Origin of the sequence: Stieleria mannarensis (genome assembly GCF_014154935.1) — a bacterium.
In the GTDB taxonomy this organism is placed as follows: Bacteria; Planctomycetota; Planctomycetia; order Pirellulales; family Pirellulaceae; genus Stieleria; species Stieleria mannarensis.
The window spans coordinates 115343-219046 of record NZ_JACEHH010000009.1 but is presented as its reverse complement, the minus strand read 5'-3'; the positions used below and the strand labels follow the sequence as shown (position 1 = coordinate 219046).

The following is a 103704-nucleotide window of genomic DNA, read 5'->3' as shown; positions in this document are numbered from 1 at the left end:
GCTCGCAAGAGCGTGGAGGGCACTTCGGATCCACCTTCTGGCGAAGGTAGCTACGTTGATCGCGACGACTCGCTACCGGCCGATCGAATCGGCCAGTTCGTCGGCGCCGTAGATCTTGCGAATCGCTTCGATGATCCCCACGCCGGACACACTGACCGCACGGGCTTGCTGGTCGGTGTACAGGTAATCGCTGGTCAGACTTTGGATGTTGCCGTCAAAGATCAGCCCGACCAGTTCGCCGTCGCGATTGACCACGGGCGATCCGCTGTTGCCGCCGATGATGTCGGCGGTGCAGACAAAGTTCAGTTGCGTCGAAAGGTCCAGTTCGTCTTCGGCCTGGTTCCACGACGGCGGCAAGTCGAAATCGGTTTGCCCTTGGTGCTGTTCCTCGTGCTCGAAGGCTCCGGCGAAATCGGTCGCCGGCTGGATCCGCTGGCCGTCCTGCATGTAGCCTTTGACCTGACCGTAGGCCAACCGCAACGTGAACGTCGCGTCGGGGTAACCCGAGTCGCCTTGCAATTTGCTAACCGCCGCGGTGATCTTGGCATAGGCTTGGCGTTCGCGCTCGTCCAGTTCTTCGTTGATCGTTCGGATCCGTCGGTATTCGGGTTCCAACTTTCGTGCCAACACGATCAACGCATCGTCGGATTTCTGGATGTCCTCGAGCGAACCGTCCAGGTAGGCCTTGCGGACGCTAATGTCATCCAGCTTGGTGCCGTCGACCAGTTCGGCGGCGCGTTCACGCGGTCCCTTGCCGTCCAAGACCACGGCAACCCACTCGCTATCGCCGCCGCGGTTTTCGACGAACCGGGCCAATTCGTCGGCCAGTTTGACGCGTTCCAGGTCGCGATAGATCGGCGCCTCGCTGAGCAGGTCTTGGACCAGCGATTCGCGTCCCGATTCGGTGAATTCCCGCAACCGCTCGCCATTGGGTTTTTCGTCTTCCGCGGCACGCAGCACCGATGTCAGCGCCAGATCGAACAGCCGTGATCGGAAGGTGACGGTTTGTCCCAGCATCTTCTTCTTTTCGGCTTGAACCGCGGCGATCTCGGCAAAGGCGGTTTCGGTGTCGGTCAGTTCCGCATCCGCTCGGGCTGCCTCGCGGAGCGTGGTTTCACGTTTCTGCTTGGTCGCGATCGTGCTGGGGTCTTGCAGTCCGGCCAGCATCCCCGTGTAGGCTTTGCGGCCGTTCTGGACGCCGAACAGTTCGTCCCGCGCCCGGCGCGTCGCTTCGGCGCCTTCCAAGCCGAACTGTTGCAGCATGATTTCTTTGCGGCGCAAGTAATCCAACACGTAAGGCAATCGTGCATCGCGCAGGTACTTCAACGCTTCAACGGTAAAGATGCGTTGGGTCCGTCCGGGGTTTCCGCTGACGAAGACCAGGTCGCCTTCGCGGACCCCGGAATCGCTCCAACGCAGGAAGTGATCCAGTTTGGCGGGCTTGCCGTCTTCATAGACCCGCATGATGGTCGCGTCGAGGTTGTAACGGGGGTATTCGAAGTTGTCGGCGTCGCCGCCGAAGAACGCGGCGGCGGTTTCGGGAGCCCAGACCAGCCGCACGTCGGTGTATTTTTTGTAGCGATACAGGTGATACGCTGCGCCGCCGAACAAGGTGACGACGTCGCTGCGCAGTCCTGACTTGTCGGTCGACTCCTTTTCGATTTCGGCGATCACCGCTCTGCGCTGCGTCGCTGCGTCGGCGGCCGAGGCGTCATCGGCAACGGCCGCTTCGACACGCTCGGTCACGTCTTCGATGGAGACCAGTTGGTTGAGTTCCAAGTCGGGGGCTTTCAGTTCTTCGTCCAAGGACTTGGCCAGATAGCCGTCGTCGATCAGGTTGCGGTCTTCGGAGCTGAGTTTGTGCAAGGTGTCGCTGGCGACGTGGTGATTGGTCAGCACCAGGCCGTCGCTGGAGATGAACGATCCCGAGCCGCCGCTGTTGAACCGGACCGACGAAAGTCGTAACGCGTCGGCCCACTCCTGGGAGGGCTCGAAACCGTATTTGGATTTCAACTGCTCGACCGGCAGGTCGTTGAACAGGTACATGCCCTCGTCGCCGGAGGTTTCACAGACCGCGGAGATCAAAGACATGGTTGCCAAAGCCAGGGGATAGAGTTTGCGCATGGTTGATTGTGGTGGAATGAAAGTCGTCTTGCCTGTCAGCAAAGTCATCGTAGCGGAAAACCGCGGAGAGTTTCGCTACCGGGGTGTGGCGCGAGGCGGGCAAATCAGGTGAAGCCTTAATGCCAACGAACCATTGCACTCACCTTCCCCGGCAGGGCAGAGGTGTTTACACGAATGGCACGGGCTTAAGCCAATACGCTGAACCGTAGGCGCCAGCCTCGGGCCCTACCGCCGTGAAAAAGGCGTATCAAGGCCCGCGGCTAGCGCCGTCGGCTCACGAGGCCCGTGCCATTCGTGCGGGTGCTGAAAGCCTTGGCGGCTTCCGCTACGGGCGCGGTGCGGGTGCCGAAAGCCTTGGCGGCTTCCGCTACGGGCGCGGTGCGGGTGCCGAAAGCCTTGGCGGCTTCCGCTACGGGCGCGGCTTCCGCGACTCAGGCCACTTCCCAGCCGGGGCGATATTGCTTTTGAATCAGCGCGTCGGCTTCGGGGCAATTGGTCGCTTTGAGATGCTTGCCGTCCCAATCGAGTGTCTTGCCGACGCGGAAAGCGACGTTGCCCAGCAGGACCGACTCGGTCAGTGCTCCGGAGTAATCGAAGTTGCACGTCGTCTCGCTGCCCGTCTTACAGGCTTGGATCCATTCTTTGTGATGTCCGATCGAATTGGGGATGGTGGGCGTCGGCGGTTCGAAGTTCTTGAACGTGTCTTCGGGGTACAAGCGATAGTTGCCATAGCTGGCGAACATTTTGCCTTCGCTGCCGACGAACATCACGCCGCTGCCGGGAACCTGTTCACCGGCGACCGTTTTGGGAATGTGGTTGCCGTCGTACCAGGTCAATTTGACCGGCACTTGGGAACCGCGCGCCGGGTACTGGTAGTGGACCGTCAAACCCAAGGGGCAGGTTTCCGGATGCACCTCGGGGCCTTCGGCAGTAACGCTGGTGGGGTGCCGCAGGTCGAGTGCCCAGAACGGCAGGTCCATGTAGTGGCATCCCATGTCGCCGAGCGTTCCTTGGCCGAAGTCCCACCAACGCCGCCAGTTGGCCGGGTGATAGCGGCCTTCTTTGTAGGGACGTTCCGGAGCCGGTCCGAGCCACAGGTCCCAATCCAGGTGCTCTGGGACCGGGTCGCCCGATTCGGGACGTTCGCCACCGCCCCAGCCCTTGCCGACCCAGACATGGACTTCGGCGACGTCGCCGATGGTTCCGGCACGAATGATTTCGACGACGCGTCGATAGTTGTTGCCAGCGTGGATCTGGGTGCCCATCTGCGTGGCCACGCCGGCTTGCTTGGCCGCTTCGGCGATCAACCGTGCTTCGTGAACCGTGTGAGTCAACGGTTTTTCACAATAACAATGCAGGCCCGCGCGGATGGCTCGGATCGCCGCCGGGGCGTGATTGTGGTCGGCGGTCGAGATCACGATCGCATCGGCGGTGTCGGCTTCTTGGGCGATCATCTCGCGATAGTCGCGATAGGTCTTCGCTGCGGGGAACTGGGCCGACGCTTTCTCCAGGTACTTCGCATCGACGTCGCAAACACCGACGATGTTTTCGTGTTGCACACCGCTGACGTTTGCGCTCGCGCGATTGGCCGTGCCGACACACAGGAGCTTCAGCTTTTCGTTGGGTGACGTTGACTCATCGGCTTGGGTTTCACTCCAGTAGCCGGAGAAGAGTGCGACGGTGGAGAGGGCGGCGGATTGTTTTAGAAATTGACGACGTTGCATGGCGGGTTTGATTCGAGCGGTGGGACAGTTCAAAGCGGGTGAGGAAACATGTGGTTTACCTGGACAGCGTCTTTTCGATGTAGCTACGCTCGCCAGAGCGTGGAAAACGGACCGCACCACCTTCGGGCGAAAGTCGCTACCGTTGAACGACGCTTGACGATGCTGGATGTGTCATGTGACGCTGCCAACAGGAACGCGGGCTATTCTAGCCGACATCATCCGCTGCGGTGGCAAGTGTGGGGAGCCAATGGCATCGCACCTCCCCTCGCTGCGTCTCGCCCCCCATACGCACCAAGTGAAGACTTGCAGCCAGCAACTCCTTGAAGACACCCTCCCTTTCAGGGTGGGCTGGCGAAAATCAATGGAACTTGGAACGTTGGGTAGGTTCGGGGACGTTCAGCGATTCTGCTGGATCCCTCGATTGCAAATTGCAAACTGTTCATTGCAAAATTCAAATTTGCCGGGAATCGTCGCTCAAATCATTTCGCAATTTGCACTGTTCATTTTGCAATTTTCAATCGTTGCCGGTTCACCTGTTTTCGACGCCATCTACTTTTCATCAGGCCACTTTCAGGGAGGGGCGCGGAGGAGTTTACGCTCGGAGCGTGGAGGGTTCGTTGTGGCTCGGAAGCACTTAATCACCACCAATCGACCCTCCCCTCGCTACGCTCGACCCTCCCTTCCAGGGAGGATTGCGACTGAAGTTAGGCGAGCGTCGCTACGGCGGGACACGGGCGACATGCGAGGCGCACAAAAAAACGGCACGCGACGGGGGAGCGTCGCATGCCGCATTGATCGTTCTTGATGAGGGCGTTGGGGGCCCAGCTCAGATCATTTCCTTGAGACCCTTGAGCGGGCGGATGACGACCTTCTTGCTGGCCGGTTTCGGCTTCAGCCAGATTTCGCTTCCGTCGGAGGGGTTGCGTCCCTTGCGTTTGGGTTTGGCTTCAACATCCTTGCGTTGGATCTTGCACAGACCAGGGATGGTGAATTGACCCGAGCCGGTGCGGCCCATTTCGCGAGCGATTTCGTCGGTCAGCGCGTCGAAGACGGCCGCGACGTCTTTTTTAGACAATTCGGTCGACTCAGCGATATTGGCGATGATCTGAGTCTTGGTAGGTGCCTTTGGCGGAGCTTTAGCCATTTGCGAGAGCCTTTTCTGAATGCTTATGACAGGAAGGGTTGAAGAGGGAATCAGCATCCCATGCGTTTGTGACGGCCAAGTGTTATGTTGCCGGAAAGGTTGGTGCAACCCGGCATCGTTCAAAAAACCCTGCAAATTGCGGGGTTTCCCGCGATTCCCGGCCGAACGAACCGTCGCTCGGGTGAAAAATCCCGCGGACGGAAATCGCCGAAAACCGCGTAGATACCCGTGTTTTCGGGGGTTTTGCCGTGGTGGCGGTCGGTCCAGACGCGTTTTCGCCGTCATCAAACGGCCCCGAAGGGCTTTGCAAAAGCCCCGAGAACGGCGGTCAAATTTCCCGACGGAATCTCAAAAAAACCGCAAATCACGGTCTAAAGACGAAAGAATCGGTCGACTCCACTGGCGCTCAGAGCGGACTCGAGCGGCGAGGACAACGCTTCTCCCGTCACGTCATCGTCCGCCGAATCGTCGCTTTCCAGATCCGTTTCAACCGCAGCGATCACGTCGGACGAAAGCAGCGGCGCGGCCACATGGCTCTGCGACGTCGCCTGGATGACCGACTCGCCTTCGCCAGAGCCCGCGGTGGTCAATCCGCCGGTGGTCGGCTCGTTTTGCAGTATTTGGCTGCTGACCCCATCGGCTGCTGACGTGCCCGCGGCAGCACCGACCTGTTCGCCTTCGCCAGTCCCGGCGGCCAGTTGTGCCGACGCGGCGCTGTTGTCCGCGGCGGGCGTACGGTCATAGTTGACGACGTCGCTGTCGACGTTGACCCGGTACAAGAACAGATCACCGATCTGGCCGCGCGGCTGGACGACGTTGCGGTTGTTCGTCAGGATCGCGGCATTCAAGATGTCGGGCCCATCGGAGCTGGTCGCCGTGCTTTCATCTTCACCGGAAATAACTAGTTCGGTTCCCAGATCGTTGAGCGAGTAGTTGGCATTGGAGATGGATTCCGACGCCAGCTCGGTCGGTTCGGCCAGCAGCGCCGAACCGCCGGGTTGCACCACCACGAGCGAGGACTGCTGGGGTGTCGAGCCCAGCCAATCTTGAAGCGAAATGTACTCCGGTTTGATCCGCCCCATTCGAGCCTCGATGACCGAGTCACCGTCATCGGCGGCACTGTTGATCGCATATTGTTGAGCTTGTTCGCCACCGCTAAAGAACGGGATGGCGGGGATTTCGACGACATAGTCGCCGGGCAACAGATTCGCGAACTCCAAATTGTTCCCGTTTAAGACCGGCGATTCGTTGATCGCGTTGCCCAGGGCGTCGGTGCCCGTCAAACGCACCGCCGACAACAATCGTCGCCCCTGGGTGCCGCTGAATTTGACCGCGATGGTTCGCTGGGTCAGGTCCATCACTTCGATGGTCAACGTGCCGACGCTGTCACCCGAGCCATCGGACACGGTGTAGGTCAACGTGTCGGTCCCGGTGAAGGTGCTGCTGGGCGGCGTGTAGGTCAATTCCGTGCCGGCCGAGTTGACCGAAACGGAGCCGTTTTGTGAGGTCGTTTGCTGTGCCGTGGTCAGCGTGAATTCCAGCGACTCGCCGGAGCCGTCGACGTTCTCGGGCAGGTCTTCCAGCCGCAGCACGACCGAGGCCCCCGAGCCGGCGTTGACTTGGAGGGTATCGTTTAGAACCGGCGGCGGGTCTTCGACATCGGTGACGGTGAACGTGACGGTTCCGGTGGAAACCCCACCGCCGCTGTCACGAATGGTGTAGGTCACGGTTTCGGTGCCAAAGAAATCGGTTGCCGGGGTGTAGAAGAACGTGGTCCCGTCGCTGCTAAAGCGCACCGAACCGCCTTGGCTGGGCGTGCCGACGCCGTCGATCACAAAGGGTTCGTCATCGTCGTCCCGGTCGTCATTGGCCAACACGTCATAGGATGTTTCGGCGCTGTCTTCGGCGACCGTAAAGGCGTCCGGATTGGCCGTCGGCGGCGGGTTGGACGAAATCACGGTGACGGTGACGGTGACGGTATCGGTCGCGGCACCGTCACTGACGACATAGGTGAACGAGTCGGTCCCGGTGAATCCCGATGCCGGCGTGTAGTTGACCGCCAGACCATCGGAGGAAACTTGAACGGATGCCCCGGCGGTGTTGCTGCTGGCCGAGGTGACCGTCAACGTGCCGTCGTCGTCGGGATCCAGGGAATCGTTGGCCAGCACGTCCAGCCGATTGGCGGAGGTCCCTTCGACGACTTCGAAGGTATCGTCCAGACCGGTTGGCGGATCGTTGACCGGGGTCAGGGTGACGGTCACGGTCGCGACGTCTTGGGCGCCGCTGCCGTCGCCGGCCCGATAGGTAAACGTCGAGGTGCCGTTGAAGTTCGGTGCCGGTGTGAAGGAGAGCACTCCCGAGTCAACGCTGACGGTCCCACCGCCGACCGGTTGGGTGATCGAGACGATCGACAGTGGGTCGCTGCCGGTGGTGGTGTCGTTGGCCAGCACGTCGATCGTGGTCGCCCCGGAATCCTCGGCGATGGTGATCGCGTCGTCGGCCAGCGTGAACTCCAATCCGACCGTCAAATTGGCGCTGCCGAAGAACACCGAATCGGCCGAGATTTGGTTGTCTTCGCCGAACAGCAACACTTCGCTGCTGGATTCGTCGGCCTCTTCGCTGCGGATGTTGACGCTGCCGGCGGCGATGGCTTCCATCTGCACGCGGGCGATCACCGATTCGTCTTCATTGGAAGCGACCGTCAACGAGGACGCGGCACCGATTTCATCGATCAACCCGGTCGCCAACGTGCCTTTGGGGGAAAGCGTGAAGCTGCCGACATATTCGATCGTGGTGCCGCCTTTAACCCGCACGATGCTGGAATCGAACAAAATGTCCGTGTAGATCGCATACACGCCGTCGCGGTCGAAACTGTTGCGGGCATCGACGCCGACCAATTCCAGGATGAATTCGTCACCGACGTTGACGTTCGTGATCGTGTTGCCGTCGGTGTCTTTCAGAACCAGCTTCACTTCGGCCTTGGGGGCCTCGGCAACGCTGACGGTGAAGTTTTCGCTGCGGGTGTTGCCGGCCAGGTCGGTGACGGCGACGGTGAACACGTTGTCGCCGACATCGGCGGCGCCGGGCGTCCACTGAATCGCCCCGGACCCGGCGTTGATCGACGCGCCATTGGGGGATTGCGTCAACGCATAGCTAATCGCGCCCTCTTCGTTATTGATCAAATCGGTCTGGTACAAGCGATCGACGTTGCCGCGTGTGTTGGCGCTGCTGACCACCGACGTCGGACGGATGGTGTCGTAGGTCACGCTCAGGGGCGACGTTTGTTCGCTCGTTTGGCCGTTGAAGACCTGCCGCGCGGTCACGTTGTAGGTTCCGTCGCCGAGTGCGGCGATGTTGTTGGTGGTGACGGTCACGCTGGTTCCACTGGCGACCGCTTCGCCCAAGACCGCGGAGGTCTGGACATTGATCAGTTGGACGGTCGCACCGCTGGTCACGCCGTCGACGCTAAACGACAGCGTGCCGGCGTTGGTGATGTTGTCGCTGTCGCTGGCACCGGTGTCGCTGCCGGCAAGCAGGTCGATCGATGTCGGGGCGGCGAGGGCCTGTTCACCGTCGAAGTTGAACGTTAGAAGCTGGTTGTCACTGTCGCTGGAACTGTTGCCGGTCACCCCCGGACCGGGGCGAACGGTGACTTGGACATTGACTTGCCCGGTGAAGCCCGACGCCGGCGTGACGGTCAACAAGCCGTTGTCGTCGATCGAGGCGGTCGCTCCGGTTCCGCTGCTGGCGACGACGGCCGAGTAGCTGACCGCGTCGCCTTCGATGTCGGTGCTGGACATCTGCAGCGTGGCCGGCGTTCCCGGGGTGAACTGGTCGGGCACCGTGACGGCATTTAAGAACGGTTGGCTGTTCTGGGTGTCGTTGTTGACGTCGACCTGGAACGTCTCGCTGTGCGTGTTGCCGTCGCCATCGGTCACCGTCACGGTCACGTTGGTCGATCCGACGCCATTGCCGGTGGGTTTTAACATCAGCATCGAGTTCTCGGTGTCGGTGAACACTTCGATGGTGTTGATCGCGATGTCGGTGGTCGGTCGGTCGGCTCCGTTGACCGCGTGTTCGCTGATCGCGTCGAGAACGTCGAAGCCTTCGACCAGCTGGCCGAAGACGCTGTGGTTGAAGTCCAGGAAACGCGTCGGGACTTCGGTGATAAAGAACTGTGAATTGTTGGTGTCGTCGCTGGATTTGGCGAACGACATCACACCGGTCCGGTTGTGTTGCAGTTCGGGATGAAAATCATCGTCGAAGTTGCCCAGGGTCGAACCGCTGGTCCCGGTGCCCGTCGGATCGCCCGCCTGGATGACGAAATCGTCGATCACGCGGTGAAAGATGATGTCGTCGTAAAAGTCGTCGTTGGCCAATTCGATCACGCGTCCCGAGGCGGTCGGGGCACGGTCTTCGAACATCTGGATCACCATGTCGCCATAGGTGGCCATGTCGATCCGGATCGATCGAGACGTTTTCCCCGAACCGGTTCCGCCCACCACCGATGCTTCCAACAGACTCGAATCGGCGACCGAGACGGTCACCGTCAGCGGACCGCCGTCGGGATCGTAGGCGTCGATCGGGAGGTGCAACGGGGAGCCGATCAGAGCCGTTTGATCGCCGACCGCTTCGAACGTCGGGTTCTCACCCTGGGGGATCGCGACGCCCGAGCGGTCACTGATTTGCTGGAGTGTCAACACACCGGTCTCGCGCGACCCGTCGGGGAACACCCAGGTCGGATAGGCGGTGATGTTGTTGTCGATGCCGATCTGGCCGATCGAACGGTCCGGATTGGTCACCTCGATGAACGGCAGATTGTCTTTGCCGTCTTGGAACAGTGCTTTCTGTTCCGAACAGGCCGGACACCAGTGGGCGCCGAAGAACGTCACTTGGCCTTGCCCGGAAATCGGATTGCCGTTTGCATCCCTGCCGACCGCAGCCAGATCCTTGGCGAATTGGACCAAGTCCGGTGCCGATTCGCCCTCGGCTTCGCTGACCGTGGTCAACGTCGACGTGCTGGTGGACGCCGCAGCGACTTCGACTCGCGCGTCGAACGGCCCCATCGAATCGGTCGAAACGACTGAAACGTCAGCGGCCAGCAATTGCCGCGTCTCCAGGCCTTCCAATTTGACCCGGCCGGCTCGGGCGACCCGCGCGGTGCCGCCAGATGACTTTTTCATTCTCGGGGTCAATTGAGCCAGTAAACGACTCAGGCGACTTCGGCGGGCTCGTTTTTCGCGACCTTGAAACATCTATTGGACCAGCTTCGGTGAAGGGCAAATGGGCGATTGATGGGGAAACGCTTTGCAGACACCCAGGACAATCACGGATCATGAGATTTCAACACCTCAGAACCGTCTCTGGGGCCATTCGGCACGCAGGGCGGGGTGGACTGAGAAAATCCGGCACAACCGCTACCGTTTCACACCCCGGTCTTGGACGTGCAAAAGCCGAGGTTTGTTCCAGAAAAACGAACGAACGGGGGGCCGGCAGCCGACCCGGCGAGGGCTGCGTGGTGTTGTGCCGACGCGATTCCTCAGATCCGCCATCACGACGTGCCATCTTCAAGGGCGGATTGTGTCGTCCAAACGCACGCAAGTTCAGGTAGAAAAGGGAATTTTTTTCAGCTCGGGGAAGCCGACCGGGTGAGAGGGCACCAGCGTAGCGGAATTCGCGGAGAGTTTCGCGCCGGGCGTTGCGAAACGGGAACCCGAAGGCCTTGGCGGCTTCCGCTACGGGGTCACTTCGGCGGCGGGTCGTGACCGCCGGGGTGCCAGGGGTGACACTTCAGAATTCGCAGCACGGTCCAGAACAGACCGGCCAGCGGGCCGCGGTTGCGGATCGCTTCGACCGCATATTGGCTGCACGTCGGTGTAAAACGGCAGCGTGGGGGGAACAACGGGCTGATTCGGGTCTGGTAGACGCGAATCAGCCAAATCATTGATTTCGCGAGGATTCCCAGCGGATCGCTCGGTTGGTCTAGGCTTGGAAGGAGCTTCCGCAGCCGCAGGTTTTCACGGCGTTCGGGTTTTCGAACGTAAATCCCTGTTTTTCCAGGCTTTCGTACCAATCGACGGTGGTTCCGTCCAAGTACAGGGCACTTTTTTTGTCGACGACGACTTCCACACCGTGGCACTCGTACTTCGAATCGGCTTTTTCGTCGTAGCTGTCGTCGAAGTTGAGCGTGTAGTTGAATCCACTGCATCCGCCGCCGGCGACACCGATCCGCAGGACCATCTCTTCGCCGAAGTTGTGTTCGGTACGGAATCTTTGGACCTCTTGGGCCGCTCTCTCACTCAATTTGACTGCCATCGGGGCGTCACCTGGTATTTGGAGGACGAATCAATCTGCAACATCCAACGCGACCGCGATCGGGCCACGCGTTGTCATTCTATTTAGTCAGATCACCGGTCGGAATGGAAGACGAACGACCGAAAGGGGCCGATCCGCCGGTGACTATTTTGTGGACCGCATGGCGGCAAAACTGACTAACCGTCATAGTATCGGGTAGACCGCCCCTGTCGGCAAGTCTCTGCGGCAGGTCTCTGTGGCAAGTCGGTGCGGCCCGCCGCAGTCCGCCCGGGCCGCATGACACCCCGAATTGCGGCCGTTTTTTCCACCTATCTGTGACAATTGCATGCGCCGAATCGGCACTTTGACGGATCCTGACCTCGCGCGACGCTTTGCGGACTTTTTGTTCACTCTTTCGATCGAATGCAACGTCGACATCGAAGACGCCCCTGGCCCGGACGGCGTGGCGGCTGCCAAAACCTGCAATTTGTGGATTCGTGACGAATCGCACGTCCCGCGGGCCAAACAGGAACTGGAGGCGTTTTTGCAGGCGCCGACGGACGAAAAGTACCGTGTCGGTGAGGAGGCGGAACGGATTCGCAAGCAACGACAGTCGGACGAAAAACGCAAAAAACGATTGCAGCAAAAGGTCAATCCGAAGTCACCCGCGGCCGGCGGAGCAGGCGGGATGCTGGGCGTGCCGACGCGGCAGCAGACGATTCCGGTGGTGATCGCGATGGTGATCCTGTCGGTGATCGCCAGTTTTTCGACCGGATTCGGCCAACCCAAGCCCTCCCAAGTTCCGGGCGAACTTTCGACCGAGGAAACCATCTTTTATGGTCTGTCCTTTGTCGATTGGCGCGATTACGTGATCAACAACGACCCCTTGGCGTCGATCAAGAAGGGCCAGGTGTGGCGGCTGGTGACGCCGCTGTTTTTGCACGGAGACACGTACCACTTGGCGTTCAACATGCTGGGAATTTTCTTTTTGGGATCGGCGATCGAGCGGCTGCAAGGCTCGTGGTTCATGGCGTTTTTACTGTTGGCCAGCGGAATCTTTGGCGGTCTGGTGCAGATTTGGCTGCCGCCGGAGGAGGCGTTGCCGGACTTTTTGGCCGGATTGGCCGGTTCGCCGTTTTCGATCGGGGCATCGGGGGCCGTCTATGGGCTGTTCGGTTACCTGTGGATTCGGCCGGCCCTTTCGCCCTCGTATCCGGTCCGCATGATGCCGTCCAACGTCGCGATCATGCTGGGCTGGTTGGTGTTTTGCATCTTCTATGTCGAGCGCATCGCCAACGGGGCGCACCTGGGCGGTTTGATCGCCGGGGTGGTGATCGCGGCGGTCGTCTCGCGGATGCCCTCGGATCGGTTTGCGTGACGTTCTGATGTCGGAAATCTCTGGCGGGCGTCACGATTTGGGCCAACCCGCGGATCTGGCTCAGCTTACGGGGGCCGCGGACGAATTACCGGTGCCGACGAATTTGGCCCAGGCGGCCGTCGAAGTGCTCCGCGTCGCGGTGCCACTGATGATCAGCGCCGGCATGATGTCGATCGTGCTGTTTGCCGATCGGACGCTGTTGATGTTCTATGACGGGGCTTCGATGAGCGCGTCGATGGCTGGCGGCAATCTGTTTTGGGTCGTGGTCTGTGTGCCGATCGGGGCCGCCGCGATGACCGGGGCCGTGATCGGTCAGCTGATCGGCAACGGTGAGAGCGAGAAAGTCGGGCGTCTGCTGTGGCAATCGATCTGGTTGTCGCTGATGACCGTCCCGTTTTTTGTCGTCGCCTTCCTGGGCGCCGATTCGCTGTTTCGCCTGACCGGGCAACCGGAGGAATTGATTGCGGCCGAGGCGACGTACATGCGTTGGTTGATGCTGGGCGGGTTGGGGCTGGTGATCGAGTCGGCGCTGAGTGGTTTTTTCAGCGGCACCGAACGCACGTCGGTGATCATGTGGGTATCGGTCGCCAGCGGGCTGCTGAACGTGGTCCTGGACGTCGTGTTGATCTTTGGCTGGTCTGGGATCTTTGGCTGGGCAGGACTGCCGGCCATGGGCATCGCCGGGGCCGCGATCGGCAGCGTGATCGCGTTTTGGTTCAAAGTCGTTTGTTACAGCTGGTTGCTCAGTCGACCGGGGCTGGAGAGCCGCTATCGGATGCGCGGTGGGTTCGGCCTGGACATGCCGATGCTACGCAACTTTTTGTACTACAGTCTGCCCAGCGGGTTGATGTATCTGACCGAGGCCGGCGCGTTCACGATCATCATTTTGAGGATCGGCCAGTTGGGCGATGTGCCGCTGCGTGCGACGACGATGGCGATCAATTTCAACATGGTCGCGTTCATCCCGCTGGTCGGGATCGCGATCGCCGCGTCGGTGCTGGTGGGACGGCACCTGCTTCAAAACGGTCCCGCCTTTGCCGTGCGAACGTCGTTGGCGTCGTTGTTGATCGCGCTGGTCTATTCCGGTGTCTGGGCGATCGCCTACCTGGTCGCGGGGGACTGGATGCTGTCGCTGTATGGTTTGGGAACGCCGGACGAGGATTCTCGTCAAGCGATCTTGCTGGCCGGCGGATTGCTGGGGTTTGTCGCGTCGTACGTCTTGGTCGACGCGGTGCAATTGATTTTCAGCGCGGCACTCAAGGGTGCCGGAGACACTTGGTTTGTGCTCGCCGCCGGCGCGGCGACCAGCACGCTGTCGATCGCCGCTGGGATCGCGTTTGATCCCGGTCGTTCCTCGCTGACATGGTGGTGGTGGGTGATCACGATTTGGATTTGGGCGTTGGCGATCACGATGACCACACGATTCCTGGGAGGCCGCTGGAAATCCATGCGGATGGTTTAATGAGTCGAACAATTTCCGTCGCACTGACGCCGTCCGGACTGTCGCCGGAGTGCGAATTGCATCAGGCGTGTTCGATCATCATCGACGTGTTGCGCGCGACCAGCGTGATGGCGACGGCGGGGGTGTCCGGGGCGAAGCGAATGATCACGTGCGAGAACATCCACGCCGCTTTCGAAATCGCCGCCCCGTCAGACAGCGGACGTGCCGACAGCAACTTGGCCGATCCGGCGACCGAACGTCCGCTTCTGTGTGGCGAACGCCACTGCAAGCCGATCGATGGATTCGATCTCGGCAATTCGCCGGCCGAATACACCCCCGATCGCGTCGCCGGCCGCGACATCGTGCTGACGACGACCAACGGGACGAGGGCGATCCAGGCCGCGATGCGCTCGCGCCGTCTTTTGGCCGCTTCGTTTTTGAACCTCGCTGCCACCGTGGCCGCGGTTGAATCCGAACCGCATCTGCAAATCGTTTGTGCCGGGACCAATGGCCAGATCAGTTATGAAGACGTCCTGTTGGCCGGTGTGATCATCGACCGATTGAATGAATGCGGGGACGGGCCGAGCGAACCGGCCGATCACCTGGATGATTCAGCCCGCATCGCATGGAGCACCTGGCGGCAGTCTCAAACGCCGGCGCGATCGCTTGAGGAAACCTTGGCGCTGTCGCTCGGTGGACGCAACCTGATCGAAGCCGGGTATCAAGCGGATATCGGTCGCTGTGCCCAAATCGACGCGATCGATGGCATCGTTGAGCGCGTCGATCCGGGCGAGGCGGTGTTTCGGTTCGTTCGCGAGGCGTAGGCGGAATGTGGGACAGGCTTCCAGCCTGTCGATGCGGACATGACAACCTGGAAGCCTATCCCACGGCCGCTCAGCCCAGGCCTTCGGGCAGTTTTCCGGCGGCGACTTCATCGTCCCACTCGTCCATCAGGGGCCAAGAGTCGGCGAGGGTTCCGAAGTCGGCCATTTTCAGATAGCCGCTGACGCGATCGATGGTCTTGTTCATGAAGTCCTTGTCGTTGGCAAAGATCGGCCCGTGGCTTGGTGCCAGCCATTTGACGTCGCTGTCGCGGATCCTGCGCAGCGAGGCGAGGAAGGCTTTGATATCGCTGCCGTGGTGGGCGTCGATCGCGCCGATGCATCCGTCGCGATAAATATTGTCCCCGCTCAGCAGCACGTCGCCGATTCGGAAGGCGAGTTGGCTGTTGGTGTGGCCGGGGGTGTGCCAGACTTCGACGTCCAGGTTTCCGATTTTGATCACGTCGCCGTCGGTCACCTGGTGTTCCACCTCGACCTTGGGCATGTCCATTTTCAAGTTTTGCGCTTCGATTTCGGCCAGCGTCCACAGCGTGTCGCCTTCGGCCAGCGGTCGCACGGCATTGGGGTGGGCCGTCACGGTGGTTTTCAACAGCGACTTGAGTTTCGCCAACCCTTGGATGTGATCGACGTCGGCATGGGTGGCGATCAACGTCTTGCATCGCGACAGGGGGAAATCGAGCTTGCGAATGATTTCGACAAAATCGTCGACGGTTTCTTCGTAGCCGATGTCGACGAGCGCCCATTCGTCTTCGTCGTAGATCAAATAAACATTGCAACCGAGGACTTCGCGGGCTTGGAAGTTCAGTTCAAGGATGCCGGGAAAGATAGGGGTTCGCTGAATCATGCGTTCGGTGTGGGGATCAGATGTCGTGGACACGTCATTCTACGGGGGGCCGTAAGACATCCGCCAGCCCGCAGCGGTAGTCTGGGAAGTCCAACGCCGGTAACAGCTCGCGGCGCAGTTTTCGATTCCATACGCGTTTATTGCTGTCACTCCGCATCCGGTCCGGGGCGTCGGCCGGGGGGGCGACAAAGCGGGGCGCCGGTGCGCCACAGCGGCGAGCGATTTCGCGATAGAAATCTCCCCGCACGACCGGCACATCGTCGCTGACCGCGTACAACCGTGATTGCATGGAAACGACCGGGGACGCGGCCGTCGTCGCCATCGTTTCCCAGGCCGCCAACACCGCCCGAGCGGCATCGTGGACATGGATCAAATTCAAAAATCCGGTCTCCGGCGATGCAATCGGGCGACCGGCGATGACGTCGGCGACGCGTGGCACGCGTCCGGGGCCATAGATGCCGGCCAGCCGCAGCACCGCCCAGGGGGCCACCGGACGCAGCGCGTGCAGCAACGCTTCGGCTTGCAGATGCACGCGGCCGCCCAACCGCGTCGGGTGCGTCGGCGAGGTTTCGTCGACCCAGCGGCCGTCGCTCTGGTGGTACACGCCGGTCGTGCTGATGTAACACAGCCTTGCGTCGGCCGGCAGAACCCGCAACAGATTTCGCAGCCCCCCGACTTGCGACTGGTAACGGTCCCGCGGGCTGTTGCGGTCGTAGCTGACCGCGACCAGCACGCGTGGCGCGGCGGACACGTGCTGCAAAGGGAGATTTGGAAAGGTCCCCTGATCGGTCCAATCGAAACGGATCGGATGAAATCCGTTGTCGGCAAGCTCCGTGAAGCGGTTTTGATGACGCGTCGTCGCGTAGACTTTCGCGCTCGAACCCGCCGCCGTCGCCACCGACAGTTTGGCGACGAGTTGGCCCAAGTAGCCTGCGCCGACCACTAAAACATCCGTATTGTCGTTCATTCCGGCTTTTTCCGTGACTTTGTCAAAATTCTGGGGTTGAGGCTACAATGGGACGCGGGTCTTTCAAGTGCGGCCGATGAAACGAGGAGTCTGTTTTGAACCAGGGCCAGCAAATCGAATCCATGGCAAGGGCGGGAGCTCCGTTGGGCGGTCAACGGGGCGGTCGACGTTGGGCCAGTCCTCCGGTTTCTCACACTCGCTGGTTGGTCGTGATGTTCGCGATCGTACCGGCCTTGGCCTTTGCCGATGACGCCACGACGGGCGATCGCGATGTCCCGGCGATTCGCGAAAATTCTTTTGTCCAGGATCCGTCCGCGGTCCAGGGTCCGTCAGGTGGCGATTCGAACGGCCGTGGGGCGACCGATTCGGCCGGAACACGCGTCAGTTTGCCGATCGATCTGGAACCGATTCACCGTCGCGGCGGAGTTCCCCAATCGCTGGAAATCCTGCGGCTGATGGAAAAACAACAGCGGCGCGTCGCCGAGCGGGCCAGCAAGTGTACCGTCAGCGTCAAAATCGGTCCCGCCCAGGGTTGCGGCGTGATCGTCTCGGACACCGGTTTTATCATCACCGCCGCCCACGTCGCCATGCGGCCCAAATTGAAAGCGATCGTGACGCTGTCGGACGGTCGACAGGTCGCCGCGACCACGTTGGGGATGAACCGCGAAGTCGATGCGGGGTTGATTCGCATCGATCCCGGGCAGAACGGCGGCGAACCTTGGCCACATGCCAGCCTAGGGACCAGCGACAACTTGGTTCCCGGGATGTGGTGCATCGCGATGGGGCATCCCGGCGGGTACGATCCCTCGCGCGGGGCGGTGATCCGCGTCGGCAGGATGCTGGAAGTCCGTCCGGACGTGATCCGCACCGATTGTGCCCTGATCGGGGGCGACAGCGGCGGACCGCTGTTCAACTTTGCCGGCGAATTGATCGCCGTGCACAGCCGGATCGGTAATGACGTGGCCGACAACTTGCACGTGCCGATCGACCACTACGATTATTCATGGGACCGGATGGCGCTCGGCGAGGCCTGGGGGTTTCTGCCGAATTTCAAACCCACGCTGGGTGTTTCGGGAAACCGGTCCACCAAGGTCGCCGAGATCATCGCCGTCAAACCGGGCATGGCGGCCGAAGCCGGCGGGATGTTGGCCGGCGACATCGTGATCAAATTCGGCACCAAGCCGATCACCGATTTCCAGTCATTGGTCGACGCCGTGGCCGACACCATGCCCGGCGAACGCGTCTCCGTTTTGGTCCAGCGGGGGAACGCCACGGTCCGCTTGGTCATCGAAATCGGCAGGTCGGGGTGAGGCCCAAACAAACGAACGTCGATCACGACGTTGGACGAGTTTCAAGCGAGTCGCTGGCTCCGGAAAATTGGCTCGGCCGAAAAAATCGCATAAGCTAGTTCTTGTTCTCCTTTATTGATTGTCGCCATGAATCAACAACCGATCGCCAGGTTTTCAAAACGCTGTCCGTCAGCTTTCGTTTTGACTGCGCTGGTGTCGATGGTCCTGTCGGCCGCCGGATTCGCCCCGGCGGTGTTTGCCCAGTCGACGCCGCACTGGATGGGCCACGGGCGTTACCAGAGTTCGATCGCCTCGCGGGACAGCGGTGCGATGATGCGTCTGGTCCGGCCGCTATCGGAAATGGTGGAACAATCGGTCGTGCAAGTTTATTCCGGCGGCGACGTCGTCGCGCTCGGAACGGTGGTCTCCGAGGACGGCTACATCCTGACCAAGCGGAGCGAATTAAGCGGTGGCGAACCGGTTTCGGTTCGCTTGCCCAACGGTCAAAAAGTCGACGCCCGTGTGGCCGCCCGACGAAAATCCAACGATCTGGCGCTGCTGAAACTTCACGGCGGGGACGAAGCGAACTGGAACATCAAACCGGCGACGTTCAGCACCGTCGATCCGCCCACGGGAAGTTTCCTGGTCTCTCCCGGCCGCGACGGATTCACGATCGGGATCGGCGTCCTGGGCGTCCCCGCTCGCTACGTCGCCCACCAAGGTCGACTGGGTGTCAACTTTTACGACGCCCCGTCGGGTCCGGCGATGGTTCGCCGTGTCCACCCCGAAAGCGGTGCCGACAACGCCGGGCTGCAGGACGGTGATCGAATTTTGAAAATCAACGGTCGCCAATTGCTCGGTTCACAATCGGCCATCACCACGCTGGGCAAGATGTATCCCGGCGATGTCGTCCGATTGACGATCAAGCGTGGTGAAAACACGTTGGAGCTAGACGCTCTGATGTGCGACCAGGCGTTGTTGATGGAATCGGAAAATGACGCCAAGGTGAACGGGCCGCGGAACGTCCGATTGAGCGGTTTTGACAGCGTGATCCAGCACGACACCGTGTTGGCGCCCAACCAGTGCGGCGGCCCGCTGTTGGACAGCCAGGGGAACATCATCGGAATCAACATCGCCCGCGCCGGACGCGTCGTCAGTTACGCGCTGCCGTCTTCACTGGTCACCGCGGAAATGATCGGCATGCTGGAAGAAGCCCGTCGCCCCAGCGAGTGATCGCGTGGTCCATGCGCGGCGGATCGCACGACACGTCGCGACCTTCGCCAGAAGCTGGTTCCCTCGATATTCTGCACGCTCGCATCGAGCGTCGCTACGAGAGGGCGAGTCCCTGTTGTTCGCCGCGGGTGAGGCGTGCGAGCATCGCGTCGGGCTGTTGTCCCAATCGGGCGATCTCGGCCACCCAATCCCTTTGGCGTTGATTGATCGGGACCGGCGACCCGGGCAGTGGCGTGTCGGCGGCCAGCAACCTGATCATCGTTTCCAGCAGCTCGCGAACGCCTTGGCCGGTTGTTGCGACCGTCGCCAGAGCATCCTTTGACGAATCGATCGGCTCGGCCGGCGACAAATCGGATTTATTGATCACCTGCAAGCTCCGCACGGCGGGAGCGACGCGTCGAATCGCATCCATCGCGGTGGGATCCCATTTCAATCCCGGCGCGCTGACTTGGACGACCAGATCGGCGGTCGCGATCGCGTGCATCGCTCGGTCGATCCCCTGCTGTTCGATCGTGTCATCGCTGGCGTGCAACCCCGCGGTGTCTCGCAATCGCAGCGGCCAGCCGTCGAACACGGTGTCGGCATCCAGCACGTCGCGGGTGGTTCCGGCGAAGTCCATCGTGATGCTGCGATCGTAGCCCACCATCGCGTTGATCAGACTGCTCTTTCCGACGTTGGGGGGGCCGGCCAGCACGACGTCAAAGGGTTGGGTCAGGCGGATTCCGATGCGTCCCGCGGTCGCGATTGCTTCGGCTTGCCGGGCAATGTCCGCGGCATCACTGTCCGCGGCATCACTGTCCGCGGCATCACGACTGCGATCGGCAAGTGCCCCAATGGATTGTCGTCGCCATTGCCGCAGCGCCCCGCGGACTTGATCCAAGGCGATGGCCGCGGTTTTGACCGTCGTGCATCGTGACAGCACGTCACAGGCCTCGTCGGCCAAACGCCGGTCGACGTCGTCTTCGACCGAGTGCAGTGCCGCGGTGGGGATGGCGGACAAACGTCGCGGTGCAACTTGGCGGACGTCGATTTCGGACAGGTCGTCGATGATTCGTCGGATCGCGGCCGGTCCGCCGTGGCAATGCAGTTCGAAAGATTGTTCGGCCGTCGGCACGACCACGATCGATTCGCCGGCGGATCGGGCTTGATCGGACGATGCCCGCCGCGACCAGACTCCGAATCGGACTTGACCGACATCCATCGCACGTGTTGTGTTGGTGCGAAAGAAGGTCGCGACCGATTCGGCGGCGCGCTCGCCCCAAATCTCGATCACTGCGATCGCCGATCGTCCGGCCCCGGTCAACAACGCGCAACATGTCGTTTGTTTTGACTGCGGTTGGCCGTTAGACTCGTCGCTTGGTATCGGTAACGTATTGTTTTGGGGTAAGGACATCTTGTAACGTCGGATGCACGGATGCGGGCAGTCAATCGCGGCTCGCCAAGATCATCGATCGGACTTCCATTTCACGACATCAACCGCAACAACCATGGCACGGAGAACCCAAGATCTGTCGTCGCTGTCGGACGAAGAATTGTTGGACATGCGGATCTGTGATCTACAGCTTTCCATTGTCGGGACGCCATTGGAAGCCCGGATCGATCAATTGAACGGCGAATTGGCCGAGCGGGGACTGAACTTTCGCCCGCACTTCTGGCTCAGTGATGACTGGTTTTCTCCCGACGGAATCCCGGGCATCGCGATCCCGTTCTATCTGGCACACCCCCGGCTGATCCGATTGGAACGCAAACAGTTGTTGGAGGTCGAAGGGGGAAACAAGACGTGGTGCATGAAAATCTTGCGGCACGAAGCCGGTCACGCGATCGACACGGCGTTCCAGATCCGTCGCAAGGCCCGCTATCGCGAGTTGTTCGGCAAGCCGTCGGACCCCTACCCGGAGTTTTACAGCCCCAAGCCGCAGTCCCGCGAATACGTGCTGCATTTGGACATGTGGTATGCCCAGGCCCATCCATTGGAGGATTTTGCGGAGACCTTTGCCGTCTGGTTGCCGCCCAAATCACGCTGGAAGACGCGGTATCGGAACTGGCCGGCGCTGAAAAAATTGAGTTTCGTCGATGAATTGATGAGCGGCTTGGAAGGCAGACCGGCGATGGTGCAATCCAAGCAGCGGGTCGATCCGCTGTCGCAAATTCGCCGCACGCTGCGGACCCATTACCAGCGGAAACGCGAACACTATGGGATGAATTATCCGAACGTCTTCGATAAAGATCTTTGCAAGCTCTTTTCCTGCGACCGGAGCCATCGGCGTAACCCCACCGCCGCAGCCCTGCTGTCGCGTTGGCGTGGGGAGATTCGGAGGGTCGTTGCGGATTGGACCGGCGCATACACGTATATGGTCGATCAAGTGCTACAGGAAATGATCGAGCGGTGTCGAGAGTTAGAGTTAAGGCTGGGCACCGCTCCGGACATTTGCAAACGTGACGCAATGATCCTGGTGGCCCTACGAACAAGCAATTATCTCAATTCGGGTCATCGACGGGTAATGATGTGAGCAAGCTGCGTGTATTGGTGCTGGTCCGCACCGGGCATGTTCCCCCCCTGACCCTGGAAGGTATCTCGGAAAAAGAACTCGACGCGTGGAAAGCGGAATTCGACGTCTGTGACACGCTGCGGCTGATGGGACACGAAGTGCTTCCGCTGGGCGTTTACGACGACCTGGCCCCGATCCGCACCGCGTTGAGCGATTTCAAGCCGCACATCACGTTCATGCTGTTGGAAGAATTCCACGGCGTGGTGACGTACGACTTTGCCGTCATCAGCTATCTGGAACTGATGCAACAACCCTACACCGGTTGCAACCCGCGGGGGTTGTTGTTGAGCAAGGACAAGGCGCTCAGCAAGAAAATCCTGACCTACCACCGCATCCAGACGCCACGCTTCACCGTGTTCCCCTACGGACGCACGATCCACCGGCCGAAGAAGTTGGAGTTTCCGCTGTTCGTCAAATCCGTCTCCGAAGACGCCTCGTTCGGGATCTCCCAAGCCTCGATCGTCCAGAACGACGAACAGTTGTCCGAACGCGTCGCCTTTGTCCACGAGCACACCCGCGACGACGCCATGGTCGAACAATACATCGAAGGCCGCGAGATCTACGTCGGCGTGATCGGCAACCAACGCCTGCAAACCTTTCCGCCCTGGGAAATGGACTTCGGCAAAATGCCCTCCGACACCGCCCGAATCGCGACCAGCCAGGTCAAATGGAATCGCAAGTACCAGGAGAAACACGGCATCACGACGCACGAAGCGACCGACTTGGATGGCGAAATGGGCGAGAAGATCCAAAAGATCTGCAAACGTGTCTACCGCGCTCTCAACATGAGCGGCTACGCCCGAATGGACCTGCGGCTCAGCCATTCCGGTGAAATCCATGTGCTGGAGGCCAACGCGAATCCCAACCTGGAATACGGCGAGGATTTTGCCGAGTCGGCCGAACGGGCCGGGATCGAATACTCCATGCTACTGCAGCGGATTCTGAATCTGGGCCTCCGCTACAAAGCTGCCTGGATGCTGGGGTAGGCACCGGGATGTAGGACGGTCATTCCGGGCGGTTCTGTTCAGCCGACGGGACGTCGACCCGATGACTGCATCGATAAGGCAACCCCTTGAGATGCTCTCCCTCAGTGGTCGTGCGGTTTTTGGAATTAACCCTCCTGGCAGGAGGGTCGAGCGCAGCGAGGGGAGGTCGATTCGTGGTGTTTGGGTGGATCCGAGCCACAGCGGCGCCTCGCCGATCCGAGCGCTCACTCCTCCGCGACCCTCCCAGAGGGAAGGTGAAGTCGTTAGCTCTTGCAATTTCGAAGGTCGAAAACCGCACGACCTCCCCCTGGGAGAGACGGCGTTTGCGCAGCAAGCAAACACCGGAGAAAGCCGGCGGATTGCGAAAGTCTTGGCGACTTCCGCTACGATCAAATCCGCCCCTTAGACCATCGACGGTTCGTGGGGATGGACTCGTCGCCTCGTCCACTACCCGATAGCCGAGCTGCGGCGGGATCCTCAGGGCGCCGGGTATTTCTCCGCGTTGCGGATCATCTTCTTGGCCAGCGTCGAACTAAGATCGATCTGCATCGAGTTGGCGATCGCCAAGACATAGGCCAGACAATCGGCCAGCTCTTCGCCGACGTCATGCTTCTTCGCCGCATCGTGTTGCACCTGGGCGGCTTCGTCCAACGTCAGCCACTGAAAATGCTCCATCAATTCCCCGGTTTCGATCCCCAGCGACATCGCCAGGTTTTTGGGGTTGTGGAACGAATGCCAGTTGCGCTCGGCGACAAACTGTTCCACCAGATCGCGCAACTCTTGCACGCTGGTCGATGTGTCTCGGCTGCTGGGATCCATCACGGTTCGCTCCGTCACGCGGCGACCAGCATTTGACGTTGATGTTCGATCTCGTCGACCGCTTGGCAGACGTGTTCGACTCCGATCGCACACATCGCGGCATTGGAGGCGTTGCGACGTTGGCGTGCCGACCCCGTTTCATAAGCGACTTGGATCGCGGTCTGGCCGTACGGGCCGCTGTCGCCCGGCTTGGTCGCGCCGTACAAACCGATCGTCTTGGTGCCGACTGCCACGGCCATGTGCAACGGACCGGTGTCGTTGCTGATGAACAAGTCGGCCGTTTGAATCATCGCCGCCAAGTGCTGGAGATCCGTTTCGGGGGCCAAGATTGCTGCCCCGTTGCTGGTCGCAACGATGTCCAATGCCATCGCGCGATCTAATGCCGTGCCCCACACCGCGATGCTGGTGTATCCGTAGCGATCATACAGGTAGCGGGCGGTCGCACCAAACCGCTCCGGCAGCCAACGTTTGCTGTGCCACGTCGCTCCTGGATTCAGAATCGCGATCCGGCTGGACGGGATCGTGTTGCGATAACGCCGCGCCCACACCTGCGCCGGGCCTTCGATCGGCAAATCCCAGCGAACCGATGGCGAATGAATCCCCAGCGGAATCAACAATTCCAACGACCGGTCGGTCAGATGATGAAACACGGGATTGACCTTGATGTTGGAAAACCAACGACTCAACTCTCTGGCGTTTTTCCCCGCGTATCCGATCCGATGTTCCGCGCCGGACAGGTAGCACGCCAGACTGGACTTGGTCATCCCCTGGCAATCGATCGAAACATCGCAGTTGAGCTCGCGGAGTTGCCGACGGGCGTCGCGGATACGGCTGGGCGAAGTGAACCAGCCTCGCGGCAGCACGATCAAATCGTCGACGGCCGGATGACGACGAACCACCGGCGCCGACTTCTCTTCGACGATCCACGAAATGTTCGATCCGGGAAACCGATCTCGCAGCGCACAAGCCACTGGCAAGGTCAGGATCGTGTCGCCGATCGCACTCATCCGGCTGATCAGAAACCGTGGCGACGACGTGGAAAGTTCGATCGGGGTTGGCGGCGGCGGTTGCACCACTCGCTGCGTTTGGGATCGCTTCTGAAAACCTGATTTCGGTGTTTTTTCGCCACTAGACATCGTCACGATCCTTCGTGTTGATAGAGAGAAGAGTAGGCGGCTGCGATCCCCCCGACCCGGTTCCTCCCCGATTCGGATTCCCGACCCGGATTCCATGGTCACCGCAGACGGGATCCGCAGAAAGCCGTTGACGGGCAACCTAGTCTTTTCACAAATCCGCCGCCAGATCGACTTTTTGACTCAAGTCGCTGGTCAAACGTAGCTGCCTTCGCCAGCAGGTGGATCCCTGGGATTGCCCAAGCTCGCACCGAGCACAGCGACGTCAAAGATGATCCTGCCCTTCTTCCCACGATGCTCACCGACCTGACAGGACGCCGTGGCCGGGTGAGGAGGTAGCAAAATTTTGGAGGTAGGAAAATTTGTGAAACCGAGTGGAGGAGGCATTTCATCATCTTCTTATCCCCGAAATCTTCTTACCCAACTCCTGCGACGACTCGGGAGCGAATCGGCTGATGGCAGTTGAGTTGATCTTCGGTAGCTCGCTTCCCAGGCTGGTGTAGAATCATAGATTGCCGAAGATCGTGTTCTTGGTCCACGTCCCTCGTTTCACGCCAGCGACCCGAGGATCAGCATCGGAACTGCTAGCAAATCGAAGTCCTTCCCCTCACGGCATTGAACCATGTCCGATTCAGCCCCCACGCCATCGACTCCGACGTCCCAATCACTCGCCGCATCCAAGTGTGTTCCCTGTGAAGGCGGTGTGCCCAAGTTGACGCCCGATCAAGCGGCGAGTTTTGCCCGCGCGACGCCCGAGTGGACGGTCGAATCGGACGCCAATCAGATCCGCCGCAAGCTGAATTGCAAGACGTTTGTGAAGGCTGTCAAACGCGTCAATCAGATCGCCGAAATCGCCGAAGAGCAACAACACCATCCCGATCTTCACCTGACCGGGTATCGTCATCTAGAGATTGTCTTGACGACACACGCGATCGGAGGCCTGAGCGAGAACGATTTTATTCTTGCCGCACAAATCGATCGAATGCTGGACGAGCAATGAATACCGGACGACCAATGGACACTGTGCCACGACATCGCTTGTTGTCTCTGCTGGCCGAGTGCACCGGCGATGACATCTGGAGCGTCGAACATTGCCGTGCCCGGCGCATCCCGGAAACCTGGATTGAGCAACTGTCCGATGCCTACGAGTCGGGGTTCAAGTCGGATCAGCAGACGATCTACACCGACGATGGCGTGACGAACCAGTATCACGGGGTCCGCGATGTCGACTTGGCGATCCGATTGGCCGAATCGATGGGCATTCGCGTCGATGCCAACGCCCTGGCACGACTCGGCCGCGCGCGGCTGGTCCAGGCGATCAAGGATGCGGTCATGAACGGCGATGATGAGCTGTAAAACGCTGTCGACATTTGCGTTCGAAGTAGCGGAACTCGCCAAGAGTTTCGCCTCCGCCTCCGCCTCCGCGAAACCGAAAAGCCTTGGCGGCTTCCGCTACGCTCGCAATCGCTCGCCGATCTCAACCCCGACCTGGTGCCCGACTTGCATCCCGGTGTCAAAGATTCCGGCGAAGTGCAAAAACGCGTGCAGCATGCCTTGCTGTTGCCGGTGGGTCACATCGACGCCGGCACTGCGCAGCTGCTCCGCATACTGGTCGCCTTCATCTCGCAACACATCATACTGGGCCGTGATGATCAATGCCGGCGGCAGATTCGAGTGTGATTCGGCGCGACTGGGCACCGCTTCTCTGGCGGCGGGCTTGTCGCCGAGAAACTGACGCCAGAACCATTTCATGCTGTCACGCGTCAAGCCGAACCCGTCGGCGTACTGGCGATACGATGCGGTTTCGAAATTGGGCTCGATCACCGGATACATCAACACTTGCAGGGCGATCGGAAATGCCGCTTCGTCCCGTGCTTTGATCGCGACCGAGGCCACCAAGTGGCCGCCGGCACTGTCACCGGCGACGGCCAAGCGAGTTGCGTCGACGCCCAATCGCGCCGCATGTTCCACGACGTATTCAGTCGCCCGGTAACAGTCCTGTACCGGAATCGGAAACGGGTGTTCGGGGGACAATCGGTAATCGACCGCGACGACCGCACACCCGGATGCTTTTGCCAACCGGCGGCACAACGCGTCGTGCGTCCGCAGATTGCCGAGCACCCAACCGCCGCCGTGAAAAAACATCGTCACCGGGACGGTCTCCGAGCGATCACAATACAAACGAATCCGCAAGCCGCACGGCATCGTGTGGTCTTCGACTCGCGTCAAATCCGGACCCTCGCCGCACATCTCTTCGAACGTCTCAAAGACCTCGCGAGCCTTCGCCACGCCCAGCTCTTCCCATGTCGGGGAATCCGTTTCCGCCAAAGTGTCGACGAAGGCTTGGGCTTGCGGATGAAGCGTCATGTTGATTTCCAGAAAGGCAGAACGTGAGACGGGAGCTTAGGACGGTCGGAAGAATAAGTGGCGGGGATTGATTGTGGGATAGGCTTCCAGCCTGTCTTTTTCGCCATGACAGGCTGGAAGCCTATCCCACTTATTCTTCCGACGGTCCTTATTGGTCGACACCTCGCGGCGCAATCGACGATCCGCCTGGTTCACCAGGAACCCAGTTGAGTGCCGATCGTGCGGTACTGCGCGTCGGTGTGTCCGGGGGATTCTATCAAACCGATGCGAAACGATTGAGCACCCTGGAGCAACGGCTGGATCCCCTTTGGCCCTCGACCAAATCCGAACACGACCATTCCGTCAGACGATTCAAGGCCGTGATCAGAATCGCCCAGATGAGCGTAGGTGTCGACGGCTTCGTCGGGCGTTTGATGAACCAGTGCCAACACGCGTGCCGATCGTCGATCGCCCAGGTACGCCCAGCGGAATCGATCAAACACCTTGTCACCAGCGAAGTAGTCGTGTGGGATCTGCGACGGCGGCGTGACGTCCGAGGCGAAGTATTGCGACCGCGGTGCCCAACGACCGGCGATGGGGCCTTCGTAAAGGAACCAGAACGGACGCTCGGGATCATCGGTCTGGACGTCCAGTTCCGCGCCGGTCGCATCAAACGTCCAACGCAACCGCCACGTGCCGCTGTCGCTGGTCGTCTGGATCGTTCGTGCGTCGAGTTGCACGCTGGTTCCGCGATCCCATCCAGGATGCCCGAAGCCACCTTCCTGCCCCTGAAACAACAGGTTCGGCAATCCGCGAAACGAAGAAGCCGCCGAAGCCGGATAGCGATCCCAAGGTTCTTTCTTGAACGCGATCCAATCGTTGCCCTCGCGATCGATCAATCGTGACAGGCCGCCGGAGTTTTTGTCCAGCCAATAGATCGCGCCGGGCGTGTCGATCACGAAATGGTCACGATCCTGGTACTGTCCCTCGTCGATCACGACTTCCGCCCGCGGCATCCGCACCGCGATCGCCGGCCCCGGCCAAAGCACCTCCAGCATGTGGTGCTCGGTCTGGGAGTGCATCGTGAACGTGTTGACGCCGTGTTTTAACGCAGCTGTCGGAAACTTCAGTCGATCGTAATCGTAAAAGTGGTTCTTTCCGGCGACCGGCATGGCATGGTCATTGATGCGAATCGGTTCGTGGTGCCCGTCCCAACCGTGCCAGGTACGCAGGTGCAAGATAGCCTGTGTAGCCGAATCGATCGGGTCGGAGGGGGGAATCGTCAACGTGCAGGATTTCATTTTTCCGGCCCGAACTCCGAAATCTTCCGGCACGCCATCGGCCCGATACAGTTTGACACGGGCGTCGGGTCGATGCAGCGAGAGATGTTCGACCGGTTCGGTGACCGACCAATAACCGCGTGCGTCTTGAATTCGGGCCACCAGCGAAATGCTGCCCGGTGATTGATCGGGCACCCAATCGGTTTGCCAAGTCAATCGGTAGGGTTGTTGCCACAATGTTCCGACGTGATCACGAATCTCGTTGGCTTCGCCGCGCACCAGTTGGAAGTGGCTTTCGTGATACCCGCCGAAGCGGCCATCGCCGTCTTCGTCATAGCCCTCGTACGCGGCGAGCACATCGATCCGTGCGACGCCCATGGCCGCGTCGGCCGCGACGTCGATGTGTGGATGTTCGACCAAAGTCTGGCCGGACGGCGGGTTCGTGATCCGACCGCCGATCCGATAGTTTTCCCCTTTTTGATCCCGGTCATAGTAAACACGAAGGACCATGGAATAGAGTCCCCACTGTCCCCACCCGAATCCTCCTTCTTCGTCGCAATCGGCATCGAAGACGTTGACGCCTTCGTGCAAGTCTTGCAGTGGGATGTCGACGATCGGGTTGTCTTGATAGAACAGCTGTTCCGGCCGAATGCCCTCGGGGACATGCTTCAATTCCGGAACGAGGATCCAATCGTTGTCGTTGAACCGGATGCGTTTGTTGATTGTGCCGCGATGGCCGCCCCAGCGATCCAACATCGCTTCGGCGCGAACCGCATGTTCGAGATCGTCGATGCGGATTTCGACGCGTGCGTTGGGCAGATGTGCTTTTGCCCGTTCAAATTTTTCCACCGCCCGTTCATCGGTGACACGCCAGTCACGATCACCGCCGTTGTGCACAGCGAATTCACGGTACAGGTCGCCGGGCTGTGGACCACGTCCGTCGGCGATGGGGGAGTCAATCAGCAGCAGGGCGACGATGACTGCCATGAACTTCATCAGGAACTCGTGATCAGCGGTGGGGGGAGAGACGCAGTGAGAATGATAGCTGATGCAGAGCGATCGCATGGCGTTGACGCGTTTCCCCCTGCTGCCTCGTTCCGAGCCCCGTCTCCGATTGGTGCCGTCTCCGATTGGTGCCGTCTCCGATTGGTGCCGTCTCCGATTGCTGCTTGCAGAGCCTGGTGCACGCCAACCGCTGCGTCTGAGTAGCGCACGCCGGATAGCACCACACGACCTAGGGGACCGAGAAGTCCGATGTGTCCTATTGGTCCCGTTGCACGATGGCGTCAAGAATGTGCAGCGAATAAGGTTTAGTCCTTATCGGCGCGCAACACCGAGACGAAGGCTTTTTGGGGGATGTTGACGCTGCCGAACTGCTTCATCTTCGCCTTGCCCTTCTTCTGTTTCTCCAACAGCTTTTTCTTTCGCGTCACGTCACCGCCGTACAGTTTGGCGGTCACGTCCTTGCGGTAGGGCTGGATCGTCGCGCGGGCGATGATGGTGCCGCCGATCGCACCTTGGATCGGGATTTTGAACTGGTGCCTCGGGATCGCTTCGGCCAGCTGTTCACAGTAATGCAACGCCCGCGCCCGGGCCTTGTCGCGGTGCACCAAATAGGCCAACGCATCGACGGGTTCTTTGTTGACCAGGATGTCAACTTTGACGACGTCGGTTTTGCGGTATTCGATCGGTTCATAATCGAATGATCCGTAACCGCGGGTGATCATCTTCAATTTGTCGTAGAAGTCGAACAGCACTTCGCCCAGTGGCATTTCGCTGGTCACTTCGACCCGACCGGCGGACAGATAATTCATCGTTTGGCCTTCCGAACGATGTTCGCGGCACAACTCCATCACCGGGCCGACGAATTCCTCCGGCGTCAGGATCGAGGCCTTGATGTACGGTTCGGATGCCGAATCGATGTTTGACGGATCGGGCCAGTAAGACGGATTGTCGACGTCGACGGTCGTGCCGTCTTTAAGTGACAGGATGTACTTGACCGAAGGCGCCGAGATGACCAAGCCGATGTCGAATTCGCGTTGCAGGCGTTCTTGAATCACGTCCAAGTGCAACAGCCCCAGGAACCCGCAGCGAAATCCAAACCCCAAGGCGGCCGAGGAGTCCTTTTCGTAGGTCAGCGCGGCATCGTTGATCGACAGTTTTTCGAGTGCCTTGGTCAGGTCTTGGTACTCATCGGTGCTCATCGGATAGACCGACGAAAACACAACTTGCTTGGCTTTCTGGTATCCCGGGATAGGGGCGTCGGCCGGTCGATCTTGCAACGTGATGGTGTCGCCGATCTCGATGTCTTGAACGCTTTTGACGCCGGCGACGATGTAGCCGACTTCGCCGGCGGCGAGTTGTTTTCGCGGGTTCAATTTAAATTGGTTGTAACCCAGTTCATCGACCTTGTAGTCGTGACCGCCGTGCATGAAGTGAATCGCCTGGCCGGTTTTGAGCGTGCCCTCCATGACGCGGCACTGCAGGATGACACCGCGGTACTTGTCGAAATGGGCATCAAAAACCAGTGCCTTCAGCGGCGCATTCGGGTCGCCCTCCGGCGGCGGCAGGTGCTGGACGATTCCTTCCAAAACGTCTTCGATGCCCTCGCCGGTTTTCGCCGAAACCGGGATCGCCGCGAACGGGTCGAGGCCCAGGTCCGAGTCGATTTCTTCGCGGACCCGATCGACGTCCGCCGCCGGCAGATCGATCTTGTTGATCACCGGCAGCATCTCCAGATCGTACTCCATCGCCAAGTACAGATTGGCCACCGTCTGAGCCTCGACACCTTGCGACGCGTCGACGACCATCAAGGCACCTTCGCAGGCCATCAACGAGCGTCGGACTTCGTGGGAAAAATCCACGTGCCCGGGCGTATCGATCAAATTCAATTGATAATCCTGGCCGTCTTTGGCGGTGTAGGCCAGCGTGATCGTGTTGCTCTTGATCGTGATCCCACGCTCGCGTTCGATGTCCATCGAATCGAGCATCTGGTCATGGAATTCACGTTGGGTGACCCCGCCACAGGCCTGGATCAGCCGGTCGGCCAGGGTCGATTTTCCGTGATCAATATGGGCAATGATGCAAAAATTGCGAATTTGTTTCATACGCCGGGGTCTTGCGACAAAAAGCGGTAGGAAGAAGCCGATCTCCAATCCTAGTGGATCGGGGCTCCGGTCAACAGGGATTGATCGCTGGGGGGTGGGGCAGACGTCTTAGGCGTGAACCGTTCCGAATGATCCTTAATCCGCCGGCGGAGCGATAACGACCAAAGTCCCATCCGGCACTACGACGAACCGACCGTGCCGTCGATGTATTGTTGAGCCCGCTGCCAGACGGCCATACCGATGTCGTTGCCGAGTTTTCGGCCTTGCAGATCTCCGTCGTCAAAGTGAATCCCTCCATAGATGCGAGACAGGCCCGCTTCATCAGCCGCCTCGCGGAACGTCGACCACTGCAGCGTCACCGGTGCTGCGGGGACGGCGCCGGGTTGGAAACGTGATTCGCCGGTGTCAAAGGTGACTTCCCCACCGAATTCTGGCGATCCCGCAAACCGTTCCAAGATCGTCGCGCCGGCCGCACTAAAACTGCTGTGCCCGGAAGTGTATTCGGCAAACGGCGGGGAGGGATCGCTGCCGGGCGTTTGGTAGGTCAGAAACTCCGTTGCCGGAATCGATTGGGTCGTACCGGTCTGTGGCGACCAAACGTCGATCCGGTAGGTTCCCGAGGCCTGATGAAATTGGCCGATCAGTCCCAATTCACCCAGTTCTCGGATGACGCGGACCGGGCGGGCATAATCGTAAAACGCCTTGGCTTCCCACGTGGCGATGCCGGCATCAAAGACCGCATTGGAAAGGGCGAAGAACAACCCGGCGTCCTGGTCCAACGAGTGTTCGTCTCGGCCAGACAGGAATTGTCCAAAGCTCATCCAAGTGCCGGGTGGAAACGACGTGCTTCCCGCGTCTTCCCAGAACTCGGCGATCAACTTTTGACGGTCGGTCAAACCGCCACTGGCGTCGATGACCCGCTGGGCTTGAGCGATAAAGTCGGGGTTAATGACCGTTCCGATCAACGAGCGATCAATCGTCATCACGGACTGATCGGCCAGCGTGATGGTTTGGGTGTCCAGATCCACCGCGCCGTCGACCAACAAGAACGGCTCGGGCGGCTCGGGGCGAAACTGGGATGCCGTCGTCAAACTAAACGGCGTGACGTCCGACCAGTGGGGTGTCAAGAAGCTTTGTTCACGGATGGCCGTTGCGGCGGTGGCATCGATCGGCACGTACTCCGGGGTCCAAGCACCGATCACGTCGGTTTGCCCGACGGGGTTGAGCGGAGCGTACTCGGTCACGTTGGAATACTTGACGCCGGAAACCCCGTCCGGGCTGTCGCCGAGCTGGTTGGAACCATCGGCGTGACGGATCTGCAGGAGCTCTGCGGCCATCACATTTCCGATGCCCGCAGGCGTGGTCACGTCGGTCGAATCGTTGTCGCGGTCGTAACCCAAATCGACCATCAAATCGTCAAAGATCTGCTGGGCTTCGGGGAACAAGTCCGACAGCACTCGATAGGCCGCATGGCTCATCGCCTGGGCCTTGTTCGCATCGGTATTTTCATTGGCCGGTCGCTGCAACACGTCCTGGTTGACCGTCGAGACCGCGTCGGCATTGTAGGCCGACCAAGCGTCGAACATCGCGGTGTGGACCATGGCGTAGGCGCGCGAAGCGACGGTCGGTCCGGGAGAGGTCGCCACAACCCCCTTTTGCGTCGCAACGTCCCAACGCACCGAGATGGTCGGGTCCGCCGTCGAGACTGTCACAAATTGCGATTGCGGATCCATGACCAAGTCGGCGGTTTGATGGACCAGCAGCGGGAATGGATCCGATGAGATTTCATTGCCGGCCAAGTCGCAAAGACGTGGTGACAGGGTGATGCGGTATTCTCCGTCATTGAGCTTGTCGGCGAATCTGAGCGTCAATCGATGCGTCGCGTCCTGCGTGATCGCTTCGATCGGAACCGAATCAATCACGTTGCCGCCGGAGGTCACTTCGACCGCAGAGTTGCTTTCGGCGATCGCTTCGGGGGCCAACGGTTCGTCAAATAGAAACTCAACACTTCGCTGTCGCAGCCGCAATCGGCCGTCGTCGGCATCCAGCACCGGCGTGGGGACGGTCCGATCGATCGACAGGGTGAAGTCGATCGATGCGTTGCGGCCTGGAATCGAGATCGCGACTTGGTGGTCGCCATCTTGCAGATGTCCGGAAACCAGGCCGTCGATGTCGTCGTCGGAAAGCACCAGTCGGCCGTCGACTTCGAACCCGGCCAGATCATCAAAGGAGGTGCCGTCGATCGTCAACTCGATTTCGTCGAGAAACTCCGAGGCCCAGATTTCGATCCCCGGCGCGTTGGTCACCAGATCGTAATTCGCGCTGCCGGCGAATCCCGAATCATGGATCAACCGCGACGCGATCGCGGGGTCATCGTCGATCAATTCGTTGATCACCAGCAGCACGTCATGGGGCGTGATTTGCCCGTTTCCGGTGACGTCGGGGAAAAAGCCGGCACCGAGTTCAGGCGTCGACTGGTCGCGGAGCAAGTCGATCACTGCCAGCGCGTCGAGTTCCGAGACCTGCAAGTCCAAGTTGACATCGCGCGGCTGGTAGGGACTTTGCAGGTCTCCGGCGAGCAGCATCCGTTTGGCCAGTGGTTCCAATCGTCCCCGCCGTCGGCAGGACCGTCGGTAGGACCGTCGTTTTGAAAGAGCGTCTCTCATTAGCTTTCCCATCGACGGCCCCTTCACATCGACACGTTGCAAAACCTGACCCTGATTATAATGACAAAACGCACGCTCAAAATGGCGTGGGGCTGCACGCTCGCGGGATCAGATCAATCTCCGCTGCGTTCCACCGCTTCGGGTTTGATCCAATCGAGGGTCCAGTGCCGGTCACTGGTCATTCGGATCGCTGTGCCCGGAATGCCGTGTGCGGCGGCGATGGTCGTGATTTCGTCGACGGTCAGTGCGGCATGAAGGGATTGGCGAAGCAACTGTCGGGCGTATTCGGTCTCGTCCTCGGCATGCAGGGCGACCAGCGATTCGACCTCGGCTTCGGTCGCCGGACGAACCAAATCGCGCAGGAACAGACGCCCACCGGGAGCCAAAACACGCATCGCCTGGGCGACCACCCGCGCCGGTTCGGCGACGTGATGCAACATCGTGTTGGAGATCACGGTGTCGGCCGCCGCGTCCTGGAACCCTTCGAGAACTTTGCAATCGGCGTGTTCCAGATGGACTCGGCCGGTCACCGATCCCAATTCGATCTCGATCCGCGCCGCTTCCAGCATTTCGACCGAACTGTCGACGCCCACCACTTCGACGTCGCTCCGTTTTTGACACAGCAAGACGGGGATCAGCGCCGTTCCGCAGCCCAGATCGATCACTCGCGGTCCGACGCCCCCCCCGGCAATCAAGTCGTCGACAAAGGCTGCATTGACGCCTTGGTGGTCCATTTGCTGATACTCCTGGACCTCCGTGGCATCGTCCATCGGCTCTGGCTCAAGGGTGCGTGACAAAACGGACGCATCGTGTGGCTGGGATGTGTTCAAAGTGACCCTCTTTTGGAATCAACCGAGAAAGTGGTAGGTGTTTCGAATGGACATTTCGCGTTGCCTAAGGTTACCGAAAAATCCGAACCGTAAGAATCGGTGCAACAATCACCACTTTCGCCGTTCGGTCTACTACAAATATGATTGCCTGAAAACCGCCTGGACGGATTGGACCGGATAACTAGCCTACCAGTCCGCCGCAGCTTGAACTGCGGGTAGCGGAACGCGCCAAGAGTTTCGCATTGGCGCAGTGCCGCCGCCCCGGGGGGGACCGATAGCCCTGGCGGCTCCCGCGACCAAACGAATGCGAAAACTGACCGGAACGTAGACATTGACGCAAGGCGACGCTGGATGACCGTTGCCGACGACCTGTTTTTTCAAGAAGCCTCGCGGTTCACAGAAGATGGCCGTGTGAGACGAGTGTGGAATCCACCGTGCTAAACGCCCTGATCAAACGCGTGTCGTTTCGAAACTCGGTCCTCCGGGATGGCGATTCGCTGTTGTTGACCAAGACGGAATTCAATCGTGAGGTGACGCGTGAGCGAATCCGCGCGACACGCCGATCGATCCCATTCTGCATCGTCACGATCCGAATGGCCGGGGGGCGCAAATTCGCCTCGCGTCGCGGTGATCTGATCCGCATTCTGCACCGCAACGTTCGCTTGACCGATCAGAAGGCGGACCTTGGGAACCACCAATTCGGCGTGTTGCTGGTCGATACGCCGGAAATGGGCGGACGTGCCGTGTTGGATCGACTTTCCAGTCTCTGCGAGGCGCGAAACATTGGCGCCACGCTTTCGCTGCGTGTTCATGACCCCGAAGGCTTTGCCCCGGATCACGATGGCGATCTCCCCACCGGGGCGAGCGGTCAACGACGGGACGACGCGTCCGAATTCACTTGGCTGCGCGTCGATCACGGTGCCAACGAGGCAACGGGTTTGGCGGTTCAACCACGTTCGCCCTCGGTGCGATCGCCGGCGAACGAGTCGGATTCCGGCAGGGCGCAGATGCGAGCGGAGGTGGCGGATGCCTTGGTGACGCATGAGGATCCGTTGCCGAATCGGTCGCCCCAGCGTCGCTTGTTCAAACGTGCCATCGACATCGTCGGCGCATCGGTCGGGTTATTCTTGGTCAGCCCGTTGTTGGTCGTCGCCGCGGTTGCGGTCAAACTGACCAGCCCCGGGCCGGCATTTTTTAAACAGACACGCGAGGGACTGCACGGCAACCCGTTCACGATCTACAAGATGCGAACCATGGTCGTCGACGCCGAAAGTCGGCAGTCCGAATTGAGAGACAAAAGCCATCGCGACGGTCCCGCCTTTAAAATCAAACACGATCCCCGCGTTACGCCGATCGGTCATTTCTTGCGTCGGACCTGTATCGACGAGTTGCCCCAGTTCATCAACGTGCTGCGCGGTGACATGTCGCTAGTCGGTCCGCGGCCCCTGCCGTGGCACGAAAGTCGCGCCTGCAATCATTGGCAACGCCGTCGATTGGATGTGCCGCCGGGGATGACGTGTTATTGGCAGGTCAACAAGGCGGCCGCGGAGACCTTTGACGACTGGATGCGGATGGATTTGCAATATGTCGACCGCAACGACCTGTGGCGGGATTTGCATCTGATCGCCCGGACCGCGTTGGTGCCGTTGACCGGACGCGGTGGTGAATAGAACGATGCGACCGCGGCGCGACCTGAAACGGATTCTTTCACAGGATCTTTCGTTTGACGGAGGACACGGTTGAACGCGTCCGCTATCAACCCGCAACGGCCCGTGGCAAGTTTGTCGGTCGACTTCGACAACAAATGGGCCTACCTACGCGCCGCCGGCCGCCAGGATTGGGAATCGGCATCCAGCTACCTGCCGATTGCCGCCGAGCGGATGGTCGATCTTTTGGGCGAACTGGATCTGCCGTTGACCGTGTTCGTGGTCGGTCGAGACCTACGTCGCGATGCGGACGTCCAAGCGATCGAATCCTTCCGGGCACTCAAGGCGATCGAGTACGCCAACCACTCGATGAATCATCTGCCTTGGATGCACACGATGGAGGATCACGAGATCGATGACGAGATCTCGTTGACGCACGACGCGGTGGTGTCGGCGTTGGGCGTTCATCCCCAGGGGTTCCGCGGTCCGGGATTCTCGTGTCCCGATGAAGTGTTGCGGGTTTTGGTAAAGCTGAATTACGCCTACGACGCCTCCCTCTTTCCCACCTCGGTCGCTCCGATCGCCCGCGCCGTCTTTCTGGCCCGCACCAAGCTCCAAGGCGAGCAAAAAGAGCGGGCGAAGAAACTCTACGGAGGATTCGCCGCGATGCGAAATCCGAATCGCCCGTTCCGCCGCCGGGTCGATGCCGGCCAGCTGTGGGAGATCCCGGTGACGGTGATGCCGCTGGTCCGCACGCCGATCCATTTCAGCTACTTCACGTTCTTGGCAAGCGTTTCGAAACTCGCCGCGCGGACGTACTTGAGCAACGCGTTTCGGCTTTGCCGCTGGACCGGTACGACGCCTTCTTTGTTGCTGCACCCGCCGGATGTTTTGGGGCGGGAAGACGATTCGGACATGGCCTATTTCCCGGGGATGAAACTGCCACGCGCCGAGAAGCTTGAACTCGTCCGCTGGGCACTTCGGCTCTACGCCCGAACCTTCCACGTTCAAACCATGATCGGACAGCTAAGGTCGCATGATGCCGATTCCGATCGCGTGAAAAAGGTGGCCGACACATCCACTGCGATTGCCGGTTCTACATAGCTACCTTCGCCAGAAGGTGGATCGCCCCTAGGGTCCCACGCTCTGGCGAGCGTAGCTACGCTTATCACCCTTTCGTACCCCTATTTCTGTCTGACATTCAATCTAATACCATCGTGATCGATCTGGGGAAACGAAACGTTCTGGGCATCGGGGTCGACGCGATCGATTACGAGTCGGCGATCGACAAAGTGATCGCTGCCGCGGTCGGGCGGCGGCCGATGTCGGTCACGGCGCTGGCCGTTCATGGTGTGATGACCGGGGTGGGTGATCCGGAGCACCGGTATCGATTGAATCAATTCGACCTGGTTTGCCCCGACGGCCAACCGGTTCGATGGGCGTTGAATCTGTTGCACGGTTGCGGGTTGACCGATCGCGTGTACGGCCCCGATTTGACACTGAAGCTTTGCCGCGCCGCGGCACAACAAGCGATTGGGGTGTTTCTGTTCGGATCGACTGACGAGGTGTTGACGCGGTTTGCCGATTCGCTGCGAGACCAGTTTCCGGAATTGCAGATCGCCGGCACGCGGGCCAGTCGGTTTCGCACGTTGTCACCTTCGGAGCGCGACGCGTTGGCCGAGGAAATCAACTCCAGCGGCGCCGGTATCTGTTTCGTCGGACTCGGCTGTCCACGGCAGGAGGTGTTCGCCTATGAAATGCGGTCTCGTTTGAATATGCCGTTGATTGCCGTCGGTGCCGCGTTTGCGTTTCACGCCGGCATGCTGGCCCAAGCGCCGCCGTGGATGCAACGCCATGGGCTGGAATGGTTGTTTCGACTGGCTCACGAACCGAGACGGTTGGCCAAACGTTATCTGACGACCAACCCCGCGTTCTTGACGCGACTGGCCTTTCAAAAACTTGGCTGGATGCATCGTCAACAATCGCAAGGCCGACCGCCGAAACGCGAGTGGTTTTTCGGTTGAGCGGGGAGGGTTGCCTGTGGCTCGAAGGCACTCAAACACCATCGGTCGCCCCTCCCCTCACTACGCTCGACCCTCCCTGCCAGGGAGGGTGAATTTCTGAAAACCGCACGACCTCAGCCAGGCGAGCGTGAATTCGGTCATGGCCCCATCAACGCGCCTCTCCCACGTCGATCCAGCGGCGCAGCAGGGTGCGTGAGACCAGGTGGACCAGTCCGAACAGGAACAGCCCCAGCAGCGTCGATGCGAACACCGCGGCGATCAGGGCATCGGTTTTGACGAAACCTTGCCAATGGGTCATCAGGGTGCCCAGGCCGTCATAGTCGGTGCCGTTGCCGACGAAAAATTCGGCGACGATCGCCCCGATCACCGCCAGTCCGCTGCTGGTTTTCGCGCCCAGGACCAGGTAGGGCACCGCGGCGGGGATCTGTAGCCTTGCGAGTTTTTGGGATCGTCCGGCCCCGTACAGCACAAACAGGTCGGACCATTGCCGGTCGATCGCCATCAGCCCTGCGGTCACACTGTTGACGATCGGGAACAGACAGACGATCACGGTCACGATGACCACCGTGCGAAACTGGTAGCCGCTCCAGATGATCAACAACGGTGCGATCGCGACGATGGGAACGGTTTGCAAAAAGATCACGTAGGGAAACAGCGCCAAACGGACACGCCGCGATTGTGAAAACCCAACGCTGATCAGTGACCCGAGTCCGATCGCGGCAAGCAATCCTGCCGCGGCGGCCAAGCCGGTCGCGTACAAGGCCTTCAACAATTCGATTCGGTGTTCCAGCGCCGCCTGCCAAACCTCGGCCGGTTCGGGCAGCAACGCCGATGGCATCTGGAACCCCCAAGCGACCAGTTGCCACGTCGCCAAGGCGACCAGGGCGACGATGACGGCCGGTCCCCAGTGCCGCGCCGCATCAACCACGCGGCTTGCCGGTGAGCGTGGATCGGAGTCGCTCATGACGCACCGCCGCGGGTTTCGGGCTGCGGGGAATCGGCCGGCCCGCGAAGCAAGTCGCTGACGACGCCGAAAAATTCTGCGAACTGTGGTGTTCTCATCTGCGTCGGATCGCGTGGCCACGCCAAGGGGTTATCGATCACCGTTTCCAAGACCCCCTCGCGCATCACGGCGATGCGATGTGAAAGCAGGATCGACTCGCTGATGTTGTGGGTGACCATCACCGCGGTGAATCGTTGGCGTTGCCATAGCGAAAGCAGCAGCCGGCCCAGATCGTTTCGCAACATGTCGTCCAATGCGGCAAAGGGTTCGTCCAGCAACAACACGCTGGGGTGGGTGACCAATGCCCGCGCGATCGATGCCCGCATCTGCATGCCGCCGGACAATTCGTGCGGCCGTTTGTCGGTGGCGTCGGCCAGCTGCACCGACGCCAGGGATGCTTCGGCGGCAAGACGACGTTGTGGTCGGCTTCCCCGCCCGATCAACTCCAACGGCAGCAGGACGTTTTGCAGCGTCGTCGCCCACGGCAACAGGCCGGGTTGTTGAAAAACGAATCCGATCTGTCCTTCGTCAGCGATGGCGGCCGGATCGAGTTCGACTTGGCCGCCGGTGACCGGTTGCAGCCCGGCGATTGCCCGCAACAGCGTCGTTTTTCCGCATCCGCTCGGTCCGATCAACGCGACGATCTCTCCGCTTGAGACATCTAAATCGACGCGATCGACGGCGACCGCTTGCGGGGCGAACCGGACCGTGACGGCTCGGCAATGAATCGAGGCGGCGGCGGGGCGGTCGTCAGGGACAGGCTCGTTCACGTTCTAACGCTCGACCTGGTCAACGATGGATTGTGCGATCGCCAACGACGCCGTCGCGGCCGGTGACGGCGCGTTTAAAACGTGTACGGCGGCGTCACTGCGCTGAAACAAAAAGTCGTCGACCAACTGGCCGTCGGGCGAGACCGCTTGGGCGCGAACTCCGGCCCGTCCCCGAACCAAATCGGATGCGGTCAAACAGGGCATCAGTTTTTGCAGGGCGGCGACGAAGGCGGCTTTGCTGAGCGAGCGATGCATCTCCCCCAGCCCGGTTTTCCAATGTCGCAGCGCCAGTTTTCGAAAGCCGCCAAACCCGAGCGTCTGTGACAGGTCTTTCAAGCGGATCGTTTTCCAATCGTAACCTTCTCGGGCGAGCGCCAGGACGGCGTTGGGGCCGCATTCGACACCCCCGTCGATCATCCGCGTGAAGTGCACACCCAGGAACGGAAACGACGGATCCGGCACGGGATAGATCAGATTTCGCACCAGCGTCTCGCGGCCCGGTGCCAATTCGTAGTACTCGCCGCGAAACGGGACAATCCGAATCTGCGGCGAAACACCGGCCATGGCGGCGATCCGGTCGCATTGCAATCCGCCGCAATTGATCATCATGGCTGATTCAAACACCTGGCCGTCGGCGGCGGTCAACCGAATCGATCGAGGCGTCGCATCGATCGCGACGATGCGGGTGTCGAAAATGATCCGGCCGCCGGCGCGACGGATGCACTCGGCCAGCTTTCGGCACACCACGCGAAAGTCGACGATGCCTGTTTCGGGCACGTGCAGGGCGGCGATCCCCGCCGCGTTGGGCTCCAATTCCCTCAGTTGGTCGCTATCGAGACGCTCCAACGCGACGTCGTTCTCGCGGCCTCGCTCGGCGATCCGCTGCAACGATTGCAGTTCGGCCTGATCGGTCGCCACGATGACTTTGCCACAGCGGTCCCAGGGAATTTGGTGCTCGTCACAAAAAGCCTCCATCGCCGCTTTGCCGCTGCGACACGTGCTCGCGCGGATCGATCCGGGTTTGTAGTAGATCCCCGAATGCAGGACCCCGGAATTGTGGCCGCTTTGGTGTGCGGCGACATCGGATTCCGATTCGACGACCAGCACCGAGCAATCCGGAAATCGCTGCAGCAGACGTCGGGCGGTGGCCAGCCCCACGATCCCGGCACCGATGACGACGAAGTCGATTGGTACGGCGCGACGGGGCATTCGGGGGCGTTCCAATGGTTGGGAGTGGTCGTCGATCGACAGGTCGTGATACTATAGCCTTCGAAAAACCTTTGCTCCAACAGGCCTGATGGCGACAAATCGACCCCAACCGCTGTTTCGTTACCGCATCACGCGATTGGGGTTCCATGTGCTGTTCGTCGCATTGTTCGCGATGATCGGCGGGGCACTCCGCGGGTTCAACCTGCTATTGGTGCTGGCGGGATTGTTGGTCAGCGTGGTGCTGTTGCAGTGGCGCAGCGGACGGCATGTGATTTTCCGAGCCGGTCTTCGTCGCCATAAGGTCACCGGTGCGTTTGCCGGCACACCGACGACGGTACGCTATGACGTGCGAAATTCCGGGCGATGGAGCCCGCTGTGGTGCGTGCGGATCGAAGACCCGGTGATGGCCGCTGATGCCGGCGACACCGGTGCGGCGATGGGCCGACCGACGCGTGACGCGACGGGTCAAGCGACGAGACCGCTGGATGAGAAACATCCCGGCGGGGTGATCGCCACGCTGGTCGCCAGTCTGGGCCATGTCCCGCCGCGTCAGACGCGCAGCACGTCGGTCATCTGCCGGTTCAATCACCGTGGCCGTTATGCCTTGGGCCCCGTCGTCGCGTCCACGACCTTTCCATTCGGATTTATGAATTGCGAACGAATGGGACCGGAGACGACCGAGTCACTGTGGGTTTACCCGCGGTTGCTGACCCTGCGTCGCGGATGGACGGCGATGTTGCCACCGCGACGCGGCGGTGACGGTCACCGGTCCAGCGGCGGAAGCAACGATGACGGCGAGTTCTTTGGGTTGCGGCCCTGGCAGTCGGGGGATCATGTCAAGCACATTCACTGGCGAACGACGGCGCGGATCGGAGAGCCGGCGGTGAGGCAATTTGAACAACGCAACCGGCATCAACTGTGTTTCATCGTCGATGCGGTCACAAGCGATCGCACACGCGGCGGTGAAGAACGGGTCTTGGAGGCGGCCGCGACGATGCTCAACGAATTGGCGTCGACGACAAGTTCGATGGCGTTGTTGGTTGCCGATGCGTACGCCTTGGGTTCATCGAGTCACTGTGGCGTGCTGATGTCGGCCGGGGCGGACGTCACGTCGCTGTTGGAGCGTCTGGCGATCACAAAACCGGTCCGTCTGAATGAATTGCGGAACGATCCGCTGGCCCGAGCCGTTGCCCAGGAGGCGTCGCAGCTGAATTCCTATGATTTGGTCGTGGTCAGCGGGCGGCGATTCAGCGATGTGACACAGCGCCGATCCGCCGCCCCGGCCCTGGACAAGGCACTGTCGGTGTGGCGTTATTTCGATCAACGCTCACGGTTGGCTTGGATCGATGTGCACTCGCCGGCGGTCGGGCGTTACTTGTCGATCGACGGTGACGTGCCGCGCAGCGTCAGCGGGGAGGCGGCAAATGTCGATGGCTAGTGGTGACGGCACGGAGTTGCCCGCGTCCATCCGCCGCGAGTTGCTTGCGGTGCCGACCGTGCGGACGCGTTTGGCGTTTCAGTTTGCGTTGCTGTCGGCCGCCGGCGGATTGGTGCTGACCAGCGGCCAAGGCACCGACAGCATCGCGTTGTTGGCCGTGTTCGCGGCCATCGTCGGATTCGTCTTCGTCGATTGGTTGCGGGTGTTTGAATTGCCGCCGATCGGAGCCTACTTGGCCATGGCCGGTGCGGCGGTGTATTGCGTTCAAGATTTTTGGGGGCTGCAGCAGCGTGGGGAACCGCAGATGGTGTCCGTCGCGCTGTTGTTGGTGTTGGTTCAAGGCGTATTGATGATGCAGCGCAAGTCGCGGCGGATTCTGGAACAGTTGGCGGTGTTTTGTTTGTTGGAATTGGTCGTCGCGGCGATTTTTAACGACGCGATCGGCTTCGGGTTGTGGATGATTCCGATCGCCGTTGTCGGCGGAAGCGCGCTCAGCTTGTTGGGGCTGGTGACGTTGATGGAAAGCATCGATGTGACGTTGGACCACCCGGTCGCCCCGCCGCCAAAAACGCGGCTGGGGCGTTTGATCCGGTTCGTGATCGGAGTGAGGGAGGACACCCCGCCACGCAACGAACTTGTGGCGACGTCATCACCGGAGTCGGTGATCTCGATTCATTGGGCGGCCGGGCCGTGGTCACGTTACGCCCTGGTCGTATTGTCACCGGCGGTGTTTTTGATCGCAGCGGCGTTTTTCTTTGTCCTGCCCAGACGCGTCCAACCGTCCCGATCGGCCCTCGGCGGTCCCGCGATGGTCGGCTTTGATGACGAAATCCGGATGGAACAACTCGGCCAGGTGATGCAGAACTCTGATCCGGCGGTGAGGGTCAAGTTGACCGACCAGACGACCGGCCAGCCTTATTTGATCAACGACAGTTTGTATCTGCGTGGAAAAGTGCTGGAAACGTACCAGGTGGATTATTCCTCGAACCGTCCGATCGCAAAGTGGGTGTCGACCGACCAGGGTTCGATCAGCCGGCGCGGTCGGATTCCCCCGCCGTATCGCTCCGGTAAGCCATCCGAACGGGGCCCCTTTGATCGCGTCCACGCCAAAGTCACCTGCGAAGCGATGAGTCGACCGGCGCTGTTTGCCATCGCGCCGTTTCATCAGGTTGGTGAATCGCTGGACGTCGTCCATGCGATCGACCGTTGGACGCTCGCCCGCGAGGCCTCCGAGCCGCCGTTTCCGCGATTGACCTACGAATTCGGCACCTATGCGTTTCGTGACGGCGTGCAGACGCGATGGATCGCGCGGGCGAGTGAAGCGGAACGAATGATCACGCCGTACGAGTTGACTTGGCAGCGCCGCTTCGGACGCCGGACGCAACGACCGCGACAGGACTACGTCAGCGATTTGTTGCGCATCGATCGTGACAGTGTGCCGACGGCGACCCGATTGGCCGCTCAAATTCTGGACGATTCCTCCGTCGCGGACAGCAACCTTTTTCGTGCCGCGGTGGCGATGGAGCAGTTTTTGAGAACCGACCCCGCGTTTTCCTACACCTTGAACCTGAATGCCACACCGATCCCCGATGTCGATCCGGTCGAACAGTTTCTGTCGGTCGATCGTCGCGGGCATTGCCAATACTTCGCTTCGGCACTCGCATTGATGCTGCGAAGCGTCGGCATCCCCTGCCGCGTGGTCGTGGGCTATCGAACCGAAGAATACAACACGATCGGCAAGTATTACATCGCCCGGCAATTGCACGCCCATGCGTGGGTCGAAGCGTTGATCGAGCGAGACCAGATTCCGCCCGACGCCGATCTGGGCGGGCAGCGCGAGTCGGATCGCTACTGGATGCGACTGGATCCGACGCCTGCCGAAAGTGCACTCGATGATGGCAACCCGGAGGGCGTCGATGGGCTGTTGAATCTGGCCAACAATGTTTGGGAAGACTATGTCGTCGAGATGGATGCGGAGCGTCAGAGCGACGACCTGGTGCAAGTGACCGGTTTGCGCGAGGTGCAAAGTTCGTATCAACGGATGTGGAATTCCCTGCGGGGCACGCTCTCGCAGATCCGTGACGGCCGCGTGGTGGCCGACGATGTTCCGTTGCCGATGCGATCGATCGGACGCTTGTTGCTCGGCGTCGCGGCGGCGATCGTCGCCATCGCATTGCTGATGCGATTGATGCGTTTGCGTTTTCGCCTGCCACGACGCGCCCGGTCGCCAGGCGATGCGCTGGTGGGACAGCCACAATTGCCGTTTTACGCCGAAACGTTGAATCAACTTGGACGCGTCGGAGTCATACGCCGGGCGGATGAGACCCCGTACGAATTATTGCAGCGTGTGGGCCCACGGTTCCCGCAGTTGCGATTGCTGACCGATGCCTTCCAACGCTGCCGATACGGACAAAGCGAGATCGGCCACGAGCGGCATCTGCAGGACGCACTGACGGAGTTGACGGCGGATGTCGAAGCGCAGATTCAAGCCCGAAACGGCTGATTCAATCAACAAGCCGTTGACGAGTTCCGCTTCACGATTGATTCAATCGATCCGATTCGTGCCACGACGCCGGTGGCGAATTTTCAACACGGGCCCTCTCTGGCGTTTGCTTGCTGCGCAAACGCCGTCTCTCCCAGAGAGAGAGAATCTAATTGGGGAGCCTTACAGGCTGACGTCTTGCGGCAGCGGTGCTTTGGAATTGGCGTTGTTCCGCTTGGTCACGCCGGAACAAAGGTTGTGCCAGGTTTCCAGTTTTTCGCCGCAGACGACCATCTCGAAATAGCGGACGAGTTCCTCGTCGGGCGAGGGCAGCGGCAGGTGGCTGCCGCAACGGCTGAGATAGTTCGATGCGACCACGGCGGTCAGTGGGGAGAACGAAATCTCGAACGCCTTGGTCGGCGTGTGATGCAGGGCGACGATTTCGATGATCGTCTGGGGCAGCCCCCAGACGCTTAGCAGATAGGCCCCGATGGCGGCGTGGTCGGCGCCGAAGACCTGACGCTCGGCCTGCCACAAGGGGATGTCGTCGATTTCGGCTTTCAGTGCCGCCTGGGCACAGGTTTTGGGGTCGATCGAATGCAGGACCAGTTTGCCGATGTCGTGCAGCGTGGCCGCGGTGATGGCGTCTTCGACCGCTTGCGAATCAAGCCGTTCATGTTGGCCGATCAGCTTGGTCATCCGGGAAACGCGCAAGCAGTGTTGCATCAAGACTTCGGCGGAGAACCCGTTGACGCCCAACGCTTCGAATTCTTGGAAGATACCGATCGCCAGGACGAGTGACTTGAGCGTCGAAGCGCCCAGCAACGAAACGGCTTTGACCGGATCGGAAATATGGTGACTCAAACAAAAGATCGCCGAGTTGACCAGCTGCAAAACCTTTGCCGTCATCACGGCGTCTTTGGCGACGATCTTGCCGATCGAGGAGATCGATGCGTCTTCGTTGCGGAGTTCGGCGGTCAGCTCTCGATACACCGACGGAACACTCGGCAGCCGGGATAGCCCGCCGACCAAACGCTGCAACGAATCGGAAACCAGCACATCTCGAAGCGAGCAGGCGCGGTCGATCGTCGTTCGCAGCTCGGTCGCGTCGCAGGGTTTGGGCAGAAACTGGTGCATCGACACGATCGATCGCAGCACCGCATCGCGATCGGACGGTTTTGACAACACGATCCGAACCATGTTGGGATGCTTCTTGCTGACATAGTTCAGCAACGCGGCGCCGTCCATGCCCGGCATTCGCATGTCGGTGACGACGGCATCAAATTTCGATGCGGCCATCATCGCGATCGCCTCTTCGCCGCTGGTCGCGAAATCGCATTCCCAATCGACATCTTCCGCGATCAGCTGGCGCTCCAGCTGACGCAACGCTTGCGGTTCATCATCGACGAATAAGACGGTCACCCTGCCGGCTCCTGGTAATGCGAATCGACGCGATCCGCAACGTATCGGGTACACAGAAGCCCCCCTTGACGATTCATCAGGCGACCTTCTCCTCATGGGAACGCTAACACGCGGTTCACAGCGGACGGGAGAAAGCCAATTGGTTGAGGGAATTCCCTCCGGGCTGGCGTGTCCGTTGTCGCCAACGTGCGTCAATGCACACCGACCGCGGAATTTGGCTGAAATCCGAATCGGGCAGCCGGTTGCCGTTTTCCGTGTCCAGGGATTCTGCTACTGAGAAAACGTTGCGGACGATCGTCACGGGGCAATCCGATCCGTGACGACCGCGACCGACGCAATGTTTTGATCCGATCCGCTTCCGCACCAGGTTTCCCAATGAGATTCAAACTCGTCCTGCTCGGTGTCCTGGTGACCTTGCCGGTCACCGTGATCACTTGGGCCGATCCGGTCGTCCAACCGATCGAGCAATCCGAGGGCATGCTGATGCGTTCGAAATTAAAACGTTCCCAACATGTCCTGGAAGGTCTGCTCCGCAAAGACTTTCGCGCGATCGCGCGGGGTGCGAAAGAGATGAGGTTGATCAGCGAAGCCGCCGAGTGGCCGCGGGCGCGGGACACGGTGTACGAGCATTTTAGCGCCGAGTTTCGCCGCCAATGCAATCAGCTCGAAGAGCTGGCCGAGCAACAGAACCACCAGGGCGCGACGTTCACGTACTTGCACATGACCAACCTGTGCATCCAATGCCACGACTATGTGCGCGATTCGCTGCGGGTGGCCGAACCGCGGGGCCGCAGCGGCATCCAGTTGATCCCCTCGGAATGGCCCGAAGGCAGCGGCTGATCGAAGCTGAGTGGTTGACCCCACGCACTGATTGATCAGTTCAATCCCGCCGCCTCGTTGATCGCTCCCAGGTAGACCGACGCCATCCGGAAGATAAAGAAGATCAGGGTGCCGGCGACGGCCATCCAAATGATTCCCGTGGCGACGCCCGAGAGGGTCCGCATCGCCATCTTGGCGCGTTCTTCGTACTCCACCGCCAAGTGATCGATCGACTCGCTCTCGGTTCCCGACATCTCGGCCACTTCGACCAGATGCAGAAAGGGTTCGGGAAACAGATCGGTCGAGCGCAGTCCACCGGCCAGCGTGTCGCCTCGGTCGCGGATCGCCGACTCGAACAATTCCCCGCCGCCGCGGTAGTAATCGCTGTCGGTGCTGTCCAGGCTGAGTTTCACGCTGCGGATCGGATCCAAACCTGCGCCCAGTGCCAGCGACAACGTCCGCGTGAATCGGGACAGCGTGATCGTTTGCAGCGACGGACCCAACTTGGGAACCATGTACAACAGCGGCACCAGGTTCTGGACTCCGCCCAGGTTTCTTTGATAGGCGTAATACAAGGACCACAGGATCGCGGCGACACAGGCGATGTAGCCCCAGAAAATCAACACGCCTTTGCCGCCACGGAGCCCGAATCCCAAGATGTCGGCCATCTGGCCGCCGGTCGAGGGCGTCAGGATGCCCATCAGGTAGATCACGATCGAAATCACGCCCAGCCCGAGTCCCAGCTGAATGACCGGCCAAGCGATCGAGGTCAGGAACAGACGCCGCAGAGCCACCTGTTGATCAAAGTGATCGGCCAGCGTGTTGAAGGTGCGTTCCAGCTTGCCCGTGCTCTCGCCGACACGCGTCAACGAAACCATCAGCCGGGGGAAATAGGCGGCGCGCTGCTTCATCGCGTCGCTGATCTGGAACCCGGCTTCGACGCTCTCCAAGACGTGTGAAACCGCCTCACGCTGTCGCGGCGGGCCGTATTTGGTTTCGGCCTTGAGCAATCGCAGCAGGTCCGCACCGGCGCGCAGACCGATGCCCATTCGCCGACAGAACCCGGCTGCCGCCGCTATTCCCATTCGCCTGAACAACATTCGCCTTGCCTGAACGATTCACAATGAATGGACAGGCTGGAAGCCTCTCCCACGATGACAGGCTGGAAGCCTCTCCCACGATGACAGGCTGGAAGCCTCTCCCACGATGACAGGCTGGAAGCCTCTCCCACGATGACAGGCTGGAAGCCTCTCCCACGATGACAGGCTGGAAGCCTATCCCACTGTGGGATTCGTCGCTAGGCCGCGATTCGGCCTTCGCTGCGTTGCTGGCGTTGGTTGCAGTAGGACGCCACGATCTGGTCGATCTGGTCCAGTTGTTCGCTCGCCGACGCGGCCAGGTCGAGAAACAGGATCTTTTTGGATCCGATCTGACACCAGCCGGGCAGCTGGTCGTCCAGCACCACCTTGCGGACTTCAAATCCCATTTCTTTGGCGGTTCCGACCGCTTGGGCCAGTCTTTGGACGATGTTGGGAGGGTCTGTCGTGGCAGACGGGGGGGAGTGTTTCGGCATGGTCGGCGTCTCTTGCTCCGGAAACTTTTCCGATTGTGAGGGCCGTCACCAGCACTGGCAAGCTTTGCCTGCGGCCCGGGACTGGGTGTAGCAAATCGCCGCTCGACGACGATAGATCAAAGCAGTCTCGATGCAATTGCCAGCCAACCCACCCGGGGATCATGAACGCACCCAACGCAATGCCAACGCCGGCCGCCACGGCAAATCCCTCGACAAACGGAAACAACGACTCCCCCGCCACGCTGGCCGGCGGTGCGCCGAGCAACGTCCCGTCCGCCGCCCCGTTGAGCTCCGCCGCCCCGTTGAGTGACGAGCAGCAGTACATCCAGCACCTGAAGGCGCACCTGCGACAGTCGCAATCGATGGCCGCGTTGGGCGAATTGACCAGCACGGCGACGCATGAATTCAATAACGTCTTGATGACGATCATCAATTACGCCCGGTTGGGAATCCGCAACCGCGACGACGAATCGCGCGACAAGGCGCTCGGCAAAATCCTGGATGCCGCCGAGCGTGCGTCGAAAATCACCGGCACGATTCTGGCCCAGGCGCGGAACCGCAGCGAGTCGTTCGAACCGACCGATCTGGGCGCGATCATTCTGGACACGCTGGTCCTGTTGGAACGCGAGATGCACAAGTACCGCGTGTCGGTCACGACCGAGATTCAGCCGGACGTGGCCAAGGCGATCGCCAGTGGAAACCAGATTCAACGTGTGCTGTTGAATCTGTTGATCAATGCCCGGCAAGCGATCGGCGAAGGCGGCGAGTTGTTGATCCGGTTGGCCAACAGCGATGACCAGCAATCGGTGGAATTGGTCGTCCGTGACAGCGGGGCCGGGATTCCCGCGGCCACGCTGCCGCAGATCTTTGATCCGTTCTTTTCGACCAAAAACGGCCCCGACGAATCGGGCAAGGGAGGCACGGGGTTGGGGCTGGCCGCCTGTAAGGAAATCATCGACGCACACCGCGGCAAGATCCGCGTCGAAAGCACCGTCGGCGTCGGCACGGCGTTCACGATTCGTCTGCCCAGGGCTTAGTCCGCACTGGGCTTAGTCCGCAGCGAGCTCAGCTCCAATCGATATCGCAGCGGGTGATCAGGCGATCGCTGATCCGGCCGTCGTCGCCGGTCAGTGCATCGAGCCACGACAGCACATTGTCAAGCTCGATGTCCTGGGCTTCGTGAACCAGCATGGGCATTGAAGCCTTGGCATGGATGGTGGTCAGCGACGACATCTCGTCCTTGGGCAACTGCGACAACAGGGTGCGTTGTTCAGTCTTGTCGCGGCAGACGAGATAAACGCGTTGTTTGCCGCCACATTCCAGCAGCGGGGGCCGGACGGCTTCGAAGGCGGATTCGGCGGTCAGACTGGGCACGGCATCGGGCGTCGACCAGGTGTGGGTCTGGGTCATCGCGACCGGATCGGTTGGGGGATTGAAACAGGTCGTCTTGCCGATCTGCAGTTCGTCGGTCGTCGCGGTGGAGGCGGTGTTGGGATCGCCGCCCTGCGAGCCTCGGGCATCGTGGGTGGTCGCGTCGCCGGACGCTGAATCGTCGGCGGCACTGATCCCCTGGCGGATCAGCCCGGCGGCCGCGACGGACAGTTCATTGACGACGAATTCGGTCGTCATCATCGCCGGCGATTGGATCACGCGGAACAACTGGCCGACCACATTGGCACGCTGCAATTTGTCGATGATGTCGGGCAAGCCGCTGCGGATCTCGGGGGCGAGCGTGGACCAGTGATCGACGGCTTGGCGGTCATCCTCGGCGAGGTTGGTGATCGCTTGAGCCAGCCGGGCGGAGGCGTCAACATAGGATTCGGCCATCTCGGCCAGGTTGTCGGTCAACGTCGCCGCGACCGATGCGGCGGCGCGACAGGCGATGATCTCGACCAATTGCTCCCCGATGCCGCAGGCGTTTCGCAGTGCGGCCATCGGTCCGCGGGAGGAGTCGGCGTTTTGTTCGCAAGATGCGGCGCTGTCGTCGGCGATCCGTCGGAATTCGTCCTCGGAACGCTGCAGCAGGGTCTGTTGCAGTTGCGTCATCTGTTGACGAATCTCGCCGACTCCGGTGATTGTCGATGAAAGGTCCAGTTTTCCGTCTTGGAGACGGGAATGGATTTCACGCTCGATCTGATGAATGATTTGTCCTGCCAGCACCTCGGTTTGATCCAGGTCGATCACCCCGGTCAGCCATTTGACCAGATGGGATCGGACGGCGGCGGGATTTTGCAGCAGGGCCGGGTCCAGGTTACCGAGCCGTTCCATCAACTTGCCGCGGCGGTCTTGTCGATTGTTTCCAAACCACTGCACGGTTTGGCCGCACAACGCGTCACTGTCCAATCGGCAGCGACGGCGGATGCGTCCAGAGAATTCTTTGGCAGCGGCTTTGGAATCACGCGGGTTTCCCAGCCAGCGGAGCAGCAGCAGCTTGACCGCGTGGGGCGCCAGCAAGTTGGGTTGGCGGTCTTCCGGATCGCCGATCTGGGCCACACTCATGGTCCGAATGACACTCGGCCCGGTCGACGCGTCGTCGTCTTCGTGGCGTCCTTTGGCGAACCACTCACCGCACACGGTGGCGTCGGCCCAGAGGTAGTCGATGACCGAGTGCAGCGGCGGCGGGGCGCCGGGACGATCGGATTGGGCGATGACGTACGTGTTGTGCAGCGGTGTCCGGGCGGCGGGAACACTGGGCCAGCCGGCACCGGCGTCGCCGGGATAACTGTTGCCGGGCATCAGAAAGTGGGCCAGTTCTTTGATCGCGGATTTGGTCGCGTGCAGAGCCAGCGGACGCGACGGATCGCCTTGAAACCGATTGGTCGTCAAGAACGATAGGATCGGTTCGTTTTCCATTGCGGATTCGTCCAGCAGGTGTCGCAGCAGGTAGACGATGTCCAGGTACATTCCGCTACCGGTTCCGCCGGTCAAGGATCCGACGACATAGATTTTCGGCGGTGCGTTGTCGCTTTTGGCGGCGTTCAATGCTTCCACCGCCTCACGCAGCGTCTGCATCACCTGTTCGCCGTGGTCGACCAGGGCCAGTCGTCCCAGCGGCCGCATGCCGCCGGTCTGGCCGTTTCGTGGCACGTTGTAAATCCAACGCCGCGAGATGGTCTTCAATCGCCCGGTTCCGCTATTGCGGTATTCGCTGGGGGTACGCAGGCGAGCTTCGACGACCCGGCAACGCGGCACGACGTCGGTGCTGTCGACCATCAACGCGGTCTGCGTCGTCATCGGATTGGTGTCGATCAACACGCTGTGCAAAACGACCGGCGACCCGGCACCAAAGTCATAGATTCGCGACCGCAACGCGCTCAGGCAGTCCGCCCCGGTGCCACCGAGGGCGACGACCAGGGCTTGGGTTTGATGAGTTTCATGGGACGTGCCCAGGCTGTCTTCCAGCTGCGGCAGGTTCTCGACCGGGCGTGCCGCCTTTTGCGGCGTCGTCCCGTCACGCTGACCGACTTCGCTAACGGTGGCGTGGGGGCGAACGAGTTTTTCGACGAATTCGGTGCAGCTGGCAAACCGCCGCTCCGGCGACTTTTCCAACGCCCGAGCAACGCAGGGGCGATCGCTGGCCGGCAACGGTTTCAAATTGGGCGCGTTGTGAACGTGCTGGGTGGCCAGCTGGGCGATCGTCCGCCCGCTAAAGGGACGCGTGCTGGTCAAAAGTTCCTGGTACATCACGGCCAGACTGTATTGATCGCTGTGCATGCTCGGCCGTCCGTCAAAGACTTCCGGCGGCGCATAGATGGGCGTCAGCCCGCCGACCATGCTGCATTCGATGTCACCGAGATCTTTCAGCAATCCGAAGTCGGCGACTTTGACCCGGCCGCCAACGATCAACAGGTTTCCCGGTTTGATGTCCAGGTGCTGAAGTTTGTAGAGTTGGTGCAGGTAATCCAGTGCGTCGGCGGCATCCTTCATGTACCCCAACAACATGTCGCGGGGGATGCCACAGGAGCCGCGCGCCTGGTGTTGCTTGTAGACGTCTTCCAGGGATCCGTCGGCCAACTCGGTCACGATGACCAATTGGTTTTCGATCAGTTCGAACCGCTCGAGCGTCAAGATAAACGGGTGCTGGACCGCTTTGATCCGTTCGAGCGATTTCAGCTCCTGTTCGGCGCGTCGCTCGTCTTGCTGTCCGAAGACGAATTTGACGGCTTTCTTCAGCCCGCCGGGCGCGGTCGCACGCCAGACTTCGCCGTACCCGCCGCGTCCGATCCGTTTTTCCAGGACGTAACCTTCGATCGGTTCGTAACCGGGTTGAATCCGTTTGGTTTTGACTGTCGTCATCTTCCGTTGCTCTCGGTGACTCAAGTGGACGCTACAGGTCGCTGAAGTAGCTTCGGCAGGCGCGCTCCAGGTATTCCGGGCGAATGCCCAAGGGCAGTTGTCGGTAGCGGCAAAAGGCTTCGATCTGTTTCAATAGATCGCGCGGGTGACAACGCCGTGGTTTGCGTGCTTTGTTCTGGTAGTACGACAGCATGTATTCGGCCGCTTCGGGCGTTTCGGGAAACCCCATCTGACGCGAGACCGTCTTCATCAGTTGCCGGTATTCGTCCGGCCCCGGATCACCGACAAAGATCTTGTAGGGAACCCGTCTCAGAAAGGCTTCGTCGACCAGGTCGCCCGGATCCAGGTTGGTCGAAAAGATCAACAGCTGCTCGAACGGCAACTGGATTTTTTTGCCGGTGGGCAACGTCAGGAAATCGCAACGATTCTCCAGCGGAACGATCCAGCGGTTGAGCAATTCTTCGGGGGCGATCCGTTGACGACCGAAGTCATCGATCAACAGACAGCCGCAATTGCTTTTCATCTGCAACGGCGCTTCGCAGATGTTGCTGCGCGGGTCGTGTCGCACCTCCAGGTTTTCCATCACCAGTTCGCCGCCGACCATCACCGTCGGGCGTTGGATGCGAAGCCAACGACGATCCCATTCCTGGGCCTTTAGGATTTGCGCGGCCGTTTCCGGGACCGGGGCGGGGCGGTGAAAGGCGTCATCTTGCAATTTGATCAGGTTGCCGTCATCGAGAATCGCGTGCGGAATCCAAATCTCTTGGCCCAGACACTGCGTCAGACAGCGGGCGATCGTCGTCTTTCCGTTGCCCGGTTCGCCGAACAGAAACAGTCCGGTGTTGCTGTTGATCGCCGGTCCGAGGAAGTCCAACAGGTCCTGTTGATAGGAGATGTCCGTGAGCGCCTGACGCAGCTGGTCTTGCGTGACCGGATCCAGCCCCGCCGATTGGGCTTCGACGCTGAGCACATAATCCGACAGCGGCACCGGCGCCGGGCCGACGTAGCTGCACTGCTTCATCTGGTTGCCGGCGCGGGTCTGGCCGAGTTCGGTCAACGAGTAGTAGTAATCGTTGAACGGAGCGGGACGCACATGCGCGATCAGCTTGCGGGTCCGCATCGAATCGAGCAACGGATCGGTCACTTTAAAGGGCAGACCGATGAATTCGGACAGGCTGCGGCCGCTGATGGTGCCGGTGCTCAGCACAGACTTGAGAATCAGGCCTTCGACAAACGAATCGCTGAGCCCGGTCTCGGAAAGCGATTGGGTCTCGGCCGGCCAAAACGTATCGTCGGTCAGCAAGCTGCCTAGCAGGCCTGAATCAACAGCATGGGTCTCATGGATTGCGGCGTTCATACCGAATGTGCGGATGGAGTGTGGTGAGTGTGATGCGAAATTGCGTGGGGGTGCATCGGCGTCTGTCAGGAATCTGCCACCGGGGGGATCGCGGGGCGTTTCCTAAACGACAGTTGAATGAAAACTAGCTCACCAATAACCCGCGTCAGGTGCGAAACGAGGGGCGGAAACGAATGACACGGGCTGAAGCGTTGGCGTACAGGCTCTTGCAGCCACTATCGCTGCGATGCAGCGACCGGGAATCGCCTAACGGCTCGACACCAACACTGCTGCCCCTGTTCGCGATTTCGCCCCCGCCGCAGCCCCGGGGATTGCCTCCCTCCAAAGAATTCTGCCGCCGAACAAGAATTCTGCCGCCGAACAACGGGGGGGGACGAAAACGCGACCTACAATTTTGCTGAAACCGATGTCTCTCGGGTGATCACCGTTCATCGGCAGACCGGCCCGTCACGCCCCACTTTCATCCGAAGCCCTCATCCGCCCATTACCCCCATGACCTCGCTCGACACTTCCGCACTCGACCGACTCTGCCACAGCACCGTGGTTGGAAGCGACGTTTGGTTCTTGTCCGGGGCTCTTGAACCACGTGACAATCTGCGTCACCTGCCGATCGACGAGCCGGAGTTCACGATCGGTCGAAAACCGGGATCGTCGCTGAAGTTAAATTTCAAAACCGTCAGTGGACGACACGCCATCCTGTCGCCCCACGATGGCAAACTGCGGCTGACCGATCTGAACAGCACCAACGGGACATATGTCAATGGCGAACGGATTCAAGGTGAAGTCACGGTCGACGAAGAAGACCTGATTCACTTCGCCGAGGCGCCCTTTCGAGTGCTCCGACAATCCCCGACCGGACAATCCGCCGGAACGATCGCACGCAACGTCTGTGATGAAGCGTTGGCGCTGGTGCAGTTCGATCGAATGATGAGCGAAAAACTGGTGCGACCGCACTTTCAAGTCATCGTCGAAGTCGAAAGCCGAAACGTCGTCGGCCACGAAATCCTGGGCCGCGGCAGCGTGTTCGGACTCGAATCGGTCGCGGCCATGTTTCACGCCGCCAGCCAGCTGAATCTGGAAGTCGAACTCAGCCAATTATTGCGATGGGAAGGCGTTCGCGTCGGACGCGACCTGCCCGCCCGACCCAATCTGTTCGTCAACACCCACCCCAAGGAAATGGAGGATGCCGGCAAGCTGATCGATTCGCTGGTCAAGGTGCGGCAGATGTCGGGCAACACCGACTTGGTGTTGGAGATCCACGAGGCCAGTGTCACCAATCGTCAGGTCATGCGAGAACTTTCTGCGGCCGTCAAGGATCTGGGGATCGAATTAGCGTTCGATGACTTCGGTTCCGGTCAGGCCCGGCTGGCAGAACTGATCGAAGCACGCCCGGATTACGTCAAATTCGATATCTCGTTGATCCACGCCATCGATCACGCCGACGAACCCCGCCATCGGATGCTCGAAACGCTCGTGCAAATGGTCCGCGATCTGGAGATCAAGGCGTTGGCCGAAGGCATCGAGACGTCCAGCGAGGCGGATGCCTGTCAAGCGATCGGCTTCGACCTCGCGCAAGGCTATTTCTACGGCCGCCCGACGCCACTTTAGCGCAACCTAGCTTTGCTGGCATTTCTTCTCTTTGGCGAATCTTTGCCGGTTGTAACAGTTCATCCGTCTACAACCGCCGACGACACCCTGGAAACGCCGAAAGGACAGGGATCATCGTTGCAACCTGTCCGATCATCACTACGGCAATCAACCTCATGACGGATGGAATCGTCCCACGTTGACGCCCGACTCGGACGGCACGGACACGGAAGACCAATGAACCCAATCAAGCGGAAACGGATGACGCGACGCAATCGACAACGCGCAATGCTGATGGGCATCGGACTCTCGGCCGTCGCAGCGACGGCCGATGCGGGGACGCACGGTAATCCGTATTTCTTGTCCGGCGATTCATCGACAGCCGTCGCGGTCGCCGGCAATACCACCGCTGTGGCCCTGCCGAGCGGGCGCGGCCCGGTTTCGGCACCGGTTTCGGCACCGGTTTCGGCACCGGTTTCGGCACCGGTTTCGGCCCCACGTCGTCTCCCCCCGGTGAACTCCGCGGCGGTACCGGAATCCGAGCCTGAACTGCCAGCGGCGACGACGACGGCCAAGCCACAACACGCGATCCCGGCCACCGCGACGCTTCCGCAAGTGCCGGTCCACGATGCCGAATCGTCGCGTTGGTTACAGTCGATCACGCCGGAATCTTGCCAGGACCGCGCGGCACGCCATCTGGACGATGCCTACCGCGAATACTCCGTCGGGGCCTGGTCGTCGGCGGAATCATCGGCTTGGACGGCATTGGAATTAACCGCGACGGGGATCGACATCACCGATTCACAAAACGCCCCGCCGGGACAACCGATCACGGCGGTCGCGGACATGCGTGTCGCTCGGACGGCGATCGCTGAAGCCAGGGATTTTGTGGCGTCGGGGGCGGCGGTCGATGCCGAGATGATTGCTGCGATCGCGTCCTCGCATCAAACGCCCGCGGCGGCCGGGATGCCCCCGAACCGATTGACACCGACCCAGCTAGCCGATCGCTACTTGGATTTTGCACGCGTGAAACTGGCACCGTTGGCAGCCCGCCAGGTGCAAGCCGCCCAAGCGATGGACTTGATCGCCGCGATCCAACTGGGACGCAACGAAACGAATTGGTTGCCCGAAGAAACTTCGCTTTGTCTCCGTCGTGCCGCGCTCCAGGGCCAACCTTCCAACGCCAGTTTGGCGACGCGGCTGGGCATGCAGCTGGCCGACATGGGGCTCGACGCCGAAGCACAGTGGACACTGCGTCATGCGATGACACTGGCACCGTCCGCAGAACTCGCATCAACACTCGACGCCGTGATGGCGCGTGGGAACACTGCCGTCGGCGGCGTTTCGACCGACCAACGGAACGACCAGCCGAGCAGCCCGCCCGGCGCGCCGGTTGTCGCCGAGCAACGTCTGCCCCAGGTGATCGAACTGTCGCCGGCGCAGTTCGCATCGATCTCTCCGGCGGTCAACACACTGGTCCGTCCCGCGGCGGACGTTCCGGTCCAGCGTCAACCTGCGGCGGTCCAAGCGGGGGTGCCGGTCGAGACGGAGCCAGAAACGAGTAAAAAGAAAGCATCGCGATTCATCCCGGCGTCGCTGGCCGGGTTTCGGCTGCCGTTGATCGGGGCGAAACCCGATCCGTCCGAAGATCCGGCGATGGATCCCCGGCGCATTGAATCCACGGTTGATCCGGCCTTTTCGGCCGATGAATTCCAACCTTACGACGCATCGACCGCTGTCCCGAATGCTGTCCCGAATGCTGTCCCGAATGCTGCTTCACCCGATCAACAGGGCTCTGCGATGAAACGGTTCCTCGGCAAATTCCCCAAGTTGTGGTAACGCGACGTCGCCACCGGAACGCCCGCAGCGGTCCGATCGACCACGCTCAACGTCATTCGTGTAAGCAAGATTTTGCCATGCAGTCTCATTCATCCTCTCGCCTGAACCTCGCCTCGGCGTGGATCGTCGCCGTTGCGATGGTCGGTTGCGTGTTCGCTTGCTCGATCGCTTCGGCCCAAGATTCCGTTACACGGTCGCACAGTGTCTCGGCGGCCCGTGCCCCGGCAGCCGCGGGTGTCCGGATGCCGGAGACCGATTGTGGCTGTCGAAACGTCCCGGGGGGCTATCCGTGCAAAGGCGGATGTCCCAAGTGCATGATGGCGGTCGATTGTCGGGATCATTGCGGAGCGGAAGGGCGTTGGCGTGACATGCATCCGATGCCGTTTGACGCCTATGGCCCCGGTGGCTACGCCGGTCCGTCGCGGTACGCGCATTTGGGCGAGTATCGACTGCGGCCCGGCGATCAGTTGCAAGTCATTTACTTGATCACCCGTCGTCAAGATCAAGGCGACTATCGGTTGGCCCCCGGTGACGAAGTGCTGATCGAATCGGTGGCGGATGTAGATCTGCAACGAGGCACGCTCGACCGCGGTTTGGAGATTCAACCCGATGGGACGATCACGGTTCGACTGTTGGGGCAAGTCCACGCGGCGGGACTTTCGATCAGCCAGCTCCGCGACGTGTTGGAACAAAAGTACAAGAAACTGTATGACGAACCGTCGATTGACGTGACACCGGTTCGGACCAACCGTTTGGCCGAAGACATTCGCAACGCGGTCGGCGGTCAGAGCGGATTGCAACAACAGGCGCTCACTGTCACGGTGATGCCCGACGGCAAGATTCGGTTGCCGGGAATCGGCGGCTTGTGCGTCCAGGGGTTCTCGCTTCCGGAATTAAAGAAAGAGATCAACTTGCGCTATCGCGAGTTGGTCGTCGGGCTGGAGGCCGAACCGATCCTGACCCAGCAAGCGAATCATTTCGTTTACGTGCTCGGTGAAGTCGCAACGCCGAATCGCATTCAGTTGGAAGGACCGACCACGGTGCTGGGCGCGATCGCTCAAGCCGGTGGTCATCTGCCGGGCGGTAACATGCGGCAAGTCGTCGTGTTGCGGCGAGCCGAGGACTGGCGACTGGTGTCCACGATGCTGGACTTGCAGGGAGCGGTGCTGGGCAAACGGCCGACGCCGGCCGACGAGATCTGGCTGCGTGACAGCGACGTGGTGATCGTGCCCCAACGCCCGATCGTGCGTTTGGACAATTGGATCGAACAGATCTTCACCCGCGGCATCTACGCCGCAATCCCGCCGCTGAATATCGAAGTGCGGTAGGGATGACGTGTGGATAATGAACTGACGACAGCTCCCTTCTCCCCCGGCTTTGCGGGGGAGAAGGGCTGGGGATGAGGGGGCCGGCGGTCTGTCCGAAGCCACACAATCAGCCGCAGACGTGGCGGGTGTACGGCCCTCTGGCTGAAACCAATCGCGTTCATCGTCATTGGGCGATCAAGATCTTTCGCGCGATCTGTTTGAGGCAGCGCAAAGGCATGCCCTCGATTGCGATCCCAACCTTTCTTGCTCCATGCCCACGGCATCGCATTGGACACGAGCGATCAACATCGTAAAACAAGCGGTGCACGAATAGAGCACTCGAACATCAAAAGCGGACAGATATGGCTGACACGGACTTCGATTATGACCTTTTCGTCATCGGGACCGGCCCGGGGGGCGAGGGGGCGGCGATGCAGGCTCGCAAGGGCGGTCTGCGGGTCGGGATCGCGGAACGATACCGCCAGATCGGCGGCGGATGCACCCACTGGGGGACGATTCCCAGCAAGGCCTTGCGGTACACGATCACCAACACGATGAACGTGTTGAAAAACCCGGTGTTTCGCGAGCTGGGGATTCACGCCAGCCCGACGATGGAACAACTGCGCCGCGGCACGGCCGAAATCATCGCCAAACAGGTGACGATGCGTCAGTCGTTCTATGACCGCAACAATGTCCCGATCTACTTCGGCCACGCCCGGTTTATCGATGAGCATACCGTTGAAATCGAAAACGGCGAAACGATCCGCAGCAAGGCGTTTGTGATTTCGACCGGCGCGCGTCCTTATCGGCCGCCGGAAGTCGATTTCGACCATCCGCGTATCTTCGACAGCGACACGATCTTAGGACTTGCCGAGAAACCCAGTTCGATCACCATTTACGGCGCCGGGGTGGTCGGCACCGAGTATGCCTCGATGTTTCGAAACATCGGCGTCAAAATCAATCTGGTCAACACGCGTGGCAAGTTGTTGGAGTTCTTGGACGACGAAATCGTTGACGCGCTGTCCTATCACCTGCGTGATCAAGGTGTCGTGATTCGTCACAATGAGACGTTTGAACGCATCGAGGGCCAAGACGATGGCGTTGTCTTGCACTTGCAAAGCGGCAAACAGATCAAAACCGACGTCTTGCTGTGGGCCAACGGACGCACGGGCAACACCGATGACCTGGGGCTGGAAAACATCGGCTTGGTCCCCAACAGTCGCGGTCAACTGGATGTCGATGATCAGTTTCAAACCGCCAAGGAGCACATCTATGCCGTCGGCGACGTGATCGGGTATCCCTCGTTGGCCAGCGCCGCGTACACCCAAGGTCGCGCGGCCGGAATGCACGTCCTAGGACGCAAAGACGGTAACTTGCGAGTCAACGATCTGCCGACGGGGATCTACACCAGCCCCGAAATCAGTTCTGTCGGCCAGACCGAACGGGAATTGACCGAGGCCTGCGTGCCCTATGAAGTCGGCCAAAGTCAGTTCAAGAGTTTGGCCCGCGCCCAGATCATGGGGACCACCGTCGGGATGCTGAAGATCCTGTTCCATCGCGATACGCTGAAGATCCTGGGCGTCCACTGCTTCGGCGCCAACGCATCGGAAATCGTCCACATCGGCCAGGCGGTGATGGATTCGAAAGACCTGAACCTGGAATACTTTATCGAAACGACGTTCAACTATCCGACGATGGCCGAAGCCTACCGCGTCGCGGCGCTGAACGGGTACAACCGACTGTTTTGACGCACCGGCGATGGTCGACGACCGCCGCTTCGGTTCCGGGTAGCGGAACTCGCCAAGAGTTTCGCAGCGGCGTGGCGACGCCGCATGCGAGGGCCGAAAGCCTTGGCGGCTTCCGCTACGGGCGCGGAACCCGCAAACCGAATTGCGGTCGTCTGCTTGTGGTCTACCCTGGGCTCGGTTTCGGGTAAGACTGCGCAGTCGCCGAGTTCGGAGAACACGGCGACCCTTCGGCCAACGCCTAGCCCGATGGCTGCTTGAACGCCTACAATGAACCCTCCGGCCGCGATCAGGTGCTGCCGGCGACCCCGACAGACGTCTGCCAATGGACTTTGAATGACCAAAACATCCGTTCCTGCGATGACGTCTCTGCCGCGTGGCCGGTCACACCCGCCGATGAGCGAGGTGGATGATTCCGACGCGACCGATCCGCATCGATCCGAGGCCAAATCGCGCGGCACGTTGGCGTGGCTGTTGATCGCCGCGCTGCTCGGGGGCGGGGGCCTGTTGATCGCGGTCTCCTCCGGAGCATTCCAGCGGGGCGCGGTGGCGGTCGAAAGCCCGACGCGTGGTGCGATCCCCGATCGTTACGACGCCGATCGGGCAATGTCGTATCTGCAACAACTGTGTGACCTCGGACCGCGCCCCTCCGGCAGCGCCGCGATGGTGCGTCAACAGCGGATGCTGGAAGACTTTTTCAAGCAACGTGGTGCGACGGTGACCCGGCAGGCGTTTGAGACACGCGATCCACGCGACGGTTCGGCACTGACGATGGTCAACCTGATCGCGTCCTGGCACCCTCAGCGTCCCAAACGATTTCTGTTCTGTGCCCATTATGACACCCGCCCCTACCCGGATCGGGACCGACACAATCCGCGGGGAGTGTTCATCGGTGCCAACGACGGGGCCAGCGGTACGGCGGGGTTGATGGAACTGGCCAACCAACTGGAGGATCTGCCCGGCGACGTCGGTGTCGATTTGGTGTTGTTTGACGGCGAGGAGTTTATCTGGCAACGCGACGGTGGGCGTTACTTCATCGGATCGACCTACTTTGCCGAACAATACCGAAACGACCCACCGGCGGTGCCCTACTCCGCCGGGGTGTTGTTCGACATGATTGGTGACAAAGAGTTGAAGCTGTACTATGAAGCCAACAGCATCCGCTACGCGAAGTCGGTGGCGCGATCGTTTTGGAAAAAGGCGGATCAATTGGGGGTCGAGGCCTTTGTGATGCGGACGCGTCATGACCTCCGCGACGATCACTTGCCGCTGAACCAGATCGCCAGGATTCCCACGATTGATGTCATCGATTTCGACTACCCGCGTCCCGGGATCGGTGCCCCGTCGTATTGGCATACCGAGCAAGACGTGCCGGAAAATTGCAGCGGTCAATCCATCGCGGCGGTCGTCTGGGTCGCGCACCAGTGGCTCGTCTCGCAAAGTGCCGCGACCACCGATCCGACTCGATAGGAGGTACCCGCGATGTTCGCCGGAGGGTTGTTGCTGGGCGTCACGTTGTTGTTTTTTGCGTTTTGGTTGCAATGGACCGAACACCGCGGCTGGCCCCACGATACGTTTGACGGGGACGATGACATCGAGTACCGCCGACGACGCAAGAAGTCGCGTCTGTTGGTGAACGTCTTGATCGGAATCTGTGGCGCGTTGATCTTGGCGGCCACGTTCGCGGGCGTCGGCGTCGTCTACTTGGCGGCCTGGTCGATCGTCACGTTGACCTTGATGGTGATCGTGATCCTCGCCGGCTTGGATGCGTTTCGAACCCATCGCCATCACCAAGACAAAATCCGTCGCATGCGAAAGCGGGCGCTCGATGACTAGCTGGAAAACGCCACTTTGGTTTTCAAAGATCGCCAATCGCGGGACGAACGTAGCGACCTTCGCCAGAAGGTGGATCCCCGCCGTTTTCCACGCTCTGGCGAGCGTCGCGACGTCGAAGTGGGATAGGCTTCCAGCCTGTCAAACCGGCAGGACTGATCCGTGACCTTCGTAAACACCACCTTGTTGATCGCGTTGGCGGCGGTCGGGATCCCGATCGCGTTGCACCTGATTGCGCGGAAAGAACCCAAGCAGGTGGTGTTTCCGTCCGTTCGATTGCTGACGCAGCGATTCGAAACCAACCGCAGCAAGGTCCGCGTGCGGCGTTGGTGGTTGTTGGCGTTGCGGATCGCCGCCTTTGCCGTCCTCGCGCTCGCATTGGCACGCCCGGTGATCGCCGGGGCGCTCTCGATGACCTGGTCGACCATCGGGATCCTCTCGCTGGCCGGGATAGCGCTGTTGGCGATGGCTTCGGTCGCCGCCGGCAAGGCGAACCAAAAGAACTTGGTCTGGGCGTTGCTGGGCGCTGCCGGCTTGGTCCTGGTCGCCGCGCTTGGCTGGGCCGGCTACACACTGGCCAGCGGCACCAAACCCCAGATCGATGATGCGACGCCGGTCGCGTTGGCCATCGTCGTTGACAACGCACCGCTTTCGGCCTGGCGATCGGCCGACGAAACCCAATTGAATCGCCTCCGCGATGCCGCCAAACAACTGATCTTGGCGGCCAACCGGCAAAGCCGCATCGCCGTCGTCGATCGCTCAAGTGCCCCCGCCGCATTCTCGCTTGACGTGACCGGGGCAGTTTCCAAAGCCGATGCCTTACAGGCGTTGGAGGTCGTGCAGCCGTTGGAGTCGCGGATCGAAGCGGCGGCCCGATTGCTGCAAACCAGTGAGATCCCCTCGCGACAACTGGTGGTCTTGAGCGGATTGGCCGAGTCGAGTTTCTCCGCCGAAGGGCCGGATTCGTCGATGGCCGCGCTGCTGGAATCGTCGGACATTCGCGTGACCGTGTGGGACCTGGGCGGCTATGTGGGGGCCAACCGATCGGTTTCGTTGCCGACGCTTTCGGACATCTCGCCCGCCCCCGAAACATCGATCGCGGTCGCCGCCGTCTTGTCGCTCAACGAAGTGGACGCGACTCCGAGCGGAACGGATACCGAGGATTCGACGCCTGATCGATCGTTGAATGTCACCGCCGAATGTGTGTTGTATCCCAGCAGCCCCGCGTTGCCGGTGGTGCGCGACGGAGCAATCATTCGTCCCCAGGCCAAACCGGTCGACCGATTGAGTGTGACGTTGCAACCGGGCCGTGACGTCGAACTACAGATGACGTTGCCGCCGCTTTCGGTCGGTTTGCACCATGGGGCGATCCGTTTGGTCGGCGAGGATTCGTTGGCGATTGATGATGCGAGTTACTTTAGCGTCGCCGTGTTGCCGCCGAGTCGATTGCTGTTGATCGGCGATCAGGCGGACGAGGCGGAGGAGATCGCTTGGGCGGTGTCGGCTCCGGCGCCGATCGACGACCCGTCGTCACAGTATGCGATCGAGCGGATCGGGTATGACGATCTGGCTGCGTCGCGGATGACAGATTTTGACGGCGTGATCTTGCTGGACCCGCCCGAGAGCGCGCTCGGTGAACCCGAACTGGCGCGGTACCGTGATCAAGGCGGCAGCGTGTTTGTCGCCGTCGGTGATCGGTTGGGACAAGGGCAGGTCGCCGTCGAAGGTTGGCCGGTGTTCCGTCGTCGCTGGCGTGTTCCCGATCCGGGAACCTTTCTAGAAATCTCCGCCGTCTCGCATCCCGCATTGATCACGCTGGCCAACACGCCCGGCGGAGTGCCGTTTCAAGATTTCCGCATCCACCAGTACTGGCAACTCGGACCTTCGGACCAGGCGCAGGTGTTGATGCGTTACGCCGGCACCGAGCATGCGGCATTGGTCCAGTGGGCTTCGGCAGCGAACGGCGCCGCGGCGGATTCCAGTGGCGCGGCATCGGCCGCGTCCGGCGCGGGGCGGATCCTGGTGCTGACCACGCCGATCCCGGCCATCGCACCGCCATCGTCGGCCTGGAATCGATTGTTTCAATCCGACGAGTATTGGCCCGCGTTCTCGTTGGTCCGCGACGTGACCCGTTACGTGACCGGGCGCAGCGCCGAATCATGGACGACGCGTGTCGGCGCCCCGGTTTCGATCCCGATCCGCAATCAAGCCGCAACCGAAGCGGATGGAAAACCGCGTCGATTGCAATGGTTTCCACCGGTCGGGGCGACGCCGGTTCCGATCAATCTTCCCCCCGCCGACTCGCCCCAAGGCGACCTGACATCGCGAATCGTGGTCGGTCAACCCAAACACAGCGGCGTGCACTGGATTCGCGGCGACGAAATCGGACTCGGCTTCACCGCCAACTTGCAACGCGATCAGTTGTCGACGACGCGTTTGGATTTCGAACGTCTGGAACGCCTGTTCGGTCCCGATCAATTGCGGCAAATCGATTCACTTGAGGAGATGGACTGGACGGCCACCGATGGCACCCGAGTCGTCTCGTTGTGGTCCCCCATCATGCTGTTGGCGCTGCTGGTTTTCATGCTGGAACAGGTCTTGGGCAATCGATTCTATCGTCGCGCTGCTGCGGCAAACTCCGGATCCGCGGTTCGGAGATCGGCGGCATGACGCGATTCACCCTGGAACCACTTTACGGATCGCTGTGGGTCGCACTGGCCGCGGCCGCGGCCGTCGTCGCGGTCATCGCGTTGGTGACGCCGCCGACCGAGGATCCGGCCAAACGAAAGTGGCTGATCGTGCTCCGTTCGCTGGCCGGGTTGGTGCTGTTGATCGCTGCAATGCGGCCGACATTGGTCCGCACCGACAACCGTCCCGCCGCGGCGACGCTGGTGGTCGCGGTCGATACCTCTCGCAGCATGTCGCTGCCCGACGGTGATGGGACCGATCGTTGGGCCAGCCAAAAGACGGCGCTGCAACGACTGTTCTCCGAAGTCGGCCGGTTGGATGAAATGCTGGACATCCACCTGATCGGTTACGATTCCAAATCCGAGTCGATCGCACAGGCGCGGGAGCAAGATGCGATCGCGAGACTCGCCGACCGTTTGGATTCGATGCAGCCACTCGGCGACGAAACCAATCTCGGGCAGGCGATGCAGGGCGCCATCGACGCCTCGGCGGGCAAACCGATGGCCGGTGTGGTCATGATGGGCGATGGAACGCAAACCGCGGTCGCTGGTGCAGAGCGTCAGGCCGCCGATCAAAGCACCGCCGCCCGCCGCGGTGCCGAAGTGCTCGATGCGCTCGCGGTTCCTCTGTGGACCGTCCCGATCGGACCGCCCAGCACCGACGCCTCGGCACGCGACGTCGCGTTGACCAACCTGCCGGACAGTTTTCAGTTGTTCGCCGGAAACCAATTTGAAGTTTCCGTGACCGTCCAGGCCAACGGTTTGGCCCGCCGACAGATCCCGGTCACCGTGTCGTGGATCGCCGCCGATGGAACCAGGACCGAAGCACGGTCGCGACAGATCGATCCGAGTGGGGCGCGGGAAACGCTCGCGCTGACGATTCCGATGACCGCACCCGATCCGGGGCTGTACCGTTTGCAAGTCCAAGCGGCGGCCCAGGAAGGCGAATGGGTGACCAGCAACAACACGCAAACCGCCTTCGTCGACGTCCGCGAGGGAGGCGGCCGAATTTTGATCCTGGAAGGTCCCGGTCGGCCGGAACAAACGTTTCTGCGCCGTTCGCTGCGTCGCTTTCCCGATCTGGAACTCGACTACGCGCCGATCCGCGGGGACCGAAACTGGCCGGTTTCGTTGGACGCCGTCTTGAAACCCGGACGCTATGACATCTTCATCATCGGCGACCTCGATTCCAATGCCTTAGGAATCGCCCAACTGGAGGAATTGGCTGCAAGGGTCAACGACGGCGCCGGCCTGATCACACTCGGCGGGCTGCAGACCTACGGGACCGGTGGTTACGCCGACGGGAAACTGGCCGACGTGCTGCCGATCAAAATGGATCCTTCGCGGCGCCGACCGCCGACACGCGGTGTGATGACTCCGGCCGAGCGGGCGGCTCGTTCCGATTCCCAGCTTCCCGGGCCGATCAAAGTGCAAGTCGCACGTCGCCATCCGATCGTCGATCTCGGCGGATCGGACCCGGCAGCGGTTTGGGATTCGTTGCCCGAACTTCGCGGCGCGAATCGGTTGGTCGATGCCAAGGTGGCCGCCGGCGTGCAAACGTTGTTGGAGACCAAAGGCAAGGAACCGCTGTTGGTGATCGGCAGCTATGGCAAGGGACGGGTGGCGTCGTTGGCGATCGACGAGACGTACCGTTGGTGGCGGGCCGGCAAGGCGGAGGCTCATCAACGGTTTTGGCGTCAATTGATGTTGTGGTTGATGTCGCGTGAAGAATCAGGCGGCGACCGCTTGATCGCCGAGATGGACGTGCGGCGGTTTGAATCCGACAGCAGGCCCGAGTTTCGCGCCCGGTTGTTGAGTGTCGGCGAGGTCGTCGCCGACGTCACGTTGTCTGCGGTGGTCGTCGACGAACAGGGCAAGGAAACAGCGTTGGACGTCACGGCGACGGCCGGCGGCCAGCCTCGAATCAGCGGCCAGATCCCCGAACTGGAACCGGGTTTCTATAAACTTGTTGTCCGCCCCGATGGTGATGATTCGATCGAGCCTGATGAAGTCGCCTTTCAAGTCACCGAGACCAGTCGCGAACTGGCACGCCCGATGGCCGACCCGGTTTACATGAAACAGCTCGCCGACCTGACCGCCGACCACGGCGGAGCGTCATTCGATCCGCAACAGATCGACGCCTTGATCGAAACGATTGCCGCGAAACGACGAAGTGCGGAGACGCCGGTGATTGAAAAGAATCGTTTGGGCGACGGCCCCGGCAGCGGCTGGCTGGTGTTCACCCTGTTCGCCGGCGCCCTGAGCGTGGAATGGTTTTTAAGACGTCGCTGGGGAATGGTCTAGCACAGTACGACGCCCCTTCCGGGCGGTCGTCCGCGGAATTTCCCGCGACGTTCCTGGAAAGGACGGGCAGCTGAGGTTGGGGGATGGGGGCAAAACGATGAGAAGGCAGAATGATGGGGAGGCACTGACAGGCGACGACTCACTTCCGCCAGTTCATCTTGTTGTCACCCATTTTCTTGTCTCCCCGCTCCATCATTCTGCCCCGTATCATTCTGCCATCCTCCTCCCTAAATCCCCAACCGCTCCCTCGCTTCGGCCGCCCACGGGCTGTTCGGGGCCAGTTGCACGATCCGCTGCCAGTGCTGGAGGGCTTGCAGATCATCGCCCAGCCGGTCGAGTGTTTTGGCGAGCGTGTAGTGGACGTCGGCATAGTCTTCGTGCATCGACAGGGCCCCGCGCAGTGCGGCGACGGCCAGTTCCAGTTGCCCCAGTTCGGCCAGCACGGCGCCCAAACTGGCCCGGGCTTCGACAAACTCGGGGTCGATTTCGATCGCGCTGTAATACCGCTCGCGTGCAGCGATCAGAAAGTTCATTCGGTACAGCAGTTCGCCGATCTGGAAACTGATCTCGGCCCGCGCGCCGTCACGGGCCAAGATCGTGTGATACAAATCGATCGCGGTTTCCAAGTCGTCTTCGTCTTCGGCTTGATACGCGGCTTCCAAAATCGGATCGTGCTCGGCTGTGCCGACGGTCCGCAACATCGGTGGCTGGTCGGGCGGCTGGAACGCCAGGACGTCGCGCGTCGGTTCGGCGTCCGTTTCTAGCGCATCGAAATCGAACCGCATCTGTCCGCCCGGTTCGACCAACCCATCGCCTTGCCGCAGCAGGATGTGTTTGCCCTCGACCAGAATCGAGAGTTGATCGAGCGGTCGACGAATGTTGGGAAGCACCTGGATCAAATCCACCAGCCGACGCTCGATCGCCGTGCGACTGGCTCCGGCGGACATCCAGCCGGCCAGACGTTTGGCCGTGGCAACTTCGGCGTAGTCAAAGTAGTGCAGCTTGTGCAGCGTCGTCACCGGTGTGATCAGCCCCAGGCGATACCAACGCCGGATCACGCGCACCGAAACGCCCAGCAAATCGGCCAACATGACCGGGGTGTAATAACGTTGCGCCGATCGTCCGACGTCGAACAGGCCCAGCCGCTGCCAGAGTTCGGTTTCGTGGATGATTTCCAGCTCTCCACGGGCCGCGGCATCGATCACTCCGGGCGGCAGCAACTCGGCCTGGGAGAGCGGGGGCTGGTCGGCGCCGATGACCACCAGGTCGACCGCCGGGCGATCGGTGGAGGCGTCGCCCGAGTCCGCTGCTTTTTTAGCCGCGCTCGATGACGACCGTCGAGGCAGATCCACCACGACCGCTTGAAAGGACTGTAACACGTTGGCCGCTTCACGATGACTCATGCTGCCGAAACGGCCGACCAGTGCGATCCGTTTGTCGACAACACTTGCCGGATCGCTTTCGCCGGTCTTGCCCGACGGAGTGTCTGCGGCGATTGACTCTGCATCGCGCTCTTCGTCGTCACTGCTTGCATCATCGCTGTGCAAATCGTCCGCGTTGCTGTTCACGCTCAACGAGACGATCTCAAATTCGCTCGCCTTGTCCTTGACGCACTCCTCGGCATCGTCCGTCGCTTCGGGGGGGGCGGCGGCGTCGTGCGGACCGGGGCTGGAGCAGGAGAGGATGCGGAGGGGCGCCGGATCGTTCGTGTCGGTCGGCTCGGACAAAGAACTGTGTGCTGGGGCAGTGTGCTGGGGGAACTATATCTTGGGCAGATTCGTAGGCAGACCGATGGGGGTTCGCGTTTTACCCGCCACGGCGAACCGATTGCCGCGATTGTTGCGAACAAAACCTGTGTTTCAAGCCGTCGAGGCTGCGGATTGCGTTCGCCGCCCGTGGCGATTCATGTGCGGATTATCGCAGAACCTGTCACTGGGAGTAGTCGAGTCTGGTGAATCTCGGTAACAATGCAGCGAAATGCTGGTCGACGCGCTACCCTAGCTTGGTTTCCCAAAGCCTGCCGCGATTTCGCAAGGCGTGATTTGGCAAACGCGGTGCAATTGTGCGAGATGGCAAATCCCGCGAGCGAGCTGGCGGCGAGATAAACTTTTCTAATCCTAGTGCTCTTTTCGGTGGATGCGGACGTCCATGCTGCATGTCGAATCGCTAACGAAATCCTTTCCCTTGGACGACGGCGTGTTGACCGCCGTCGATGACGTCTCGTTTCGGATTTCGCCGGGAGAGGTTTTCGGATTGCTGGGGCCCAACGGCGCCGGCAAGACCACCACGATGCGGATGATCCTGGGGTTGCTGGAGCCCGATTCGGGGTACGCGGAGGTCGACGGAGTCCGCACCGCGACCGACCCGATGGCTGTCAAAAGCCGACTCGGGTTCGTCTCGGCCAGCGACGGCGTCTACCCCTGGCTGAGCGTCCGGGAAATGTTGTTGTATTTCGCCGATCTGTATGCCGTGGATTCCACGCTGGCCGAACAACGCTGCGAAAGCTTGGCGGACATGATGGATATCAAGCATCTGTTGGATCGGCGTGCCGGGGAGTTGAGCACGGGGCAGCGGCAACGTGTGACGCTGGTTCGCGGTCTGATTCATGCCCCCCCGGTGATGTTATTGGACGAACCGACGCGCGGGCTGGACGTGGTCGGTGTTCAAACCATTTTTGACTACATCGACATTCTGCGTCGCGGTGGAAAAGCGGTCGTCGTGTGCACCCACCGCTTGGACGAAGCGGAACGCTTGTGCGATCGATTCGGTTTGTTGCACGCCGGCCGACTGCGATACTGCGGCACGCTCAACGAGTTGAAGGAACAAACCGGCCAGGCATCGTTGGTGGACATCTTTGTGGACTTGATCAGGAATTAAACCAGCGTGTCGAACGAATCTCACAGCGGTAGCGTCCCGATTGCACCCCAGCGGCCACGCAAGCGGAGCCATCAGCCCGGCAATCGGCTGGTGCGGTTGTGTCAAAAGGAACTGCGTGAAACCATGCGCGATCGGCGGACGATCATCACGCTGGTGTTGATGCCGTTGATGGTCTACCCGTTGCTCAGCATGGCCTTCAATCGATTCTTGGTCTCGGCGACGGCGGGAACGTCCGACGAAACGCCGTACACGATCGGCGTCGAAACGGACGATGAGGGCACGTTGTTGCTGGCATGGTTGGAAGACCCGATGAGCCAACCGCCCGATGCGATCCTGAAGGCCAGCAAGGGAAAATTGGCAACGTTTCGTGTGGTCAACACCACGTCGGTCGGGCTGACGCCCGACGAAGCGTTGAAGGAGAAAAAGATTGACCTGGCCGCCCAAATCGAATTGGACGATCCGCCGCGTTTGCGTCTGACGGCCTACAGCGGTGACGTCGCCGGCCAGGGGGCCCAGCGGGTGTTGACCGAACGGTTGCATTGGCTGCGATTGGCGCGGGCCGAGACGATCCTGAAGTCGCAATTGAATGAATACACGCCGCCGGCGGAGGTCACCGTTGCGAAGGTCGGCGCGCCGGAAAAACCGTCCATGCTGGGCACGATCGTCCCGCTGGTGTTGGTGTTGATGACGATCACCGGCGCCGTTTATCCGGCGATCGATTTGACCGCCGGCGAACGCGAACGGGGGACGATGGAATCGTTGATGGCCTCACCGGTGCCGCGTTCTTACATTCTGTTTTCCAAGTACGTCGCGGTCGTGGTCGTCGCGTTATTGACCGCGATGGCAAATTTGTTGGCCATGTTCACGACGTTGTGGGCCGGACGTTTGTTGCCGCTGCTAACCGGTGGCGAAGACGCGTTTCCTTGGCTGGCCGTGCTGCAGATCCTGGGCTTGCTGGTGCTCTTCAGCGGATTCTTCGCCGCCGTGTTACTCTCTCTGACCAGCTTCGCACGCTCGTTCAAAGAAGCCCAGGCCTACCTGATCCCCGTCATGCTGTTGTCGTTGACGCCGGGCATGTTGTCGCTGATGCCGGGGGTGACCTTGCAAGGTCCGTTGGCGATCGCGCCGTTGATCAACATCGTGCTGCTGGCACGGGAGGTGTTGCAGGGCACGGCACACGCGGCACCGGCCGTGATCACCGTGCTCAGCACGATCGGTTATGCCGCAGCGGCCATCGCGATCGCGTCCAAGTTGTTCGGCAGCGATGCGGTCAGCCGGACCAGCGGTCAATCGTTCGGCGCCATGCTGAAACGCCCGGCGCGCGTTTCGCCGACGCCATCGCCCCAAACCGCCGCGATGACTTTGGCGTTGCTGGTACCGATCTACTATTTGGTCAGCAACGTCTTGATTCGAATCGTGCCCGAATTGTCGATCAGCTGGGTGCTGACACTCAACGCCGTCGCGCTGGTGTTGACGTTCGGGTTGTTGCCCTTGGCGTCGGTGGTGCTGGCGCGCTGTCGGTTCTCCACCAGCTATCAACTTTCGCCGCCTTCGCCGCTGGCCTTGGTCGGTGCGCTGTTGATCGGTCTTGGCGCTTGGGGCATTGCCCACGAGTCGTTTGTGATTGCCAAGCAATTGGGGATCGGCGGATTGGATGTCGACCGGATCGAGAAAACCAAGCAGACGGTCGAAGCGCTTAAGGTCGCTCCGGCGTGGTTGCTGGTGGGATGTTTGGCGCTCGCGCCGGCCGTGATCGAAGAATTGTGTTTTCGGGGATTCCTGTTCACAGCACTTCGCCGAGTCCTGTCGCCGGCACGCGTGATCATGACGACCGCCGTGATCTTCGGGTTGTTCCACGTCGTCACCGGCAACATGTTGCTGATCGAGCGCTTCGTGCCGACGACGCTGCTGGGGCTGATTCTCGGCTGGATCGCCTACCGCACCCAAAGCGTCTGGCCGGGCGTGCTGATGCACTTCACCCACAACGCGCTGCTGAATCTGGCCGCAAAGTATCAGGACCGGATCGAATTCCTGGGAGCCGGGTTCGAAAACCAGATGCACCTGCCGGCATCCTGGTTGATCGTGCTGACGACCACCACGGTCATCGGATTCGCCATCGTCTGGTTTTCCACCCGCAAACCCGCCGCGACGAATCCCAATCTAGCCACGACTCCCGCGTGAGAGAGGCGGCGATCGGGAAAAAAAATGGGCTGGTCAAAAACTCCCGGAACGACGCTGCTCCCGACCTGACGACCGATGCAAACAAAGTCGCCCTTCTGGCAGGCGTGGTTGTCTACAGAACTTACCGTGGCTCCCTTCCCCCCCGGCCGCCACAGCCACGCATCCAGCAGCCGCCCCCATTTTTTGACCAACCCATTTTTTGACCAACCCATTTTTTGACCAACCCATTTTTTGACCAACCCATTTTTTGACCAACGCGTTTTGCCCCCTTCTTTTCACCGGCCCATTGCGTGACCAGATTCATTTCCACCCGAGATCGTGTAGGATGCCCAGACTGACACCCGCACGGTTCGATCACGAATTCCCCACGCATGTCCGACGACCATCCCGCGCCCGCAACTGATTCTTCGTACGTCGTTGTCGCACGCCGTTATCGCCCCCGGAATTTTGAAGAATTGGTCGGCCAGGAGCACGTCGGACGGGCGCTGACCAACGCGATCGAGACGGGGCGGGTGGGGCATGCGTACCTGTTCACCGGGGCACGTGGGGTCGGAAAAACCAGCACGGCGCGGATTTTTGCCAAGGCGCTCAACAATCCCGCCGGGCCCAGTGCGACGTTTGACAACGACGACGACATCGCCCAGGCGATCGATTCGGGCGAAGACATCGATGTCATCGAAATCGACGGTGCCAGCAACCGAGGGATCGACGAAATCCGCTCGCTGCGGGCCAACGTCGGGGTCCGCCCCAGCCGGTCGCGGTTCAAGATTTACATCATCGACGAAGTCCACATGCTGACCCAGGCGGCCTTCAACGCGTTGCTGAAAACGCTGGAAGAGCCGCCCGAGCATGTGAAGTTCATTTTCTGCACGACCGACCCGGAAAAGATGCCGATCACGGTCTTGAGCCGTTGTCAGCGATTCGATTTTGCCCCGGTCGAAGTCTCCAAGATCGTCAAACGTTTGCAGGAAATCGTCGCCGCGGAGAACGCCCAGGCTGACGAGGCCGCGCTGGAGCTGGTCGCCCGCCGGGCCGCCGGTTCGATGCGGGACAGCCAATCGTTGCTGGAACAAGTGCTCAGCTTCAGCGACGGCCATCTGACGGCCGACCAAGTCCACTCGATGCTCGGCACCGCCGACGATGAACGACTGCACGCTCTGGCCCAGGCGATGAGCGATCGCAATGCGGCCGCGGCGCTGGCGCAACTGGATGCGGCCGTTGATGCCGGCGTCGACGCCGGGCGGATCGCCGAGCAGTTGTTGGGGTACTTTCGTGATCTGATGGCCGTAACGGTCGGCTGCGATGCGACACTGCAACGTCACACGGCCGCATCGATGCACGACGAACTGAAGAAACTGGGCCAGGCCTGGGGGCTGCAAACCGTGCTGGCCGTCGTCGCATTGATCGATCAAACGCTGGTCCGGATTCGACACAGCGTCTACGGACGCGTCTTGCTGGAATCCACCGTGATTCAAATCTGCAATTTGCCGGACTTGCAAGCGATCGCGGATTTGGCCGCGGCAGCCAGCAGCGGGAAACCGTTGCCGTCCGCGTCTCCGCAAAAAAAAAAGCTAACCGCTGAGCCACAGACGCCGGTACCCTCAGCGCCGACTGTCACACCGGGCGCAACCCCGACGCAATCACCGTCGGCGACGACGCCGCCTGCGACATCCACCGCGACGCCACCGACTCCGGCTGCCCCGACTCCGGCTGCCCCGACTCCGGCCCCCCCGGCGCAGGCACCCCCGGCGCAGGCACCCGCGTCATCCCCTCCGGCACCCCAGGTCGCCGCTGCCGACCCGGCTGTTTCGACCACCGCCACCCAGGCGGCTCCGGACGCATCGCCACAGCATCGCGCCGACGCTGCTGCACCCGACGCGCCGCCGACGCCCAAGATGAAGCTGTCTTCGTCGAACGTTCAAGAAGTCCTGTCGATGGCGCTCAAGGGCGTGCAGCAGATGACCGCCTCGATCGCCTCGATGGCCGACGTGCAGCTGGAAGGCGATTCGAAAATCAACTTGGTATTTCCGGCCGAGTCATCGATGTCGATGAAGCGGATGGATTTGCCGGAGCATCGTGGTCCGGTCTGCCAAGCGCTCGCCGAGATCGTCGGTCACCCGGTCACACTTCAACTGGTCGCCGGCGCCGCATCCCCGCGCCGCGCCCAAGCTCCCAAGCCGGCGCCCAAAGCATCGGCAAAGGAGCGCATGGAACGGATGCGAGAGATCGAATCGCATCCCTGGATCCAAGCCTGCGTGCAAACCTTCCAAGCCGAGATCGTCAAAATCGATCCCAAGCAATAGAGCATGGCTTTGTCGCTTGGCGCAAGTACAGATATCGCAGTGGACAAAACAGTCCCCACGATCAACCGTCTCGTTTACCACGCGAAGCGGCTGTTGCTCTTCCATCCCGACTTGCGCCGTTCTGGTGAAGAGAGATTGAACGCGTGTACCTGTGACACGTTTTACCATCGAACCCATCTGCGCGACGATTCAACTTCGGGTTTCGCGTGACAGATCAGATCGGTGCGTGATAGAAACCTCGCTTAGCATCCATGGGGTGCTGTCGGACAGTTAGGCGAACAACGAACCGTCGGTGCTGACCTTCTTTCCACCATGCCGGGCGGGGGAGACGATAAAAACCCATGCTCCCAGTGACGTAGAAAGACACGCACGGTGACGTTGCGGGGGAACACACAACCTTCCTAACGCAAACACATCTCGATCAGTGCTCGAGATGCGTTTGTGAAAGAGGTGCACGCCCGGATTGATGGAGATTGTGACGCCGCAAAATTTCGAAATAAATTTTGTGTAAAGAACACTCGTTGCCAAACGGTGTCGGCAATGCCCAGCCCCCTTCACAACGCATAAGGGTAGATTCATCCGCGTCTTGTGATGTGGTGCAAGAGTGACTGGCTCAAGTCCGTTTGGCATCACGCTGCATCGCATCTGAAAAAGCTTGACAGCGACGATCTGACTGTAGAATCGAAACGTCGAACGGCGGCGGCACCTCACTGACAAAACAAGAGTTCCTTTCATTGGAGCGCCAACTTGAACGTGCCACAGTGCGACACCGCCCCAGTGATTCGATTGGTGTCCCAAGAGTTGTGGATTGATGTGTCGGGTCTTTTGCCTCTGTTGCGATACTACTTGCATCGCGGCATTAGCGCTCGCCAAAGTATCAAGGTCATGCGTGGAGTCTTTGCGGTAAGGACGCGGCAATCAAACGAACATATCGCTGTTCGTTTGGCCCTTTAGTTTTGCAAATCAATTGTGTGGCTGCGATGCACTAGCTGTTCATCGCGCCGCTACTCGGCATGTCAATCGTCCGGCGCATCGCGAAGGTTGTGTCTTGTCGATCACTAAGGTGTTGGATCGCGAATGGTGTTCGGCGAACCGAAGGGGCGTCGAGATGAAAACGCAATCGTGGTTCGAGTGGGGTGCATGTCACCCAAGCGGACGAAGTCCAGGCAGGCAATGGAACGATCTTTGGATTCCACTGAGAACACATGCACGCGTCTGCTGACGGTCTTGTGTTGATCAGTTCACCAATCTCTCGTGTATGACAATGAAACGCTATCAAGACGACGCATCCGAAGTCGACGATGGTCCGGAGTTCGACATCGATCTTTTGGGCATCGTCCGCCGACGGTTTCACCTGTTAGCGTTGGGGGTGTTGATCGGCACCACTTGCGCGATGATCTACTTCACCAATCAGGAACCGATTTACGAGTCGAGATTAACGGTCTTGGTGGGCCAGCTCTCCAGTGAGATGACCAGCACTGGATTGCGCGAGTCTGCCGACGGAGGTGCAACGGTCCAGGATGAAATCCTATCGACGCACCTTGAACTGTTCCGCAGCGCCAAGGTGCTTCGGCAAACGATCGAGCGAGAAGGATTGGACCGCACCGTTGATCAATTGGCCGAGGGGCTGAGCATGGGCAAAGGCGGCCAAGGGGCGGGTGATTCGGCAAGCCTGCTGAACGCAACCTACCAAGACGGTGATGCCGAATCTGCGGCGACAATCTTGAGGGCGATTTTCGAAACCTACCAATCCTACATCAACCACCAAACGCACAGCGTCGGCGATGAAGCGGCACAATTGATCGCCAAAGCGTTGTCACAAAGCGAGCAGGCACTTCGTGAAGCGGACCAGGAGTACCGCGACTTCGTCGCATCCGTCCCGGCCCTGACAAACCTTGACGGCGACGGCGTCGGCGGGCTGGAGGATATTCACCGGACGAGATTGGATTCCATTGAGCGTGAACTTGCAACCGTTCGCACTGCGATCGCGACCGCAAACTCACGCCGGCAAAATATTGTCGATGCGGTGAAAGGACGTCGACCGGAAGAACTGACCGACGCGGAATTGATGACGCTGCTGACTGAAGAAGACATCGCCCGCCTGCAGTCGCTAATCAGTATTGAGGAACAAAGGAAATCCGCAGACAACGAATTGGAGATGGCCCGACTGATCGCCAACGCCTCCAACCAATCCAAGACGCTTCGCCTGATGGACTTGATCAGTCAGCGGCGCGTCATGCGGAGCACGTTTGGTGAGCGACATCCGAGCGTTGCCGCCCTGGACGCAGAGATCATGAGCATCCAGAAGTTCGATGAAAAGGACGGCGCCGATTCGTCCAAAATCGACATGATGGAATTTGACGTTCCCCCGGCGGAGATTCTGAAGACCCACTTCGCCGTTCTTAAGAGTGACATCAATGCGTTTTCCAAGCGAGAGCAAGAATTACTTGAACTCTCCGAAAAAGAATCCAAGCTTGCCAAGGACGTCGAACTGAGTTTCTTAAAGGGTGCGTCACTCAAAGCGAATTTGGATCGGGCGCAACGGCGATATGATGAGGTTTTCAAACGGCTTCAGGAACTTCATCTGGCGAATGACTACGCCGGATTCTCGACGGACCTGCTGGTAGAGCCGGAGCCGGCCAGCCGGCCGATGTGGCCGGCGAAGTCAAAAATCGCGTTGATCGGATTGATGGCGGGCGCCATGCTGGGATTCGGGTTTGCGTTGCTGGCCGAGAAGGCGGACCAAACCTTCACCGATCCGAGCGACCTTGAGGTGGTGACCGGGGCGCCGGTCCTGGCTCACCTGCCCATGCTACGTTCATCAAAGCTTCGTAAGCGGGCGATCGCAGGCTCGCTGATCGCGCCCCATGTGACGGCATTCCACACGCCCCGCGGGTTGGACGCCGAGGCACTGCGCGTGGTTCGAACCGCAGTCTCCGGATTGTCAAGGACCCAATCCAAGCACGTGTTCTTGATCACCAGCCCCAGTCCGTTGGATGGTAAGTCCACGATGATTTCCAATATCGCGGTGTCCATGGCACAGGCCGGAAAGCGGATTCTGCTTGTCGATGGTGACATGCGGCGGCCGATGATCTCAAGGACCTTCGGGGTCGAACGGGCCCCCGGTCTTTCGGATTTCCTGGCCTCGACGGTGTCGTTTTCCAGGTGCCTTCATGATTGCGAACAGCTAAACCTCACGTTGTGTCCGGCCGGTTCGCGGACGTCGGTACCGTCGGAGTTGCTCGAGTCGGAACAGTTCGCAACGTTTCTTAAACGGGCCCGTGATTCATTTGACATGGTGTTCATCGATTCTCCGCCCGTCCTTGCCGTCACCGATCCGGCGATCATCGCGTTTCATGCCGACAGCTGTCTGCTCGCCGTTCGGATTGCCAAGAACAATCGGGGATTAGTCGAACGAACCGTCGACATTCTGCGCGATCAGCGTGTCCCGATCGACGGCGTCATCGTCAGCGCCCGGACGTCCCGGCGTCGTGGGTATGGGTACACCAGTTACAAACGACTCGGAAAAGGGCAATATGGATATGTCGATGATTACCGTCGGTATTACACCGCAGACGAGGAAGATGCCGTCGGCTCCGAAGGACGGATGCGACGCCCGGTCAACGGGAAGTCGGTCCAGCGAAACGGACAGAGCACCGGCAACGATCGTCTGATCACCGGCAAGCCCTAAGGCGATGAAGCATTCCCGTCACCCATCAGTTGTCGTTCTAGTTCACTACGGTCACGGACGCACAGGAAATCGATGAGCACAACACTTAAGGATTCTTTGCATCGCCCGCCCGCCGTGTCGGATTCCGCTGCGACGGAACCGATCGAGTCGAAGGGCAAGATCGATGCGTCGTCATTGCAAAAGTTGGGCACGCCGACCGCTTTGGCGATGGGCAGGAAACAGGCGTGGTATGACTTTCGCACCACAGTGCCGCTACTGTTTTTCGACGTCGTTGCAAGTTGCATCGCCGTGTCGCTTGCGACAGTGATTCATCGATGGAACGGCGGAACACCACATCCGGCCTTCTGTGTCGGGGTCGTGTTGCTGGTCGTTTTGATGCATCGCATCCACGGATTGTATCCGGCGTGTGGGACAAGCTATTCCCAGGAATTTCGAGGCGTCATGCGGACGAGTATTGTCGTCGCAGTGGGAGTGGGGTTTGGTCTTTTGCTGGGCTCCAGCGTTGACAAATTCCCCTGGCTGTGTTGGGCGACATTGGTATTCACGATGTTTTTCACGCTATCGGCCATCCGTCCGATCGCTCGCCGTTTGATGAGTGGGTTTGATTGGTGGACACAGCCGGTGGTGATCGTCGGCAATGGCAAGGCGAGCCGCCAACTGTTTGATCGGCTCGACCGTTCACGTCACGAAGGCTTGCGACCGGTCGGGATCATTTTCGACCCGACGAGACATTGGGACGGGCGTCGAGCGGTCGAGACGATGGAACCGGACGTGATCGAGTCTGGTCAGATCGAACAAGACGGCGGAAAATTCTTTCGCATCGACCGGGCTGAGCAGGTCCCACAGCAGAGTTCACCGCAGCGTCGCGGTGGCGGGCCCATCCGTCGCAGCGAAAGTTGTTGGCTGGGGCCGACGACAGAACTTGAGTCGATCCTTCGCGGTACCGGCGCATGCCGACTGGCAATTGCCGAGCAGGATGCCGGTCAATGGCAGGACTACCACGCCTTTCACGGTATTCCACACGTGATGCTGCCGATGGATTTCACCTATCATCCGACCGAGTCGGTCCGGTTGGCCGAGCGGGGATCGGGGATCGAACTCCATTGCTACACCGCGCTGACCAGTCCTCACGCCCAGTTGGCAAAACGGGTGATCGATCTCGCTCTCGTGGTGATGACCGCTCCGTTGTGGTTGCCGCTGATGATTGCAATCGGGATCGCCATCAAAATCTTCGACCCCGGGCCGGTGTTTTATTACCAGGATCGCGTCGGCCGATTCCGCATCCCTTTTCGAGCCATCAAGTTTCGCAGCATGGTGTGCGACGCGGATCGGCGATTGAGCGAGTACCTCGCGAAAAATCCGCAAATGATGAAAGAATGGAAGCGAACGCACAAGCTTCAGAAAGACCCACGTGTCACCAGGATCGGTGACTTTTTGAGAAAGACCAGCTTGGATGAACTGCCGCAGTTGTTCAACGTGCTGCTTGGGGAGATGAGCCTTGTCGGTCCGCGGCCAATCATCGACAGCGGAGACTATGATCGAGAATACATCCAGGACTACCCCGAGGTCTTTGAGCTGTACCAAATGGTGCGGCCCGGTATCACGGGGTTGTGGCAGGTGTCGGGCAGGAACTCGACCAGTTACACGCAGCGCGTCTTCATGGACCGCTTCTACCTCCACAACTGGTCGATCGGCCTGGATGTCTTCATCCTTTGGCGGACGGTCAAAACCGCCCTCCTTCGCGAAGGGGCTTGTTGAGAGAAGGGGAGTTGGGAGTTGGGAGATGGGGAGATGTCGACCGTTGGCGGTAGTCAATTGGTAGCAAGAAGCAGGCAAGCAGGGAGAAGGCGAGAAGTAAACGGAACAGAGGGGAGCTAACTTCAATGCCTTCGACTGCTGCTCAGCCCAACTCCCAACTCCCAACTCCCAACTCCCAACTCCCAACTCCCAACTCCCAACTCCCAACTCCCAACTCCCAACTCCCAACTCCCAACTCCCAACTCCCAACTCCCAACCGCATTCTCTTACTGCCAACTGACGACTCTATGACAAAAAAAGCACTCATCACAGGCATCACGGGCCAAGACGGTTCGTACCTCGCGGAGTTCCTGCTGGAGAAAGGCTACGAGGTCCACGGGATCAAGCGCCGTGCCTCGTCGTTCAACACCGAACGGATCGATCACATCTATCAGTCGCCACACGAAGAACAGCCACGATTCAAATTGCACTACGGCGACCTGACCGACACGTCCAACCTGACGCGTATCATCAACGCCGTTCAGCCCGACGAAGTCTACAACTTGGGGGCCCAGTCCCATGTTGCCGTCTCGTTCGAGTCACCCGAATACACGGCCGACGTCGATGCGATCGGCACCCTCCGTCTGCTCGAAGCGATTCGCTTTCTGGGGCTGGAAAAGAAAACACGTTTCTACCAGGCGTCGACGTCTGAATTATTTGGTCTGGTCCAAGAGATTCCACAAAAGGAAACCACGCCGTTTTACCCCCGTTCGCCCTATGCGGCGGCAAAGATGTACGCGTATTGGATCACGGTCAACTACCGCGAGTCTTACGGCATGTATGCCTGCAACGGCATCCTGTTCAATCACGAATCACCGCGACGAGGCGAAACCTTCGTCACGCGAAAGATCACCCGCGGGATCGCCAACATCGCCCAGGGCTTGGAAGAGTGCCTGTACCTGGGGAACATGGACGCGCTGAGAGATTGGGGGCATGCGAAGGACTATGTGCGGATGCAATGGATGATGCTTCAGCAAGAAGTCGCCGATGACTTCGTGATCGCAACGGGCCGGCAGATCAGTGTGCGGGAGTTCGTCAAACTGTCCGCCGAAGAGGCTGGGCTGGAGGTCGCATTTTCGGGTGAGGGTATCGATGAGATCGCGACCGTCACGCAAGTTTTGGACGGTCAAAAGTCGCCCGCTGTAAAGCCCGGGGACGTGATCGTCCGAGTCGACCCCCGCTATTTCCGTCCGGCCGAAGTCGAAACGCTGCTCGGAGACCCCTCCAAAGCCAAAGCCAAACTCGGCTGGGAATGTGAAATCTCGGTCGAAGAGATGTGTGCCGAAATGGTTGCCGCCGATTTGGAAAATGCCCGCAAACACGCGTTGCTGAAGCTCCATGGGCATGCTGTCAGCGTGGCGGTCGAATAACGCAACGGACGGGGACATTCATTTTGATCACGGACAAAACCGAAACGACCACGGCATTGATCACGGGCATTTCCGGGCAGGACGGTTCCTATCTGACCGAACTGCTTCTGGAGAAAGGCTACACCGTTCATGGGCTCGTTCGCCGCAACAGTTCAACCTCTCGAACGCGTTTGAACGCGTTGTTTCACGACAAGTCGATTTACGACCGACGATTGTTTCTGCACTATGCAGACCTTGACGACACGACGACGATTCGCCGGCTACTGGTGAAGATCGCGCCGGACGAGTTCTACCACCTGGCCGGTCAAAGCCATGTCGGCGCGAGCTTTGAGATCCCCGAGTCGACCTGCGAATTCACGGCGATGGGGACGTTGCGATTGCTTGAGATTATTCGCGATCTTCGAAAGCGTCCCAAGTTCCTTCACACCAGCAGCAGCGAGATCTTCGGCCGCCCGGATCGGTCGCCGCAAAATGAAGACACACCGATGAGGCCGGTTTCGCCCTACGGGGTTGCCAAAGCGTTTGCGACCCAGATGACACGCTTGTATCGCGAATCGTTCGGTTTTTTTGCCTGCAACGCGATCTGTTACAACCATGAATCGCCGCGTCGCGGTGAGTCGTTCGTGACTCGGAAAATCACCAGGGGCGCAGCCGCAATTTCGATGGGGCTGCAAAACAAACTGCGGATGGGAAGCTTGGATGCGCGACGCGACTGGGGTTATGCCCCCGAGTACGTCGAGGGGATGTGGCGGATGCTGCAACATGAGACCCCGGATGACTACGTTCTGGCGACCGGAATCGAACACAGCGTGGAAGAGTTTTTGCGTGATGCCTTCGACGCGGTCGGACTGCGATGGAAAAACCACTACGAAGTCGACGCCCGATACTTGCGACCGGCCGAAGTCTGCGAACTGCGTGGGGACCCTTCGAAGGCACGCGACGTGTTGGGTTGGCGGGCCCAGACTGACTTTGGCGAACTCGTCGCTCGGATGGTGCAAGCGGATCTCGAGAGTCTTGCCTCGCAGTCCGGTCAAACGCCGGTGTCTTGCGGGCCGTCGGAGCGAAATTTAAAACCGTCGCGACGCGGCCAGGGTGATGCAAGTGATGGCCGATAGTGTTCTTCAGGATCAGTTCGCGCGGGTTCGCGGATGGACGCGTCTGTTTGCGTTCACCGGAGTTTCCCAAGCGGCGATTCAGGCGATCGGATTTGCAAGCGGGATCTTGGTCATCCGCTGGCTGCCTCCACAGGAATACGCACTTTACACGCTCGCCAACACGATGCTCGGCGCGATGGCGATCTTAGCCGACGGCGGGATCGCGAGCGGCGTGATGTCGCAAGGCGGCAGGGTTTGGCAAGACCGAGTCAAACTCGGTGCGGTCCTGTCGACCGGAATGTCGCTGCGGCGAAGGTTTGCGATCTTCGGGCTGTTGTTTGCGATCCCCGTGTTTGTGGGCTTGCTCCGAAACCACAACGCGTCGTGGACGATGACGATCCTGTTGGTGCTGTCACTGATGCCTGCCTTCCTGTCCGCCCTTTCGAATCGGCTGTTGGAGATCATTCCCAAATTGCAGCAAGACGTCGCGGGGTTGCAATTGATCCAAGTGAAAGCCAGCCTGAGCCGCTTGCTGCTCAATGCGGTCGGGTTGATCTTGATGCCATTTGCAGGCGTCGCGATTCTGGCGGCGGGTACCTCTCAAATCTATGGCAACGCACTGCTGCGTCGGAAATGTGCCCAATTCGTCGACCGTCATCAACACGAAGATGAACAGATCCGCTCGGAAATCCTGAAGGTCGTCAAACGAGTGTTTCCGGCCGCCGTCTACTACACGCTTTCCTATCAGGTGGTCGTTTGGCTGCTCTCGGTATTTGGGACCACCCAAGCGGTCGCCGAAGTGGGCGCGCTCAGCCGGTTGGTGATGGTGCTTTCGATCTTCAACGTCGTGTGTGGAATCACGATCGTTCCGCGTTTCGCTCGATCGGCCAGCGGCAATGGACAATTGGGGAAGAGGTTTTGGGGGCTGCAGGCCGGGCTGTTCGCACTGGCGAGCTTGATTGTTGCCGCCGTCTGGCTGTTTCCGACCCAGACCTTGTTTTTGCTCGGCGACAATTACGCGGACCTGCATCACGAGGTGGTCTGGATGGCGGTCGGGGGCGTGCTCAGCATGATCAATCATGTCACCGTTGCCGTCAGCCAAGCCCGAGCGTACATCCCGGCCTGGTATTTTTCACCGATCGTCGGATCAACCGCACTCCTCATCTTCGCATTGTCATTCGATGTCGGGACGACCAGCGGAATCTTGAAAATGAATGCATCGATTTGGGCGACCACCTGCCTTTGCTCGATTGGGGTGTTCCTGTTTTACAACCGTCGGGCAGCTTCCTGACATCCCGCCCGTCTCCGAGAGGCCTATCAGACATGTCCACAAAAATCGTAATCGTCGCTGCGACACAAGGTGATTTCGGCGGCATCGAAGCGTTCGTCATGACCGTCGCAAAGTTCCTTGACGACAGCGACGGATACGACGTTCGCGTTGTCTTTAAGCGTGTGAAAGGTTGCCGACTGGACAAACTCAAAAACAAACTGGGATCTCAATGGGAATCCCAAGTTCACTTCGTCGAGCGGAATTCGAAGGAGTTGAGAGATCATCTCCGCTGGTCAGACCTTCTGCATGTTCAAAATCTTTGCCCCGATGCGATCGTGCCGGCATTTTGCCTGCGGCGTCCAATTCTGGCGACGATCCACAACTATCGACGAAGCGGGTTGACCCCGCACCGGATGGTCTGGTCGGCGTGCAACACATTGGTGGGACGACGGTTTTACAATTCGCAATTCGTCTGGAAGACCTGGGAACCGAAACGGCCCAAACCGAACAGCGAATGCGTCCCGACGATCTGTTCGCTGTCATCGCCCTTCGTCCCCTATGATCGTCGGCAAGGTTTTTTGTTCCTGGGGAGATGGATTCCGAACAAGGGGATCGAGGACCTGATCGAAGCGTATGCACGTGCCCGGATCGATCGCGACGCCTGGCCGCTGACCATCCTCGGCGACGGACCGCTACGGGAATCCATCCTCGGTCGGATAGCGACGTTGGGATTGCAAGCGTCGGTGCGAACCCCCGGGTTTGTCAGCGGAGAGGAGAAGGAACGGCAAATCGCATCATGCAAATGGCTGGTTGCCGCGGCAAACACCAGAGAAGACATGGGGTTGACCCCGATCGAAGCGCGTGCCGCACGAACCGGCGTGATTGTCAGCCGTGACGGCGGGCTGACCGAGTCAGGAGGGCCGGGCGCGTTGATCACGTCGCCCGGCGATGTGCAGGAACTGGCGGGCCGCTTAGAACAGGCCGCATCGATGGAAGCGGAGGAATATGAGCGTCGTTGCGTTCGGGGCTTCGAATCTCTCTCGGAATACCTCAAGCCGATAACACATTACACGCAAACCTATCAACGGCTGCTTTCACCGAACTCCAGCCGTCATGCCGCATCCGAGCCGATCGGAAGGGGAGGAGCGGTTGCGTCGCGTTGCGATTAATTGGCCCGTTGGGCTGCCCAACCGCCGTCGTCCGAATTCATCTTGACGTTTCTGTATTGTCGCCACTCGAGGCATTCTGTTTATGATCTTACTCGCTCACCCGACCGGAAATAACTTTGTCCGCCAAGCGGCGATGGCGTTCTTTGACGCCGACTGCCTCTCGGAACTGCATCTGGGAATCGCGGCATGCGGTGGTAATTCGTTTGCCCAGTTGGCCGCGCTACCCGGGGCCGCTGAAATCCGGCGACGGACGTACGACGCGCGTTTGCGTTCGCGGTTGCATCTGCACCCGTGGCGGGAAACGGGACGCTTGCTCGCACAGCGGCTTGGCAGTACTCGATTACTGAAACAGGAATCGGGCCTGTTTTGCGTCGACGCAGTCTACCGTGCAATCGACAAGGCCGTCGCCCGCCGGGTTGCCGCCAAAGCATTCCAGTTTGATGTGGTCTATTGTTATGAAGCCGCTGCGGTCGAGACCTTTCGGACCGCCAAACGCTACGGATTGCGTTGCATTTATGACCTTCCGATTGCCCATTGGCGGACTTCAAAACGGTTGTTGAGTGAGGAAGCGGAGCGTCTGCCCGAATGGGAGAAAACATTGGTCGGAAACCGAGATTCCGCGGCGATGTGTGATCGCAAGGATGCAGAATTAGAACTCGCAGACACAATCATCTGTCCCAGTGAATTCGTGAAAGATTCATTGCAGCACCATGCGACTGCTGCGAAACCGGTCCATGTGATTCCGTTCGGAAGTCCGGTGATTGATGCAGAGATTGAGCCGACCGAACGTCCAGTCGAAGAACGCCAACCGAACCGGCCGCTGAAAATTCTGTTTGCCGGCGGGATGACCCAAAGAAAGGGATTGGCTGATCTGTTCGAGGCAATGAAACAGCTCGACGAGCGGAGATTTGAACTTCACGTGATGGGCAGCCCCATCGCCGGGCTGGAGTTCTATTTCAAACAGTACGCCAAATTCGTCCACCATAAGACCAGGCCACACCATCAAGTGCTGCAACTGATGCGTTCGATGGACGTGTTTGTTCTACCGTCGATCGTCGAAGGAAGGGCCCAGGTGCAGCAGGAGGCACTCGCCTGCGGCCTACCGATTATCGTCACGAAAAATGCGGGGGCCGAAGACTTGGTCCAGGATGGTCGGGCCGGGTTCTTGGTGCCGTGCCGAGATCCGGAAGCCATCGCATCAAATCTACGGCGACTCGAACGCGACCGCGACCTGCTGATTGCGATGTCTCGAGCCGCAGTCGCTAAGGCGGCCGAGGTCAGTTGGGAAAGCTATCGCGAACAGGTAGTTGCCGCAGCGACAGCTTGCACCGCCACGACAGAGGTCGCATAGGTTTCGTGAATTTCGATCATGGTCACACTGATTGTCCGGCCAAGGTGAAGACGCCCGTTTTGTCAGAAACGGATCGTGCATCGGTGAGTCGCGGCGAACAGCGACCGACCTGCGAACAGCGACCGACCTGCGAACAGCGACCGACCTGCGAGCAGCGACCGCCCCGGGGACATTCCGATCCGTTTCGGTTGATTCGAATGGGGGTCTGGACGTATCTGATTTTGTGGCTGATCGAAGGCGGATTGCGGCGCTGGTTTTTGCCCAGTTTGGCGACGCCGTTGTTGATCGTCCGTGATCCGGTCGCGTTGGCGATTTATTGGCTCGCGCTGAAACAGGGCGTGTGGCCGAAGAATATCTTTATGCCGGCGCTTGTGATTCTCGGCCCATTGAGTTGGATCATGGCCACGACAGCGGGTCATGGCAATCTGATCATCGCAACTTATGGCATTCGCTGTGATTTCCTGCACGTGCCGATGATCTTCATCATCGCTCGTGTCTTGCGTCGTGAAGACCTCGACCGCCTGTGCAAAACGGCACTTTGGATTTCCATTCCGTTCACACTTTTGTTGATCGCTCAATTTTATTCACCGCAGAGTGCCTGGGTAAATCGTGGATTGGGGGGAAGTCTGGAAGGGGCGGGGTTCTCCGGAGCGCTCGGAAAATTCCGGCCTCCAGGGACCTTCAGCTTCATCACCGGCCCCGCACAGTTGTATCCGATGTTTTGTGCCGCCTGGTTTTATCTTCTCTGCCGGCGAAAGCTGCCTTTCGTGCTGATGGGGCTTTCCGGTGGTGCAATTCTGCTGGCCATTCCGTTTTCAATTAGCCGTTCATTGCTATTCGGAGAACTGTTGGTTGCCAGTGCGGGGTGTGTGGCGTTGTTGGCAAGCGGTGCGTTGACACCTCGATTGCTCGGTCGAGCGGCGTTTGGTGTCGTCGTCGCAATTCTGATCGTCTTGAATACGCCGGGAACATCGGAAGCCTTTGCCGCGTTCGGCGTTCGTTGGAAAAGTGCAACGACGCAAAACGGCGGCATGGAGCGTGCCGTCTTTGGGCGTGTCTTCGGAGGCATCTTTGGCCCCTTTAACTATGTCAATGTGATCGGGTCAGGGACCGGGATCTCGACACAAGCGGGACAGAAACTGTTGACCGGAGAACGTGGGTTTGGTGAATCGGAAGGAGAGTGGGGACGGGTTCTCGCCGAAGGAGGCGTGTTGCTTGGTTTTCCGATCCTCGCGTTCAGGATCTTATTGCTTACCTTCATCGGCTGGCGAACATTCCGATCGATGTTGTATCGCCATTTCGAGGCGTTACCGATGCTCGTGCCGGCATCCCAGTTCATGGTGATGGGGCAGTGGGGACAAACGACCTCGTTGGGATCGTTGGTGATCGCCTGCGGGCTGTGTTTGGTTTCCACCAAGAATGTTCGTCGACGTCTCAGCCCCGCTCGGCCGCAACGCAACGGGGCACGACGGGTTGGGGGACGTCCGGCGGCGCGTCCACGAATCGCCGATTCTGGTCGTGCGTCTGATTCAGTCCAGTTGGGGACGAACGCGTGAATCTCCCTGCAATTGACGTTCTGCGTGGCTTGGCCGCACTCGGCGTGGTTTGGTATCACTCCCGGGTCGACTTGTGGGTCGGCTTCCGTGAGATCCAGAGCCACGCAGAGAACTATTCCAACCTGGACCGCTGGTTGAGCTGGGCATCGTTGCCCGTTTCGCAGCTGAGCTCCCTGGTCATGTTGTTCTTTGTACTCAGCGGATTTTGCATTCATCTGCCCCAGGCCAAGAGAGGCGGAATGGTTGACAGGTCCGCATACGGCATCCGCAGGTTTTTCAGGATCTATCCGGCGTATCTGGTCACGCTTATCTTGTGCTACGTCGCGACGGTGTTACTCGGTTTGGCGTCTCGGGGTGAACCCAAGTTCGAATCGAGCTATCTGTGGAGCACGTTACTGCTGCAGAATTGGTTTGCCGATGGCGGACAAATCGATCTCAATCCGTCGCTCTGGTCCATCCCGGTCGAGGCGGAGTTCTACCTCGTTTACCCCCTGCTGTTGTTGATTTTCTTGCATCGTGGGATGCGAGCCTGTTTGGGGTTCACCCTGGTCTGCACTTCGGTCGGATGGATCCTGCACTTCCAAGGCCTGAGCATCGCGGAGGGGGCATTTTTCAAGTACGCGATCATTTGGAATAGCGGTGCCTGGCTTGCCGAAAAGTACATGCGGGGGGAATTGCCGGTTTGGACGAAATGGCACAGCACGCTGATGATCTTTTCCGTCACCGTCACCCCTGCCCTTGGATTGGTTGGGGCGGATCATTTTTACCTTGACTACGGCTGGGGACTAGGCGCATTTCTCCTGCTCTGGTGGCTGATTACCGATGGGGCAGGTTGGCTGGACGAGGAAGCACGATGGGTCAAGCCTTTGACGGCGTTGGGGACAATTTCCTATTCGCTTTATCTGATCCATTTCCCTTTGTTCAAAGTCGGCGGAACGATTTGGGTGGAGTATTTCGGGTCGAAACCGGAAAGTTTCCTCGTACCGACGCTGGCTACGTTTTCCGCCATCCCATTCGCCTGGTGCTTTTTCAAGGCGTTCGAGAACCCGAGTCACGCTTGGGCACGTCAACTCGCCAAACGTTGGGCGTCGCGTGCCCCTGCCCGCGACGGCTCCAACGCGACGGCCCAGACAGTCGCGTCCGACAAACCTGGAACGCACCCCGACAATGAAACCCCAGCCCCGGCGAACCGGACAATGGAGTCGGGCAATCCCCTTTCAGTGACACCGATCGTGAAGTGAGCCCAGTGGATCAAGTGAGGCGTAACGAGCAGATGAACATCGTTTTTCTAACCCATCCGGAGTGGTTGCAATCGTCCAGCATGCCGCGTCTGGCACGGATGTTTGGCGAAGGCATGAAATCCAAAGGGCATCGTGTCAGCTACTGGACTTCGAGACCGTTTCTCGGTCGATACGCGCCCCGCTGGGCAGCGCTCCGCAAGTGGCTTGGCTATTTAGACCAGTACCTGATCTATCCTTGGTCGCTCGCAAAGAACGTTCGCAATCAACCTCAGGGAACGGTGTTTGTCGTCACCGACCAAGCGCTGGGGATGTGGGTACCGAAGATAACCCAACGACCACATGTGATTCACTGCAACGATTTTTTGGCGTTGCGATCGGCACTCGGACAATTCCCCGAGAATCCGACGAAGTGGTCCGGCAGGCTCTATCAGCATTTGATCCGCCGCGGCTTTTCCAAGGGCTCCCATTTCGTGAGTATCTCTCATGCGACCAACCAGGACCTGCAACGACTGACGCTGGGAACCCCGCAGTCGACCGAAGCGGTTCATTTAGGATTAAATGGCGACTTCCGCGTTCTTGACGACCAGACGAGCAGGGAAATCCTGAAATCGCGTTTGCATGGCGAGGAAGAAACCGGCTTTCTGCTGCACGTCGGGGGAAGCCAGTGGTACAAGAACCGTGAAGGGGTCATCGAGCTCTACCGTGCTTATTCGGAGCGCACCGAGCGCCCCATTCCACTCTGGATGGTCGGGGCCGAGCCCGGCGATAGGTTGCGGGCTTCGGCTCGGAAGATGCCCAACGGCGGAACGGTACGCTTCTTGTCGGGATGTTCCAACGAGGAAGTGATCGCGGCATACAACCGAGCCGCGTTGTTTCTGTTCCCCAGCCTTGAAGAAGGTTTCGGCTGGCCGATCGCCGAAGCATTGGCGTGCGGAACACTTGTTCTGACGACCGATGCGGCGCCGATGACCGAAGTCGGCGGTGACGCGGCGAGCTACTTGCGACGCAAGTCGGCGTCAGACGAATCATGGGCCGAGGAGGGAGCCCAACAAATCATTTCCCTGCTTCACCTCTCAGCCGCTGAGCGTGAAACGCGTATTCGACGCGGTTTGGAACATGCGGGGAAATTTACGACCAAGAACGCATTGGACGCCTACGAAACGATCTACAAACGCGTCCTGGAATCCTGGCAGGCTGAATCGGAGGTGCCGCAATGAGAATGCTTCACGTAGTTTCATCGATGAATCCCAATACGGGAGGGGTGTGCCAGGGGATCCGGAATACGCTCCCCGAGATCGAGTCATTGGGGTACCGAAGTGATGTCGTTTGCCTCGACGGCAGGGATGCCACCTATGACATGCAAGACTCCTTTCCCGTGATTCGCTTGGGAGCGCGACGCGGCCCTTGGTCTTACTCACGTCATCTTCATCGCTGGTTGATCGAATCCTTGCCGCAGTACGACGCCGTCGTCACCAACGGCCTCTGGCTCTATCATTCGTTCGCCGTCTCACGCGCGGTGGCTGGTTTGAAACGAAAAAAAACCACGAACATACCAAGGGTTTATGTGATGCCGCACGGGATGCTCGATCCCTGGTTTCAACGAACCCCGTCGCGAAGGCTCAAGGCATATCGCAACTGGTTGTATTGGAAAACCATCGAAAACCGAGTGATTTCACAGGCCGACGGGATTCTGTTTACCTGCCAACGCGAGCTTGAATTGGCGCGAGAGACCTTTCGACCCTATCGACCACAACGAGAAACCAATATCGGTTACGGAGTCCCTGCGCCGCCGCCGAGAAACGGTCAAATGGAGCGTGCGTTTCGACGCGAATGTCCGACACTCGGCGATCAGCGATACTTATTGTTCCTCAGCCGAATCCACCCCAAAAAGGGAGTGGATCTTCTTCTGCGAGCGTACGCCAAGGTCGCCGCAAACGCGTCGTCTGGTGCGATGCCGGCGCTGGTGATCGCCGGCCCCAAAGAATCCGCTTATGCGACCGAGATGCAACAACTCGCACAACAACTCGGACTAGCCCGGTCCGGTGCTCGAGCGGATTCCGGTGTCCCCGGTGTCCACTTTCCCGGCATGTTGCGTGACGATGCCAAATGGGGCGCATTCTACGGCTGTGATGCCTTTGTCTTGCCGAGCCATCAAGAGAATTTTGGGATTGCCGTCGTGGAAGCCTTGGCGTGCGGAAAACCGGTGCTGGTTTCGGACCAAGTCAATATCTGGAAAGAAATCTCTGATTCCAATGCCGGGATCGCAAGACCCGACTCGCTGGACGGGACGCAGCAGTTGCTCGAAGCTTGGCTGGACCCGAAAGCCCATCTCGGGGCGATGAAGGCCGAAGACTGCTTGTCCTGCTTTCGTCGTTACTTCTTGCCTCAGGCTGCCGCTCAAAATCTCGTTCAAGCGCTCGCAGGTTAGCTGCCGGGCACTGGCCAATCGAACCGTGTGGAATTCCGATCCCGAGGGATTCCGGCGGGACCTGTTCGGATATGGATCAACCCCGAGGACAAACGATGAAAGTCGGATTGCTTACGTTTCACTTTAGTAACAACTACGGAGCATTGCTTCAGGCGTATGCACTGCGCTCATGGTTGATCAAGCAAGGTGTCGATGCTGAATTCATCAACTATCACCCTCGCTATGTCGAGGAAGGAAAGTTTGCCGTTGACCTGAGTGCCGACGGGATCCGGACCAATTTGAAGTCGCTTTTCCTGCAATATTCCAAGCTGCGTTCCCATTTGTTCCACCGTCAGGCGCTGACCGCGTTGGATGAATTTCGGACGTCGAGACTTGGCATCGATGGACCGATCTGGCGTTCTCCGGAGGAATTGGATTCGGCCGGGTTGCAATACGATCTGCTCATCTGCGGGAGCGACCAGATTTGGAACCCTTCGCCGCAATTCGGATTGGACCCGGTCTACTTCCTCAACTTCCGTGCAACGGCAAGGCGTCGGATTTCCTATGCCGCGAGTTTCGGCTCGAACGAACTCCCCAGCGTCTTTCACCGAGATGTGAAACGTTTCCTCGAGCGCTTCGATGCGATCTCGATCCGTGAGCGAGGCGGCGCAGCGTTTGCCGAATTGTTGGTCGGCAGGCCGGTCCGCTGCCTACCCGATCCGACCTTTCTGATCCGCGATTACTCTGCCCTGATCGACGAGGACACGATCGTGACATCGCACGCAATATTTTCCTATGTGCTGCGATCCGGTACGGGGTTCCCAAGATTGGCCGAGCAGCTGAAAAAGACGCTGCGGGCAAAAGTCGTCAGCGGTTACAACCCGTTGCGACGTTGGAAAGAGATTGGGACTCCCGTGTCCGGCGGGCCGTGTGCCTGGTTGACCAACCTGTCGGCCTCCAGGCTGGTGCTTACCAACTCGTTCCATGCGACGGTCTTTAGCATCCTCTTTCGTCGTCCATTCATCGCTGTCAAGTTGCCGGGGACGAGGTCCAAGCTGAGCGCCCGGCTGGAACATCTGCTTCGGTCGGTGGGATTGGAAGAACGGTTAATCGATGCGAACGATGTCGAGTCGGCCGACAGGCTGGCGAAGGAGCCGATCGATTGGTCGGCTGTCGATCCGGCGGTCGATCGTCTGCGGGCGGATGGGCAAGGCTTTCTGCTCGAAAACATGGCGGCGTGTCGATCCGGCGACGGTGCGTATGCCCGCGTTTGACTCAAGGTCGGTTCGGCCGATAGCACACACCGATCGAACACCTGTTTCCTAAACACTCACTGTAGGTACGACGATTGATTGCACTGAAGAACCGTGTGACCGAAGGAAGTGCCAGCGGATTTCGGCAATGGAAGTACGTCGATCAACTCTCTCGTCGCGAACGAGTGCGGCGGCTGATTTGGACTTCGGTTTGGCTCGTTGCATTTCGCATGACACCGCGATGGTTGCTCCATGGTTGGCGCAGGTCCCTGTTGCGAAGTTTTGGTGCAACGATCGGGGAAGGTTGCCGAATCGCCCCCTCCTGCAAAATCTGGGCGCCCTGGAATCTGACCATGGGCGACTATTCGGTGCTCGGCGATCAAGTCGATTGTTATTGCATGAACCGCATCACGATCGGATCGAAAGTCGCCGTCAGCCAACGCGCGTTCTTGTGCACCGGAAGCCATGATGTGACAAGCCTGCGACGTCCGCTGACGACCGCACCGATCGTGTTGGAAAACCATGTTTGGGTCGCGGCCCAGGCATTCGTCGGCCCCGGCGTCACAATCGGTGAAGGTGCGGTCGTGGCGGCGTGTGCTTGCGTGGTCAGGGACGTGGATCCGTGGGTGATCGCCGGCGGAAACCCGGCGGTCCGGCTAAAGGAGCGTGTGCTCTCAGAAACCGCCCCGGCAGGGAGAGACCCGTCATGAAGTGGATTTTGCACCGTCTTCGGGCACTCGCATCATTGTTGTTGCTTCCGGTCGAACTTTTCGGCGACTGGCTCCATTGTATTCGCTGGGGGAAAGGCAGTCCGTTTTCACCCGCGCAACCAAGCCTCTATTACGACATCGTTCTGTTGGCCCATACCGTCGAAAAGGGGCTTAGCTTGGCAGAGACCCGGCCGTCATTTGGACGGCAAAAAATCGCAACGGTCATCGATCTTTGTGAACAGTATGACTGGAGCGGTCCGAGGTTCCCGTTACAAATGGCTTACGGGGCGTTACGTGAGTACAGCGCGTATCACGCCGATCGGAACATCGACCTGGGCGCACTCGGGGCAAGGATCACGCAATTCGTTCGACGCGCCGAAGACCAGGGGATCGAGCCTAAGGGGGGGACGGTGACACCGAACGCCCTGGTCAACGGTCAGACCTCTTCGGAATTTCTCTGCTCACGCTGGAGCTGTCGGGACTTTTTGCCCGAACCGGTTTCCAGTGAAGATGTGAGGAGGATTGTGAAGTGCGCACAATCTGCACCGTCCCAGTGCAATCGTCAGTCGGTTCGAGTCCACGTCTATCAGAATCGGCGGGAAATTGAAGCGTTGTTGAGGCTTCAGGGGGGATCGACCGGTTTCGCGCAGCGGGTCAGCAATCTCTTCGTCGTGACATCCGAAACGTATGCCTGGAGCGGTGCGAAACCACGTCACCAGCCCTATGTCGACGGAGGCATTTTTGCGATGCAATTGGGCATGGCATGTCTCTCTCACTCCTTCGGTTGTTGCTTTTTAAATTTGGCGGTGACCAATCGTCAGGAGAAACGCATCAAGCAGGCTGCCGGGATTCCTCAGGGAGAGAAGCTGATTCTCATGATGGCGTTCGGCATCCCGGTCACCCGCGACCGTGCGGCCGCGCGATCGGAACGATTGCCGGTGGACGAAGTGCTCACGTTTCACGGATCAGCTGGGGGAGCGAATTGAATAACAAGAACATTGCGGTCGTGATCTTGACAAAGGATGAAGCGATTCATCTGCGACGTGCCTTGGAATCGATCCGAGCGGTGGCAATCCAGGTCTTTGTCATCGATTCGTTCTCAACCGATGACACGGTGAAGATCGCAGAAGACGCCGGTGCGGTGGTCCTGCAAAACAAATTTGTCAACCAGGCGAAACAGTTTCAGTGGGCGATGGATCATGCCCCCATTACCGCCGAGTGGGTTCTTCGTCTGGATGCCGATGAAATCATCGAAACCGATCTGCAAGAAGAGATCCTTCGACGTCTGCCGACCTTGCCCCCTGAGGTGGTCGGCGTGAACTTTAAACGCAAGCACATCTTTATGGGGCGTTGGGTGCGATTCGGTGGCCGCTATCCACTGATCATGACTCGCCTTTTTCGTCGAGGATGTGGACGGGTCGAAGACCGTTGGATGGACGAGCATATCGTGGTCTCCGGTGGTCGGACGATCACGTTTGAAGGTGGATTTGCGGATCACAACCTCAACGACCTCACGTATTTCATCGAGAAGCACAACAGGTACGCGACCCGCGAGGCGGTCCAAGTGCTCGGCGAGCGACTCGGGTTGCTCGGAAACCAGACTGCCGTGACCCGCGAGAACGCTTCCTTTCAAGCGTCCGCGAAACGTCTGCTCAAAAACCGTATCTACAACCGGATCCCATTCACCATCAGTTCGCTGGGGTACTTCCTGTATCGCTACGTGCTTCAACTCGGATTTCTCGATGGACGGAGCGGACTGGTGTACCACTTCTTGCAAGGGTATTGGTACCGGTTTCTCGTCGGCGCCAAACTGATGGAACTCGAAATGTCGGTCGCCCCTCTGCAAGACCGGGACGAAATCTTGAATACCCTTTCCGATCTGACGGGGCTCCACCTGGGCGAACCGGTTGCGGCCGTCGGCGGTCGTGCCGCAAGTCGCAAAGTGGACCCGTGGCCCCACGAATCCGCCCGCTCGCAACATGCATCGCATTGACAATCCCGCGTCCCACCGTTTCCGGAGTCCTATCGAATGATCAAACACCTATCCTACCAAGACGCGATCTACGCGTCCTACCGCTCCGCATTCAAAGGCGATGCCGATGCCGATGCCCTGGCGTTCAATGCCGCTAAACTGCAACCGGTGATCGAGCCATGGGTCGCGTCATTGCCACGTGACAGCGTCGTGATGGACCTCGGGTGCGGCGCAGGCGAATTGCTGTTGGCATTTCGGAATCTTGGCTTTACCCGTCTGTGTGGATGCGATTTGAGCGAAGAACAGGTGGCGTTGGCCAGGACCATTGCGCCCGAGGTTGCATCGGAAAACCTATTTGACTTCCTTAGCGACCGCGATGACGAGAGCGTCGATGTGATGACTCTGTTTGACGTTTTGGAACATCTCACGCGTCAAGAAACCTACGATCTGCTCGGAATCATCGGACGCAAGCTGAAGCCGGGCGGTTTGCTGATCGGACATGTCCCCAACGGGTTGTCTCCGTTTGCAGGCCACGTGTTCTATGGTGACCCGACGCACCAGTGGTGCCCCACTCCGTCGGCGATGCGGACGATGCTCTCGGTGACGAACTTCGTCGACTTTGCCGCGGCTGAACATTTGGGGACTTCAAAGAGCCTACAAGGTCGAATGCGTTCGTGGATGTGGAGCCTGCAGAGACACGTCATTTCGACCGCCAACCTGGTCGAGACGGGAACCCGCGGTGAAGGGATTTGGACTCGCAATTTTGCCTTCAAGGCGCGCACGCCTCGCACAGGCACACTCACTGAGGAATGAAATTGCGATTGGACACACCGCATACACTCCCGACCTGGACGTGACCTACGCCCCCCGCGCCAGTGCTTTGCAGGCGAACGGGTTGGCGGCGAAGTATCACAACGATGAGCAGCAAGAAAATGAAGATCCTATTGCATGGTTTGAACTACAGCCCCGAGGAAATCGGGATCGGCAAGTATTCGGGCGAGATGGTGCAGGAGCTTTCGGAAGTTGGCCACCACGTCGTGGTTGTGACCACGCCACCCTACTATCCTCAATGGAAAATCTTGGACGGATATCAGGGGCGGATCTATTCACGACAGGTGACGCAATCGAAGAACGGACGCGGGCGGATCGAGGTGATTCGCTGTCCGCTGTGGGTCCCGCGCTCGGTGACCGGATTGAAACGTGTGATTCACTTGGCATCATTCGGGCTCTCCAGTATTCCGCCCATGTTCTGGTCCGCGATCCGATTCCGCCCGGATGTCGTGATGGTTGTCGAACCGGCGGCCATTTGCATGCCGACGACTTGGATTGCGGCTCGTTTAACGCGGGCAAAGGCCTGGTTGCATGTCCAAGATTTTGAAGTCGATGCGGCCTTTGAGCTCGGAATTCTAAAGCAGCCGCTGCTGAAGCGAATCGTGCTCGCCGCCGAAGCGTTTCTGATGAGACGGTTCGACCGCGTTAGCAGTATCTCACCCAACATGTTGGTCAAACTCATCCAGAAGGGCGTCGCGCAACAGCGGGTGGTCGCATTTCCGAATTGGGTCGATTGCGATGTGATGAAGCCGCTCGAGCCGGCGGTCGATCAACATGCTGTCGGACCGCTGTCTGAAAATCGTGCTGCGGCGAAACGGCATTTCGTTGATTCCATCCGTGCGAAATTTGGACTCCCTCCCGGAAAGTGTATCGCCCTGTATGCAGGCAATCTTGGCGCCAAACAGGGACTCGAAACAATTCTCGATGCCGCCCGGCAATCCGGCGGTCGCAGCGACCTGCACTTTGTAATCTGCGGGCGTGGCGCCGCCTATAACGATTTGCTGGCCATGTCACACGGGCTGGACAACGTTCAATTCCTTCCCCTTCAGCCGATGGAGCGTTTCAATGAATTGATGAATGCAGCTGACATCCACCTGCTTCCCCAAAAAGCGGGGGCCGCTGATTTGGTGATGCCTTCCAAATTGACCGGGATGCTTGCCACGGGACGCCCCGTTGTCGCGTGCGCGTCACCCGGAACGCAAATCGCCGATGTGGTCGATGGACATGGGCTTGTCGTACCGCCGGCAGACTCGGTCGCATTTTGTGAGGCGGTCGAGCGATTGGCGGTCGACCGCGATTTGCGGGAATCGCTCGGAACCGCGGCGCGTGCATATGCCGTCAAGAATTTGGGACGAAAGTCGATTCTGACGAAGTTCATTGGTGACCTGAAAACGGCATGTTCCATCGACACGCAATCCGGTTCGCACGCTGGCGTTGAATTACCAAGCGGCTCGGTCAGAGTCGACGCCGCGGAGTCAATCAGCGATCGGGCCTACTCCGATCGGGCTTTCTCCGATCGGGCTTTCTCCGATCGGGCTTTCTCCGATCGGGGCGATGGAGAACGTTCGCGTGAAGACGTGTGCGAAAGTGCTGCCCCGACGGCGAGTCCGTGACTGAGACGGTGACGATTCGGATGGTATTGACATAACGAAACTGCATTCACGCGATCTCGATGACAACCAAAAATTTACGGCATCCATGGCAGACGGACCGATGGCGGTTGATGGTGGTCGGCATTTGGTTTGTCGTGACACTGGGGATTGCCACCTACGCGCTGATCAAGCCTTCGACGTCCGCAGCGGACCTTGTGTTTTTGCCGGATTCGATCATCTCCTGGCTGGACGCACAGTTCAATTTTCGCACGTTCGTCATGACATTGGGCGTGTGCGTGATTCCCGCAATTCTATTGAGCGCCGCTGGCTGGGATGTCGTCCGACGTCTCGTCCTCTCGGCCTCGTCTTTGTTTCTGGTTTCTCTCGAGTTTTATCAACGGTGGATCCCAACCCGAGGGTTCAGTTGGGAAGATGTGGGGTACACCATTGCCGCAGTGTTGGCCGTCGAATGTCTTGTCGTGTTCGGTCGTCGGATCGGCACCGAGGCCGACGCACAACGGTTTGGCGACGACCGGCACAATTTTTCAATTCGAGGACGGTGGACAATGGTTGCGAAATGTTTGCTCGCAGTGCTTTGCGCCGTGTTGGTTGTGGGGCAGTTGGCATATCTCTTTCTTGTGGCTTCCGACGGGACCGTTGACCTGATCGAACGAACGGTCCGGTGACCGAAGCCCCGATTCACAACGGAGATGCGTTGCGGCAGTTCGCCCCTCATTGCGGCGACGGTCATGGGAGTGATCGTAGAAACCGCACGCCGAAGTGGCCGTAGTCCTGGCCGTCGACGTCACCGTCGCCGTCGTAGTCAAGTTCGGTGTTGAAGTTCGGGTCGGCTGAGTCACGCAGGAACGTCAGCCCGAATCGTCCGTAGTCTTGTCCGTCGACGTCTTTGTCGCCGTCGGTGTCGCCGAATAGGCGGAAAAAGTCATCGGCCTCTGCTGCGCCGGTGAAAGAGTAGTCTTGCGACATCGCGATCGCTCCGAGCCCGAGGATTTGGCCGGAGAGGATCTGCAGCTCATATCGACCATCGGACAACGAGTTGCCCAACACGCCGCTTCCTTGACGCGGGTCGGTTGATGCCCCGTCGAACGTCAATTGGACCGTCGTGGCGTTCGCGTTGTCGGTGGCTGTCACATGGATCTGTCCGACTTGGGTCTGGGTGGTGGTGTTGGTAACGACGAAGGCACTCTCCACAACGGCGTGATCGATCGTCTGGTCGAACCGGACCGTGAGTTCTGTCACTTGGCTGCGGGAGAGCGATTGCCCCACTTGCACGGAGGTGACTTGGGGCGGTTGGGTGAAGCTGGCGTCTGAGTGCCAGGCCAACGCATAGGTTTCGCCATTGCCCGAATTTGGGACGACGCGGCGAATCACTTGCAATTCGTAGCGTCCGGGTTGCAGGTTCGTCAGGTGCAGGTGTTCGACGTTATCCACGGTGCTCTCAGAGCGGGCGACCGGGACCGAGTCGCGCAGCAGGACAAGGTCCAGATTGTCTTGGGCATCATTCGGGTCAACATAAAAACTGTCCGCGGCATCGATCCGCCCGTTGGAGTTGGCATCGTTCCAGAACGTATGTCGATCCCAAGTCAACGTGACGTCAATCTCGCCCCCGGTGGTGGCATGGCCCAGGTCATAGGTTGCGACTCCGCCGGCGGAATCAATGGTTCCGGTCAGATCACCGAAATCATAGCCGAGCGGTGCAACTTGCCCCGGTGGTTGCTGGCCGGCGGCGTACATGTCGTGGACGCGTGAAAGATTCAGGACGCCGGTGCCCTGCTGGTTGTCCAGCGGTCGTGTGACGGTGTTGCTCCAGGGGGATCCGTCCGCGTCCAGGGTCTTGATGCCCGAGTTCATCACGATGGCTTTGATCAGCCGGTGATCGGTGGTCAGCTGATTGCGTTTGCCGTAATCAAGCATTTGAGCGACCGCGCCGGTGACGAACGGAGTGGCGAAACTGGTGCCGCCGAATCCACCGCCGGCGAGGCGACCGTCGCGCCAGGCGGCTCGTGTGGACACCACATCGACGGCGGCATTGCCGAGTAAGTCAGGTTTGCTGCGGCCGTCGGGTGTCGGACCATAATCTTGTTGGCTCCACGCGCGGTCGAGTGTCTCCCGAAGCCCACCGACGGTGATCACGTTCCGCGACGATCCCGGCGCAGTCGGACGGGAATGATTGCTCAGTTGGTTGACGGCGGGGACCGCGACGATGTCCAGACCGTAACTGAGATAGTCGACCAGCAGATTCGTTTTCGAAGTCTCGCCCAGGTAGGAATCCGTCGCCGACCCCGCCCACCAGGACCAGCTCATGTTGATCACCTCGGCGCCGTTGTCGACCAGGAATCCGGCGGCTTCGAAGACGTCTTGCACATTCAATCCCGGAACCTGGGCGCGATTGATGAACTCAGCCGTCACATAGCGGGCATCGGGCGCCAAACCGGTGACGTCGCCGTCGTTGTCACCGCTTGCCAAGACGATCCCCATCACCGCGGTGGCATGATTCGCATTGACGGGGCTGTCTCCGGGCCCATCGGTGTTCTGCGATGACGCGACCAACCGATTTCTTCCCGACGAATCGAATCCGGTGAACCAGGGGTGATTGAAATCGAAGGCGTCGTCCATTGTGCCCACAATCACGTCGGTACCGTCCCCCAAAAGGGCGCGACCCTGCTCGGCTTCGACCAACGCCCACTCGTGGGTGATGTCACCGCCGACGGTGAAGTCGACGGTGATCGAGTTGTCGATTTCGTTTGATTCATCGATCGTGTTGTCGACATCAAGCGTGACGGTGATGCTGTACACTCCTGCTTTGTGCATCACCCAGACTCCCCAGACGTGATGCCAAGTGGTGCGGCCGACGAATCCCGAGCCCCAACTGACCGGCGGTGCGACATGCTGTGGATTTCGGTTGACAGTTCGCCCGATCGAATAGGCGTCGTGGAGCGGGTTATCGTAAGTGAATTCGACGCGTACGAAGAATGGCTCGCCGGCTTGCGGAACAATCACGTTGTTGTTTCCGTCGACCGGGTGGGCCGCGGTGGGAAAGAGGTTTGCCGAGGAAGCGTTTTCCGGGGCGGCAGGGCTGGTCGGTGCACCGACGATCATCGGCCCTGTGGTTTCGAATGGTCCGCCGAATCCCGAGCCGTCTGGATCGTCACCCAACCACACTTCCGCGACATCCCCGGCGAGAAGCTGGCGGGATTCGAGTCGTTCGACCCGGGAAAGCCTGGGGCCGCCTCTTCGACGGTGGGAAATGACGCGGACGTGGGATCGACGACGGGATGGAGGTTGGAAGGTCACTTGGGAAAGACTCGCGGGGCGTTTGTCGGAACTTGAGGGACATTCTGACGCTTCATAATTGATCGAGGGTGCCGATCGTGGTCGGAACCCGCTACAACACCCAGACAACATTCTGGGCTCAATCGGTCGCGCCAATGTCACCAATCTGATGCGCCCGCGGATCTTCTGTCATCCTGGAGGCGGTCGACGAAACAATTGTTTCTTTCCATGACGTCAACGATGAAAAGCCACATGCTACCTGATTTTGCAGCTTCGTTTCCACGAATCCGTCGGCGATCGCTGGTCGCGATCCTTGGGTTTGCGATAGCCCTGGCCGGCGGGGCCACGGCAAAAGAGCCTGCGGCGTCGATGGTCATGCCCCAGGCAGTCGCCGAATCCTGGGCGAACCTGGTGATGAGGGGGGTGGACACGGAGTTTCCTAACAAGCTGTCGCTGGTTTACTCCAGCGAAGAACAGATCAAGGCGCCGCGCGAGCATTTTCCTGCCTTCTACGGTTGCTATGACTGGCACAGCAGCGTGCACGGGCATTGGGTCTTGGTGCGGCTGTTGAAGGATTGCCCCGAGATGTCGTCGGCGGCCGAGATTCGTGCGGTCTTGTCCAGACACCTTTCCGAAGAGAACCTGAAACAGGAAGCCGCGTTCTTTGCCCGCGATGAACAGAAAACGTTTGAGCGGATGTACGGTTGGTCGTGGTTGTTTCGCTTGGTGATCGAACTGGACGGTTGGGACGACGCTGATGCAAAGCGGTGGAGGGACAGCCTGCGTCCGCTGGAACAGGTTCTGGTGCAACGCGTCAACGCTTATTTGCCGTTGCTGACGTTTCCGATCCGAACGGGCCAACACACCGATACCGGTTTTGCATTGGGGCAAATCTTCGACTACGCACGTGTGATGGGAAAACCTGAGTTGCAAGCGTTGGTGGTCGAGCGTGCCAAAACCTTCTTTGAAAACGATCTCGCCTACCCCGTGCACTATGAACCGTCCGGTCACGATTTTTTTTCATCGTGCTGGAACGAAGCCGATCTGATGCGCCGAGTGTTGACGGCGCGGGAATTCGAAGATTGGTTGGCGAGGTTCTTGCCTGAGTTGGAATCGCAATTGACCGACGGCACGATCGCGCCGGTCAGCGTCAGCGATTTGACCGATCCGAAAATCGTCCATTTGGCAGGACTGAATTTGAACCGCGCCTGGTGTCTTCGTTCCGTTGCGGCGGCGCTTCGCGAAGAACACCCGTTGAAGCGTGCTTTGAACTCAAACGCCGATGCGCATTTAGTTGCGGGATTGGCGTATATCAACAGCGGTCACTACGAGGGCGATCACTGGTTGGCGACGTTCGGATTGTATGCGATCGCGAAGGTCGGAGTGGCCGATGAGCGATGATGCATCG

Annotated in this window: 73 protein-coding genes (1 of these 73 running past the window's edge); 47 read left to right on the top strand and 26 right to left on the bottom strand. The window is 59.8% G+C overall.

Features of this window, described 5'->3' with window-relative positions:
- Positions 1–72: 72 nt before the first annotated feature.
- From H1B37_RS08760 to H1B37_RS08735, 6 genes are all read right to left on the bottom strand, one after another.
- Positions 73–2091, bottom strand: coding sequence for a S46 family peptidase (locus tag H1B37_RS08760; RefSeq protein WP_286177544.1), 2019 nt, complete (start codon positions 2089–2091; stop codon positions 73–75).
- A 464-nt stretch (positions 2092–2555) separates the two neighbouring features.
- The gene (locus H1B37_RS08755) at positions 2556–3848 is read right to left on the bottom strand and encodes a Gfo/Idh/MocA family protein (protein WP_182866244.1); all 1293 of its coding nucleotides are present in this window, start codon (positions 3846–3848) and stop codon (positions 2556–2558) included.
- Positions 3849–4674: 826 nt separating this feature from the next.
- Complete coding sequence (locus H1B37_RS08750; protein WP_286177543.1) at positions 4675–5049, bottom strand: HU family DNA-binding protein; 375 nt, start codon at positions 5047–5049, stop codon at positions 4675–4677.
- Between the two features lie 314 nt (positions 5050–5363).
- A complete protein-coding gene (locus H1B37_RS08745; RefSeq protein ID WP_182866243.1) occupies positions 5364–10175 on the bottom strand; it encodes an Ig-like domain-containing protein in 4812 nt (1603 codons plus the stop codon).
- 560 nt (positions 10176–10735) lie between these two features.
- On the bottom strand, positions 10736–10936 hold the full coding sequence (yidD, locus tag H1B37_RS08740; protein WP_182866242.1) for a membrane protein insertion efficiency factor YidD: 201 nt from the start codon (positions 10934–10936) through the stop codon (positions 10736–10738).
- Positions 10937–10974: 38 nt separating this feature from the next.
- Positions 10975–11307: a HesB/IscA family protein gene (locus H1B37_RS08735; protein WP_147870270.1), complete on the bottom strand. Its 333-nt coding sequence runs from the start codon at positions 11305–11307 to the stop codon at positions 10975–10977.
- Between the two features lie 325 nt (positions 11308–11632).
- Between H1B37_RS08735 and H1B37_RS08730 the strand changes: the two genes are divergently transcribed.
- From H1B37_RS08730 to H1B37_RS08720, 3 genes are read left to right on the top strand one after another with little or no spacing between them, the layout of a single operon-like run.
- Positions 11633–12664 (top strand): rhomboid family intramembrane serine protease, encoded by a 1032-nt coding sequence (locus tag H1B37_RS08730; RefSeq protein ID WP_286177542.1) that lies wholly within the window; start codon positions 11633–11635, stop codon positions 12662–12664.
- Positions 12665–12671: 7 nt separating this feature from the next.
- Positions 12672–14126: an MATE family efflux transporter gene (locus H1B37_RS08725; protein ID WP_182866240.1), complete on the top strand. Its 1455-nt coding sequence runs from the start codon at positions 12672–12674 to the stop codon at positions 14124–14126.
- Entirely contained in the window at positions 14126–14929 is an 804-nt protein-coding gene (locus H1B37_RS08720; RefSeq protein ID WP_182866239.1) for a 2-phosphosulfolactate phosphatase, read from the top strand. The genes H1B37_RS08725 and H1B37_RS08720 overlap by 1 nt, the downstream gene beginning before the upstream one ends.
- Positions 14930–14999: 70 nt before the next feature.
- Here the strand turns inward: H1B37_RS08720 and H1B37_RS08715 are convergent, their stop codons facing one another.
- Positions 15000–15791, bottom strand: coding sequence for an MBL fold metallo-hydrolase (locus tag H1B37_RS08715; protein WP_182866267.1), 792 nt, complete (start codon positions 15789–15791; stop codon positions 15000–15002).
- Between the two features lie 34 nt (positions 15792–15825).
- Positions 15826–16758 (bottom strand): NAD-dependent epimerase/dehydratase family protein, encoded by a 933-nt coding sequence (locus H1B37_RS08710; RefSeq protein ID WP_182866238.1) that lies wholly within the window; start codon positions 16756–16758, stop codon positions 15826–15828.
- A 212-nt stretch (positions 16759–16970) separates the two neighbouring features.
- On the opposite strand from H1B37_RS08710, the gene H1B37_RS08705 reads away from it, so the two are divergent.
- Entirely contained in the window at positions 16971–18068 is a 1098-nt protein-coding gene (locus H1B37_RS08705; protein ID WP_286177541.1) for a S1C family serine protease, read from the top strand.
- A gap of 126 nt (positions 18069–18194) precedes the next feature.
- On the top strand, positions 18195–19280 hold the full coding sequence (locus H1B37_RS08700; protein ID WP_286177540.1) for a trypsin-like peptidase domain-containing protein: 1086 nt from the start codon (positions 18195–18197) through the stop codon (positions 19278–19280).
- A 94-nt stretch (positions 19281–19374) separates the two neighbouring features.
- On the opposite strand, the gene H1B37_RS08695 is transcribed toward H1B37_RS08700, so the two are convergent.
- Positions 19375–20673, bottom strand: a complete 1299-nt coding sequence (locus tag H1B37_RS08695; RefSeq protein ID WP_182866236.1) for a GTPase — start codon at positions 20671–20673, stop codon at positions 19375–19377.
- 94 nt (positions 20674–20767) lie between these two features.
- Here H1B37_RS08695 and H1B37_RS08690 point away from each other — a divergent pair, with 94 nt between their 5' ends.
- Together H1B37_RS08690 and H1B37_RS08685 are read left to right on the top strand one after the other, a co-directional pair.
- Positions 20768–21790 carry a putative zinc-binding metallopeptidase gene (locus tag H1B37_RS08690; protein WP_182866235.1) on the top strand — a complete coding sequence of 341 codons (1023 nt, stop codon included), beginning with the start codon at positions 20768–20770 and terminating at the stop codon, positions 21788–21790.
- Positions 21787–22815, top strand: coding sequence for a D-alanine--D-alanine ligase family protein (locus H1B37_RS08685; protein ID WP_182866234.1), 1029 nt, complete (start codon positions 21787–21789; stop codon positions 22813–22815). Before H1B37_RS08690 ends, H1B37_RS08685 begins: the two co-directional genes overlap by 4 nt.
- Before the next feature lie 477 nt (positions 22816–23292).
- Here the strand turns inward: H1B37_RS08685 and H1B37_RS08680 are convergent, their stop codons facing one another.
- Positions 23293–23634 (bottom strand): nucleotide pyrophosphohydrolase, encoded by a 342-nt coding sequence (locus H1B37_RS08680; protein WP_182866233.1) that lies wholly within the window; start codon positions 23632–23634, stop codon positions 23293–23295.
- Positions 23635–23648: 14 nt separating this feature from the next.
- On the bottom strand, positions 23649–24770 hold the full coding sequence (locus H1B37_RS08675) for a glycosyltransferase family 9 protein (protein ID WP_286177539.1): 1122 nt from the start codon (positions 24768–24770) through the stop codon (positions 23649–23651).
- Positions 24771–25389: 619 nt separating this feature from the next.
- Between H1B37_RS08675 and H1B37_RS08670 the strand changes: the two genes are divergently transcribed.
- The gene (locus H1B37_RS08670) at positions 25390–25767 is read left to right on the top strand and encodes a 4a-hydroxytetrahydrobiopterin dehydratase (RefSeq protein ID WP_182866232.1); all 378 of its coding nucleotides are present in this window, start codon (positions 25390–25392) and stop codon (positions 25765–25767) included.
- Positions 25768–25781: 14 nt separating this feature from the next.
- Positions 25782–26123: a hypothetical protein gene (locus H1B37_RS08665; RefSeq protein ID WP_182866231.1), complete on the top strand. Its 342-nt coding sequence runs from the start codon at positions 25782–25784 to the stop codon at positions 26121–26123.
- Positions 26124–26219: 96 nt separating this feature from the next.
- On the opposite strand, the gene H1B37_RS08660 is transcribed toward H1B37_RS08665, so the two are convergent.
- From H1B37_RS08660 to H1B37_RS08640, 5 genes are all read right to left on the bottom strand, one after another.
- Positions 26220–27134 (bottom strand): alpha/beta hydrolase, encoded by a 915-nt coding sequence (locus H1B37_RS08660; protein ID WP_182866230.1) that lies wholly within the window; start codon positions 27132–27134, stop codon positions 26220–26222.
- 191 nt (positions 27135–27325) lie between these two features.
- Complete coding sequence (locus tag H1B37_RS08655; protein ID WP_182866229.1) at positions 27326–29389, bottom strand: hypothetical protein; 2064 nt, start codon at positions 29387–29389, stop codon at positions 27326–27328.
- A gap of 314 nt (positions 29390–29703) precedes the next feature.
- Complete coding sequence (lepA, locus tag H1B37_RS08650) at positions 29704–31500, bottom strand: translation elongation factor 4 (RefSeq protein WP_182866228.1); 1797 nt, start codon at positions 31498–31500, stop codon at positions 29704–29706.
- Positions 31501–31679: 179 nt separating this feature from the next.
- Positions 31680–34166, bottom strand: a complete 2487-nt coding sequence (locus H1B37_RS08645; protein WP_182866227.1) for a DUF6851 domain-containing protein — start codon at positions 34164–34166, stop codon at positions 31680–31682.
- Between the two features lie 113 nt (positions 34167–34279).
- Positions 34280–34963 (bottom strand): class I SAM-dependent methyltransferase, encoded by a 684-nt coding sequence (locus H1B37_RS08640; protein ID WP_286177538.1) that lies wholly within the window; start codon positions 34961–34963, stop codon positions 34280–34282.
- Between the two features lie 467 nt (positions 34964–35430).
- Here H1B37_RS08640 and H1B37_RS08635 point away from each other — a divergent pair, with 467 nt between their 5' ends.
- The 3 genes from H1B37_RS08635 (at position 35431) to H1B37_RS08625 (ending at position 38666) form a co-directional block, all read left to right on the top strand.
- Positions 35431–36666, top strand: a complete 1236-nt coding sequence (locus tag H1B37_RS08635) for a sugar transferase (protein WP_353620806.1) — start codon at positions 35431–35433, stop codon at positions 36664–36666.
- 69 nt (positions 36667–36735) lie between these two features.
- Complete coding sequence (locus H1B37_RS08630; protein ID WP_286177537.1) at positions 36736–37746, top strand: polysaccharide deacetylase family protein; 1011 nt, start codon at positions 36736–36738, stop codon at positions 37744–37746.
- Between the two features lie 113 nt (positions 37747–37859).
- Positions 37860–38666, top strand: coding sequence for a WecB/TagA/CpsF family glycosyltransferase (locus tag H1B37_RS08625; protein ID WP_182866226.1), 807 nt, complete (start codon positions 37860–37862; stop codon positions 38664–38666).
- Positions 38667–38814: 148 nt separating this feature from the next.
- On the opposite strand, the gene H1B37_RS08620 is transcribed toward H1B37_RS08625, so the two are convergent.
- The 3 genes from H1B37_RS08620 to lhgO are packed head-to-tail and all read right to left on the bottom strand — an operon-like array spanning position 38815 to position 41648.
- Positions 38815–39630, bottom strand: coding sequence for an ABC transporter permease (locus H1B37_RS08620; RefSeq protein ID WP_182866225.1), 816 nt, complete (start codon positions 39628–39630; stop codon positions 38815–38817).
- Positions 39627–40439 (bottom strand): ABC transporter ATP-binding protein, encoded by an 813-nt coding sequence (locus H1B37_RS08615; RefSeq protein ID WP_182866224.1) that lies wholly within the window; start codon positions 40437–40439, stop codon positions 39627–39629. Before H1B37_RS08615 ends, H1B37_RS08620 begins: the two co-directional genes overlap by 4 nt.
- Before the next feature lie 3 nt (positions 40440–40442).
- A complete protein-coding gene (lhgO, locus tag H1B37_RS08610; RefSeq protein ID WP_182866223.1) occupies positions 40443–41648 on the bottom strand; it encodes an L-2-hydroxyglutarate oxidase in 1206 nt (401 codons plus the stop codon).
- 88 nt (positions 41649–41736) lie between these two features.
- On the opposite strand from lhgO, the gene H1B37_RS08605 reads away from it, so the two are divergent.
- A complete protein-coding gene (locus tag H1B37_RS08605; protein ID WP_182866222.1) occupies positions 41737–43086 on the top strand; it encodes a DUF58 domain-containing protein in 1350 nt (449 codons plus the stop codon).
- Positions 43073–45589, top strand: coding sequence for a transglutaminase TgpA family protein (locus tag H1B37_RS08600; RefSeq protein ID WP_182866221.1), 2517 nt, complete (start codon positions 43073–43075; stop codon positions 45587–45589). The genes H1B37_RS08605 and H1B37_RS08600 overlap by 14 nt, the downstream gene beginning before the upstream one ends.
- Positions 45590–45751: 162 nt before the next feature.
- Here H1B37_RS08600 and H1B37_RS08595 read toward each other — a convergent pair whose 3' ends face one another.
- Complete coding sequence (locus tag H1B37_RS08595; protein ID WP_182866220.1) at positions 45752–46990, bottom strand: response regulator; 1239 nt, start codon at positions 46988–46990, stop codon at positions 45752–45754.
- Between the two features lie 375 nt (positions 46991–47365).
- Between H1B37_RS08595 and H1B37_RS08590 the strand changes: the two genes are divergently transcribed.
- The gene (locus tag H1B37_RS08590; protein WP_182866219.1) at positions 47366–47830 is read left to right on the top strand and encodes a hypothetical protein; all 465 of its coding nucleotides are present in this window, start codon (positions 47366–47368) and stop codon (positions 47828–47830) included.
- Between the two features lie 35 nt (positions 47831–47865).
- On the opposite strand, the gene H1B37_RS08585 is transcribed toward H1B37_RS08590, so the two are convergent.
- Positions 47866–48858: a type II secretion system F family protein gene (locus tag H1B37_RS08585; RefSeq protein WP_286177535.1), complete on the bottom strand. Its 993-nt coding sequence runs from the start codon at positions 48856–48858 to the stop codon at positions 47866–47868.
- A gap of 248 nt (positions 48859–49106) precedes the next feature.
- Positions 49107–49382: a hypothetical protein gene (locus H1B37_RS08580; RefSeq protein WP_182866217.1), complete on the bottom strand. Its 276-nt coding sequence runs from the start codon at positions 49380–49382 to the stop codon at positions 49107–49109.
- A 161-nt stretch (positions 49383–49543) separates the two neighbouring features.
- Here H1B37_RS08580 and H1B37_RS08575 point away from each other — a divergent pair, with 161 nt between their 5' ends.
- Positions 49544–50419, top strand: a complete 876-nt coding sequence (locus H1B37_RS08575) for a sensor histidine kinase (protein ID WP_286177534.1) — start codon at positions 49544–49546, stop codon at positions 50417–50419.
- Between the two features lie 28 nt (positions 50420–50447).
- Here H1B37_RS08575 and H1B37_RS08570 read toward each other — a convergent pair whose 3' ends face one another.
- Both H1B37_RS08570 and H1B37_RS08565 read right to left on the bottom strand, forming a co-directional pair.
- Complete coding sequence (locus tag H1B37_RS08570; protein WP_182866216.1) at positions 50448–53678, bottom strand: protein kinase domain-containing protein; 3231 nt, start codon at positions 53676–53678, stop codon at positions 50448–50450.
- 31 nt (positions 53679–53709) lie between these two features.
- Positions 53710–55035, bottom strand: a complete 1326-nt coding sequence (locus H1B37_RS08565; protein ID WP_182866215.1) for a DUF8689 domain-containing protein — start codon at positions 55033–55035, stop codon at positions 53710–53712.
- Positions 55036–55527: 492 nt separating this feature from the next.
- On the opposite strand from H1B37_RS08565, the gene H1B37_RS08560 reads away from it, so the two are divergent.
- The 8 genes from H1B37_RS08560 (at position 55528) to H1B37_RS08525 (ending at position 68337) form a co-directional block, all read left to right on the top strand.
- The gene (locus H1B37_RS08560; protein WP_182866214.1) at positions 55528–56643 is read left to right on the top strand and encodes an EAL domain-containing protein; all 1116 of its coding nucleotides are present in this window, start codon (positions 55528–55530) and stop codon (positions 56641–56643) included.
- 216 nt (positions 56644–56859) lie between these two features.
- Positions 56860–58461, top strand: coding sequence for a hypothetical protein (locus H1B37_RS08555; RefSeq protein ID WP_182866213.1), 1602 nt, complete (start codon positions 56860–56862; stop codon positions 58459–58461).
- 77 nt (positions 58462–58538) lie between these two features.
- Positions 58539–59789, top strand: a complete 1251-nt coding sequence (locus H1B37_RS08550) for a polysaccharide biosynthesis/export family protein (protein ID WP_182866212.1) — start codon at positions 58539–58541, stop codon at positions 59787–59789.
- A gap of 341 nt (positions 59790–60130) precedes the next feature.
- Entirely contained in the window at positions 60131–61516 is a 1386-nt protein-coding gene (sthA, locus tag H1B37_RS08545) for a Si-specific NAD(P)(+) transhydrogenase (protein WP_182866211.1), read from the top strand.
- Between the two features lie 333 nt (positions 61517–61849).
- Complete coding sequence (locus H1B37_RS08540; protein WP_286177533.1) at positions 61850–62983, top strand: M28 family peptidase; 1134 nt, start codon at positions 61850–61852, stop codon at positions 62981–62983.
- A 12-nt stretch (positions 62984–62995) separates the two neighbouring features.
- Positions 62996–63349: a hypothetical protein gene (locus H1B37_RS08535; protein WP_182866210.1), complete on the top strand. Its 354-nt coding sequence runs from the start codon at positions 62996–62998 to the stop codon at positions 63347–63349.
- 159 nt (positions 63350–63508) lie between these two features.
- Complete coding sequence (locus H1B37_RS08530; RefSeq protein WP_182866209.1) at positions 63509–66016, top strand: BatA domain-containing protein; 2508 nt, start codon at positions 63509–63511, stop codon at positions 66014–66016.
- A complete protein-coding gene (locus tag H1B37_RS08525; protein ID WP_182866208.1) occupies positions 66013–68337 on the top strand; it encodes a VWA domain-containing protein in 2325 nt (774 codons plus the stop codon). Before H1B37_RS08530 ends, H1B37_RS08525 begins: the two co-directional genes overlap by 4 nt.
- Before the next feature lie 227 nt (positions 68338–68564).
- Here H1B37_RS08525 and H1B37_RS08520 read toward each other — a convergent pair whose 3' ends face one another.
- Complete coding sequence (locus tag H1B37_RS08520) at positions 68565–70064, bottom strand: MerR family transcriptional regulator (protein ID WP_286177532.1); 1500 nt, start codon at positions 70062–70064, stop codon at positions 68565–68567.
- Positions 70065–70485: 421 nt separating this feature from the next.
- Between H1B37_RS08520 and H1B37_RS08515 the strand changes: the two genes are divergently transcribed.
- The 21 genes from H1B37_RS08515 to H1B37_RS08420 all read left to right on the top strand — a co-directional run bounded on the left by H1B37_RS08515 (position 70486) and on the right by H1B37_RS08420 (position 99688).
- The gene (locus H1B37_RS08515) at positions 70486–71214 is read left to right on the top strand and encodes an ATP-binding cassette domain-containing protein (protein ID WP_182866207.1); all 729 of its coding nucleotides are present in this window, start codon (positions 70486–70488) and stop codon (positions 71212–71214) included.
- 6 nt (positions 71215–71220) lie between these two features.
- Positions 71221–73395: an ABC transporter permease subunit/CPBP intramembrane protease gene (locus H1B37_RS08510; RefSeq protein ID WP_353620805.1), complete on the top strand. Its 2175-nt coding sequence runs from the start codon at positions 71221–71223 to the stop codon at positions 73393–73395.
- Between the two features lie 371 nt (positions 73396–73766).
- The gene (dnaX, locus tag H1B37_RS08505) at positions 73767–75698 is read left to right on the top strand and encodes a DNA polymerase III subunit gamma/tau (RefSeq protein WP_182866206.1); all 1932 of its coding nucleotides are present in this window, start codon (positions 73767–73769) and stop codon (positions 75696–75698) included.
- A gap of 1258 nt (positions 75699–76956) precedes the next feature.
- Positions 76957–79389, top strand: a complete 2433-nt coding sequence (locus H1B37_RS08500; protein WP_182866205.1) for a GumC family protein — start codon at positions 76957–76959, stop codon at positions 79387–79389.
- 72 nt (positions 79390–79461) lie between these two features.
- Positions 79462–81147, top strand: a complete 1686-nt coding sequence (locus tag H1B37_RS08495; RefSeq protein ID WP_286177531.1) for a sugar transferase — start codon at positions 79462–79464, stop codon at positions 81145–81147.
- 287 nt (positions 81148–81434) lie between these two features.
- On the top strand, positions 81435–82556 hold the full coding sequence (gene gmd, locus H1B37_RS08490; protein ID WP_182866204.1) for a GDP-mannose 4,6-dehydratase: 1122 nt from the start codon (positions 81435–81437) through the stop codon (positions 82554–82556).
- Positions 82557–82579: 23 nt separating this feature from the next.
- On the top strand, positions 82580–83671 hold the full coding sequence (locus H1B37_RS08485; protein ID WP_220498107.1) for a GDP-mannose 4,6-dehydratase: 1092 nt from the start codon (positions 82580–82582) through the stop codon (positions 83669–83671).
- Positions 83661–84941: a lipopolysaccharide biosynthesis protein gene (locus H1B37_RS08480; RefSeq protein WP_182866203.1), complete on the top strand. Its 1281-nt coding sequence runs from the start codon at positions 83661–83663 to the stop codon at positions 84939–84941. The genes H1B37_RS08485 and H1B37_RS08480 overlap by 11 nt, the downstream gene beginning before the upstream one ends.
- A 32-nt stretch (positions 84942–84973) precedes the next feature.
- Positions 84974–86089 carry a glycosyltransferase family 4 protein gene (locus H1B37_RS08475; protein ID WP_182866202.1) on the top strand — a complete coding sequence of 372 codons (1116 nt, stop codon included), beginning with the start codon at positions 84974–84976 and terminating at the stop codon, positions 86087–86089.
- 82 nt (positions 86090–86171) lie between these two features.
- A complete protein-coding gene (locus tag H1B37_RS08470) occupies positions 86172–87440 on the top strand; it encodes a glycosyltransferase family 4 protein (protein ID WP_182866201.1) in 1269 nt (422 codons plus the stop codon).
- 83 nt (positions 87441–87523) lie between these two features.
- Entirely contained in the window at positions 87524–88996 is a 1473-nt protein-coding gene (locus H1B37_RS08465; RefSeq protein WP_182866200.1) for a hypothetical protein, read from the top strand.
- The gene (locus H1B37_RS08460) at positions 88993–90237 is read left to right on the top strand and encodes an acyltransferase family protein (protein ID WP_182866199.1); all 1245 of its coding nucleotides are present in this window, start codon (positions 88993–88995) and stop codon (positions 90235–90237) included. Before H1B37_RS08465 ends, H1B37_RS08460 begins: the two co-directional genes overlap by 4 nt.
- A 32-nt stretch (positions 90238–90269) precedes the next feature.
- On the top strand, positions 90270–91454 hold the full coding sequence (locus H1B37_RS08455) for a glycosyltransferase (RefSeq protein ID WP_182866198.1): 1185 nt from the start codon (positions 90270–90272) through the stop codon (positions 91452–91454).
- Entirely contained in the window at positions 91451–92665 is a 1215-nt protein-coding gene (locus H1B37_RS08450) for a glycosyltransferase (RefSeq protein ID WP_353620804.1), read from the top strand. Before H1B37_RS08455 ends, H1B37_RS08450 begins: the two co-directional genes overlap by 4 nt.
- A gap of 95 nt (positions 92666–92760) precedes the next feature.
- Positions 92761–93918: a polysaccharide pyruvyl transferase family protein gene (locus tag H1B37_RS08445; RefSeq protein WP_182866196.1), complete on the top strand. Its 1158-nt coding sequence runs from the start codon at positions 92761–92763 to the stop codon at positions 93916–93918.
- A gap of 74 nt (positions 93919–93992) precedes the next feature.
- Positions 93993–94607 carry an LbetaH domain-containing protein gene (locus tag H1B37_RS08440; RefSeq protein WP_220498106.1) on the top strand — a complete coding sequence of 205 codons (615 nt, stop codon included), beginning with the start codon at positions 93993–93995 and terminating at the stop codon, positions 94605–94607.
- Entirely contained in the window at positions 94520–95593 is a 1074-nt protein-coding gene (locus H1B37_RS33710; RefSeq protein WP_353620803.1) for a nitroreductase family protein, read from the top strand. Before H1B37_RS08440 ends, H1B37_RS33710 begins: the two co-directional genes overlap by 88 nt.
- Entirely contained in the window at positions 95590–96600 is a 1011-nt protein-coding gene (locus H1B37_RS08435; protein ID WP_286177530.1) for a glycosyltransferase family 2 protein, read from the top strand. The genes H1B37_RS33710 and H1B37_RS08435 overlap by 4 nt, the downstream gene beginning before the upstream one ends.
- 36 nt (positions 96601–96636) lie before the next feature.
- Positions 96637–97392, top strand: a complete 756-nt coding sequence (locus tag H1B37_RS08430) for a class I SAM-dependent methyltransferase (protein ID WP_182866194.1) — start codon at positions 96637–96639, stop codon at positions 97390–97392.
- A gap of 104 nt (positions 97393–97496) precedes the next feature.
- The gene (locus H1B37_RS08425; protein WP_220498105.1) at positions 97497–99023 is read left to right on the top strand and encodes a glycosyltransferase WbuB; all 1527 of its coding nucleotides are present in this window, start codon (positions 97497–97499) and stop codon (positions 99021–99023) included.
- Between the two features lie 59 nt (positions 99024–99082).
- Positions 99083–99688: a hypothetical protein gene (locus tag H1B37_RS08420; RefSeq protein ID WP_182866193.1), complete on the top strand. Its 606-nt coding sequence runs from the start codon at positions 99083–99085 to the stop codon at positions 99686–99688.
- Positions 99689–99749: 61 nt separating this feature from the next.
- On the opposite strand, the gene H1B37_RS08415 is transcribed toward H1B37_RS08420, so the two are convergent.
- Positions 99750–102179 (bottom strand): S8 family peptidase, encoded by a 2430-nt coding sequence (locus H1B37_RS08415; protein ID WP_182866192.1) that lies wholly within the window; start codon positions 102177–102179, stop codon positions 99750–99752.
- A 486-nt stretch (positions 102180–102665) separates the two neighbouring features.
- Here H1B37_RS08415 and H1B37_RS08410 point away from each other — a divergent pair, with 486 nt between their 5' ends.
- Together H1B37_RS08410 and H1B37_RS08405 are read left to right on the top strand one after the other, a co-directional pair.
- Complete coding sequence (locus H1B37_RS08410; protein WP_436298247.1) at positions 102666–103697, top strand: DUF2891 domain-containing protein; 1032 nt, start codon at positions 102666–102668, stop codon at positions 103695–103697.
- Positions 103687–103704, top strand: the 5' end (the start) of a protein-coding gene (locus tag H1B37_RS08405) for an Nramp family divalent metal transporter (protein ID WP_182866191.1). It continues 1230 nt past the right edge of the window; only the first 18 of its 1248 coding nucleotides appear in the window; the start codon lies at positions 103687–103689; its stop codon lies beyond the right edge, outside the window. The genes H1B37_RS08410 and H1B37_RS08405 overlap by 11 nt, the downstream gene beginning before the upstream one ends.

Bases quoted from the DNA above. Each gene is read 5' to 3' on its own strand.
- H1B37_RS08760 (WP_286177544.1), bottom strand. From the start codon at position 2,091: ATGTCTTTGATCTCCGCGGTCTGTGAAACCTCCGGCGACGAGGGCATG.
- H1B37_RS08755 (WP_182866244.1), bottom strand. From the start codon at position 3,848: ATGCAACGTCGTCAATTTCTAAAACAATCCGCCGCCCTCTCCACCGTC.
- H1B37_RS08750 (WP_286177543.1), bottom strand. From the start codon at position 5,049: ATGCTGATTCCCTCTTCAACCCTTCCTGTCATAAGCATTCAGAAAAGG.
- H1B37_RS08745 (WP_182866243.1), bottom strand. From the start codon at position 10,175: ATGAAAAAGTCATCTGGCGGCACCGCGCGGGTCGCCCGAGCCGGCCGG.
- yidD (WP_182866242.1), bottom strand. From the start codon at position 10,936: ATGATTTGGCTGATTCGCGTCTACCAGACCCGAATCAGCCCGTTGTTC.
- H1B37_RS08735 (WP_147870270.1), bottom strand. From the start codon at position 11,307: ATGGCAGTCAAATTGAGTGAGAGAGCGGCCCAAGAGGTCCAAAGATTC.
- H1B37_RS08730 (WP_286177542.1), top strand. From the start codon at position 11,633: ATGCGCCGAATCGGCACTTTGACGGATCCTGACCTCGCGCGACGCTTT.
- H1B37_RS08725 (WP_182866240.1), top strand. From the start codon at position 12,672: ATGTCGGAAATCTCTGGCGGGCGTCACGATTTGGGCCAACCCGCGGAT.
- H1B37_RS08720 (WP_182866239.1), top strand. From the start codon at position 14,126: ATGAGTCGAACAATTTCCGTCGCACTGACGCCGTCCGGACTGTCGCCG.
- H1B37_RS08715 (WP_182866267.1), bottom strand. From the start codon at position 15,791: ATGATTCAGCGAACCCCTATCTTTCCCGGCATCCTTGAACTGAACTTC.
- H1B37_RS08710 (WP_182866238.1), bottom strand. From the start codon at position 16,758: ATGAACGACAATACGGATGTTTTAGTGGTCGGCGCAGGCTACTTGGGC.
- H1B37_RS08705 (WP_286177541.1), top strand. From the start codon at position 16,971: ATGTTCGCGATCGTACCGGCCTTGGCCTTTGCCGATGACGCCACGACG.
- H1B37_RS08700 (WP_286177540.1), top strand. From the start codon at position 18,195: ATGAATCAACAACCGATCGCCAGGTTTTCAAAACGCTGTCCGTCAGCT.
- H1B37_RS08695 (WP_182866236.1), bottom strand. From the start codon at position 20,673: ATGTCCTTACCCCAAAACAATACGTTACCGATACCAAGCGACGAGTCT.
- H1B37_RS08690 (WP_182866235.1), top strand. From the start codon at position 20,768: ATGGCACGGAGAACCCAAGATCTGTCGTCGCTGTCGGACGAAGAATTG.
- H1B37_RS08680 (WP_182866233.1), bottom strand. From the start codon at position 23,634: ATGGATCCCAGCAGCCGAGACACATCGACCAGCGTGCAAGAGTTGCGC.
- H1B37_RS08675 (WP_286177539.1), bottom strand. From the start codon at position 24,770: ATGTCTAGTGGCGAAAAAACACCGAAATCAGGTTTTCAGAAGCGATCC.
- H1B37_RS08670 (WP_182866232.1), top strand. From the start codon at position 25,390: ATGTCCGATTCAGCCCCCACGCCATCGACTCCGACGTCCCAATCACTC.
- H1B37_RS08665 (WP_182866231.1), top strand. From the start codon at position 25,782: ATGGACACTGTGCCACGACATCGCTTGTTGTCTCTGCTGGCCGAGTGC.
- H1B37_RS08660 (WP_182866230.1), bottom strand. From the start codon at position 27,134: ATGACGCTTCATCCGCAAGCCCAAGCCTTCGTCGACACTTTGGCGGAA.
- H1B37_RS08655 (WP_182866229.1), bottom strand. From the start codon at position 29,389: ATGAAGTTCATGGCAGTCATCGTCGCCCTGCTGCTGATTGACTCCCCC.
- lepA (WP_182866228.1), bottom strand. From the start codon at position 31,500: ATGAAACAAATTCGCAATTTTTGCATCATTGCCCATATTGATCACGGA.
- H1B37_RS08645 (WP_182866227.1), bottom strand. From the start codon at position 34,166: ATGAGAGACGCTCTTTCAAAACGACGGTCCTACCGACGGTCCTGCCGA.
- H1B37_RS08620 (WP_182866225.1), bottom strand. From the start codon at position 39,630: ATGAGCGACTCCGATCCACGCTCACCGGCAAGCCGCGTGGTTGATGCG.
- lhgO (WP_182866223.1), bottom strand. From the start codon at position 41,648: ATGCCCCGTCGCGCCGTACCAATCGACTTCGTCGTCATCGGTGCCGGG.
- H1B37_RS08605 (WP_182866222.1), top strand. From the start codon at position 41,737: ATGGCGACAAATCGACCCCAACCGCTGTTTCGTTACCGCATCACGCGA.
- H1B37_RS08600 (WP_182866221.1), top strand. From the start codon at position 43,073: ATGTCGATGGCTAGTGGTGACGGCACGGAGTTGCCCGCGTCCATCCGC.
- H1B37_RS08590 (WP_182866219.1), top strand. From the start codon at position 47,366: ATGAGATTCAAACTCGTCCTGCTCGGTGTCCTGGTGACCTTGCCGGTC.
- H1B37_RS08585 (WP_286177535.1), bottom strand. From the start codon at position 48,858: ATGGGCATCGGTCTGCGCGCCGGTGCGGACCTGCTGCGATTGCTCAAG.
- H1B37_RS08580 (WP_182866217.1), bottom strand. From the start codon at position 49,382: ATGCCGAAACACTCCCCCCCGTCTGCCACGACAGACCCTCCCAACATC.
- H1B37_RS08575 (WP_286177534.1), top strand. From the start codon at position 49,544: ATGAACGCACCCAACGCAATGCCAACGCCGGCCGCCACGGCAAATCCC.
- H1B37_RS08570 (WP_182866216.1), bottom strand. From the start codon at position 53,678: ATGACGACAGTCAAAACCAAACGGATTCAACCCGGTTACGAACCGATC.
- H1B37_RS08565 (WP_182866215.1), bottom strand. From the start codon at position 55,035: ATGAACGCCGCAATCCATGAGACCCATGCTGTTGATTCAGGCCTGCTA.
- H1B37_RS08560 (WP_182866214.1), top strand. From the start codon at position 55,528: ATGACCTCGCTCGACACTTCCGCACTCGACCGACTCTGCCACAGCACC.
- H1B37_RS08555 (WP_182866213.1), top strand. From the start codon at position 56,860: ATGAACCCAATCAAGCGGAAACGGATGACGCGACGCAATCGACAACGC.
- H1B37_RS08550 (WP_182866212.1), top strand. From the start codon at position 58,539: ATGCAGTCTCATTCATCCTCTCGCCTGAACCTCGCCTCGGCGTGGATC.
- sthA (WP_182866211.1), top strand. From the start codon at position 60,131: ATGGCTGACACGGACTTCGATTATGACCTTTTCGTCATCGGGACCGGC.
- H1B37_RS08540 (WP_286177533.1), top strand. From the start codon at position 61,850: ATGACCAAAACATCCGTTCCTGCGATGACGTCTCTGCCGCGTGGCCGG.
- H1B37_RS08535 (WP_182866210.1), top strand. From the start codon at position 62,996: ATGTTCGCCGGAGGGTTGTTGCTGGGCGTCACGTTGTTGTTTTTTGCG.
- H1B37_RS08525 (WP_182866208.1), top strand. From the start codon at position 66,013: ATGACGCGATTCACCCTGGAACCACTTTACGGATCGCTGTGGGTCGCA.
- H1B37_RS08515 (WP_182866207.1), top strand. From the start codon at position 70,486: ATGCTGCATGTCGAATCGCTAACGAAATCCTTTCCCTTGGACGACGGC.
- dnaX (WP_182866206.1), top strand. From the start codon at position 73,767: ATGTCCGACGACCATCCCGCGCCCGCAACTGATTCTTCGTACGTCGTT.
- H1B37_RS08500 (WP_182866205.1), top strand. From the start codon at position 76,957: ATGACAATGAAACGCTATCAAGACGACGCATCCGAAGTCGACGATGGT.
- H1B37_RS08495 (WP_286177531.1), top strand. From the start codon at position 79,462: ATGAGCACAACACTTAAGGATTCTTTGCATCGCCCGCCCGCCGTGTCG.
- gmd (WP_182866204.1), top strand. From the start codon at position 81,435: ATGACAAAAAAAGCACTCATCACAGGCATCACGGGCCAAGACGGTTCG.
- H1B37_RS08480 (WP_182866203.1), top strand. From the start codon at position 83,661: ATGGCCGATAGTGTTCTTCAGGATCAGTTCGCGCGGGTTCGCGGATGG.
- H1B37_RS08475 (WP_182866202.1), top strand. From the start codon at position 84,974: ATGTCCACAAAAATCGTAATCGTCGCTGCGACACAAGGTGATTTCGGC.
- H1B37_RS08470 (WP_182866201.1), top strand. From the start codon at position 86,172: ATGATCTTACTCGCTCACCCGACCGGAAATAACTTTGTCCGCCAAGCG.
- H1B37_RS08455 (WP_182866198.1), top strand. From the start codon at position 90,270: ATGAACATCGTTTTTCTAACCCATCCGGAGTGGTTGCAATCGTCCAGC.
- H1B37_RS08450 (WP_353620804.1), top strand. From the start codon at position 91,451: ATGAGAATGCTTCACGTAGTTTCATCGATGAATCCCAATACGGGAGGG.
- H1B37_RS08445 (WP_182866196.1), top strand. From the start codon at position 92,761: ATGAAAGTCGGATTGCTTACGTTTCACTTTAGTAACAACTACGGAGCA.
- H1B37_RS08430 (WP_182866194.1), top strand. From the start codon at position 96,637: ATGATCAAACACCTATCCTACCAAGACGCGATCTACGCGTCCTACCGC.
- H1B37_RS08425 (WP_220498105.1), top strand. From the start codon at position 97,497: ATGAGCAGCAAGAAAATGAAGATCCTATTGCATGGTTTGAACTACAGC.
- H1B37_RS08420 (WP_182866193.1), top strand. From the start codon at position 99,083: ATGACAACCAAAAATTTACGGCATCCATGGCAGACGGACCGATGGCGG.
- H1B37_RS08410 (WP_436298247.1), top strand. From the start codon at position 102,666: ATGGTCATGCCCCAGGCAGTCGCCGAATCCTGGGCGAACCTGGTGATG.